The 115,343-nt window shown below is 43.6% G+C and carries 119 protein-coding genes and 4 tRNA genes (2 of these 123 only partly in view); 84 read left to right on the top strand and 39 right to left on the bottom strand.

Annotated features, from left to right (window positions below; translation table 11 throughout):
- From BM008_RS07065 to BM008_RS07035, 7 genes are all read left to right on the top strand, one after another.
- Positions 1 to 427 carry the final stretch of an MATE family efflux transporter gene (locus BM008_RS07065; protein WP_091935338.1) on the top strand. 1,031 nt of this gene lie to the left of the window's left edge, so only the last 427 of its 1,458 coding nucleotides appear in the window; its start codon lies beyond the left edge, outside the window; its stop codon occupies positions 425 to 427.
- A 153-nt stretch (positions 428 to 580) separates the two neighbouring features.
- Positions 581 to 1,780, top strand: a complete 1,200-nt coding sequence (locus BM008_RS07060; RefSeq protein ID WP_091935336.1) for an adenosylcobinamide amidohydrolase — start codon at positions 581 to 583, stop codon at positions 1,778 to 1,780.
- A 21-nt stretch (positions 1,781 to 1,801) separates the two neighbouring features.
- A complete protein-coding gene (locus BM008_RS07055) occupies positions 1,802 to 2,782 on the top strand; it encodes an apurinic/apyrimidinic endonuclease family protein (RefSeq protein WP_091935333.1) in 981 nt (326 codons plus the stop codon).
- Positions 2,783 to 2,911: 129 nt separating this feature from the next.
- Positions 2,912 to 3,466, top strand: coding sequence for an ArsR family transcriptional regulator (locus BM008_RS07050; protein ID WP_091935308.1), 555 nt, complete (start codon positions 2,912 to 2,914; stop codon positions 3,464 to 3,466).
- Between the two features lie 183 nt (positions 3,467 to 3,649).
- Complete coding sequence (locus tag BM008_RS07045; protein ID WP_245747948.1) at positions 3,650 to 4,792, top strand: radical SAM protein; 1,143 nt, start codon at positions 3,650 to 3,652, stop codon at positions 4,790 to 4,792.
- On the top strand, positions 4,789 to 5,634 hold the full coding sequence (locus tag BM008_RS07040) for a DUF4130 domain-containing protein (RefSeq protein WP_245747946.1): 846 nt from the start codon (positions 4,789 to 4,791) through the stop codon (positions 5,632 to 5,634). Before BM008_RS07045 ends, BM008_RS07040 begins: the two co-directional genes overlap by 4 nt.
- Positions 5,634 to 7,745, top strand: coding sequence for a MutS-related protein (locus BM008_RS07035; protein ID WP_091935306.1), 2,112 nt, complete (start codon positions 5,634 to 5,636; stop codon positions 7,743 to 7,745). Before BM008_RS07040 ends, BM008_RS07035 begins: the two co-directional genes overlap by 1 nt.
- Positions 7,746 to 7,765: 20 nt before the next feature.
- Here the strand turns inward: BM008_RS07035 and hisB are convergent, their stop codons facing one another.
- The 3 genes from hisB to hisG are packed head-to-tail and all read right to left on the bottom strand — an operon-like array spanning position 7,766 to position 9,975.
- The gene (gene hisB / locus BM008_RS07030; protein ID WP_091935304.1) at positions 7,766 to 8,341 is read right to left on the bottom strand and encodes an imidazoleglycerol-phosphate dehydratase HisB; all 576 of its coding nucleotides are present in this window, start codon (positions 8,339 to 8,341) and stop codon (positions 7,766 to 7,768) included.
- Between the two features lie 32 nt (positions 8,342 to 8,373).
- Positions 8,374 to 9,114, bottom strand: a complete 741-nt coding sequence (gene hisA, locus BM008_RS07025; RefSeq protein WP_091935300.1) for a 1-(5-phosphoribosyl)-5-[(5-phosphoribosylamino)methylideneamino]imidazole-4-carboxamide isomerase — start codon at positions 9,112 to 9,114, stop codon at positions 8,374 to 8,376.
- Positions 9,115 to 9,120: 6 nt separating this feature from the next.
- Entirely contained in the window at positions 9,121 to 9,975 is an 855-nt protein-coding gene (hisG, locus tag BM008_RS07020; protein ID WP_091935297.1) for an ATP phosphoribosyltransferase, read from the bottom strand.
- A gap of 264 nt (positions 9,976 to 10,239) precedes the next feature.
- Between hisG and BM008_RS07015 the strand changes: the two genes are divergently transcribed.
- The 3 genes from BM008_RS07015 (at position 10,240) to BM008_RS07005 (ending at position 11,944) form a co-directional block, all read left to right on the top strand.
- On the top strand, positions 10,240 to 11,436 hold the full coding sequence (locus tag BM008_RS07015) for a methionine adenosyltransferase (RefSeq protein ID WP_091935294.1): 1,197 nt from the start codon (positions 10,240 to 10,242) through the stop codon (positions 11,434 to 11,436).
- A 241-nt stretch (positions 11,437 to 11,677) separates the two neighbouring features.
- Positions 11,678 to 11,786 (top strand) — tRNA-Tyr (locus BM008_RS07010).
- An 85-nt stretch (positions 11,787 to 11,871) separates the two neighbouring features.
- A tRNA-Asp gene (locus BM008_RS07005) sits at positions 11,872 to 11,944 on the top strand.
- A 320-nt stretch (positions 11,945 to 12,264) separates the two neighbouring features.
- Here BM008_RS07005 and BM008_RS07000 read toward each other — a convergent pair.
- Both BM008_RS07000 and BM008_RS06995 read right to left on the bottom strand, forming a co-directional pair.
- Positions 12,265 to 12,708 carry a PH domain-containing protein gene (locus tag BM008_RS07000; RefSeq protein WP_091935290.1) on the bottom strand — a complete coding sequence of 148 codons (444 nt, stop codon included), beginning with the start codon at positions 12,706 to 12,708 and terminating at the stop codon, positions 12,265 to 12,267.
- A gap of 1,448 nt (positions 12,709 to 14,156) precedes the next feature.
- Complete coding sequence (locus BM008_RS06995; RefSeq protein WP_091935287.1) at positions 14,157 to 14,546, bottom strand: DUF5658 family protein; 390 nt, start codon at positions 14,544 to 14,546, stop codon at positions 14,157 to 14,159.
- Positions 14,547 to 14,761: 215 nt separating this feature from the next.
- Here BM008_RS06995 and BM008_RS06990 point away from each other — a divergent pair, with 215 nt between their 5' ends.
- From BM008_RS06990 to BM008_RS06970, 5 genes are all read left to right on the top strand, one after another.
- The gene (locus BM008_RS06990; protein ID WP_091935284.1) at positions 14,762 to 15,937 is read left to right on the top strand and encodes a M24 family metallopeptidase; all 1,176 of its coding nucleotides are present in this window, start codon (positions 14,762 to 14,764) and stop codon (positions 15,935 to 15,937) included.
- Between the two features lie 31 nt (positions 15,938 to 15,968).
- Positions 15,969 to 16,865 carry a type II methionyl aminopeptidase gene (gene map, locus BM008_RS06985; RefSeq protein ID WP_091935281.1) on the top strand — a complete coding sequence of 299 codons (897 nt, stop codon included), beginning with the start codon at positions 15,969 to 15,971 and terminating at the stop codon, positions 16,863 to 16,865.
- A 9-nt stretch (positions 16,866 to 16,874) separates the two neighbouring features.
- Positions 16,875 to 17,663 (top strand): hypothetical protein, encoded by a 789-nt coding sequence (locus BM008_RS06980; protein WP_091935277.1) that lies wholly within the window; start codon positions 16,875 to 16,877, stop codon positions 17,661 to 17,663.
- Positions 17,664 to 17,689: 26 nt separating this feature from the next.
- Positions 17,690 to 17,977 (top strand): YunC family protein, encoded by a 288-nt coding sequence (locus BM008_RS06975; protein WP_091935274.1) that lies wholly within the window; start codon positions 17,690 to 17,692, stop codon positions 17,975 to 17,977.
- 83 nt (positions 17,978 to 18,060) lie between these two features.
- Positions 18,061 to 19,092: a TRM11 family SAM-dependent methyltransferase gene (locus BM008_RS06970; RefSeq protein WP_091935271.1), complete on the top strand. Its 1,032-nt coding sequence runs from the start codon at positions 18,061 to 18,063 to the stop codon at positions 19,090 to 19,092.
- Here BM008_RS06970 and BM008_RS06965 read toward each other — a convergent pair.
- Genes BM008_RS06965 through BM008_RS06955 form a run of 3 tightly spaced genes read right to left on the bottom strand, consistent with a single transcriptional unit; the run spans position 19,080 to position 21,527 of the window.
- Positions 19,080 to 19,655, bottom strand: coding sequence for a M48 metallopeptidase family protein (locus BM008_RS06965; protein ID WP_091935268.1), 576 nt, complete (start codon positions 19,653 to 19,655; stop codon positions 19,080 to 19,082). The genes BM008_RS06970 and BM008_RS06965 overlap by 13 nt on opposite strands.
- 29 nt (positions 19,656 to 19,684) lie before the next feature.
- The gene (gene truA, locus BM008_RS06960) at positions 19,685 to 20,500 is read right to left on the bottom strand and encodes a tRNA pseudouridine(38-40) synthase TruA (protein WP_091935266.1); all 816 of its coding nucleotides are present in this window, start codon (positions 20,498 to 20,500) and stop codon (positions 19,685 to 19,687) included.
- A gap of 16 nt (positions 20,501 to 20,516) precedes the next feature.
- Positions 20,517 to 21,527: an ArsR/SmtB family transcription factor gene (locus BM008_RS06955; protein WP_091935263.1), complete on the bottom strand. Its 1,011-nt coding sequence runs from the start codon at positions 21,525 to 21,527 to the stop codon at positions 20,517 to 20,519.
- Between the two features lie 140 nt (positions 21,528 to 21,667).
- Here BM008_RS06955 and BM008_RS06950 point away from each other — a divergent pair, with 140 nt between their 5' ends.
- The 5 genes from BM008_RS06950 to ablB all read left to right on the top strand — a co-directional run bounded on the left by BM008_RS06950 (position 21,668) and on the right by ablB (position 28,106).
- Positions 21,668 to 22,735 (top strand): formate--phosphoribosylaminoimidazolecarboxamide ligase, encoded by a 1,068-nt coding sequence (locus tag BM008_RS06950; protein ID WP_091935260.1) that lies wholly within the window; start codon positions 21,668 to 21,670, stop codon positions 22,733 to 22,735.
- Positions 22,736 to 22,780: 45 nt separating this feature from the next.
- Entirely contained in the window at positions 22,781 to 24,196 is a 1,416-nt protein-coding gene (locus tag BM008_RS06945) for an NAD(P)/FAD-dependent oxidoreductase (RefSeq protein ID WP_394328921.1), read from the top strand.
- Positions 24,197 to 24,468: 272 nt separating this feature from the next.
- Positions 24,469 to 25,725 carry an ATP-binding protein gene (locus BM008_RS06940; protein ID WP_091935253.1) on the top strand — a complete coding sequence of 419 codons (1,257 nt, stop codon included), beginning with the start codon at positions 24,469 to 24,471 and terminating at the stop codon, positions 25,723 to 25,725.
- A gap of 232 nt (positions 25,726 to 25,957) precedes the next feature.
- Positions 25,958 to 27,271: a lysine 2,3-aminomutase gene (kamA, locus tag BM008_RS06935; RefSeq protein WP_091935250.1), complete on the top strand. Its 1,314-nt coding sequence runs from the start codon at positions 25,958 to 25,960 to the stop codon at positions 27,269 to 27,271.
- Entirely contained in the window at positions 27,264 to 28,106 is an 843-nt protein-coding gene (gene ablB / locus BM008_RS06930) for a putative beta-lysine N-acetyltransferase (protein WP_218146695.1), read from the top strand. Before kamA ends, ablB begins: the two co-directional genes overlap by 8 nt.
- Here the strand turns inward: ablB and BM008_RS06925 are convergent.
- The gene (locus BM008_RS06925) at positions 28,097 to 28,540 is read right to left on the bottom strand and encodes an Lrp/AsnC family transcriptional regulator (protein ID WP_091935245.1); all 444 of its coding nucleotides are present in this window, start codon (positions 28,538 to 28,540) and stop codon (positions 28,097 to 28,099) included. The genes ablB and BM008_RS06925 overlap by 10 nt on opposite strands.
- Before the next feature lie 191 nt (positions 28,541 to 28,731).
- Here BM008_RS06925 and BM008_RS06920 point away from each other — a divergent pair, with 191 nt between their 5' ends.
- The 4 genes from BM008_RS06920 to BM008_RS06905 all read left to right on the top strand — a co-directional run bounded on the left by BM008_RS06920 (position 28,732) and on the right by BM008_RS06905 (position 31,714).
- On the top strand, positions 28,732 to 29,211 hold the full coding sequence (locus BM008_RS06920) for a 3-isopropylmalate dehydratase small subunit (RefSeq protein ID WP_091935242.1): 480 nt from the start codon (positions 28,732 to 28,734) through the stop codon (positions 29,209 to 29,211).
- Positions 29,212 to 29,256: 45 nt separating this feature from the next.
- Positions 29,257 to 30,384, top strand: coding sequence for an isocitrate/isopropylmalate dehydrogenase family protein (locus BM008_RS06915; RefSeq protein ID WP_091935239.1), 1,128 nt, complete (start codon positions 29,257 to 29,259; stop codon positions 30,382 to 30,384).
- A 296-nt stretch (positions 30,385 to 30,680) separates the two neighbouring features.
- The gene (locus BM008_RS06910; protein ID WP_177187997.1) at positions 30,681 to 31,217 is read left to right on the top strand and encodes a B12-binding domain-containing protein; all 537 of its coding nucleotides are present in this window, start codon (positions 30,681 to 30,683) and stop codon (positions 31,215 to 31,217) included.
- A gap of 200 nt (positions 31,218 to 31,417) precedes the next feature.
- A complete protein-coding gene (locus BM008_RS06905; RefSeq protein ID WP_091935234.1) occupies positions 31,418 to 31,714 on the top strand; it encodes a hypothetical protein in 297 nt (98 codons plus the stop codon).
- 23 nt (positions 31,715 to 31,737) lie between these two features.
- On the opposite strand, the gene pyrH is transcribed toward BM008_RS06905, so the two are convergent.
- From pyrH to BM008_RS06890, 3 genes are all read right to left on the bottom strand, one after another.
- Positions 31,738 to 32,442, bottom strand: coding sequence for a UMP kinase (gene pyrH, locus BM008_RS06900; RefSeq protein WP_091935231.1), 705 nt, complete (start codon positions 32,440 to 32,442; stop codon positions 31,738 to 31,740).
- An 8-nt stretch (positions 32,443 to 32,450) separates the two neighbouring features.
- The gene (locus tag BM008_RS06895) at positions 32,451 to 33,173 is read right to left on the bottom strand and encodes a hypothetical protein (RefSeq protein WP_091935229.1); all 723 of its coding nucleotides are present in this window, start codon (positions 33,171 to 33,173) and stop codon (positions 32,451 to 32,453) included.
- Positions 33,174 to 33,334: 161 nt separating this feature from the next.
- Positions 33,335 to 33,511, bottom strand: coding sequence for a 4Fe-4S binding protein (locus tag BM008_RS06890; protein ID WP_091935226.1), 177 nt, complete (start codon positions 33,509 to 33,511; stop codon positions 33,335 to 33,337).
- A gap of 287 nt (positions 33,512 to 33,798) precedes the next feature.
- Here BM008_RS06890 and BM008_RS06885 point away from each other — a divergent pair, with 287 nt between their 5' ends.
- The 7 genes from BM008_RS06885 (at position 33,799) to BM008_RS06855 (ending at position 40,714) form a co-directional block, all read left to right on the top strand.
- The gene (locus tag BM008_RS06885) at positions 33,799 to 34,446 is read left to right on the top strand and encodes a type IV pilin domain-containing protein (protein WP_143072301.1); all 648 of its coding nucleotides are present in this window, start codon (positions 33,799 to 33,801) and stop codon (positions 34,444 to 34,446) included.
- 51 nt (positions 34,447 to 34,497) lie between these two features.
- Positions 34,498 to 36,678, top strand: coding sequence for an ATP-dependent DNA helicase (locus BM008_RS06880; RefSeq protein WP_091935220.1), 2,181 nt, complete (start codon positions 34,498 to 34,500; stop codon positions 36,676 to 36,678).
- 137 nt (positions 36,679 to 36,815) lie between these two features.
- Positions 36,816 to 37,229, top strand: coding sequence for a GerW family sporulation protein (locus tag BM008_RS06875; protein ID WP_091935218.1), 414 nt, complete (start codon positions 36,816 to 36,818; stop codon positions 37,227 to 37,229).
- Positions 37,230 to 37,267: 38 nt separating this feature from the next.
- Positions 37,268 to 37,960 (top strand): DUF2953 domain-containing protein, encoded by a 693-nt coding sequence (locus BM008_RS06870; protein WP_091935215.1) that lies wholly within the window; start codon positions 37,268 to 37,270, stop codon positions 37,958 to 37,960.
- Positions 37,961 to 37,987: 27 nt separating this feature from the next.
- A complete protein-coding gene (locus BM008_RS06865; RefSeq protein ID WP_091935650.1) occupies positions 37,988 to 38,947 on the top strand; it encodes a beta-ribofuranosylaminobenzene 5'-phosphate synthase in 960 nt (319 codons plus the stop codon).
- A 1-nt stretch (position 38,948) separates the two neighbouring features.
- Positions 38,949 to 40,019 carry an NOP5/NOP56 family protein gene (locus BM008_RS06860; RefSeq protein WP_342707568.1) on the top strand — a complete coding sequence of 357 codons (1,071 nt, stop codon included), beginning with the start codon at positions 38,949 to 38,951 and terminating at the stop codon, positions 40,017 to 40,019.
- A complete protein-coding gene (locus BM008_RS06855; protein ID WP_091935212.1) occupies positions 40,019 to 40,714 on the top strand; it encodes a fibrillarin-like rRNA/tRNA 2'-O-methyltransferase in 696 nt (231 codons plus the stop codon). The genes BM008_RS06860 and BM008_RS06855 overlap by 1 nt, the downstream gene beginning before the upstream one ends.
- A gap of 1 nt (position 40,715) precedes the next feature.
- Here the strand turns inward: BM008_RS06855 and BM008_RS06850 are convergent, their stop codons facing one another.
- Complete coding sequence (locus BM008_RS06850) at positions 40,716 to 42,005, bottom strand: DUF2254 family protein (protein ID WP_091935209.1); 1,290 nt, start codon at positions 42,003 to 42,005, stop codon at positions 40,716 to 40,718.
- A gap of 102 nt (positions 42,006 to 42,107) precedes the next feature.
- Here BM008_RS06850 and BM008_RS06845 point away from each other — a divergent pair, with 102 nt between their 5' ends.
- Both BM008_RS06845 and BM008_RS06840 read left to right on the top strand, forming a co-directional pair.
- Positions 42,108 to 42,416: a nucleotidyltransferase family protein gene (locus tag BM008_RS06845; RefSeq protein ID WP_394328916.1), complete on the top strand. Its 309-nt coding sequence runs from the start codon at positions 42,108 to 42,110 to the stop codon at positions 42,414 to 42,416.
- 51 nt (positions 42,417 to 42,467) lie between these two features.
- Positions 42,468 to 42,767, top strand: coding sequence for a HepT-like ribonuclease domain-containing protein (locus tag BM008_RS06840; RefSeq protein ID WP_091935644.1), 300 nt, complete (start codon positions 42,468 to 42,470; stop codon positions 42,765 to 42,767).
- On the opposite strand, the gene BM008_RS06835 is transcribed toward BM008_RS06840, so the two are convergent.
- Together BM008_RS06835 and BM008_RS06830 are read right to left on the bottom strand one after the other, a co-directional pair.
- Positions 42,762 to 43,064 (bottom strand): nucleotidyltransferase family protein, encoded by a 303-nt coding sequence (locus BM008_RS06835; RefSeq protein ID WP_091935640.1) that lies wholly within the window; start codon positions 43,062 to 43,064, stop codon positions 42,762 to 42,764. The genes BM008_RS06840 and BM008_RS06835 overlap by 6 nt on opposite strands.
- Positions 43,065 to 43,135: 71 nt before the next feature.
- A complete protein-coding gene (locus BM008_RS06830; protein WP_091935204.1) occupies positions 43,136 to 43,681 on the bottom strand; it encodes an RDD family protein in 546 nt (181 codons plus the stop codon).
- A gap of 210 nt (positions 43,682 to 43,891) precedes the next feature.
- Between BM008_RS06830 and BM008_RS06825 the strand changes: the two genes are divergently transcribed.
- From BM008_RS06825 to BM008_RS06805, 5 genes are all read left to right on the top strand, one after another.
- On the top strand, positions 43,892 to 44,563 hold the full coding sequence (locus BM008_RS06825; RefSeq protein WP_091935201.1) for a winged helix-turn-helix domain-containing protein/riboflavin kinase: 672 nt from the start codon (positions 43,892 to 43,894) through the stop codon (positions 44,561 to 44,563).
- Positions 44,564 to 44,582: 19 nt separating this feature from the next.
- The gene (gene ribB / locus BM008_RS06820; protein WP_394328915.1) at positions 44,583 to 45,326 is read left to right on the top strand and encodes a 3,4-dihydroxy-2-butanone-4-phosphate synthase; all 744 of its coding nucleotides are present in this window, start codon (positions 44,583 to 44,585) and stop codon (positions 45,324 to 45,326) included.
- A gap of 173 nt (positions 45,327 to 45,499) precedes the next feature.
- A complete protein-coding gene (locus tag BM008_RS06815) occupies positions 45,500 to 46,825 on the top strand; it encodes a PQQ-binding-like beta-propeller repeat protein (protein ID WP_091935199.1) in 1,326 nt (441 codons plus the stop codon).
- 97 nt (positions 46,826 to 46,922) lie between these two features.
- Positions 46,923 to 47,000: transfer RNA gene (locus tag BM008_RS06810), tRNA-Pro, on the top strand.
- Positions 47,001 to 47,426: 426 nt separating this feature from the next.
- Positions 47,427 to 52,658 (top strand): PGF-pre-PGF domain-containing protein, encoded by a 5,232-nt coding sequence (locus BM008_RS06805; RefSeq protein WP_143072300.1) that lies wholly within the window; start codon positions 47,427 to 47,429, stop codon positions 52,656 to 52,658.
- A gap of 111 nt (positions 52,659 to 52,769) precedes the next feature.
- On the opposite strand, the gene BM008_RS06800 is transcribed toward BM008_RS06805, so the two are convergent.
- Entirely contained in the window at positions 52,770 to 53,177 is a 408-nt protein-coding gene (locus BM008_RS06800) for a fasciclin domain-containing protein (protein WP_091935193.1), read from the bottom strand.
- Between the two features lie 131 nt (positions 53,178 to 53,308).
- On the opposite strand from BM008_RS06800, the gene BM008_RS06795 reads away from it, so the two are divergent.
- The 3 genes from BM008_RS06795 (at position 53,309) to BM008_RS06785 (ending at position 56,029) form a co-directional block, all read left to right on the top strand.
- Positions 53,309 to 54,217 (top strand): ABC transporter ATP-binding protein, encoded by a 909-nt coding sequence (locus BM008_RS06795; RefSeq protein WP_177188010.1) that lies wholly within the window; start codon positions 53,309 to 53,311, stop codon positions 54,215 to 54,217.
- Entirely contained in the window at positions 54,214 to 55,005 is a 792-nt protein-coding gene (locus tag BM008_RS06790) for an ABC transporter permease (RefSeq protein ID WP_091935187.1), read from the top strand. The genes BM008_RS06795 and BM008_RS06790 overlap by 4 nt, the downstream gene beginning before the upstream one ends.
- Before the next feature lie 109 nt (positions 55,006 to 55,114).
- The gene (locus BM008_RS06785) at positions 55,115 to 56,029 is read left to right on the top strand and encodes a DUF5803 family protein (RefSeq protein WP_091935184.1); all 915 of its coding nucleotides are present in this window, start codon (positions 55,115 to 55,117) and stop codon (positions 56,027 to 56,029) included.
- 4 nt (positions 56,030 to 56,033) lie between these two features.
- Here BM008_RS06785 and BM008_RS06780 read toward each other — a convergent pair whose 3' ends face one another.
- From BM008_RS06780 to BM008_RS06770, 3 genes are all read right to left on the bottom strand, one after another.
- Complete coding sequence (locus BM008_RS06780; RefSeq protein ID WP_091935182.1) at positions 56,034 to 56,777, bottom strand: MBL fold metallo-hydrolase; 744 nt, start codon at positions 56,775 to 56,777, stop codon at positions 56,034 to 56,036.
- Between the two features lie 17 nt (positions 56,778 to 56,794).
- Positions 56,795 to 58,066: an ATP-binding protein gene (locus BM008_RS06775; protein WP_091935178.1), complete on the bottom strand. Its 1,272-nt coding sequence runs from the start codon at positions 58,064 to 58,066 to the stop codon at positions 56,795 to 56,797.
- A 162-nt stretch (positions 58,067 to 58,228) separates the two neighbouring features.
- Positions 58,229 to 58,729, bottom strand: a complete 501-nt coding sequence (locus tag BM008_RS06770) for a DUF5817 domain-containing protein (protein WP_091935175.1) — start codon at positions 58,727 to 58,729, stop codon at positions 58,229 to 58,231.
- A gap of 73 nt (positions 58,730 to 58,802) precedes the next feature.
- Between BM008_RS06770 and rimI the strand changes: the two genes are divergently transcribed.
- The gene (gene rimI, locus BM008_RS06765; protein WP_091935634.1) at positions 58,803 to 59,228 is read left to right on the top strand and encodes a ribosomal protein S18-alanine N-acetyltransferase; all 426 of its coding nucleotides are present in this window, start codon (positions 58,803 to 58,805) and stop codon (positions 59,226 to 59,228) included.
- Between the two features lie 6 nt (positions 59,229 to 59,234).
- Here the strand turns inward: rimI and BM008_RS06760 are convergent, their stop codons facing one another.
- Both BM008_RS06760 and BM008_RS06755 read right to left on the bottom strand, forming a co-directional pair.
- Positions 59,235 to 59,894 carry an undecaprenyl diphosphate synthase family protein gene (locus BM008_RS06760; protein WP_177187995.1) on the bottom strand — a complete coding sequence of 220 codons (660 nt, stop codon included), beginning with the start codon at positions 59,892 to 59,894 and terminating at the stop codon, positions 59,235 to 59,237.
- A 29-nt stretch (positions 59,895 to 59,923) separates the two neighbouring features.
- The gene (locus BM008_RS06755; RefSeq protein ID WP_091935170.1) at positions 59,924 to 61,108 is read right to left on the bottom strand and encodes a redox-regulated ATPase YchF; all 1,185 of its coding nucleotides are present in this window, start codon (positions 61,106 to 61,108) and stop codon (positions 59,924 to 59,926) included.
- A 144-nt stretch (positions 61,109 to 61,252) separates the two neighbouring features.
- On the opposite strand from BM008_RS06755, the gene BM008_RS06750 reads away from it, so the two are divergent.
- Both BM008_RS06750 and BM008_RS06745 read left to right on the top strand, forming a co-directional pair.
- A tRNA-Arg gene (locus tag BM008_RS06750) sits at positions 61,253 to 61,324 on the top strand.
- A 122-nt stretch (positions 61,325 to 61,446) separates the two neighbouring features.
- Entirely contained in the window at positions 61,447 to 62,304 is an 858-nt protein-coding gene (locus BM008_RS06745; RefSeq protein WP_143072298.1) for a hypothetical protein, read from the top strand.
- A gap of 70 nt (positions 62,305 to 62,374) precedes the next feature.
- On the opposite strand, the gene BM008_RS06740 is transcribed toward BM008_RS06745, so the two are convergent.
- On the bottom strand, positions 62,375 to 62,635 hold the full coding sequence (locus BM008_RS06740) for a hypothetical protein (RefSeq protein ID WP_091935164.1): 261 nt from the start codon (positions 62,633 to 62,635) through the stop codon (positions 62,375 to 62,377).
- A 119-nt stretch (positions 62,636 to 62,754) separates the two neighbouring features.
- Here BM008_RS06740 and BM008_RS06735 point away from each other — a divergent pair, with 119 nt between their 5' ends.
- Complete coding sequence (locus BM008_RS06735) at positions 62,755 to 63,570, top strand: HEPN domain-containing protein (RefSeq protein ID WP_091935161.1); 816 nt, start codon at positions 62,755 to 62,757, stop codon at positions 63,568 to 63,570.
- A gap of 18 nt (positions 63,571 to 63,588) precedes the next feature.
- Here the strand turns inward: BM008_RS06735 and BM008_RS06730 are convergent, their stop codons facing one another.
- On the bottom strand, positions 63,589 to 63,843 hold the full coding sequence (locus BM008_RS06730) for a hypothetical protein (protein WP_091935159.1): 255 nt from the start codon (positions 63,841 to 63,843) through the stop codon (positions 63,589 to 63,591).
- Between the two features lie 206 nt (positions 63,844 to 64,049).
- Between BM008_RS06730 and BM008_RS06725 the strand changes: the two genes are divergently transcribed.
- Positions 64,050 to 64,919 (top strand): ribonuclease HI family protein, encoded by an 870-nt coding sequence (locus tag BM008_RS06725; protein ID WP_091935156.1) that lies wholly within the window; start codon positions 64,050 to 64,052, stop codon positions 64,917 to 64,919.
- 51 nt (positions 64,920 to 64,970) lie between these two features.
- Here the strand turns inward: BM008_RS06725 and BM008_RS06720 are convergent, their stop codons facing one another.
- Entirely contained in the window at positions 64,971 to 65,258 is a 288-nt protein-coding gene (locus BM008_RS06720) for a hypothetical protein (RefSeq protein WP_091935153.1), read from the bottom strand.
- Between the two features lie 199 nt (positions 65,259 to 65,457).
- Here BM008_RS06720 and BM008_RS14875 point away from each other — a divergent pair, with 199 nt between their 5' ends.
- The 10 genes from BM008_RS14875 to BM008_RS06675 all read left to right on the top strand — a co-directional run bounded on the left by BM008_RS14875 (position 65,458) and on the right by BM008_RS06675 (position 73,966).
- Positions 65,458 to 65,613 carry a hypothetical protein gene (locus tag BM008_RS14875; protein WP_177187993.1) on the top strand — a complete coding sequence of 52 codons (156 nt, stop codon included), beginning with the start codon at positions 65,458 to 65,460 and terminating at the stop codon, positions 65,611 to 65,613.
- Positions 65,614 to 65,911: 298 nt separating this feature from the next.
- The gene (locus tag BM008_RS06715; protein WP_091935151.1) at positions 65,912 to 66,904 is read left to right on the top strand and encodes an aspartate-semialdehyde dehydrogenase; all 993 of its coding nucleotides are present in this window, start codon (positions 65,912 to 65,914) and stop codon (positions 66,902 to 66,904) included.
- A 150-nt stretch (positions 66,905 to 67,054) separates the two neighbouring features.
- Positions 67,055 to 67,468: a hypothetical protein gene (locus tag BM008_RS06710; protein WP_091935148.1), complete on the top strand. Its 414-nt coding sequence runs from the start codon at positions 67,055 to 67,057 to the stop codon at positions 67,466 to 67,468.
- Positions 67,469 to 67,687: 219 nt separating this feature from the next.
- Positions 67,688 to 69,304 (top strand): thermosome subunit alpha, encoded by a 1,617-nt coding sequence (gene thsA, locus BM008_RS06705; RefSeq protein WP_091935145.1) that lies wholly within the window; start codon positions 67,688 to 67,690, stop codon positions 69,302 to 69,304.
- Positions 69,305 to 69,497: 193 nt separating this feature from the next.
- Positions 69,498 to 70,040, top strand: a complete 543-nt coding sequence (locus BM008_RS06700; protein ID WP_091935142.1) for a biotin transporter BioY — start codon at positions 69,498 to 69,500, stop codon at positions 70,038 to 70,040.
- Between the two features lie 6 nt (positions 70,041 to 70,046).
- Positions 70,047 to 70,868 (top strand): energy-coupling factor transporter ATPase, encoded by an 822-nt coding sequence (locus BM008_RS06695; RefSeq protein ID WP_091935139.1) that lies wholly within the window; start codon positions 70,047 to 70,049, stop codon positions 70,866 to 70,868.
- Positions 70,853 to 71,686, top strand: coding sequence for an ATP-binding cassette domain-containing protein (locus tag BM008_RS06690; RefSeq protein ID WP_091935136.1), 834 nt, complete (start codon positions 70,853 to 70,855; stop codon positions 71,684 to 71,686). Before BM008_RS06695 ends, BM008_RS06690 begins: the two co-directional genes overlap by 16 nt.
- The gene (locus BM008_RS06685; protein WP_091935133.1) at positions 71,649 to 72,452 is read left to right on the top strand and encodes an energy-coupling factor transporter transmembrane component T family protein; all 804 of its coding nucleotides are present in this window, start codon (positions 71,649 to 71,651) and stop codon (positions 72,450 to 72,452) included. Before BM008_RS06690 ends, BM008_RS06685 begins: the two co-directional genes overlap by 38 nt.
- Positions 72,453 to 72,497: 45 nt before the next feature.
- On the top strand, positions 72,498 to 72,845 hold the full coding sequence (locus BM008_RS06680) for an ArsR/SmtB family transcription factor (RefSeq protein ID WP_091935131.1): 348 nt from the start codon (positions 72,498 to 72,500) through the stop codon (positions 72,843 to 72,845).
- 5 nt (positions 72,846 to 72,850) lie between these two features.
- On the top strand, positions 72,851 to 73,966 hold the full coding sequence (locus BM008_RS06675; protein WP_091935128.1) for an SO_0444 family Cu/Zn efflux transporter: 1,116 nt from the start codon (positions 72,851 to 72,853) through the stop codon (positions 73,964 to 73,966).
- 7 nt (positions 73,967 to 73,973) lie between these two features.
- Here the strand turns inward: BM008_RS06675 and BM008_RS06670 are convergent, their stop codons facing one another.
- The 4 genes from BM008_RS06670 to BM008_RS06655 all read right to left on the bottom strand — a co-directional run bounded on the left by BM008_RS06670 (position 73,974) and on the right by BM008_RS06655 (position 75,486).
- The gene (locus BM008_RS06670) at positions 73,974 to 74,189 is read right to left on the bottom strand and encodes a hypothetical protein (RefSeq protein WP_091935125.1); all 216 of its coding nucleotides are present in this window, start codon (positions 74,187 to 74,189) and stop codon (positions 73,974 to 73,976) included.
- Between the two features lie 109 nt (positions 74,190 to 74,298).
- Entirely contained in the window at positions 74,299 to 74,844 is a 546-nt protein-coding gene (locus tag BM008_RS06665; RefSeq protein ID WP_091935122.1) for a molybdenum-dependent transcriptional regulator, read from the bottom strand.
- Between the two features lie 17 nt (positions 74,845 to 74,861).
- On the bottom strand, positions 74,862 to 75,071 hold the full coding sequence (locus tag BM008_RS06660; RefSeq protein WP_091935119.1) for a helix-turn-helix transcriptional regulator: 210 nt from the start codon (positions 75,069 to 75,071) through the stop codon (positions 74,862 to 74,864).
- Between the two features lie 19 nt (positions 75,072 to 75,090).
- On the bottom strand, positions 75,091 to 75,486 hold the full coding sequence (locus tag BM008_RS06655; protein ID WP_091935117.1) for a hypothetical protein: 396 nt from the start codon (positions 75,484 to 75,486) through the stop codon (positions 75,091 to 75,093).
- A gap of 183 nt (positions 75,487 to 75,669) precedes the next feature.
- Between BM008_RS06655 and wrbA the strand changes: the two genes are divergently transcribed.
- The 8 genes from wrbA to BM008_RS06615 all read left to right on the top strand — a co-directional run bounded on the left by wrbA (position 75,670) and on the right by BM008_RS06615 (position 85,672).
- Complete coding sequence (wrbA, locus tag BM008_RS06650) at positions 75,670 to 76,287, top strand: NAD(P)H:quinone oxidoreductase (protein WP_177187992.1); 618 nt, start codon at positions 75,670 to 75,672, stop codon at positions 76,285 to 76,287.
- Between the two features lie 71 nt (positions 76,288 to 76,358).
- Complete coding sequence (locus BM008_RS06645) at positions 76,359 to 77,045, top strand: hypothetical protein (RefSeq protein WP_245747942.1); 687 nt, start codon at positions 76,359 to 76,361, stop codon at positions 77,043 to 77,045.
- 66 nt (positions 77,046 to 77,111) lie between these two features.
- Entirely contained in the window at positions 77,112 to 77,573 is a 462-nt protein-coding gene (locus BM008_RS06640; protein WP_091935111.1) for a hypothetical protein, read from the top strand.
- A gap of 161 nt (positions 77,574 to 77,734) precedes the next feature.
- Entirely contained in the window at positions 77,735 to 79,012 is a 1,278-nt protein-coding gene (locus BM008_RS06635; RefSeq protein WP_143072297.1) for a hypothetical protein, read from the top strand.
- A gap of 141 nt (positions 79,013 to 79,153) precedes the next feature.
- Positions 79,154 to 83,395: an alpha-2-macroglobulin family protein gene (locus tag BM008_RS06630; RefSeq protein WP_091935106.1), complete on the top strand. Its 4,242-nt coding sequence runs from the start codon at positions 79,154 to 79,156 to the stop codon at positions 83,393 to 83,395.
- Positions 83,396 to 83,509: 114 nt separating this feature from the next.
- Positions 83,510 to 84,106: a hypothetical protein gene (locus tag BM008_RS06625; RefSeq protein WP_091935103.1), complete on the top strand. Its 597-nt coding sequence runs from the start codon at positions 83,510 to 83,512 to the stop codon at positions 84,104 to 84,106.
- A 248-nt stretch (positions 84,107 to 84,354) separates the two neighbouring features.
- Positions 84,355 to 85,197 (top strand): MerR family transcriptional regulator, encoded by an 843-nt coding sequence (locus tag BM008_RS06620; RefSeq protein WP_091935100.1) that lies wholly within the window; start codon positions 84,355 to 84,357, stop codon positions 85,195 to 85,197.
- A gap of 88 nt (positions 85,198 to 85,285) precedes the next feature.
- Entirely contained in the window at positions 85,286 to 85,672 is a 387-nt protein-coding gene (locus BM008_RS06615) for a hypothetical protein (RefSeq protein WP_091935097.1), read from the top strand.
- Positions 85,673 to 85,679: 7 nt separating this feature from the next.
- Here BM008_RS06615 and BM008_RS06610 read toward each other — a convergent pair whose 3' ends face one another.
- Positions 85,680 to 86,168 carry a small multi-drug export protein gene (locus BM008_RS06610; protein WP_091935094.1) on the bottom strand — a complete coding sequence of 163 codons (489 nt, stop codon included), beginning with the start codon at positions 86,166 to 86,168 and terminating at the stop codon, positions 85,680 to 85,682.
- 106 nt (positions 86,169 to 86,274) lie between these two features.
- On the opposite strand from BM008_RS06610, the gene BM008_RS06605 reads away from it, so the two are divergent.
- On the top strand, positions 86,275 to 86,958 hold the full coding sequence (locus BM008_RS06605) for a class I SAM-dependent methyltransferase (RefSeq protein ID WP_091935091.1): 684 nt from the start codon (positions 86,275 to 86,277) through the stop codon (positions 86,956 to 86,958).
- Between the two features lie 24 nt (positions 86,959 to 86,982).
- On the opposite strand, the gene BM008_RS06600 is transcribed toward BM008_RS06605, so the two are convergent.
- Positions 86,983 to 87,513 (bottom strand): DUF2085 domain-containing protein, encoded by a 531-nt coding sequence (locus tag BM008_RS06600; RefSeq protein ID WP_091935088.1) that lies wholly within the window; start codon positions 87,511 to 87,513, stop codon positions 86,983 to 86,985.
- Positions 87,485 to 87,826: a zinc-ribbon domain and TM2 domain-containing protein gene (locus tag BM008_RS06595; protein WP_091935628.1), complete on the bottom strand. Its 342-nt coding sequence runs from the start codon at positions 87,824 to 87,826 to the stop codon at positions 87,485 to 87,487. Before BM008_RS06595 ends, BM008_RS06600 begins: the two co-directional genes overlap by 29 nt.
- 172 nt (positions 87,827 to 87,998) lie before the next feature.
- Here BM008_RS06595 and mutS point away from each other — a divergent pair, with 172 nt between their 5' ends.
- Positions 87,999 to 90,647 (top strand): DNA mismatch repair protein MutS, encoded by a 2,649-nt coding sequence (gene mutS, locus BM008_RS06590; protein ID WP_091935085.1) that lies wholly within the window; start codon positions 87,999 to 88,001, stop codon positions 90,645 to 90,647.
- Between the two features lie 28 nt (positions 90,648 to 90,675).
- Here the strand turns inward: mutS and BM008_RS06585 are convergent, their stop codons facing one another.
- Positions 90,676 to 91,860, bottom strand: a complete 1,185-nt coding sequence (locus BM008_RS06585) for a multidrug effflux MFS transporter (protein WP_091935082.1) — start codon at positions 91,858 to 91,860, stop codon at positions 90,676 to 90,678.
- 164 nt (positions 91,861 to 92,024) lie between these two features.
- Between BM008_RS06585 and mutL the strand changes: the two genes are divergently transcribed.
- From mutL to BM008_RS06545, 8 genes are all read left to right on the top strand, one after another.
- A complete protein-coding gene (gene mutL, locus BM008_RS06580; protein WP_091935079.1) occupies positions 92,025 to 94,058 on the top strand; it encodes a DNA mismatch repair endonuclease MutL in 2,034 nt (677 codons plus the stop codon).
- 41 nt (positions 94,059 to 94,099) lie between these two features.
- Positions 94,100 to 95,110: a cobalt-precorrin-5B (C(1))-methyltransferase gene (locus tag BM008_RS06575; RefSeq protein WP_091935076.1), complete on the top strand. Its 1,011-nt coding sequence runs from the start codon at positions 94,100 to 94,102 to the stop codon at positions 95,108 to 95,110.
- Positions 95,111 to 95,112: 2 nt separating this feature from the next.
- Complete coding sequence (locus BM008_RS06570; protein ID WP_091935073.1) at positions 95,113 to 95,694, top strand: cobalt-precorrin-7 (C(5))-methyltransferase; 582 nt, start codon at positions 95,113 to 95,115, stop codon at positions 95,692 to 95,694.
- 305 nt (positions 95,695 to 95,999) lie between these two features.
- Positions 96,000 to 96,695: an energy-coupling factor ABC transporter permease gene (locus tag BM008_RS06565; RefSeq protein ID WP_091935070.1), complete on the top strand. Its 696-nt coding sequence runs from the start codon at positions 96,000 to 96,002 to the stop codon at positions 96,693 to 96,695.
- Entirely contained in the window at positions 96,692 to 97,000 is a 309-nt protein-coding gene (locus tag BM008_RS06560; RefSeq protein ID WP_091935068.1) for an energy-coupling factor ABC transporter substrate-binding protein, read from the top strand. The genes BM008_RS06565 and BM008_RS06560 overlap by 4 nt, the downstream gene beginning before the upstream one ends.
- Before the next feature lie 295 nt (positions 97,001 to 97,295).
- Positions 97,296 to 98,078: a cobalt ECF transporter T component CbiQ gene (gene cbiQ / locus BM008_RS06555; RefSeq protein WP_091935064.1), complete on the top strand. Its 783-nt coding sequence runs from the start codon at positions 97,296 to 97,298 to the stop codon at positions 98,076 to 98,078.
- A gap of 9 nt (positions 98,079 to 98,087) precedes the next feature.
- Positions 98,088 to 99,425, top strand: coding sequence for an energy-coupling factor ABC transporter ATP-binding protein (locus BM008_RS06550; protein WP_091935626.1), 1,338 nt, complete (start codon positions 98,088 to 98,090; stop codon positions 99,423 to 99,425).
- 311 nt (positions 99,426 to 99,736) lie between these two features.
- A complete protein-coding gene (locus BM008_RS06545) occupies positions 99,737 to 100,423 on the top strand; it encodes a HoxN/HupN/NixA family nickel/cobalt transporter (RefSeq protein ID WP_091935061.1) in 687 nt (228 codons plus the stop codon).
- A gap of 10 nt (positions 100,424 to 100,433) precedes the next feature.
- Here the strand turns inward: BM008_RS06545 and BM008_RS06540 are convergent, their stop codons facing one another.
- The 3 genes from BM008_RS06540 to BM008_RS06530 are packed head-to-tail and all read right to left on the bottom strand — an operon-like array spanning position 100,434 to position 102,105.
- A complete protein-coding gene (locus BM008_RS06540) occupies positions 100,434 to 101,270 on the bottom strand; it encodes a TIM barrel protein (RefSeq protein WP_091935058.1) in 837 nt (278 codons plus the stop codon).
- Entirely contained in the window at positions 101,271 to 101,603 is a 333-nt protein-coding gene (locus BM008_RS06535) for a hypothetical protein (RefSeq protein ID WP_091935055.1), read from the bottom strand.
- Between the two features lie 31 nt (positions 101,604 to 101,634).
- Positions 101,635 to 102,105 (bottom strand): phosphopantetheine adenylyltransferase, encoded by a 471-nt coding sequence (locus BM008_RS06530; RefSeq protein WP_091935054.1) that lies wholly within the window; start codon positions 102,103 to 102,105, stop codon positions 101,635 to 101,637.
- A gap of 148 nt (positions 102,106 to 102,253) precedes the next feature.
- Here BM008_RS06530 and radA point away from each other — a divergent pair, with 148 nt between their 5' ends.
- Positions 102,254 to 103,231, top strand: a complete 978-nt coding sequence (gene radA / locus BM008_RS06525; protein ID WP_091935051.1) for a DNA repair and recombination protein RadA — start codon at positions 102,254 to 102,256, stop codon at positions 103,229 to 103,231.
- Between the two features lie 112 nt (positions 103,232 to 103,343).
- Positions 103,344 to 104,024 (top strand): phosphoglycolate phosphatase, encoded by a 681-nt coding sequence (locus BM008_RS06520; RefSeq protein ID WP_091935049.1) that lies wholly within the window; start codon positions 103,344 to 103,346, stop codon positions 104,022 to 104,024.
- Between the two features lie 74 nt (positions 104,025 to 104,098).
- Here BM008_RS06520 and BM008_RS06515 read toward each other — a convergent pair whose 3' ends face one another.
- Together BM008_RS06515 and BM008_RS06510 are read right to left on the bottom strand one after the other, a co-directional pair.
- The gene (locus BM008_RS06515) at positions 104,099 to 104,374 is read right to left on the bottom strand and encodes a PRC-barrel domain-containing protein (protein ID WP_091935046.1); all 276 of its coding nucleotides are present in this window, start codon (positions 104,372 to 104,374) and stop codon (positions 104,099 to 104,101) included.
- A gap of 48 nt (positions 104,375 to 104,422) precedes the next feature.
- Entirely contained in the window at positions 104,423 to 106,663 is a 2,241-nt protein-coding gene (locus BM008_RS06510; RefSeq protein WP_091935043.1) for a CDC48 family AAA ATPase, read from the bottom strand.
- Between the two features lie 260 nt (positions 106,664 to 106,923).
- Between BM008_RS06510 and BM008_RS06505 the strand changes: the two genes are divergently transcribed.
- Positions 106,924 to 107,136: a TRAM domain-containing RNA chaperone gene (locus BM008_RS06505; RefSeq protein ID WP_091935041.1), complete on the top strand. Its 213-nt coding sequence runs from the start codon at positions 106,924 to 106,926 to the stop codon at positions 107,134 to 107,136.
- A gap of 144 nt (positions 107,137 to 107,280) precedes the next feature.
- Positions 107,281 to 107,931, top strand: coding sequence for a flavodoxin family protein (locus tag BM008_RS06500; RefSeq protein WP_091935038.1), 651 nt, complete (start codon positions 107,281 to 107,283; stop codon positions 107,929 to 107,931).
- Between the two features lie 56 nt (positions 107,932 to 107,987).
- Here the strand turns inward: BM008_RS06500 and purL are convergent, their stop codons facing one another.
- A complete protein-coding gene (gene purL, locus BM008_RS06495) occupies positions 107,988 to 110,135 on the bottom strand; it encodes a phosphoribosylformylglycinamidine synthase subunit PurL (RefSeq protein WP_091935035.1) in 2,148 nt (715 codons plus the stop codon).
- 184 nt (positions 110,136 to 110,319) lie between these two features.
- A complete protein-coding gene (locus tag BM008_RS06490; protein WP_091935032.1) occupies positions 110,320 to 110,679 on the bottom strand; it encodes a DUF192 domain-containing protein in 360 nt (119 codons plus the stop codon).
- Between the two features lie 85 nt (positions 110,680 to 110,764).
- On the opposite strand from BM008_RS06490, the gene yciH reads away from it, so the two are divergent.
- From yciH to BM008_RS06460, 6 genes are all read left to right on the top strand, one after another.
- Complete coding sequence (gene yciH / locus BM008_RS06485; RefSeq protein WP_091935029.1) at positions 110,765 to 111,073, top strand: stress response translation initiation inhibitor YciH; 309 nt, start codon at positions 110,765 to 110,767, stop codon at positions 111,071 to 111,073.
- Between the two features lie 128 nt (positions 111,074 to 111,201).
- Complete coding sequence (gene nifS, locus BM008_RS06480; protein ID WP_091935026.1) at positions 111,202 to 112,359, top strand: cysteine desulfurase NifS; 1,158 nt, start codon at positions 111,202 to 111,204, stop codon at positions 112,357 to 112,359.
- Positions 112,360 to 112,375: 16 nt separating this feature from the next.
- Positions 112,376 to 112,744, top strand: a complete 369-nt coding sequence (locus BM008_RS06475) for an iron-sulfur cluster assembly scaffold protein (RefSeq protein ID WP_091935023.1) — start codon at positions 112,376 to 112,378, stop codon at positions 112,742 to 112,744.
- Positions 112,745 to 112,761: 17 nt separating this feature from the next.
- Entirely contained in the window at positions 112,762 to 113,124 is a 363-nt protein-coding gene (locus BM008_RS06470) for a transcriptional regulator (protein WP_091935020.1), read from the top strand.
- Complete coding sequence (locus BM008_RS06465) at positions 113,121 to 114,344, top strand: Nre family DNA repair protein (RefSeq protein WP_091935017.1); 1,224 nt, start codon at positions 113,121 to 113,123, stop codon at positions 114,342 to 114,344. Before BM008_RS06470 ends, BM008_RS06465 begins: the two co-directional genes overlap by 4 nt.
- Before the next feature lie 104 nt (positions 114,345 to 114,448).
- Positions 114,449 to 115,343 carry the 5' portion of an inorganic phosphate transporter gene (locus BM008_RS06460; protein WP_091935014.1) on the top strand. 137 nt of this gene lie beyond the right edge of the window, so the window shows 895 of its 1,032 coding nt (coding positions 1–895); its start codon is at positions 114,449 to 114,451; its stop codon lies off the right edge, out of view.

Here is a 115,343-nt window from a genome sequence, read left to right as displayed (position 1 = left end):
GACCGGTATTGCTATTCTTACCTTCGTCTTTGCCCCGCAGATAGCTACAGTATTCACCCTTTCGGATAGTGCTGCTCACATCACTGATGATCTCATAGTTTTCCTCAGGATCATCTGTATATTTTACCCGATGGTATCACTTGGAATGCTCTCATCGGCTCTTTTCCAGGGAGTTGGGAAAGGTCTGAATGCTCTCCTCGCAACAATTCTGCGTGCTTTGATATTTGTCCCCATCTTTGCAGTGTTCTTTGCTTTCAGTCTTGATATGGGATTGATCGGTATCTGGTGGGGAATGGTCATAGGTAATGCCATGGGGTCCATGTTCATCTTCTTGTGGGCAAGGGCTTATGTCACAAAGTTACTGAGGTCTGGAATAGCAATTGATGTACCACATAAATTGCCCGAGCATGAGGAACTAAGGGTATGATGTCTGCCTGATCCCTTCCTCTGTTCAAATTCAAAAGATATTTAATGCACACCGGGATATACTCTTTAATGAGTTTTATTTTCCTGTATTTTCCATTTAGGGTATCGTATCAGGAAATTAACATAAGAACAGAATAATGGCGTTGAGGTTCCCATGTCAGAAAGGTCCCAAAAAGCAGATGATCAGGATACCATCCCTGAGTCTCAGGAAGGAAGTTCAGAGAAGAAGAACATTCTTCTTTTTGAGACCACGGGAAAGGAAAAAGTATACAGACAAAAGGATTCTATTGTTCTCAGTCTGCCGGAAGGAAGGAAGACGCTGACAACATCCTGGCTCAACGGTGGTTACAGGGAGGATATCAGGACCATTTTCAATCACAGGGTCCCAAAGGGCAAACATGCTCCTAAGGAACTGGATGGCGGCAGCATACCTGCTTATCTTTCTATTATTGCAAAAAGGCTGGGAGAGGACCCTGACACATCCACCGGGCTTTTGACAGCTGCTAATATGGACAACGTTTCAATAGTCACAAGATCGTTCCGTGGTGTGGAAGTTACTGCTATAATAACTGCTGGCATAGAGGTCAATGGTGGCCGTGCCGGAGATCCTGCATCATATTATCAGGAAGACGGTTCTCATCAGTTCATTCAGGGGACCATAAATACTATTCTTGTCATCGGTGCAGACCTTCCTGATTATGCAATGGCAAGGGCGGTTATCACTGCAACCGAAGCAAAGACTGCAGCTTTGCAGCAACTCATGGCACCCAGTCGTTATTCTAATGGAATTGCCACGGGATCGGGGACCGATATGATAGCTGTGGTGGCAGATGGCACAAGCTCTTTGTTGTTAACGGATGCAGGACATCATTCCAAACTTGGTGAGCTTATAGGGAAGGCTGTGATCGAATGTACCCACAAGGCACTTGAGATGCAGTCTGATCTGACGGTCCTTTCACAGAGGGATATGCTTGTGAGACTTGAGAGGTTCGGTATCGATGAGGGTCACTACTGGAAGGTAGCTTCCCATATGGAAGGGGATAATCGTAAGGCAGCCTTTTTCAAGATACTACGGGAGTTATCGAAAAGTCCTGCACTTGTAAGTGCCACAGGGTCTATACTTCATATAGTGGATGAGATCTCTTGGGGTCTTGTACCTGAGACCGCTGGCAGGAAGGTGGCGGTTTCAATTATGAAGGGTCTGCCCGTGATGCTTGGGATCGAAGCTTCCATTCCTTTCGATATCCTTACTGATGAGAAGGATACTATCATTGAGAACTGGATACGTGTTACTGCATGGCTTGCAAAGAACTGTGATACAGATGGTCTCTGTAACACTGCATTTGAAAAATAACTCCATAATATTGGTGTGAAAATGAAAGAACTGATGAACCTGTCCCTTTACGAGACCGATATGAAGATGTTCGATAGTGATTGGGACCTGATCCGGAATTTTCTAGTCAGGCATGATCTTGATGGCCTGGAGCTCTTTGTGGATTCATCTCCACTTCCGGAAGTGCCAGTTGACCTGATAGAAGGTGTTCATCTGCCGTACTGGATGGGGAGGCACAGGGCATGGGCTGACCCTTCCGCTTTCTCCCAGGAAATGGAAGAGTTCGAAAAGGTTTATGTTTTTGGAGGAGGGAGCCGTGATGAGGTCATTGATAATTTCCGGGCTTCCATTGATAATGCAGCAAAACTTGATGCTTCGTATGGTGTGTTCCATGTTTCCTATGCTGAAATGGAACAGGTGTTCACGCGTTGTTTTGATTGCACGGACCATGATGTGCTGGCGACCACGGCTGAGTTCTTAAATAAAGCTGTGTCCATGTATCCCGGAGGGGAACCGCCGGTCAGGCTCTTTTTCGAGAATCTGTGGTGGCCGGGTCTTACATTCCTTGAACCCATGAACGTAGAACATTTTGCTGAGATGCTGGATTTTGATAACTGGGCCTTTGTGCTTGATACGGGACACCTGATGAATGCAACTTTGAGCTGCGATGATGAGAATTGTGCAATTGACACGGTCCTTGATGTCCTTTCAGCTCATTCGGCGGAGTTCATAGAAAGGATCGAAGGCATGCATTTCCATTGCAGTCTTTCAGGAGAGTATATGCGCAGGTCGTTGGAGCTGGAAGTGCCATCGGGTTTTGATGAGATGTCATTTCATGAACGTCTTATCTCTGTAATGGGTGTCCTTGAACAAATGGATCACCATATGCCATTTACAAGTGAAAGATGTTCTGAGATCGTTGATCTTGTATCCCCTGATTTTCTGACACATGAGTTCGTTTCAAATGATATTCATTCTCTGGATGAGAAGATAGCTATGCAGAGGCGTGCATTGCACTCATGATAATCTGACTGTGGACATATTTTATTTTTTTATTTTTAGTATTTTTTTTATATTTATTTCATTTTTGACCCGTTTTCTGCATGGTTTACATAGAAAACTATATATGTGACTCATCAATTACTTCTATTTATGAGCACTCTCGATAACAATGATTCCGAGAACCCGGAGAACACTGATCGCTTGAAACTTTTCAGTGCTCTTGGTAGTGAGACAAGACTCAGGATGCTGCAAAAGCTTACTGAGGGTGAGATGCATATCTCCGAACTTGCCAGGGAACTTAGCATATCTGTTCCTGTTGCTGCAAAGCATGCAAATATCCTGGAAGATGCTGATCTTATTCTGCGTAAGGTCTACGGTAAGACGCACGTCCTGCAATTGAACAACAAGAACATCTTCAATGCACTGGATATATTTGCACCTTCAAGAACAGTTGAAGTTGACAAAGGAGCTACACTTCTGGAAGCTCTCAAAAAGGCTGCAGTCGTGGAGGTCAAGAATGTACACGGTCAGGATAATATTGTCTCTACAAATGGCGAAGAGGGCTTTTTCATCTATGAAGTAGATGGTGTATTCTCCGATAAGAACGTTAATGAATTCAAATTTGACAGTAATTCTACTGTAATGTGGAAGAAACTGGAGCCTATAAGTATATTGAAAGTGAAGGTTAAGATTAAAGAGGAATGATCCTCTTTATGTCTACATGTTCGATATCTTCGTGATATCAATATACATTCTTTCCTCTTTCTAATTCTGTTCTTATATTTTGTTTATGGCTTCCGGTGGCTTTATTTTTCAAAATCCTTCGAGGTAATACTTTCACCCCGCTTGCCAGTTACTTATATCCATACCCTGCATATTGCTTCATTGATGACCCACAGAAGTCCTGTTAATGAGCACCATATGACGCTTATGGAAAGGATGAGAGTATTGTCCGAAGGCACGAAATACGACAGTTGCAATCAGAGCGCTGTCTGTCATGCCTTTGGACCGGATGGCCGCTGTATACAGCTCTATAAGACCCTGATGACCAATGCGTGCTCTGGGGAGTGTACGTATTGTCCTAACAGGTGTGGCAGGGATTCTGTGCGTGCATCATTAACTCCCGAGGAGATCGTGAAGATCACATGGTCATTCTATCGAAGGAATGCTATAGAGGGACTCTTTCTATCCTCTGGCGTAATAGGTGATGCTGAGAGGACCGCAGAAAAACAACTTGAGGTTGCAAGTCTTCTGCGTAAACAGGGCTTCACAGGTTACGTTCACATCCGTGTGATGCCCGGGACCCCGAAGTATCTTCTTGAGGAGATCGCTGATACTGCAAATAAGTTCGGTGTGAATGCAGAGACAACAAGTTCAATGAACTATTCTGAAATATGTCCGAACTTCGATTATAAGAACGATGTTCTCCAGCGCTTACAATGGACCCGTGACCTCATTAACAAGAAAAGACGTGAGGAGGGTTTCAGAGGCAGGATCATAGGTGCCAATGACACTCAGTTCGTAGTGGGTGCATTACAGGAGCCAGACAGAGAGATCATCGGGACCGTTGAGAGGTTCATGGACAAATATGAACTAAGGAGGCCTTATTTCATGAGCTTTGATCCGGTTCCATCTACACCTCTTGAGAACAATGAGGCTTCACCTCTTTGGAGGGAAACAAGGCTATATCAGACCTCGTATCTTTTGAAGGACTATGGCCTGACAGCACGTGACCTTGATGGTGTTCTTGATGATAATGGATTCCTTCTTGATGTTGATCCCAAGATGCTGCTTGCTTCATGCAGTCCTGATATGTTCCCTGTTAACATCAACACTGCAAGCAGGGAGGACCTTCTCAGGGTACCCGGGATCGGTCCTGTAGGAGCTAACAGGATCCTGCGGTCAAGGCCAATAAGTTCGGAGAAGGAACTTGCACGTATGGGTGTTGTACTTACCCGTGCACGTCCGTTCATTGAGATCAATGGAAAAAGGCAAACCAACCTTTTCTCTTTTGCAGGGGTAGGCGCATGATAGTGGCTTTCAGGGAATCTGTTGAAGGTATCCTTCTTGCCTGTATGGAACTGATGGATGATCTCGGCTGTGAACTCATATCTGCAAAGGACAGGGAAGATCTGCAGCAAAAGATGGACTTTTCAGGTATTGAAAATGTCAAGGCTCTTGGGTTCAGGGGTACTAAGGATACTACTAAACTCGTGAATGCTCTTTTTGGAAAGCAGCGTCTAAGGATGTTCCAGCGTGATCCTGATGTCGAAGGCTACATCTCTCTGGTTCTAAGGCACAGAAGTTCAAGAGCGATCGAGCTTGTACATTTTCTATGTTCGTGCGAAGGCAATGCTGAACTACTTTATTCCGGGAAGAGTGTTACAGGTAAGAAATATTACAATTATATGCGTGATGTAAGCCGCTCATATCATCGCTTGTGTATGTTCGCCCGTCCATGTTCTGTCAATGGAGTACTTACTGTGAAGGTGGATTCTCCTCATCAGATAGGTGACATGTTCTGTCGCTGGCTTGCAAGGAAGAATCCCGATCTTCCTGTTTCAGTGATAGAAGGGGATATTGCATGGATCGGTAATGGTGGCCATGTAGGACTGGAGACTTACACACAGGTTCCTGCATCTCTTGCAGGAAGTCTGGAGTTTGCAGATATGCATGATGAGGTAGACGACCTGTGGGATATGTATTATGATTCACAGTTCATTCCAAAGAGAAGGAACAAAGGTCATGCAAGGGGCTTACAACCCAAAGCATCGGCATCTATGAGCAAGATGTCAGAAAGGGATAGTTACAAGGTTGAAAGGGGAATTGCAAACTGTACTCTGGATAGTTTTGCTTCTCGGTCGGAGGTATAATGATAGCTGAGGTCAGGTCACTACAGGACATTCCCCGGATAGGGGATAAGATGTCAAAACGCTTTGTTGAACATTTTGGCAGTGAGGATCAGGCACTTGATGCCATCCTTGCTGGTGATATTGCCAGCATATCCGAGGTAGAGGGTATTGGGCAGCGTTATGCTATTTCTCTCATACAGGATGTAGCTTCCAGGGTGGAAGGCGTTAATGTGACCGATTTCCTGAGGACCAGGGAATCAATGGATGTCTATGAGAAACTTCTGGATATCATCAAGGAATTCGCACACACACGTTATTCAAGAGATAAACTACATGTGTTCTTCCCATATCCTGGCAGTAAGGCTGAAAAGATCATGCAGATACGCAGGTCAGTTTCTTACTATATGGAAACAGCAACTGTCCTTGAAGGGGATGGGGCAATAGCAGAATTGCTTCCTAAAGTCTCCCAGCTTAATTTCAAGCATCAATATCCAAAGGTAAGGGACAGGGTCATCATAACATCTGATCAGGATAGCTATGAGTATGCAAGGAAGCGTTTTGCAGGTCTCATTGATGTTCATTTTACCCGTTCGCTTTCGGAGTTCATCGATGTTTCCAGAGGATTTTCACAGGTGATCGCTGTAGGTGATGATTATCTGGCTTTCGACTTTCCGGAGGATGTAGAACCTGAGTTCATTACTGACCTGCAGGACCTTGAGGATTTTAAGGTTGTACCCGAGAAGGAAATATTTGCATTTTCCAGGAACTTAAAGTCACTGGAATCTTCTATAAAGGCCGTAAGATTGTTGCGTTCCAAAGGGATCCGCTTCTTTGACCGGATGGACGATGATACTCTTGAACTTCTGGCTTCAACATTATCTCTGATCGATGAGGATGGTGATATTGTCCATGGTACCGATGAAGAACTTGACAGGATCACCAGTGCAATTGAAAGACTTCCGTCTTGCGTATCGGAGTCTGTGACCTTCGTTAATGATGAACTCAACTCGTGTCTTGAGAAGAGTCAAATGACATTAAGTGGTCAGGATATGCTGAAGGTCATGAACGGCTCTATTGAGCTTAAGGATATGCTTGGTAAGACGCTTCACAAGAGTTATCACTCGATAATCAAACAAGGGATCGAAAAGATATGCAATGACCTTCAGCTTGAGAAGAAAGAACGGTTGATGGTGGATTCACTTTTCCCGGAAGATATCATGCATCCGGTGGAAGCGGATGTTGATAGCCTTGGTGCTTTGAAGCAATATCTCATAAAAAGTTCCCAGAAGAGAAAGTTCAACCATAAGCGTGAGGTTTCACGTATCCTGTCTTCCTACAGGGAGCTGTCCCGGGAACTTGCCCGAGAGGTCCTTGATTTCGATGTGGGTTTTGCCATAGGTTCTTTTGCATGTACATATGGTCTTGTTATGCCTGCTATCTCTACAAGCACTGGAATTGGTTTTAAGAACGGAAGGAACCTTTTCCTGCTTTCCAGACATGGCGATGTTATACCTATAGACTACTCAGTAGGTGAGAACAGCTTCTCTCCGGAAGATGAGATGAGTAAGGTCGTATTGTTAAGTGGTGTAAATTCAGGAGGTAAGACCTCACTTCTGGAACTTCTGGCACAAAGTATTATCCTTGCGCATATGGGTTTCCCTGTTCCTGCAGAAGCTATGGAGATCTCTCTCACGGAATCGATGTACTACTTTGCCAAGTCTAAAGGGACACTTGATGCAGGTGCTTTCGAGACAACGCTCACAGAATTCTCTGTCGTTGCTGATGAGTCTTCAAAATTCGTACTGGCAGATGAGCTTGAATCAATAACAGAGCCAGGTGCATCTGCTAAGATCATGGCAGGTATCCTGGAGGTGCTTAGCGAGAATGATGATACTATGTCAATATTCGTTTCCCATCTTTCAGAGCAGATCATGGAGAACACCACCTGTGACATAAGGGTTGATGGAATCGAGGCAAGTGGACTAGACTCTGACCTGAACCTTATTGTTGACAGGAGTCCTCGCTATAATTATGTTGCAAAGAGCACTCCTGAATTGATAGTGGAAAGACTCTCCAAGAAAACAAAAGGAAAAGAACAGGCCTTCTATGATAAATTAAGGAGCAAGTTCTGAAAAAGTGATATTAAAAAAGGTTAAAGCACACCTTTTGTGCTTTTAATTCCTTCTCCTTCTATTGCCACAGCCCTTCTGAGTGCATAGGCAAAAGCCTTGAAAAGAGCCTCTATCTTGTGGTGGTCATTATCTCCATAGACATGAGCATGCATGTTTATTTTTGCATTCTGGGCAATGGCCTCAAAGAAGTGGTCCACCATCTGGGTGCTGAACTCTCCTACTTTGGGAGCCTTGAACTCTGCATCTATTACAAGGTAGCTACGTCCTCCAAGATCAAGTGCTACAGTTGCAAGTGCTTCATCCATAGGTATGCGTGCCTCTCCGAACCTTGCGATCCCAGCTTTAGTTCCAAGTGCTTCTGCGATCACCTGTCCAAGAACTATTCCGGTATCCTCTATAAGGTGATGATCGTCAACGATGAGGTCACCTGTGGCTTTTACTGTAAGGTCGAAGTTCCCATGTTTTGTGAATGCAGTGAGCATATGGTCAAAAAAACCAATTCCTGTGCTGATCTCTGCAATTCCCTTTCCATCAAGGTCCAGCTCGATACTGATGTCTGTCTCGCTGGTTTTGCGTGATATGTTTGCTTTTCTCATGGGTGCACCTGATTCATGATATTTCCGTCCTTTTATACGTCAGAACTGATAATATTTATTGCTTCTGGAAGTGTGAATTTTCCTGTGTATAATGCACTTCCAACTACTACTGCACTGGCTCCTGTTCTCTTCAGTGCGATGAGGTCCTCGAGTTTTGTAACTCCTCCGGATGCTATCACAGGAATGGTCACTGAGCTCACAAGTTCTTCAGTAGGTATTGTGTTAACTCCCTGAAGAAGACCTTCATTATCGATATTAGTGAAAAGGATACTGCCTGCTCCCAGTTCTTCAAATTTTATCCCCATCTCAACAGCTGTGAACTCGGACTGTTTCTTCCATCCTTCTATAGAGATCTTTCCATCTTTTGAGTCCAGTGCAACATTTATGTGCTCGCTGCCAAAAGCATCGGCAAGTTCCTTTACTAGCTGGGGGTTGTTTATTGCAGCCGTACTCAATATGACCCTGTCCACACCAAGGTCTAACAATTCAGCTGCATTTTCAAAGGAGCGAATTCCTCCGCCAACCTGTATCTCCATACCAAGTGGCTTACATTCTTTGACGATCCTCTCAATTATGGGTGCATTCTTACGCTTCCCATCGATGGCACCGTCAAGGTCGATGAGGTGCAGGGTCTTTGCACCCTGTGATACCCAGTCCTTTGCCACAGCTACCGGGTCATCAAGTGATATCATCTCACTCCCTGGTACTCCCTGGACAAGCTGGACGCACTTGCCGTTTCTCATATCCACGGCAGGAATTACTTCAAAGCTCATACTACCTCAGGGCATCATTCTCTCGATAGGCACTACAAGTATGTCCTTAGCACCTGCCTTCTTGAGCTCGCCGACCGTGGCAAAGATGCTTCCTGCATCGACCACTGCATGTACTGCAAGAGTGGAATCATCGGATTCTACTTTCATGACAGTTGGACCTCCCATTCCGGGCAGGACCTTCTTGACAACTTCAAGTGAATCTGCAGGAACGTTCATCATTAGGTAGCGTTTTCCTTTCGCCCTGAGCACACTTTCAACAGCCGTCTGGATCTGCTCTATCTTGCCGTTGTTCTCCAGTGTCTTCTTATTGGCAATGAGGTATACCGATGATGTGAATACCTCTTCTATCATCTTCAGATGGTTGGTTACAAGTGTTGTTCCTGAACTGGAGATATCGACGATCGCATCAGCGATACCAACATGAGGTGTCATTTCACAGGCACCACTTACCTTTATTACTTCAATGTTCACTCCGAGGTTCTTGAAGTACTTAGCTGTGATATTTGGGAACTCAGTGGCGACGCGCATTCCTTCAAGTTGTTTTGCAGAGCTTATGCTCGAATCTTCAGGTACGGCCAGAACAAGTTTTGCTCCGCCGAACTTGAGGTCAAGTAATATCTCTACATCAGATCCTGTCTCATCTATAAGGTCAAGACCTGTGATACCTACATCTGCGGCACCGTCCTGGATATACTCGGGGATATCTGCTGCCCTTGCAAAAAGATATGTTATTTCAGGGTCAGTGGTCTTAGCAAAAAGTTTCCTTGTTCCTCCTTCAAGTACAGGGAGCCCCGCCTCTTTGAGAAGGGTTACAGTGGGGTCGTGGAGACGCCCTTTATTGGGTATTGCAATACGTATCATGTGGATCCATCTGTGAAATTAGTATAAGTGTCAATTGAACGTTCTTTCAAAGACTTTTATAGCATATAGGTTTCACGCTGGCCCTGTCTTCTTCTATATTTATTTGTGAGTGCCCGTTTAATTACCATGAGTTATATTTTAGACGGAAAATATTATATAGATTATGAGTAGTCTGTATAGCGAAGGATACATAATAAACCTTAATTATCTATTCTTACCTTTCATTTGTCACTTAATGATTTTTAGAGACTTAAGAGGATTAATATGATTCGAAACATCAAAGTCGAACACCTGATTGAAACACCGGTGGAAAAACAGCAGATCGAGCTTGTTGAGAGAAAGGGTGTAGGTCACCCTGACAGTATCTCCGATGGTCTTGCTGAGGCTGTAAGCCGTGCGTTGTGTAAGGAATATATTGAAAAATGTGGCGTGGTACTTCACCACAATACTGATGAGACACAGATCGTGGCAGGACGCTCGAATCCGCAGTTTGGAGGCGGAGAGGTCACTCAGCCTATATACACATTGCTCGTGGGAAGGGCAACAAAGGAGTTCGAAGGTGTAGAGATTCCTGCTGAGTCCGTTGCTCTCAGGGCAGCAAGGGACTATATCAGAAACACAATTGTGGATATTGATCTTGAAAGTGATATCATAGTAGACTGTAAGCTTGGTACAGGCTCATCAGATCTGAGAGATGTTTTCAACAGGGACAGGGTCCCTGTAGCAAATGACACCTCTTTTGGTGTGGGTCATGCTCCTTTCTCAGAACTTGAGCAGATAGTCTATGAGTCAGAGAGGATGCTTATCACAGACCTGAAGAAGAAGATCCCTGGAATTGGAACTGATATCAAGGTCATGGGTCTCAGGGACAATGATGATATCAATCTGACAATATGCTGTGGTATGGTCGGCAGACATGTGGATGACATGGACCACTATATCAATATCAAGGAAGAGATGGCAGATTACGTTACCGATCTTGCACTTAAGCGCACAGACCGTAAAGTCAATACTTTCATCAATGCAGCTGACAATGAGAAATGTGACTCTGTCTTCCTGACAGTTACCGGTACTTCTGCTGAGATGGGTGATGATGGTTCTGTAGGAAGAGGTAACCGCTGTAACGGTCTTATCACTCCTAACAGGCCAATGAGCATGGAAGCTACCAGTGGTAAGAACCCGATCAACCACATCGGTAAGATCTACAACCTGCTCTCTACCCAGATGGCAAAAGATATTGTGAAGGCTGTCCCTGAAGTAGAGGATGTCTATATCAAGCTCCTTTCACAGATCGGTCAGCCAATAGACCAGCCACTTGTGGCAAGTGCTCAGATCATTCCGGCAGATGGCGCGAACTTTGCTTCCATAAGGGCTGAGACCGAGGTCGTCATAGATGACTGGCTTGCTGACATTACCAAGATCACTCAGATGGTGATCAGCGGCGAACTCGATACATTCTGATATACCTTTAAGGCAGCCCCGACTGTGGGGTTGCGCCTGTTATTTTTTCATTATTCTTCCTGAATATTATCTGTTTCAGTGCAGATTCTATTATTTTGTCTTCGTATTCTGTTAATTTCTGTTCTTTTCTTTATATGCTATGTCTCTTTGATGCCTTCTCCGGCGAAAGAGATAAGTATTATTGTGCGTATTGGAGGGTTGCATCGCACGGCAATGTCGTGCAGAGGCATGATTTGTAAGACCCGCTTTAACTCAGTTGGTAGAGTGCGCGGCTGTAGTTTGATTCATGTGACATGATCACATTACGCGCAGGCACCGCGATGTCCCCGGTTCGAGTCTGGGAGGCGGGACTTTCAAAATCATGAATGGTGCACAAAAAGCTTTATATACAAGAACGCCCTTTTAGGGGTGCTCACAAGCGAAATCATCCGCAGTGTCCGAATAGTGTAGAGGCCTATCATGGAGCCCTGTCGAGGCTCCGACCCGGGTTCGAATCCCGGTTCGGGCGCTAAACCTCAAGTCCCGGTTTTACCGGGGTCTTTTTCTCTTTTTGTTTATTATCAATGACTGAATTGTATTTTGTTTTCACTCGTTTCATAGCTAGTATTTTAATAATTATTACATTTTAACTGATTATTTATAGGGAGTTGCCTTACCTCTTAATATGGTGCGTATGAATGATCATGGTAACTCTGGTGTTCTGAAAGTTGTGATGTTCACTTTCATGTATATCATAATGTTATTTGCCATAGTACTGGTTTCAGGACTTGCAGGTATATGACAGGTTAGTAGGTACGTTAGGTGACCGTTCTGATCTGTCTGCCTCACTTATATCTGCCATTTGCTTGTTTCCTTTTGTCTGCAGTTAGCAGCTTGCTCTGATACTACATCCTTTAGTTTTGCTGGATCCTTCATAAAAAGAAAATACTTTTTTCCAAACATTGAAGCTGTATGGACATGGACACTGCCATATCCAAGCATTATCCCGGGCAATCCCTGCTTAAGAGTAATGTTATTTATTTTATCCAGAAAGATCTCATCAATATTCGTTGTAAGAAAACCATGTTTCATAACTATGCGTTGATTAGTTACTGAAACTTCTGTACTTCCGTAGAGGGGGAGCAAATATAACGAAGGTACAAAATATAGTGCCCAATGCACATAATAAAGTGGGATCCCTAATATTATCGCATAAATGATAACTGCCCAGTGCATTTCAGTTTCGAAAACAACCCATTCGCCTGGTTTTAAATTATCCTTGATGTATCTCATTTGTACCACCAAAAACTGACAAATATTTTTCAGATATTGTAGTATTTTTGGTTTATATTTTGTGCCCTCATATCTTGTCTGTCTATCTTATCCCGCAATATTGACCTATAGTCTATATAGCGTATGATCGATACGATGTCATCTGAAATTTGCTTAAAAAGAAGCTAATGGAAAGTTCTCTCTTTTATTTTGATGACATTCCCATTACATAGTTGCTCATGATCTTCAATTTTATCGATGCAGCCTTATGGTGCCCTGTGAAATAGTTGTAACTGGCCTCTGTATAGAACATCCATGTGAGCTCACATTTTGGAGGTGAGTGCCTGTCCTGTTCGTATGTGTGCAGACCACTATTATTTAATTAAAATATAAAAATAGAAAATAATTTATGCTATGTCTGTTTTTACTATTCCGTGGTATTATATGAATGATTCTGGTAATTCAAATATAGTTAAGGTCATGTTCGTTGGAGTTCTATATATGTTGCTTTTGTTAGGAGTCGTTCTGTTCGTTGGTTTTGTGAATATTTGATCATCAATATTCACTGTCATATCTATTCCATCTTTCTTTTTTTATCCCCTTACATCGTGTAATACTCAGTACCTATGTATATTTGTGATATAGGTCCTTCTGGATATGTATCATTGCTTGCACTCTACTATGAGAATATATTGAAGGTGCATACAAAATATTACAAAAATAGTCATTCGTAACATTGAAATATGATCCTGTCTTTACTATGGCCTAGACAGATCGGTAAGAGCCTATGATTATTCTAGCGTTCTCCTAAAGCTACTTCGAAAAACGAAACCCCTCTAAAGTTGAATCTTCTCCGGCCATCCGATCTGTCATTTCTGACAAAAGGTCCATGGGGCATATTGTTCAGGTCTGATACTTTTTTAATTTGTTCATCCTAATAAATGTGGACTAGTCTCAAGCAAAAAGAAATCTATTTATATCATTTAATTGTTTTTGCAGACTGTTATGTTCGACAGGTCAGGAAAATCAACAGCTGCAAAACTTCTGCTTCTTGTTTCAGTATATATTTTACTGATGTTGTCTCTGAGTCTGTTCTCAGCTATTGTCAGATGAACTTTTCAAATAGGACCTTTCGTTCTTTAAAGGATCGATCTAATTTTTTTTCTGCTATTTCTGGCATGTTTTCAAAAGGTCACATCTATGTTTCTAACAAGGATCCATAATCCGGTAGGATTAAATGCTGATATATCAGCTGTTCCCTATGAAAATGAGATAAAGGTGAATAGTGGGAATATATCATGTTTCTCATGATATCAGAAAAGAACAATTGGCGACTGGCAATTGAAAAAATAATGGTGGAATTTGTAGTTTCCGTTTTTGCCTTCGTTTTTCGATCCCGTTTTTAGTCGTTTTTTAATCACGTTTTTCAACCGTTTTTTGATCACGTTTTTGTTTGCTTTCGTTTTTGATCATATTGCCATGGTCTGGATCACCTGCAGCAAGCTGCATTCCATGAAAATGACCATCAGGTTGTTCACCACCAGGAACAATCCTACAAGCGCAATGCATTTCCTTGACATGACCCACAGAAGATCCATCCATCTGGAGCCAGATTCCTTGAGCATTCTGTAATTCCAATATACGATCGCAAGGAACAGGATCTTCAATATAAGAAGGGAGCCAACACCATAGTTCTGCATAATAACAGCCAGAAAATCATTTTCCTCGAATCCGTAATTCAAGGCATGGGCCGTCGTCAGGAAATCTCCCAGTACATAGAACACAATTATATATTTGACATCCCTCAGGAAATCAGATACATTTTCGAACTGTGAATAGTACAGGTTTGCGTTGTGCATAATAGTTGGTTTTCATGGAGCTGTATATAACAGGGATGTGAATGGATCCTATGTTCATGTACATAATATGTAGTTGAATGTACCAATATCTCCAATTCTATGGACATAGCACTTTTGATCAATATTGCCAAAAAAAAGGGATTGTTATTTCCTGCTTCTTATTTCAGGTCATACATTTGATAACAATTTTGTACTAGTAACTACTAGATAATACTATGACCTCATCAACAGTTCCCATTGATATTTCCGCTGAACTGGAAAGCCACAGGTCAGATGTATATCTGATGGTAGGGAATTCGAACAATGCAGACATCTTCTATGCTACGCATTTCTTTGCTTCAGACCAGTTTGCATATTTCCAGACAAAGGATGGTAAAGAGACACTTCTGATCTCGGATATGGAGCGTGGCAGGGCAGAGATCGAATCAAGGGTATCTGACATCCGCACATTACAGGACCTTGATTACAGGGCAAAGGTGAAAGAAAGAAAGGACCCTTCACTCGCGTATTGTGACTGCATTGCAGAGGTACTGCAGAAAGGCGGTGCAAAAAGGGTGGCAGTTCCAAGGGATTTTCCATATTATATTGCCCAGACCCTCAAAGAAGAAGGTTTCTCGATCGAGGCCATGAAAAGCCCGTTCGCGCAGTTGCGTTCAAAGAAGGCTTCTTCAGAGTCAGATATTGTGAAAAAGGTGCAGGATGCCTGTAACAGTTCAATGAAAGCTGCTGCTGAGATGGTAAGGAAGTCAGAGGTTGTTGAGGGAGTACTCACTTATCATGGATTTGCCCTGACATCTGAAATGGTTCGCAAAGAGATCGATATGACCCTCCTTGAGCATGGATGTGAATCTGACAGCACCATCGTTGCCGGAGGCACAGGTTCTTCGAATCCTCACTGGGAAGGTGAAGGTCCGCTCAAGGCCAACGAACCAATAGTTATCGATATTTTCCCACGCAGCAAGAAGGAAAGATATTTTGCTGATATGACCAGGACCGTTCTAAAAGGTGAACCTTCCGAGAAATTGGCAGACATGTACGAAGCTGTTCTTGCCGCACAGGAAGCAGGTATAGCTATGGTCAAACCAGGTGTCAAATGCAGCGATATCCATAACAAGGTATGTGACGTGTTCAAAGAGAGAGGTTATGACACTATCAGGGAAGGTTCAAATGTAGGTTTCATCCACTCCACAGGACATGGTGTGGGTCTTGAGATCCATGAGCTTCCCTTTGTAGGTAACAGCGATGTTGAACTTGAAGAAGGCAACATCATCACAATAGAACCGGGATTGTACTATCCTGATGTAGGCGGTATTCGCCTTGAGGACCTCATCCTTGTGACATCAGATGGTCATGAGAACCTGACGGAAATGGAAAAGAGATTTGTATATTAGTCCCGGTACACGAGTTTACAGGAGATTTTAAATGGCTGATAAAGTCCAGGAGATCGAAGAGATCATTGACAAATATGTCACAGCAGGAAAGATACTCTCACAGGTAAGGAGTGAGGCAAAAGACAGGATAAAGGTGGGCGTTAGTCTGCTTGAGATCGCCGAGTTCGTAGAGAACAGGGCAATAGAGCTTGGAGCAGATGGTTCTGCGTTCCCCTGTAATATATCCCGTAACGATGAAGCTGCACATGCAACTCCGCTTGCAGGCGATACCACTGTCTTTGGTGAGGACGTGATCAAACTCGATCTTGGTGTTCACGTGGATGGATACATTGCAGATTCTGCTATAACGATCGACCTCTCAGGTGATTACACGGACCTTGTAAAGGCTTCTGAGGCCGGACTTGAAGCAGCTATCGACACAGTGAAGAATGGTGTGAACACCGCAGATGTTGGTGCTGCCATAGAGGATGCGATAATCTCCCACGGTTTCAAACCAGTCGGCAATCTCACAGGACACGGCCTTGCAAGGTACATACCACATGCACCTCCAAGTATCCCTAACAGGAGAATGGGAATGGGTGTCGAGCTAAAGACCGGTGACTTCATTGCTATCGAGCCTTTCGCTACGGATGGTGTTGGCAAGGTAGTTGACGGTTCTCTCACAGAGATCTTCCAGCTCGTAGGCAAAAAACCTGTTCGTTTACCTGCAGCAAGAAAACTTCTGAAGGAGCTTGAGCAGTACAAGACACTTCCGTTCGCAAAGAGATGGCTTAAGAGCCCTCAACTGGATTTTGCTCTAATGCAGCTTGAAAGGTCTGGTATCATTCATTCCTATCCGGTGCTCAAAGAAGTGGGTGGCGGAATGGTCTCTCAGACCGAGCACACGGTCATCGTCACAGATGACGGATGTGAGGTAACTACAAGATAATCTGTTAAAATGACAAAGGGATGCGGTCAGTTGAAGCTCAGATCACTTTTAATGTTCATAATGTTATTCTCGATGCTTATTCTTCCGGCAAGTGCTGCATATGAGTGGAGCAATGAGATAACGGTAGGAACAGATGATATGGTATGGGAATACACTGAGAAGTATTCCGATGATAGATCTGTCATATTCAAATCTTTCATTGATGTGGAGTTCGGTGACAATGATAATTTCGTCAGTGCATGGGAACTATTGAAGGCGGATGTAAAGACCAGCAGATCGTTCCAGGAATCCATTGAGAAAAAAATGGATGTGAAGATAGATAATTCCTCAAAGAATGTCACTCTTCTGGGTGTTGAAACCACCATGTCCAATGAACTGCTGGGTCCGACCAATGAAAGGAAGGATATAGTCAACAATTACCAGGTCCTCTATGAGTTCAGAACACCACTGACAGAAGACGGTTCTAATATGTGGTTCCAGGGAGAACCGGATACCGATGTGACAATTTCTCTCCCTTCAGAACTGAAGTTCATATCTGTGGATGGTATAGATAATGAGTCTATAAAAGAGGATGAAGACGGGACCCATATCTCTGGAGAGTTTGGTTTCACTGGTGAGGTGACAGTGTATTTCTCAGTAGAGGAACCAGAGATCCCTGTAATGGAAACTGATGTAAACACTTCCGTTTCCACTTCAGATGCTGAAGATGATACTACATCTTTCCTTGAAAGGATATTTCCGGGGATCACTGATGACCTGCTTGATAAATTGAGGTCCGATACATTTAAGAGCTTTTAATATGACTGAAAAAGTGGTGATAAGCTATGCAGATCGAGAAGATAGAACTTGAGAATGGTTCGGCCATGGGCCTGAGCTTCCAGATGCAGAAAGCTCCTCTGCTTGTTATCAGGGCTGACAAAGGTTTTGTCATGTGTGGTTATCTTGATCTTGATACTGCCGGTGTCCTTGGGGATGTTGCGGTCAAGGTTAAAGGTGTAAATACATTTGATGACGTGCTCAAGGCACAGGTCGTAGGTGCCACTCCTGAGGCTATAGATCTTGGTATCAAGGTAGGTATGACCGGGAAGGAAGCACTGGAACTGATGTTCTGATAAAGATCCCTTTTAATTTTTCTTTTAGCAGATATCTTCATTGAAACGCTTTAAATACTACTTCTATTCTCTATTGCGTTATTATGCTGTATGCTTTTGAGTTATCCGGGGAGCACGCTGTCCTGCCGTGTAAAGAGGTTTTTGCATGTCTTTCAATGGAAGGTCTTGAGTACAGGGAGCATGCCTCCTATGACAATTGTCTCGTGCTTGATATAGAAGGTGAGGACATCGATGAGAAGCTCACTTTCATAGCCGGGAGGCTTGCAATGTCCCACCATATACTAAAAGTGGTGGGTATCTGTGAGGTTGAGGCAGATCCTATTATTGATATGTGCGACAGGTCGGACCTTTCCGCTCATCTGTCAGAAGGCCAGACATATGTTGTCCGTGCAAAAAGGGTGCATCACCACGGGGATGTCAAAAGGGAATTCATAGAGGGAAGACTTGGAGGCAGTATCTATCGCAAGGGTTTCAGGGCGAACCTGAAGGACCCTGATGTAACGTTCCGTTTCATCATGACCGATATGGCAGTACTTGGTTCGGTTGTAGCCTCTATTGACAGGGGTGCTTATGAACACAGGGCCCCACATAAGAAACCATTCTTCTATCCGGGAGTTCTCATGCCAAGGGTTGCAAGAGCATTGGTGAACATCTCACAGGTAAGAGATGGAGAGACACTTTTTGATCCGTTCAGTGGTACAGCAGGTATCCTTGTGGAAGGTGGACTTATAGGTGCTCATGTTATCGGTATCGAAGTTCGTCACATGATCTCACATGGTGCAAAGATGAACCTTGATGAATATGATGCAGACCATTCACTTCTGGTAGGTGATGCATGTCGTGTGCCACTCAAGGACTCATCAGTTGATGCTATTGTTACTGATCCACCTTACGGTCGCTCAGCAGCTATCAGAGCAGAGTCACTACATCATCTTTACACTGATTCCTTCGTAGAGATGTATCGTGTTCTTAAACAGGGAAAACTTGCAGTTGTTGTCTCAGAGATCAAGGTGGAGGAATTCGCAGAGAATGCAGGGTTCACGATAGCTGATGTATTTACACAAAAGGTACACAAGAGCCTGACACGTACGTTCACGGTACTTTATAAGGACTGAGCCACATATCGATCATGGATCAGTGACCAGTAGGCAGCAAGCATGTTCTCGTATTCTTTGTAATCCGGGAATCGCTTCTGTATGTGGTTCCAGAATCGCTGGCTGTGATTTAGTTCTATAAGATGGACCATCTCGTGAAATACGATGTATTCTATCATATTATCGGGCAGATGTCTCATATAGCTGTTGAAGTTCAGGTTTCCTTTTGAACTACAGCTTCCCCATTTTGTTCTCATTCTGCGAAAGCCGGTCCTTTTTGGTTCGACCGCAAGCTCCTGTCCGGTCTTTTCAATAAAAGAATGTACAATTTCCTTTAGTTCCTGAACAGACCGTTCAGCTACAAGCTCTACATCCCTGGTGATATCCTTTAGCTTCTGCATCCGGGAATATCGGTTGTAGATCCATCTGCGATGCCGATGGATTATCATTTCATGGTCTTTGTGTGCATGTGGGACTATCAGGTATAGTTTTCCTTCTTTGAACTCAAGTCTTGGGTTCTTCACATCCCTGTGGATAAGCTCATAGTCAATGACCATGTCCTTTATCGTTGCCTGAAGCTGCATTTGTCGTATTGAAAAAAGTGAAAGGTATCTTACCTTTCTTCTCTTGGAACAAGACTTTCCATAACTTCTGCCATGACTCGGTGACGGACCATATAATCATGGACGTTCTCATCGGCTCTGCGTATTGCATAACCGTCCTCACACCAGTCTATGGGGTCAGGGTATTTCACTTCCATGAGTGTGAGTCCGTATGCTGAAGCTGGCTCCAGCCCTTCCTCATATGATTCCGGATCAAGCATCTGGGTAAGCCATTCCTCATCCCTTACTCCGCTTCCAACCATTGTAAGGGCAGTGACGATCTTCCTTACCATATTCCAGAGAAAACTATTTGCCTGGATGTCTATCTTGGTGAGTGTACCGCTGACGCGGACATCTATCCTTTCTACATTCCTTACAGTGCTCTTATCTTCATCCTTACTGCAGAAATTAGCAAAATCATGTTCTCCCACAAGGATCTTGGAAGCAGCTCTTATTTTAGAAATATCATATTGCTCCCCGCTCATAATATATCTGTACTTGCGGCTGACAGCCCATCTTCGTGGATCAAAATCATCTGGTACTTCTGCATGTGCCCATGCCCAGATGGAGTTTGGGAGCTTTGAATTGATGACCCTTGGTATTGCAAGATTGGGTTTGTCAGTATTGAATGCAACTACCTGTTCTCTTGCATGTACACCTGCGTCGGTTCGTCCTGAACTTGAAAAACGTGCAGACTTTGGATCATCTATGATCTCAAGGTCTGTGAGTGCATTGAACAATTCGCCTTCTATCGTTGCAACATCAGGCTGGACCTGTGATCCATGATAACCTGTGCCTACGTATGCTACTTTCAGAGCAACTCTCATACCATTCACTCAGGCTTCATATGTTCTTTTTTCTATAATACATTTCTCTTACAAATAGCAAAGCAATAACGAAGAGACATCCGAAAAAGAACCATACGCTTACATGTGAAAGGATCCCGTCCCTGAATATACCGCTTGCAGGTTCAGCAACCGTTGTCATGTTGTCGGTGAATGTCTGTGTCATTGGAAACATTTCGGTCTGGTTCCCTGTAGCATTCATGACCCCTTCTCTCATCAGGTCTGTTCCTGCTTCACTTCCATTTGAAGCAGAGGATGCAAGCATCTCAGGACTTACATCATCGACACCTGTAAGACCGTCTGATGCCATGTCCTCTGTAGGTACATCGTATTCCATTGTTTCTTCAACGGGCATCTCCTGCTGGACATCAACATCCATGGCCGCTTCATCTGCCACTTCAACATCTCCAAGACCATCGGTGTCCATCTCCATGGCATTTTCTTCTAATACTTCTTCACTTTCCATGCCCCCCTCTGCCATTACATCATCTTCAGCAACGTCCTTTGCCATGAATGCCATTGGCTCCTCTTCGGGGACCGGAGCAGTTGCAGCATCCTGTGACATGGTGCTTGTGGCTCCCATGCCCAAATTCCGTGTGATGGCTTCCAGCCCGGTTGCGGCAAACACTGCTCCTGCAACAAGTCCAAGGTATTTCTTCAGCATGCTGATTATCGATGATCTGTCATCTTTGGTACTTCCCGGAGCAACGACAATAAACTTCTGGACCGGTTCGTATATCTTTATCTGCCTGCCCTTTTTGCTCCATTTTGTCTCTTTAACTTTGATGAGATTAGCTTCGACGAGTCCATCAAGGTTGTATTTGACAGTTGTAAGTGGAAGGTCGAGCTTTTCAGCGACATCGCTGGCAGACATTGGATCATCTGCAAGGATATCAAGCATTTTCATTGCTTTTTCATTTGAAAGTATCTGGGTGATCTTCTTCGAGTCCTCACTGAGCGGAAGAATGAGGACTTTGTCAGAATTGGTAGTTTCTTCGTTATCTCCCATAGGTCGTAGTATATAAACATTGATTTATATTGTTTCCTTTAGGTTCAATTCTGTTCGAAGTCTTCTTTATCGGGTGAACAACTCGTAAAGTTAAAGTATGGACAGAATAATATGTGGTAAATTCTAGGGGCTATTACATCATGATAACTAAAGAACGAATAATGGAAATTGTTGAGAACTACGACCTTGATGATCTGAGCATTGCCACTGTTTGTTCTCATTCAAGCCTTCAGATATTCTACGGCGCAAGGAAAGAAGGCTTCAGAACTATAGGTATCTGTGTAAAAGAACCTCCAAGATTCTATGATGCTTTTCCGCTTGCAAAACCGGACGAATTTATCGTTGTTGACAGCTATAAGGAAATACCGAATATCCTTGATGAACTTAAGGCAAAGAACTCTATAGTCATTCCTCACGGCTCATTTGTTGAATATATGGGTGCTGAGACATTTGCAGAAATGGCTATTCCTACATTCGGTAACAGAGCAGTACTTGAATGGGAATCCGACAGAGAGATGGAACGTCAGTGGCTGGAGAGCGCTGGTCTTGAGATGCCAAAGCTCGTCAAACCTGAAGAGATAAACGGTCCTGTCATGGTCAAGTACCATGGTGCAAAAGGTGGACGTGGTTTCTTTATTGCCAAGAACTACGAGGAGTACAAGGAGCATGTCGATCCTAACGAGAAGGTCACCATCCAGGAATTCATGGTAGGAACAAGGTATTATCTTCATTTCTTCTATTCCCCGCTAAGGGAAGAAGGTTACAAGCTCAGTACAGGTATCCTTGAGATGCTCAGTATGGACCGCAGGGTAGAGTCCAACGCCGATGAGATATTCAGGCTCGGTTCCCCGAAGGAACTCGAGGAAGCAGGTATCATCCCATCATATGTGGTTACAGGAAATGTCCCTCTGGTTGCAAGGGAATCTCTTCTCCCAAAGATATTCTCTCTCGGAGAAAAGGTAGTTGAGCAGTCACTTGAACTATTCGACGGTATGATCGGTCCTTTCTGTCTTGAGACAGTAGTTACTGACAAACTTGAGATCAAGGTCTTTGAGATATCCGCACGTATTGTTGCAGGTACCAACATCTATCTTGCAGGTTCTCCTTATTCCGATCTTGTCGAACCGGACCTTTCCACAGGAAAGAGGATCGCACAGGAGATCAGACTCGCCAGTACCACAGGTCAACTGGATAAGATCTTATCTTAATACTTACAATATTACCTATGGTCCTTTAAGGATCATGGGTGTGTTATTATTTCTGATCTGACAAGTGGCAATGCTGTCATCGACTTTGATGTTATTATAGTAGGTGCAGGACCCGCAGGGCTCTTTGCTGCCTATGAGCTGGCAGAGCTGTGCCTGAAGGTGCTTGTTATTGACTCTGGTAAGGACATCGATAAAAGATATTGTCCCATGTCCTCTGTATCCTCATGCGATCACTGTACTCCATGTTCCATTCTTTGTGGTGTTGGGGGTGCAGGTGCTTATTCTGACGGGACGCTGAATCTAAGGCCTGATATCGGTGGGGATCTTTCCGAGTTCACAGGTGATGATGAAAGTGCATGGGAACTTGTTGACTACGTGGATAGTATCTATCTGAAGTATGGGGCTCCTCAGAAAGTATATTCCGCCACAGGAAAAGATGCTGAGATGTTGAAACGCAGGGCGGCTTCTGCAGGAGCAAGGTTCATAGATATCGATCAGCGCCATATTGGTTCGGATAATTCGACCATTCTTATAGCCAGCATGAAAGATGACCTTGTTTCAAAAGGTATTTCATTTCTTCTGGGATCAAAGGTAACGGACATCATTGTAGAAGATGAGAAATGCAGGGGTGTTCGACTTGGAGACAAGTCTATCAGGTCGAAGTACACACTTCTGGCTCCGGGAAGGGTGGGTTACGAATGGATGAACTGTCTTGTTTCAAGACATTCGATCCGTTACTCATACAGTGGAGTGGATATCGGAGTTCGTGTGGAAGTTCCTTCTGTTATAATGGATCCTGTTACAAAGATAAATCATGATCCTAAATTCCATATATACACTCGCAGGTATGATGATCATGTGAGGACCTTCTGTACGAACGAGCATGGATTTGTGGTCAAGGAAGAGTATGAGGGTTTTGTTGCGACCAATGGTCATTCCATGCACAGTAAGGTTTCTGAGAACACTAATTTTGCTTTCCTTGTACATGTGGAACTGACACATCCAATGGAGAATACGATCAAATACGGGAGGTCAGTGGCAAAACTTGCAACCACTATCGGTGGGGGTCGGCCTGTTATTCAGAGACTCGGTGATCTGAAGAGAGGTCGCAGGTCCACAAGCAGTCGGATTGCCAGGAATGCAGTTGTCAATACGCTCAAAGATGTAACTCCAGGGGATATCTCCATGGCATTGCCTCACAGGATGGTGATGGATATCATTGAAGGTCTGGAAGTTCTGAGTATGATCATTCCAGGTGTGGATTCGGATTGTACTCTTCTGTATGCACCAGAGGTTAAGTTCTACTCTCTGAAAATAGATGTTGATCACACAATGCAGACAAATATACCTTCGCTATTCGTTGCAGGGGATGGTGCGGGCCTTTCACGTGACCTGATCAACTCATCAGCAACCGGTGTGCTCGCTGCCAGAGGTATAGCATTTCATGTGAACAAGAAGTAAAGAGGAACCTCGCATAATGATGGTTTGGGTGAAGTTTGGGGTATGACGCATTTATCAATAGAATCAATGCATCAGAGGGGAATGATGTGATGACGGAGATTCCTCGACTTCTAATATGAATGGACGTATATATATTTTGTTAATTTACACGCCTGATATATTTTATTTTAGAAAGTCTGCAGCTCCTCCTTTTGATATTTTGAAGCTCACTGTGTAAAACTTAGAACTAAATACAAAATATTATATGGAGTGTAGAGGTTTCAAATTTCATTATGTCCTCATCTTTAGACGCAGGTATTTCAAAGCATCAGTATGTTCTCGGTGGGAATGGAGAAGAAGTCCTTCTTTACATGGGAAGGTATCTTGCACGTGACAGGTCTTCAGGCTCTCATGTATCTCTTGATGTAAACAGACCACATGCGGTTTTCATTGCAGGCAAAAGAGGGTATGGAAAATCATACACAATGGGTGTACTTATGGAAGGGTTGATGCTCCTGCCGGATGGCATCAGGGAAGGTGTCGCTTCTGTGGTCATCGATACAATGGGCATTTTCTGGACACTTGGAAAGAGCAATGATGTCCAGAATAAGATGATAAATGAATGGGAACTGGAACCAAAGGGTTTCGATGCTGATATTTTTGTACCTGCCGGAAGTGTCAGCAGTTATGAGAAAAGGAACATCGATGTGCGTCCGCTCTCCATTCCAATATCACAGATAGATGGCTATGAGTGGTGTCGGCTCTTTAGTATAGATGCTGTTTCCTCTCCTGGTGTGCTTATTATCAGGACCATAGAGGATCTGAGGGCTGAAGGTGATTTTTCTTTTGAGGATATCATCGATTCCATTATTGATGATGAACGCTCGGACGTTGTTACGAAAAGTGCTGTAGAGAACCATTTCAGGACAGCTTCATCCTGGGGTGTGTTTGCAGAAAGAAGTCAGGGTATAGAAGAGATGGTCAAAGGTGGCTCTACATCTGTCATAGATGTGAGCACCATACGAAGTGAGGCTGTAAGGTCTGCATTGGTCGGTTCGATCGCAAGAAGTATCTATCATCTTCGTCTTGAAGCAAGACGTTCTTTTGAGAGAGTCATGATGGGTGATCAGGACGTAGATCAAGGTATACCTATGGTCTGGTTGTTCATCGATGAGGCACAGCAGTTCCTGCCATCAAAGGGCAGGACACTTGCATCGGACATCCTTTTGAACGAGTGGCTGAAACAGGGCAGACAGCCCGGTCTGTCACTGGTGCTTGCAACTCAACGTCCTTCCTCTATCCATCCGGATGTCCTATCTCAATCTGATATTGTAATATGTCATCGGCTGACATCACAGGATGATATCAGTGTCCTTGAATCGGTAAGACCTACTTATATGAAGGATAATTTTGGTGATTCTATCATGAAGATGGGCTCTGAGAAAGGAGCAGCATTTGTTGTGGATGATAATACTGAAGCTTCTCATATTATCAGGATGAGACCACGTCTTAGCTGGCATGGTGGGGATGACCCTTCTATTATTTTCTAATTCTACCTTCTTCTTTATCTGCAAAGATCTATCCTTATATCTGCACTATCTTAAAACAAATTATATATTACTGCAAAGAATTGTTTGAGAGGACTAGAACATATAAGCAAACACAGAAGATCTGCCTTCCCATGCCGTTTGGAACAAATTAGCTTTTTCAGATGAACCGGCATTAGTTATGTGGCATTCTGTTTTTCAACTATCTTCTGTACATTAATTAATAAGTGATTCGATGAGATCATACGAGAATAGGCAACAAAGCATTGTAGATAGGATCGACTCTGAAGAACCCCTGGCAAAATGGAATGACTGGAAATGGCAATTGAGACATTCGGTCAGCGATATCGATACGTTTGAAACTCTTCTTAACATCAGATTTGAAGCAGATGAAAGGGAAGCGCTCAAAAAGACACTTGATACCTTCCCGTTATCCATAACTCCATATTATCTCTCCCTTATAGAGGTCGAGGATTTCAGGAACGACCCGATATTCATGCAATCTTTTCCTTCACCAAATGAATTGATAGTATCATGTGATGAGATGGCAGATCCTTTAAGTGAGGACCATGACAGTCCTGTGCCCGGGATCACTCATAGATATCCTGACAGGGTACTTTTCCACATAAGCAATGTATGCTCGATGTATTGCAGACACTGCACAAGGAAAAGGAAAGTAGGTGATGTGGATTCCATACCCAATAAGGATGAGGTGCTCAAAGGGATAGAGTATATAGCAAACACTCCTGAGGTCAGGGATGTACTACTATCAGGTGGTGATCCGTTCATGCTTTCAGATGAGTATCTGGACTGGATCCTTACTGAAATAAGGAAGATCCCGCATGTAGAAGTGATCAGGATAGGTAGCAGAATGCCTGTGGTCCTTCCATATCGTATAACTGATAATTTAGTGAACGTATTAAAAAAACACCATCCTATATGGGTAAATACTCATTTCAATCACCCACGTGAAATTACCTCCTCCTCAAAGGAGGCACTGAGGAAACTTGCTGATGCAGGTATCCCTCTTGGGAACCAGACGGTTCTTCTTGCAGGTGTTAACGATTGCTATAGAATATTAAAGAAACTCTTCCACAAGATGGTGGAGAACAGGGTAAGACCATATTATCTGTACCAGTGTGATCTTTCGGAAGGTCTCACTCATTTCAGGACATCTGTTGGCAAAGGTATGGAGATCATGGAACATCTGATAGGCCATACAAGTGGTTTTGCTGTTCCTTCATACGTGATCGATGCTCCTGGTGGCGGAGGCAAGATCCCTGTGATGCCAAACTATCTGATATCCTGGTCAACTAATAAGGTGATACTGAGGAATTACGAGGGTGTTATCACTACTTACGCAGAACCCGATTCATATGAGGCAGTTTACTGTGACCGCAAGTGTGACGGTTGCAAATTGCAGCTAAAACTGGATGAGGCGCAGGAATACAAGTCAGTTGGAATTGCAAAACTGCTTTCTGACTTCTATGATGACACAAGTCTTGTACCTGAAGATACTGCACGCATGGAGAGAAGGAACGTTGACTGATCATATCCTTAAAATAAGGAACTCTGTCATCCAGCACGGTCCTTCCAATGACCGTGTTTATTTGATGAAACTTGCATCTGGTGATCATCTGGAAGTGCCTGCTCAGGTGGAGACGATCGCGAAGGAGAACGGATATTCAAAGATATTCTCAAAGATCCCTTCCTCCTCAATAGGCCATTTTCAGGAGATGGGTCATGTTGAGGAAGCTCATGTTCCCGGTCTGTATGACGGAGAAGAGACTGCCTGTTTCATGGGGAAGTTCCTTTCGACCGAACGCTCAAAAGAGCGATATCCCGATGAGATAGAAGGGGTTATCAGTGCTGCTCTTTCAAAGCTTGGTAGTTCTAAGGAAGTTGAGCTACTGGAAGACGAAGAGTGTTCTATATGTGCTGAGGATGATGTTGAAGAGATGGCGAAGATATACTCACAGGTATTCCCGAGTTATCCTTTCCCTATACATGAACCTGCATATTTGCTCAGGACAATGGATGAGAACCTCATTTATTTTGGTATAAGGAAAAGTGGAAAACTTGTTGCTTTATCATCCTGTGAGATGGATGTTGAGCACAGTAACGTCGAGATGACCGATTTTGCAACATTACCTGAATTCAGGGGCAGAGGTTATTCCTATCATCTTCTGGATAGAATGGAAAAAAAGATGCGTGAAATGTTCATCATCACCGCATATACTATTGCAAGGGCAAGGTCCTATGGGATCAACACGGTATTCTCACGGAATTCCTATGTGTATGCAGGGACCCTGGTCAATAATACCAATATATCAGGTGGTATCGAAAGTATGAATGTCTGGTACAAAAGACTTGATCAGATGTGATATATACTGTCCTTGATGTTCTTAGTGATGATCTCAACACTGTAATTTTGTATTGGGATTTCGTATAGAAGACGGTTATTTATGAAGTTGGTCAGTTCTTCTTCATCGTTGAAAAGACCGAATGCTTTGATGGAGTATTGGCCGGTTGTCTGGTAGATCTTAATGAACTCATCTATCTCCATCAGCTTTTGAATGCTCTCCTTTGTCTTTTTTGGCTCCATTTCCAGGTTAAAGATCGCAAAGGTTCCTTTTCCAAATTTCCTGGGATTGAGCAATACCGTGTAGTTCTTGATGTATCCTTCGTCTTCCAGTTTTTCAAGCCTGTACCTGACCCCGTTCTCACTGAGGCCTACTTCTTTGGCTATTTCTGATATCGGTGTCCTGGCTCCATTTTGCAGTATGGATAGTATGACCTCATCCTTTTTGCTGACCATTGCCTTAATCTTAGGTTTGCTACTATTAATGATCTCTGTTGCAGTTGATCATTGTATCACGTATGCATTACTCTGTAAGGTATTTCGTTTTCTTCCGGTTTGCCAGTAGTATTATTTAGTATGATGCTATCTAAGGTATAGTTTCAATTTCATTAATGATAATTATTAATTAATACAAATTAGGTGGAAATATGAACGGAAGAGTCTGGAAATTCGGAGACGACGTTGATACTGATGCTGTGATCCCAGGAAGGTATTTGATCATGAATACTCCTGAAGAACTTGCAGCACATGCTTTTGAAGGTGTAAGACCTGAGTTCCCTAAAGAGGTCAAAGAGGGTGACATCATCGTTGCCGGGAACAACTTTGGATGCGGTTCTTCAAGAGAACACGCTCCTATTGCATTGAAAGGAACAAAGATAAGCTGCGTGATCGCAAAGTCATTTGCACGTATCTTTTTCAGGAACTCGATCAATATCGGTGTTGCACTCCTTGAGTGTCCTGACACTGACAAAATAGAAGATGGCGATGAACTGTCTGTTGATTTTGCTTCAGGTGAGATCACCAATGTCACAAAGAACGAAAAATATCAGGCAACACCTCTGCCAGAGTTCGTAAGGGGCATCATGGATGCTGGTGGACTGATCGAGTACACAAGGCAGATCATCTGAGCTATCTGAACATTATCTATTGAATATCTTATCTTAGGAGTAATCATGACACAGTACAAAATACCTGTAATTCCAGGAGATGGAATAGGTCCTGAGATCATAGCCGAAGGTCGTAAGGTTATCGATGCTGCAGGAGAGAAATTTGGATTTGATGTTGATTGGGTAGAGTTCCCACACGGTGCAGACCACTACCTTGAAACAGGTGAGCTCATATCTGAGGATTCACTAAAAGAGCTTTCAGGCTACGAAGCTATTTATCTTGGTTCCATTGGTGATGACAGGATCGCACCAGGTGTTCTTGAAAAGGGTATCTTGCTTGCAGCAAGGTTCTACTTTGACCAGTACATCAACCTCCGTCCTATCAAGTTGCTTGAAGGTGTATGGACCCCTATTAAGGACAAGACCCCTGCAGACATTGACTTTACAGTTGTCAGGGAAAACACCGAGGACTTCTACATTGGAATAGGCGGACGTGCAAAGAAAGGTACTAGCAAGGACCTTCTTGAAGTATCAAGAACCCTTTACAACGCAAAGTTCGGTCTTGATATCGAGACTGACAGCGAAGAGATCGGTTATCAGATCGGTATGATCTCAAAGGAAGGTACACAGAGAGTTATCAACTATGCATTCGATCTTGCTGAGAACAGCAAGAAGCATGTATCATCTGTGGACAAGGCAAACGTACTTTCCGATATCTACGGATTCTGGAGAGAGGAATTCAATGCAATTGCAGAAAAGCATCCTGATGTCAAAACAGACTTCAATTACGTGGATGCAATGACAATGTGGTTCGTCAAGAATCCGGAATGGTTCGATGTTGTTGTAACCCCGAACATGTTCGGTGACATTATCACAGACCTCGGAGCAATGGTCCAGGGAGGACTCGGACTTGCACCTGGTGGAAACATCAATCCTGAAGGTACCAGTATGTTCGAACCGATTCACGGTTCAGCACCAAAGTACAAGGGTCAGAACAAGGTCAATCCAATTGCTACTATCTGGGCAGGCGCAATGCTCATCGAGCAGCTGGGCGAGAAGGAAGCTGCAGATTCTATTGTTTCTGCGATCGAAACCAACATTCTTAATGCAAAGGTCCAGACCTATGATATGGGTGGATCATCAGGCACATCAGATGTCGGTGACGATATCGCAAGGATAGTCCTTGGAAAGTAAATTTATCTTTTGCATCCTTTATGGATGCATTTCTTATCTTTTTTGATATTATATTATTTTATTCAATTTCTATGAGATATTGTACATTTCATTCACTATTCATATGATATTATTCCATAAATCGAGTATGTTAATTTATTTTTGATTATTTTATTTATTTGTGTATATTCGTGATAAATTCCGCTATTTTAGGCGCTGGATTTATATGGGATGCAAATTTTCTTCTTTTTGTTACCAAATTGCACACACAAATGCAATTTGGGATGTACCATATCCAAATACAGAGGGATTATACATTGTCTCAGCAAAAAGATACAGAACAACTCATAGAGATGGCAAAGGGATCGATTCTCGATTATGATGAGAATGGTGCAGAAAATGTAGCTAAAGAAGCTCTTAAAATGGATGTGGATATAAACGAATTTATTGAGAAGGGATTTATAGAAGGCATGAAAGCAGTTGGAGACATGTTCGAAGAGGGAAATGCATGTCTCCTACATATCTTTGCAGCATATGGTGCTATGAAGGCAGGGATGTCTGTCCTTGATAGTGCTGGCAAGGGCAGGAAAGAGAATGATAACATGGTCATAGAGCTTGTAAATGAAAGCCAGAGGGATGAGAAGATCGATATCCTTGAAACAATGTTCAAGATAAACGGATATGATGTTGTAGAGATCCCGGATAGTGTTCATATTGTTGATTTTATAGAACATGACCGGGGATTTGAAGATCTTCCAAGCTCATGTAAAGATGAGATCAAAGCTAAACTGGCAGCAAATCCAAAGGTGACCACCTTTCAGTTGTGCGATATGAGTGAAAAGGTCATCTGTTAGCTTTTTCATATTTTCTTTTTCTCTTTTTTGTTCAATGTGTCCTTATAATATATCATCATCATAATGGTGATTATATAGTTTAAAATAGATATTTTTATATAATAGAATATTCTCCCTATATCTGTAAATGATGGCAAAATAAGCCTGTAACACAGAATGGGCGGCTAATGGCCTTTCATTAAAAGGAGTGTAATTCTGTTATGACAAAAACAATTGAAGAACTGGAAAGTGATCTGAGTCTCATGAATGAGATGTTCCGTAAGTACGTCAAACTTTCTTCTAATTATCAAAAACAGATCGACAATGCGGACATTCCAGAAGAACAGCGTAAGACTCTCATGGAAAAGCTCGAGAACGAGAACGAAAAGGTCCGCCAGGCAAAAGAGAAGATGGAAAAGTTCGAGCAGACCATAGAGACGCTCAAAAGATCCAATGAAAAACTAAAGATGGTCACTTCCTGCAAGGAAGAACCTGAATATCTTGTGGCTTATAATTGAAGCCACAAAAAACCCTTTTAATTTTAATTCACGATACGGGTTCCAAGCTCTACGCCTTTTTTGTCCCCTTTCTTTCCGTTCTCTTCCATAATTACTCTGAGAACATTTCCAGGTTCGCTACCTTCCATTACGATCGTTTCGATATTGCAGCGCTCGATGATCTTTGCAGCGAGTGGATCAACAGGTGATTTAGATCCGGCCTTCATCTCAGTTGCCATGACGGTGTTAACAAGTTCCTTTGCGGTCATTGTCTCATACTTGACAGCATCAGGGTCCTTGCGTGGGTCTGCGGAATACACTCCGTCAACTGCAGTTGATATGACCAGGAGGTCTGCCCTGAGGTATTCTGTGAGTATTGCTGCCACAGCATCCGTTGTCTGTCCGGGGATAACTCCGCCCATGACAATTATCTTTCCTGATGAAAGTACATCCTGTGCCTCTTTGTAGTCCTTTGGAGGTTCCGGGTATGCAGCATCACCAAGTGCTGATATAAGCAATTTAGCATTCAGGCGTGTTATATCAATACCTATATAATCGCACTCCACCTCATTTGCTCCGGTACTACGGGCCACACTGATGTAATCCCTTGCAGCAGCACCGCCACCGGTCACTACTACTATCTCATGCTCTTTGGCAAGCTCTTTGAGCGCCTCGGCATATCCCAGAAAACTATCCGGTTTAAGTTCTTTTGCCAGTATCGATCCACCGACTGATAATATAATTAACATGATAACCTCTAGTCGTTACGCTGTTTTGATTTTAAAAGTAACGCTAGGGACAATATTGCAATTACACCCATTATCGATGAAAAACCGGGTACGAATGTTGATATTGACAGTGGGGACCTGTTTATTCCCATACTCTCACTGTGAAGTACATTACCATTGTAAAGTCCGTATATCTTTACTGCATCACCGGGTTGAAGTTCTGTTGAACCATAGAAGAATACTCTCAGGGCACTGTTCTCATCATCTGTGACGGTTATCGTATATCTGCCCATGGTCTGGTCAATAGCAGACATATTTCCTTTTACTGTCATGTATTTACCATTGTGGTTCGCCGGGTCAGCAACGACATCACTTATATTCACGATCCCCATATCCACGATAGGATAGCGAAGGACATAGATGGGTACAAGCCTGCTTTCTCCTATAGGCTCATAGATGAATTCACCTGTAACAAGTGCCTGTTCACTGATATTGAACCCATCGAATAGTTCTATTTTAGATGTTTCGATGTTCAATGAGTCCGGGCCATCAGTAAGGGTTGCAGATTGTTTTGTAATATCTGAAAAATTCCCTGTGACACTTATCCTGCGGTATGCCATGGTACTATCATAAACAGTTGGATCATCTTTTATTTTCGAGATGGGTACTATCTCAAGTTCGAATATCGATGCATACGCGCTCGTGGCAGTACAACTTAGTAACAGGAATGCCATGAAAATTGTTCTTATCATACTGCTGTTTAACACATGATCACCTTTAACTATTTTTTCCAAATCATAATATATAAGTGATATTATTATATATGCTTTGCACCAGATGTAACTCAAGTGTTAATTTTTAAATAAGTAAAAAAAGAATAGAAAAGTAAAGAATATGGAATAAAGAATTGATCTTATTCCATTGCAATTGCGTCTGTTGGGCAGACGTCGACACATGCACCGCAGTCAAGGCATTCGCTTGCTTCTACGATCGCAATGTTGTCTCCGTTAAGTGTAATTGCCTCTGCTGGGCACTCATCTATACATGTTCCACAACCGACACATTCATCGACAGTAATAATTGCTACCATTTGTTTTACGCTCCTTACATTGCATAACAATGCGCTGTTTATTTTGTATGTTTATCTACAATATTTCAGTAGAACTCTACACCCTATCATAACAGAAGTGGGATAAAAAGGTATCGTTATCTGTTTGAAACAAAGGAGCCTGCACTCTATTGCTGAACGATCTTCAATTTCATATCCGGGCTAATATATGGCCTGGATAACGCATAATTATTCATGATATTATACTGACAATGAATATATTAGAGTAATTAAGATCAATTTATATAGTTGCTATCAAAATTCAGGCTGTGGAAAAACAGATCTTGGATGTATGGGTCAACAGAGAAGCAATATCGCCGATAATTGGAGTGATCCTGATGCTCCTGCTTACTGTTCTATTGGCAGGGATAACTGTGTCAGCGGTGTATGGAGATGATATGGTATCTTCTTTGAAGGAAGCTCCGATGGCTTCAATTGAAGTGGAACATGTGGACGGCGGTCTCCCCAAATATCCAACCTATGTAGGATATAAAAAGAATTTCCTGTATCTCGATCATATGGGTGGTGATCCTTTACCAGCAGATTCCATACGTCTCATTATATCAGGAGATGGCAGTAGTTATTCAGGTGTATTTGGATCTGGTACGACACTATACGGTGATCTGATAATTACTTACGATGACCTGATGTTCGAAGGGAAGATACCTAAATATGCTTCAAGGAATCCCTGTCTTTCAGATGGTGTTTGGTCAACAGGTGAATCTCTTGTACTCAATGGCGACGACAGTATCAATGGTACTTCTGCGTCTTCTGTATATGTCAGTATCAATGGAATTACTGAAACATCCAATAACTATGGTCTGGAAGAGGACACCTGGATAACTGTGAAGATATTCGATAAGGATACTCAGCGTATTATCTCCGAGTCTGAATGCTATGTATCTCTGGTAAAGTGAGGATGGAGAGTATCAAAACCGTTTAAGTAATGTGAGGTCATAGGTACTGCAATGAGCGGCAAGACCGGATACATGAGATATTTCCCAAAGGATACCTGCTACCCGAATCAGCAGGATGCGATGGATAAGATCCATGCTTCTCTCATAAACAAGGAGATCATACTTTTTGAAGGGGCATGTGGCACAGGTAAGACCCTGAGTGCTCTGGCACCTTCTCTTAATGTGGCAAAACAACTCCAGAAGACAGTTATCATAGCCACGAATGTCCATCAGCAGATGGTACAGTTCATCAATGAGGCCCGGGAGATAAAGCAGACCAACGAGCTCAAGGCAGTGGTTCTCAAAGGCAAGGCCACAATGTGTCCCAGTGAGACCGACTATGAGGAATGCAGGCTCAAGAGGGAGAACACTTTCGAGCTCATGGAGACCGAAAGGGAGCTCATTCTCAAGAAACAGGAGATGAAGTCCGCTTTTGAGAACTACAAGAAGTCAAAGGACACGGCACTTATAGCTCTGAGGGATGCCCTTTCAAAGGAACTCGATGTTGCTGAGGAAAAGTCGAAAGAGCTTCGTAAGCGCTCATGTGATTATCTCTATGAGGTGCTGCGTTATGATGGCGAGGCTTTCAGGCAGTGGCTGTTCGAGGATGTACGCAGTCCTGAGGAAGTGAACGAGTATGCGGTCCAGAAAGGGATGTGCGGGTATGAGCTGTTGAAACGTGAGCTCAAGAATGCTGAACTGGTGATCTGCAATTTCCATCATGTACTTAATTCTGATATATTCATGACCGTGCTCAACTGGCTGGAAAAAGAGCCACAGGATGTAATAGTCATCTTTGACGAAGCACATAATATAGAATCCGCCGCAAGGTCACATTCATCTATTACTATCACAGAGCATACATTGGAGAAGGCAATTGCAGAGATCGAGGCGAATCTCGATCAGATGCCTGATGGCGGTATCCATAATCTATTGAAAATGCTCAACAATGTGATGAAAGATATCTATAATTCACGTTTCAAGTTCGGCGAGCGCGAACGGGTTGGAAGGCACTGGTATGATATGCGTATCAGTGATCCCTATGAGCGCAACGACATGGTGGGAGGAAAATTCCTTAAACTGGCAAAGGACGCAGGTTTCGGTGACGAGCCGGAGATCCAGAAAGTCCTTTCAGAAGCAAGTGCATTTGGTGCAATGCTCGATGAGAACTATCGTGAGCAGTACAAGAAAGGTCTCACCGGTGTCCTCAAGCGTTCACATATAAAGTATGCAGCAGATTTCCTTTCATCATATCTGGTATTATCTAACAATCTGAACTATTATCCGGTCCTTAATGTAAGGCGCGATATGAACGACGAGATCTATGGCCGAATAGAGCTTTTCACATGTATTCCTAAGAATGTGACAGAACCTCTCTTCGATTCGGTCTTTTCTGCCGTGTTAATGTCAGCAACGCTGCGTCCGTTCGATATGGTCAAGTCCACGCTGGGGATATCAAGGACCACCTGCGAGCTTTCCTATGCGACATCTTTCCCGGAGGACAGAAGGTTGACACTTTCGGTCTCAGTACCTCCGCTCTTTGCAAAGACAAGGGATGATCCGCAGACCCTGCAGGCTATTGAAGAGGTCCTGTTCGATGCTGTGGAACAGTCACAGGGGAATGTCATCATCTTCTTCCAGAGTTCCTTTGAAGCCAGACGTTATTACAGTAAGCTCGATTCCAGAGTAGATGCACCTGTTTTCCTTGACGAGGTGGGTGTCTCATCCCAGGAGGTCAGGGAGGATTTCTTCAGGGTAGGCGAAGCAGGCGGAAAAGCTGTGCTGGTCTCATATCTATGGGGAACTCTTAGTGAAGGCATCGATTATCGTGACGGAAGAGGCAGGACCGTCATCATAGTAGGCGTTGGTTATCCGGCCCTTAATGACAGGATGAATGCGGTGGAGTCTGCCTATGATCATACTTTTGGTTATGGTGCAGGATGGGAATTCGCTGTTCAGGTACCAACTATCCGCAAGATCCGACAGGCAATGGGCAGGGTCGTACGCTCACCTGTTGATTACGGTGTCAGGATCCTTCTTGACGGACGTTTCACCACTGAGGCTCCCAGGAAGTTTGGAAAATTCTCTGTATTTGAGATGTTCCCTGAGGATGAGAGAGATGAATTCATCGATGTGGAGCCTGAAAAGGTGAAGTATTCCTTGATGAACTTCTTCCAGGATAATGCAGAATGATCATGCTATATTCAACTCTATAAGCATCCATACTTTCCAATTTTTATAGGGGCTACTTCTTTATATTTTGATGACTCTCTCTTTTTAGGAAAGAATATTACCAATGAAGGTAAATCTATTCTTAAGGGGTTTTAGTAATGGCACTTGAAGACCTGATGAAAGAAGTATCTGCAGAACTTGAAAGATTAGTGAGCACAAAGACCGTTGTCGGGGAGGCTATGGTCGTAGGGGAGACCACCATCATCCCTGTCACCAAGGTATCATTCGGCTTTGGTACCGGCGGTGGAGAGGGCAAGAAGAAAGGCGAAGAAGAAGGCTTCGGTGGTGGCGGTGGAGCAGGTGCAAAGATAGAACCTGTGGCATTCATCGTGATCTCACCAGATGGCACTAAACTGATGACCTTATCCGGCCAGACCGATTTCGGGAAAATACTCGAATCCGTACCCGGACTGATCGAAAAGGTCAAGTCAATGAAGAAGTCAAAGAAGAATGAAAGCTGCGAAGAAGTTTCAGAACCCTGTGAAGGGGAAGATGTACCATCTGAAGACTGATCCTTTCATTTTTATTTTCGGTCCTGCATGGAGCAGCTATGCTATCTGTCTTAGCAGGGATACTGCTTCTTATCGTACTTGCAGTCCTGTTAGTCCTGATCGTCGCAATTGATATTGTCTTTGAGGCAAAGGGTTCCGGTGTTTCCGTCGAACATAGTGTTACTGTTCACTGGCTCTTCTTCTCTCGCATCGTAAGCCCTTCAGAGGATGATGGGTCTGATGATGATATTCCTGAGGAATTTAAAGAGGCGGAGCAGTTCGTGACCGAGCGTGTGACTGCACATTTTCAGGGCAAAGGGTCGGAGAAGAAGGAAAAGAAAAAGAGAACTGATATGTCCTATTCGGAGATGTTGCAGGCTTTCAGGCAACTAAGGTCTCCTGTCATTCGATTGTTAAAGGGGCTTATCTATGCCATGCGGATACCTTATGCGAATATCAATGTTGCCTATGGGTTCCCTGATCCTGCATACACCGGAATGGCCTATGGCTATGTTCATGCGCTCAAAGGCTATCTTGCCCGCCATTCCAATAATATGGATCTACAACTTGTGCCTGATTTTCAGGAGACCCGATTTGATCTTGACATGTCGGGAACTGTCCGTATAAGATTGTATCGATTCATTCCTGTAATTCTTCTATTCATCCTTAACAGGAATGTCCTGCGTTTCTCATGGAAACTTCTGATGAATAAAAGGGCTGGCAGATCCAAAGGACCAAGTGTTAATCTTTAATAGTATGTGTCACTGATAATCCATGACATGATCATTATTAAGTCCCCATCAAGGCTTCATCTTACTCTTATCGATCTGAATGCCCAGCTTGGCAGGGTGGATGGAGGCGCCGGTATCTCTCTGGATTCCCCTCATGTTGTGATATCAGCAGAGGAATCAGATACTATTGAGGTGGTGGGTGACTCATTCCTTGCTGAGAGGATGATAAATGCTGTGAAGCAGGTACTTCCTGAAGGCGAGGGTATAAGCCTTAAGATCGAAGAGGATATGCTGGCACACGTTGGTTTTGGTTCCGGTACACAGGCGGCGCTTTCTGCTGCTGCGGCTGTGAACGAACTATATGATCTTGGTATGAGCGTAAGGGATCTTGCTATTGCCGTTGGACGTGGCGGTACTTCAGGGATCGGTGTGGCATCGTTTGAGATGGGCGGTTTCATCGTTGACGGCGGGCATAAGTTTAGTGATAAAGGTTCATTCTCTCCATCATCTGCAAGCAGAGCTGACCCGGCACCGGTTCTTTTCAGACATGATTTCCCGGATTGGGATATAGTTCTTGCATTGCCTGAAACCCAGGGTGCACACGATGCCAATGAGGTCGATATATTCCAGAAGGAGTGTCCAATACCTCTGAACGAGGTTCAGGAACTCTCCCATATCATTCTTATGAAAATGATGCCTGCGATAATGGAGCAGGACATCGAAGCATTTGGTTATTGTATCAATCACATACAGAATATCGGTTTCAAGAAACGAGAAGTAGCTCTCCAGCATCAGGTTGTGAAGGATGTTATGGCACTGATGCAGGATAATGGTGCCTATGGCGCTGGTATGAGCTCTTTCGGTCCGGCTGTCTATGGTATTGTTGATAATCATGAGGATGCTGCATATCTGCAGGAGGATGTGCAGGAACTCCTTGACAGGACAATAGGTGGCAAGGTTTTGGTAACAAAGGCGAACAACACAGGTGCAGAGATAAGGAGGGTCTGATATGACCGGTATGGAATTCACTGCATGGTTCGGTAAGATCGAACTGGATGAAGATGGTGAGATCAGGGATTGTGAGCTTTTTGATAAGAACCCTGAAAAGCTGGCTGAGCTTGTTGTTGAGCTGCATGATAATGTTCAGGCTGTTCCTCTGAAAAGGGCAGACCTCAGGGAAGCTGCACTGGAGAGTGGTTTTGTTGATCTTGATGAGGATTACGATATCCTTCTGAGAGATGTGTGTATCAGAGCTGCAAAGAGCCAGATATCCCAGACAGACACTGACGATTCAAGGATCATCCAGGCTGTTGAGGCGCTGGATGATATCGATAAGAATGTGAATGAACTCAGCGAGCGCCTGTTCGAGTGGTACGGAAGATATTTCCCGGAACTGGATATGACAGGTGAAGAGTTAGCAGTATTCGTTTCTGCCTATGGTTCCCGGGCAAATGTACCGGATGACCATGAGCTTTCACAGAAGGCATCACAGTCTATGGGTGCTGAACTCCTGTTCTCGGATGAGGAGCTTCTGAGGGCTTTTGCGAAGAACATCTGCAGTCTGTATGATACCCGCAGGTACATCGAGAATTACATTAATACTAGCATGGGCTCGGTTGCACCGAACCTTTGTAATATCACAGGAGCATCACTTGGTGCCCGCCTTATGAGTATGGCAGGAAGTCTTCAGAAGCTGGCTGCCTTCCCATCCAGCACGGTGCAGGTGATAGGTGCGAACAGGGCGCTTTTCAAGCATCTGCGTTCCAAGGCTCCATCCCCGAAACATGGAATTATATTCAATAATCCTGCTATCAAGAATGCGCCCTGGTGGCAGAGAGGTAAACTTGCAAGGGCACTTGCTTCCAAGATAAGTCTGGCTGCAAGGACCGATTTCTACTCTGGTGAACTGGACCCATCCATCAAGGAAGCCCTTGAGAAGAAGCTGGAAAGCATAAGACAGGCCAATCCGAATCCTCCTGAGAGGAAGCCAGAGGATAAGCCACAGGGCAAAGGCGGCAAGGGTGGCAAGCGTAAGTACAGAGGAAAAGGCAAAGGAAAGAATACTGGAGGTAAACGCTAATGCCGGTAAGAGAATTATCCAGCGGTATCTATGAACTGGATATCGATGACAGGAAGATGCTTGCAACTAAGAATATCATGCCCGGCCTGAGTGTCTACGGCGAGCGTCTCATAACTGATGATGATACGGAATACCGTCAGTGGGACCCCAGCAGAAGTAAGCTCGGAGCCATGGTGCTCAAGAACTTCGACATCCCTCTTGAGGCTGATTCCACAGTTCTCTATCTTGGTGCTGCTTCAGGAACAACTGTCAGCCACGTTTCCGATATACTGACAGACGGACTTGTCTATGCGGTTGAGTTCTCCCCACGTACCATGCGTGACCTTATCCAGCTCTGCGACCAGCGCCCGAACATCATACCTATCCTTGCTGATGCTAACAAACCCCAGTCCTACGCTCACATCGTAGAACAGGTGGATGTCATCTTCCAGGACGTTGCCCAGCCCAACCAGGCTGAGATCGCAGCGATCAATTCAAAGTACTTCTTAGAAGAACACGGTCATCTGATGCTCTCCATCAAGTCAAGGAGCATCGACACCGTAGCCAGCCCGAAAAAGATATTCAAGGAAGAGGTCCGCAAACTCGAAAGCGGCTTTGACATTGAGTTCGAGGTGCTGGAGAGGAAGGAACTTGATCCTTTCCACGAGGACCATCTGGGTCTTGTGGCAAAGATGTTTGTGGATGATGAGGAATGATTTAGATTTTTGATGACTGTGTTCTTTTCTCATCAAATTCTTTTTTTAATTTTCTGGACTCAACATGGGCAAGGTTTTCTAAATGACCGGAATCTTTTGCATAATTAGCTATTGCTTCTAGTTCACATAATATCTGTTCAGTTTCATCGTATGCTTCTCTTTTTAGTCCTTCCTTACCTATTTTGTAGAGTTGCATTACAATTTCTGATCCATATATTGCTTTAGTTTCTATAGCTACTTGTGACAGTAAGTCAAACTTGATTACTATTTCATCTGTTACATTCTCCATTTTTTCCCCAATACTATCTTGGCCTATTTTTCCAATTGCTTTTACACAATCTTTCGTAACAGAATACATCCTATTCTCGTATGCTTTTCCTCCGATTTTTCTAAAAGAATCAATTAAAAATTCAAGAATTAGTTTATTTTTCATTTCAATTGCTTTTGATGCATTTTGTTTCATGCTTAATATTAAATTGCAAATTGCATCTTCATTTTGTTTTTCAATTGCTAAGAATACAGCAGAAGATATGTGTTGAAATACAAAAGATGCTACTTCTTTTTCATCTCTTTCATCAATTCCCTCCGCAAAAAGATTATTTGTGCTTTCAGTGATTGCTTTCAGGCAGTTTCTTATTGATTCGTTATCATATTTCATTAGAGAACTATTCAAAATATCAATCAAGGGCTGTATTGGGTCGAGTTCATCAATCTTATTGTTTTCTGCGTAAATTGCTTTTAACAAATTCTCGTTTGTAATGTTCTTTGCTAATTCCATAATCAATGTTGAAGGCTTCAGCAAATCCAAAGTCTTCAACATATACGGCACCAGACAAACAAAAGCAAAGAACCCCATGAAGTAAGCCAAAAAAATAGCGTTCTCCATATAATTTCCTAAAATGCCAAGTCCAATGATCTTAGTTAATCCAAGTCCATAGAATATAGTAAAAATGTAGATGCAGAGAAGTATCCACATATCGGGGTTCCGTTTGTAGACATCAATTACCCTTGCAGAGTAGGATTGGGCTGCGAGCTGTACGGCTACGAGGCTGAGTGTGATAACTAAAGCGATGGTGGCGGCGAGACTCTGGACAAGGGCGCTGAGAAGATAGCGCTCGTTGTCGTAGTCTATGGCGTTGTTTGGGAATGTGAAATTTGGGAAAATGAAATTGAAGACTCCAAAAACGATAATGAATATCAAGGCTATGCTGAGAAATATACTAGCGTAGAACAGTGTTCTGTTAATCCACGCAGGTTTGTCGAAGAAATCTGTCAATTTATTTGGTAGCATGCCCACATAAAATAAACAGTTTCAATAAATAAAACAGTATTGAAATTAACAGGGAACTTATACATATTAAAAATAACATATAACTGAAAAACACTTTTCGAGATGAAAATGCCAGCCAAAAAAGATATTGATACTTACAGGAAAAAGCTCCATGAGATAATGCCAGAGCTGGAAGCAGAATACAATGTCAGTTACATAGGACTATTCGGTTCCTATGTACGTGGAGAGCACACTCTGGAAAGTGACCTTGATGTGCTGGTAGAATTTAGCAAAACTCCTACTATTTTCAGGTTCGTTCATCTTGAGAACTATCTTTCTGATTCTCTTGGAATTAAGGTCGATCTTGTAATGAAAGATGCACTAAAGCCGAATATTGGGAAGTACATACTGAATGAAGTTGAAGCTGTTTGAGGTGTTAGAATTCGGGACATAAAGGACTATGTGCAGGATATCTATAATGCCATGGAATCAGCGGAAGACTTTGTAAGTAACTACTCATTCGATGATTTTATTGAGGACACAAAGACACAGTATGCTGTTATAAGAGCATTGGAAATTATCGGCGAGGCAGCAAAGAACGTTCCAGATGATATCAGACAACAGTATCCTACTGTCCCGTGGAAAGATCTGGCAGGCATCAGGGACAAGTTGATACATGCTTATTTTGGTGTAAATCTCGAAGTTGTATGGCTTAGTGTGAAAGAAGGTATTCCCGAAGCAAAACCTGTAATAGAGGATTTATTGAGGGAATTGAATTCATAGTATCTTCACTTCTTCTTTCAGGATTCTATCCCGTATAAGAGGGCTTATGGAATCATAGGTGATGACCTCAATTTTCCTGTGAGACTCCCGTTCAAGTTCCATCTCTAATCTGGAAAGGTCAAAAAGGCTTTTCCTGCTCTTGAAGCTTACAAGAATATCGATGTCACTGTCATCTCTTGCTTCGTTCCTTGCAAACGAGCCAAAGATACCTGCTTTATCAACATCATTTCGAATGAGTATCGGAAGAATAGTCTGCTTATATTCATCTATCTGATTTTCTTTTTTAGCAGAATTCATATTCGCAACAATATTATTTATCATTCTTATTAAGTTTCATGTAACATTCATTCTCACAAAAAACTATTCTATTATCTATACACAACAACCGTTCCAACCATCATATCGTATAGTCCCTGTCTCTTTTTGGAGAAAATGATTGTCAGGTATCCGATTCCATAAGCTAATGTTGTAATTAATTTACTAATATGTCTCATGAAGGCTTTTGCAAAAGAGATCCTATTTCCTTCCAGGTCTGTCACTATAATGCCCATTACATCTTTTCCAAAAGTGGCCTGACCGACTGAACTTTCCATAAGCGCAAAATAGAACAAAGTAAGAACAATGTCAATTACATAAAACAATAGGTCGATCCAGTTAAACAAGTCTTTATATAATTCATAATAAGGAGGAGTTATGTCACATACAATAGGTGCAATGAAAGCAATGATCATAAAACCGATCATTGTCAATAAAACCTCGTCTATAATAAAAGCAACAGTCCTTCTCCCAAAACCTGCATACATTGATTGATCAGGTTGCATTGAAGACTCTATTTTTTGTTCCGGGTCGCAGTTTTTGCACTCTGTTGCAGATTCTTCATTTTGTTCTTCACATTCAGGACAATAGCTATACATCAAACCACGTCAACTAAATGGCGTGCATCTACTTTAAAATTTTTATTTGTAATTCATTTTTATTTTGCATCAGAGTGTAATACTTTAATATGATCTTAGATCTGATGAACAAAACAAAAGCTACCATCATTATTCCAGTATCAAAACCTTTATTTACTCTCTGCTCAAATATGAGATTCTACTCAAATATGAGATTGAAGTGGTAGGTCAATGTACACAACAAAGTCCCTCAAGAAACTGGCACTGCTCGGTGCGATAGGTAAGCCTCTGAAGATATCTTCAACAGAGTTCATGCATCACATATCCGCCAGTTCCAAGACCGCTGCAAGGGTGCTCAAACAGCTTGAGGAAGATGGTTACATCTCAAGACAACTCGTAGCAGGTGGACAGATGGTTCACCTCACGGAAGCAGGTGTAGGGCTTCTCAAAAATGAGTATGCTGACTATCAGCAGATATTCTGCAAGGACCATCTTGACCTTGAACTCTACGGAGAGGTCATAACAGGTCTTGGAGAAGGACAGTATTACATTGCAAAGGACGGTTACATGTCCCAGTTCAGGGACAAGCTCGATTTCAACCCATTCCCCGGAACGCTCAATGTTCGTCTCAACGATGAGAGTGCTCAAATACGTGACAACATGGACTTCATGGAACCTCTTATCATCCACGGTTTCAATGATGGAGAGCGAAGTTTCGGTGGTGGGAAATGCTATCATATTGAGATCGAAGGCATAAAGAGTGCAGTCATCATACCGGACAGGACACATTATCCGGCAGACCTCCTTGAGATAATCGCACCAGTAAAACTGCGTGAAGTTCTCAAGCTAAACGATGGTGACGAAGTGAAGATAGTGGTGAAGAACCCACAAAAATGCAAGTGATGATCGGGAAGTATCAGTGATGAGTGAATGTGATAATATGGATTCAAGTGCAAAAGCATACAGTAAGAATATACAGAAGGCGATCAAGGCTCTCCAGAGAGGTGAGATGATCCTGCTTTTCGATCTCGAAGGTCGTGAGGCTGAGACTGATTTCACTATCGCTGCAAACGCTGTGACACCTGAGGATGTCAGGTGGATGCGCAAGGATGCAGGCGGACTGATCTGTGTAGCTCTTGATTCCGAAGCTTCTGAAGAACTTGGTCTTCCTTTCATGGCAGATGTAATGAGGGAAGCTACCCAGTGCAGTACAGCACTCCACAAGATCGTGGAAAAGGGTGGAGACCTCAAATACGATTCACGTTCATCTTTCTCTATCTGGGTAAATCACAGGGACACACGTACCGGTATTCCAGACAACGACAGAGCACTTACCATCAACAAGCTTGGTGAGATCGTTGACAGGACCCTCGCAGGTGAAGAGGTACATTTCGGCAGTGAGTTCAGAACTCCAGGGCATGTTGCAACCCTCCGTGCTGCAAAGGGACTTGTCCATGAACGCATGGGACAAACAGAACTTTCTATTGCTCTGGCGAAGATCGCAGGCATCACTCCTGTAATGGTAGTATGCGAGATGCTGGATGATGAGAATGGCAGAGCTCTTGAAAAGACCGATGCTAAGCAGTATGGTAAGGACAATGACCTTGTCTTTGTAGAAGGTGAGGAAGTCGTCGAGGCTTATGATATCTGGCTGAGCTCTCAATGAGAGCAATATTTTTCTCTTTTTCTAGTTGATCTTTTTTTTTCTTTTTGGACATAGTGGCAACTATGCAAGATCATTTAGAAATGTTTATTAACTGCGTGAACTTTTAGCAGCCACTGTAAATTATTTGCAATGCATGTTGCTTACGTGGTGGTATTATTAGATATATTTTAAAAATGAGTTCACTTCTATTTCTCCTGTTACTTTCTTTCGTAACCGGGACAGTATGTGCTTCGACAAATGGTCCACTGGAAGAACAGTGGAATATGACATTCGACGAAGAAGATGATAACTATGTATCCAATGTTATGATAACAGGGTCAGGAAACTATCTTGTTGCAGGAACAATGGGTATCAGTGCTATAAATACTGATAATGACGCTTTTTTGTATAATATTGGTCCAAATGGTACTCTTATCTGGAGTTCAGTGTTCGGAGGAGAGCAAGCTGACCAATTTACTGAAATTATAGATGTCAAAGATGGTGGCTATGTTGCAGTAGGAAATACTTTCTCATATAGTCCATCTGGTGTATCTGCATGGATGGTCAAAGTTGATCAAAATGGTGATGAACTATGGAACAAAACTTTCTTTGATGGTTCGTACTCTTTTGCCTACTCAGCTCAACAAACTTCTGATGAAGGTTTTGTCCTTGTGGGAATCTATAACGCATGGTCACCACTTGCAATGATATTGAAAACAGATTCTGAAGGTGTTGAAGAATGGTCAAAGACCTTTGGGTTAGGTGGACTTTACAATTATGATAATTTCCAGTCAGTTAAAGAAACGCCTGATGGGGGTTTTATTATGGCTGGAAACACGTTGTCCTATAGTTCAAGCAGACTGACAGATGGGTGGCTGGTAAAAGTAGATTCCAATGGTGATGAATTATGGAACAGGACCTTTGGTGATGTGGATATAGATGTTTTGTCATCGGTGTTTGTCACTTCCGGTGGGGAGTATATTGCTGTAGGTAAAAGCAAGCTATACGGTGAATCCCTTTTTAATGGGATTATTGTAAAAACAGATTCAAATGGTACTATCTTATGGGAAAAAAGGTACTTTGAAGGCTCAGACTCATCTTTTAATTCCATCATGTCAGATACTGATGACAATTACATTGTAGGTGGAGCTGTGGGTCAGGTCCCGGATGGATCAGTGACTGCTTCTTTCGGAGTTGATAGGTATGATGCTGTATTACTGAAAATAGATGGAGATGGTGAAGAGATATGGAATCAAACATACGATGGATATTATTCCTCATCTTTTAATTCAATTGCAGGTTCCAATGGACTCTATGTAGCTGCAGGAGATGAACGTTCTTATGAGGTCAATGAAAAAGATGGTCTTATAGTCCTCTATACTGATCCGGAACTACAGGAGGAGGAAGTCACAGAAGATGAAACCTCTTCTCAAACAACTGAAGAAAAAAGTCCGCTTTCCCTCACCGTAACTCTGGCAAGCATTGGTCTATCATTCTTTGCTCTAAGGAAACGTCTGTGAATTAAAACAGGGATATTCCCTGTTCCTTTTTTTAGAACATAGATCCTGTTCTCGGAAACACTAAAATACTGTAATGTCTATTTTACAACAATCCTGCGGGACTGTAGGGTAGCCTGGTCCATCCTGTTAGGCTGGGGGTCTAGCGACTGGAGTTCAAATCTCCGCAGTCCCACCAACTTCTCTGTTCACTTGATCCATGAGGTATTACACGTAGTGTCATACCTCTTCTCGCGCTCCAGAAGCGTCATCTGGGTTGCAGATCTCCGCAGTCCCACCAACTTCTCTGTTCACTTGATCCATGAGGTATTACACGTAGTGTCATACCTCTTCTCGCGCTCCAGAAGCGTCATCTGGTTGCAGATCTTCTCATCATATCAATTTGTATCTTTCTATTTTGGGTGTAATAATGGCTAATGGTCATGATTTGTGCAACAATTAAGAACTTACATATACTATGCATCATATATACAATTGTTGAAATATTTGTATCAGAAGTCTATTGATACTTAAACTATCACTTGTGGATAGCATTTGTAATAATCTATGCAATAATATGTAATGAGTATAAAGTACGTTTTTTAAATTGACGGAGAGGGTATATTTGATAAAAGAGCAAGCTAAGCGCAATAAACTGTTCTTACTATTAGGAATAGTTCTAATTATTGTTTTATTTTCAGTTATCTCGGCAAGTGGTGCTATAGCCATTTCCGGGAATGGTGTAAAGACAGACTATGGTTCGAACATAACAGAACATTCGATAAACTCGTCTTTGAACTTCACTGCAAATGACAGTGTGTCTATCACATCATTGAATCTAACTTTCCCAACAGGCATAACTTTTGATAATTCAAGTGCCTCCAATTATGATCTTACAGGTTTTGAGAACGTCTCTGCTGATAATGTGTCTTTCAGTGGCAACGTATTGACGATCTCTAACGGGAGCAACATAATAGTTCCTGCAGGAATTGATTTTTCCATGAACTTACATGGTGCGAACCTTACATACACGTGGGGTTCCCTTACCAACACGACCTATTCCTTCAATCTTAATACAAGTGCAACACCATCCGATGTAACTATCTATCTGACCATCGAGGGTGAACCATCAGTAACTGCCGTGAATTACACACAATCTCCTCAGACGTGGGTAAAGAACGGTACAACTCTTTATTTCAATGCATCAATTACCGATTCAGCCTCAGGTGTCAAGAATGCAACTGTTGACATCACTTCTGTTAATGCAAGTGCCGGAGTGATCAACCTTGACCTATTCTCCAATTACTGGATCAACAGTTCATTCATGGTAAATGCTGCCGATGGTCAGCATGACCTGCCTATCACTTCATATGATAATGTATCCCATGTGAACAACAGTGTCAATTTTACTGTCTGGGTAGATAACACCGAACCAACGGTCACGTTGAACACATTCGGAGATACTCCTTCATGGGTCAACAATGGGACAACTATCACTTTGAACGCCACTGTAGATGATGGCTCAGGCTCTGGTATTCTCTCTGTCTCTGTCGATGGAAGCAATGTGAATGACTCTTTAGGTTCGGTATCCCTATCATCATCTGGCGGATACTGGATAAATGATACGATTATTATAGGTACCAGTACACAGGGTTCCGTTGCTGTGCCTGTTACGGCCACAGATAACGTGAGCAATGTGAACAACAGTGTCAGTTTCAATGTATGGGTGGACAATGTGGCACCTGCTGTTACTGCAATATCCCCGGTTATCTCGGACCCATGGGTCAACAACGGTTCTGCGATAACTTTGAATGTCAGTGCGGTTGACCTCGGCGGTTCAAATGCAAGTAACATAAGCAGTGTGACAGTTGATGTGTCATCTGTCAATGCAAGTGCAACAGCTATACTTACCAATTCTGCCGGTGACTACTGGACCAACAGTTCACTTACCGTTGCTGCTCCTTCAGAAGGAAACATTGATCTGGTGGTAACTGCCGTAGACAATGCAAGCAATACTAATAATAGTGTAAATCTGACATTGAATGTTGACAACACCGCTCCGGTAGTGAACAATGCAGTCGTCTCTTATCCATCCGGTTATTCCGCAGTTAACAGTGGTGGTACAGTTCTTTTGAACCTCACAGCAACCGATGCAACATCTGGTTTGAACGCTTCTTCGGTGCAGGTCAATGTCTCCGGTCTTAACAGTTCCCTCACATGGGAAACACTCAGCTCAGCAGGTGGTGACAACTTCACATTATCTGTTATCGTTGACAATTCCAGCACCGGAACTGTTCTTGTGCCGGTAAGTGTCTCTGACAATGCTACCAATGTCAACACCAGCCAGACAATCTCAGTGGTCCTTGATAATTCCGCACCACTGGTCATCGGTATCTCTCCTGATGGTACCGGCTGGCTTATCAATGGCTCTACCCTTGACATCAACGTATCCAGTACCGATGTCGGTTCTGCTGGAATGGGCAGTGTGACTGTGGATACCTCTGATGCTTCAGCCACCAGTACTGCGATCCTGACCAATTCCGTTGGTGATTACTGGACCAACAGCTCACTTACGATCTTGACATCAAACGAAGGAACTATCAACCTCACTGTCAGTTCCTCTGATAATCTCAGTAATGTGAATACCAGTGTCAATCTTTCAGTGCAGGTAGACAATACTGCTCCAGTATTCACCAATACCGAAGCTGTTTATCAGGCTGGTATGAATGCTGTCAGTGATGGCGGTACTGTTGTACTGAACGTAACTGTGACCGATGTCCTCTCCGGCATCAATGCTTCTTCTTTAGAGGTCAATGCTTCCGGTCTTAACAGTTCACTTGATTGGGAATCTTTCACTGCAGCAGGTGGTGATGACTACACACTCTCTGTTATCGTTAACAATTCAAGTTCAGGGACAGTCATCCTACCAGTAAGGGCATCCGATAACGCAACCAATATGAACTCCAGTGGTTCCATATCAGTTGTCATCGACAATGACGGTCCATCCGTGGTCGCAGTTTCCCCAATAGGCTCCCAATGGTTCAGGGATGGTGATACACTTGACCTGAACGCCACCATTAACGATCTAACATCAGGTGTAAAGAATGCTACTGTGAATGTCTCTGCTGTGAATGCCTCGACATTTGCAATACTTGACAACATTGCAGGTGACAGCTGGGTCAATAGTTCACTTACGATCGTTGCATCTTCCGAAGGAACTATTGGTCTTCCTGTGCTGGCCTATGACAACGCAAGCAACCTGAACAGCTCGGTGAACCTTACAATTAAGATCGACAACACCGCTCCTATAGTGAGCAATGCAGTTGCTTCTTATCCGTCCGGTTATTCCGTAGTAAACAGTGGTGGCACAGTTCTTTTGAACCTCAGTGCAACTGAAACCCTTTCAGGTATCAATTCCTCTTCAGTGCAGGTCAATGTCTCCGGTCTTAACAGTTCCCTAACGTGGGAAACACTCAGTTCAGCAGGTGGTGACAACTTCACATTATCTGTTCTCGTTGACAATTCCAGCACCGGAACTGTTCTTCTGCCGGTAAGTGTCTCTGACAATGCCACCAATGTCAATACCAGTCAGAGCATTTCAGTGGTCCTTGATAATTCCGCACCACTGGTTACTGGTATCTCTCCTGATGGTACCAGTTGGCTTATCAATGGCTCTACCCTTGACATCAACGTATCCAGTACCGATGTTGGCTCTGCCGGAATGGGTAGTGTAACTGTGGATACCTCTGATGCTTCAGCCACCAGTACTGCGATCCTGACCAATTCCGTTGGTGATTACTGGACCAACAGCTCACTTACGATCTTGACATCAAACGAAGGGACTATCAACCTCACTGTCAGTTCCTCTGACAATCTCAGTAATGTGAATACCAGTGTCAATCTTTCAGTGAAAGTAGACAACACTGCTCCAGTGTTCACCAATACTGAAGCTGTTTATCAGGCTGGCATGAATGCCGTCAGTGATGGCGGTACTGTTGTACTGAACGTAACTGTTACCGATGTCCTCTCCGGTATCAATGCTTCTTCTGTAGAGGTCAATGCATCGGGTCTTAACAGTTCCCTTTCCTGGGAATCCTTCACTGCAGCAGGTGGCGATGACTATACACTCTCTGTTATCGTTAACAATTCGAGTTCAGGAACGGTCATCCTGCCAGTAAGGGCATCCGATAACGCAACCAATATGAACTCCAGTGGTTCCATATCAGTTGTTATCGACAATGTAGGACCAACTGTAACTCCGGTTTCCCCTACGGGTTCCCAGTGGTTCATGGATGGTGACACCCTTGACCTCAATGCTACTATAATCGATTCCGGAACAGGTGTCAATAATGCTACTGTCAATGTTTCTCTTGTGAATGCTTCATCACTGGCGATCCTTGAACATGCAGGAGGTAACTACTGGTTCAATGACTCGCTCATAATTGCAGCATCTGCAGAGGGAACGCTGAACCTTACTGTAGTGGCCTATGACAATGCAAGCAATGTGAATGACTCGGTGAACCTTACTATCAAGATAGACAACACCGAACCATTGATCTCCGCTGCTCAGACCGAATATCCGACAGGTTATACAGCAGTTAACAATGGCTCTGTCCTGACACTCAATGCAACAGTCTCTGACGGCAGTCTTTCAGGTGTTTCCACTGCCATGTCGGTCGATAATGTGAGCAGCATAAGTGCATATAGCTCTGTGATACTGGATCGTGTCTCATCCACCGACTACTGGGTGAATGACAGTGTTGTGATCGCAGGAGCCGATGGTACATATCTGCTCAATGTGACAGCAACGGATCAGGCAGGTAATGTCAATAACAGTGCATCAGCAACTTTTGAAGTGATAATTGACAACACCGACCCTGTATTCAATAATCTGACACTTAGCACCGAGACACCGACATCATATGGCGAAAGTATCGAGGTCACTGTGAATGTATCTGACAGTGGAAGCGGCATAAAGAGCGTTACTGCAGCCGGAACATCTCTTGTGGATCAGGGCAGTGACATATGGAACGGAACCATATCCGCAGCTTATGGAGCAAATACCGTGACAGTTATCGCAACGGATAATGCAAGTAACGCGGTCACCAACACAAGTCTTTCATACACCGGTCCTTCAGCACCAAGCTCCGATCCAGGAAGCAGTTCTGACGGTGGTTCATCTGTGACCCGGGAGATCCTCAATAATGCCAGAAGCACTTATGAGGGAGCTAAGATCGTAACTCAGGAATCTACCGGCAAGATACTTGGCGAACCTGTGAAGGTCATCTCTGTGGAGCTGACAAAGACAGAGGTTACAGGAGTTGAAGTGGAGTCCGATGTGGAAGTTGCAAAGATATCCGTATCCGTACAGAAACTTGACTCAAAGCCTGACAATATTCCGGGCGCTGCACCGGGCAAGGTTCACAGTTACCTGAACATCGAAGTAAGTGATATCGATGCTGAGAACATTGCAGGAGCCACCATTACCTTCAAGGTAGAGAAGACATGGCTTGAGCAGAATGGAATATCAACAGACGATGTCGTACTTTCTCACTATGCAGGAAGCGCCTGGGAGCAGCTTGAGACATCTGTTTCAGATGATGATGGTGAATACGTGTACTATGTTGCTAAGACACCGGGATTCTCTACATTTGCAATAAGCACCCGTTCGGACAGCGAAGAGACCTATGTAACCTCAGAGGATAGTACGACAGGTACAGGTGAGATGGCAGATGATACTGATGAAATGCCTGTGGAAGAAGAAACACCTGACACACCAGGATTTGAAATGATATTCGGAATTCTTGGTGTTTCTCTGGTAGCAGCTTTGTTGCGTCCAAAGAACAGGAATGAATGAAGGTTTAAAACCTTCATTTCTTTTTTATTTTTTGATCAAAAAAGGGTCAACACAATATTATCCGTTCTACTTATTCTTTGAATATTGTGTATGTTCTGTATTGTGTTGTGGTTACGGGATCAATATCTCATCAATAGCATGGATGATTCCATTGCTACATTCAATATCAGCTTCAATGATATTTGCAGTATCGACCTTGATCCCATTCTTCACAGCAATCTTTAGTTTGTTACCGCTGATCGTCTCAAGTTCTGTGAGCTCGGCAAGTTCTTTTGTGGTGTATTTTCCTTCAACGATGTGATAATTGATTATTCCCAGAAGGTAGCCATGGTCATCAAATGATTCATCGATGACCTCGTCAGGTATAGGCTCAAAAGCCGACTCCACCGGTGCAAAGATGGTGAACGGACCTTCGTTGCTGTATTTGTTGACGAGCTTGAGCTTCTCTGCCGCTTTCATAAGGGTTGGAAAAGAACCCTTCTCTTTTGCTGTTGTTATCAGATCCTTTACTTCGGTCATCTTTGATACTCCCGTAATATAGCTCTATATCTTTCATTGTTAAAATACTGTTTGCATACAATGCACAAAACCCAGTCCCAGTCGTAATCATTAATACCAAGTCTTTCCAACTTTCTTAAAGGTGGTCTCTAATAGTTCCAATAATTGTAGCAAAGGACCTGCAGAAGTCATTCAAATCCCTGCTGGCGGTCAACAACATAAGCTTCAGCATTGATGAAGGTGAAGTGTTCGGTTTTCTTGGTCCCAACGGGGCAGGTAAGACAACTACCATGCGGATGATACAATGCGTTTCTCCGGTATCAGGCGGTAGTCTTGATGTATTGGGCATGGATGTAGCCAGCAGGCAGCGGGAGATAAAATCCCAGATGGGTGTAGTTCCACAGGAGAACAATCTTGATGGTGATTTCACTGTCTATGAGAATCTACTTGTATATTCACGGTACTTCGATATTCCGAAGGATGAGGCTGAAAGAAGAGTAGAGGAATTACTGGATTTTGTTCATCTTCAGGAGAAGAAGGATGTGATGACAGAGAGCCTGTCCGGTGGAATGAAACGCAGACTTGTTCTTGCAAGGGCGCTGATAAATCGTCCACGTCTTCTGATACTCGATGAACCAACAGTTGGACTCGACCCGCAGGCACGTCATCTTATATGGGAAAAGCTTCGAAGTCTTAAAAAGCAGGGTGTGACCATAGTCCTGACCTCACATTATCTTGATGAGGTGGAGAAACTCTGTGACAGGCTGGTGGTGATGGACAATGGTAAGATCCTGGTCGAAGGAAGTCCTGCTGGTGTGATAGAGGAGTTCATTGGTTCGAATATCATAGAGGCAGAGAATAACCCGCAACTTCTGGAATGTCTGCGGGAAAGGGATGCCAACTACGAGATAATCGGAGATATGGTACATATCTATCCTGACAATGCCATGGAACTTTCCGAGTATCTGCTCATGGAATGTTCCCTTACGAAGATAAGTGCAAGACCGGCAACCCTTGAGGACGTATTCCTGAAACTGACCGGAAGGAGTCTGAGAGAATGAAGCTGGTGGATCACTTCAGGATACCTTCTGTTAGTTCCAGATCCTATAAGGTCTGGCAGAGGAACAAGGATGTTTTCATGAAGGACATAAAACTGAACTTCCTTCCTCCTTTCCTTGAACCCATATTGTACCTGATAGCTCTTGGTTTTGGTCTCGGGAAGTTCGTGGAGAGCATCGACGGTGTCCCTTATGCAAAGTTCATAGCACCTGCACTGATAGCGGTGTCAGTGATGTATGCTTCATTTTTTGAGTGCAGTTACAGCTCCTACGTCAGGATGTACTATCAGAAGACATTCGATGCGATAATCGCAACCCCTCTCACTATTGAAGATGTCATAGCAGGTGAACTTATGTGGGGTGCCACAAGGAGCATGATAAACGCCACTGTGATGATCCCGGTTATAGCTCTTTTCGGACTGATCGACATGAAATATTCACTTCTGATAATTCCTTTCGCATTCCTAGGTGGTCTGCTATTTGCAGCCATAGGCATGTGCTTCACTGCTGTCACTCCAAATATCATGTCCATCAATTATCCGGTACTGTTGTTCATTACTCCGATGTTCCTTTTCAGTGGAACGTTCTTCCCGCTCAGCGCACTTCCTGTTCCAATTCAGTATTTTGCAATTGCTTTCCTGCCTCTGACACATATCGTGAATGTCATAAGGTTGCTTTCATTCGGAGTGCTTAGTACATCCATACTTTTCGATGTTGCATGGGTTCTGGTGGTAACTGCGATCCTTCTGGTACTTTCGATAAACCTGATGAAGAAGAGATTGGTGGTCTGAGGCAGCCAGAAGTCATACATTTTTGTCTTTCAGGGTGCATCGATACTGATATATTATTATATTATGCGTGACGATAGTTTGATAAAACAGATGGTCGATTGGTGTAGCAATGAAAAGATACTTTTTCCTCATGCTGTGTATTCTGGGTCTGGTTGTGTTTGCAGGCGGCTGTATAGATGATCTTGTACCAGTGGACAATGAGGTCACCCTGCAGGAATTATCTGCATATGAGTTCGATGTTTTCCTCAACAATAGTTATGAAGAGGATGCGTTCATCCCTACTCATACGTTCTATCTTTCGAAGAACGGCTCTGCAAAGGTTGTTTCGATCATTGAGAACGAGACTGTGATCGATATTATTCCATTGGAAGACCTGAGCACTTCACAGACCGAACCTGTGGCAAATATCGTAATACTCGGGGATCTGGCCAACCAGACCGAGCCAACAAAGGAAGTATTTGCAGCTCTTTCTGTTAGAGAAGAAGCATCAGATATCAATTATACCGTGTCTGATGATGTTATTAGCGGGCAGAAGCATGTATTCATCACATTCGAAGAGCCGATCACTGGGTTTGTAGCCTACACAATGTCAACGCCAGCGGGACAGGACTTCATGTATATCACAACACCACCGTCAGTTGTTCGTTTCGTACTGCCGGAAGGGTACACCACAGGTAATTCCCTGGTAGGAAAGGTCAAACCATCTCCTGATGAGATATACTATGATGATATGGACCGTGAGAATCTCGTGTGGAAGAACGAGGTGACAACAAGCGGCTTCCTGAGCATGCTTGGCAGGTATTCACAGGAAGATGAGGAAGAGATCGACCCGATACCAAAGCTGATCACTGCAAAGTTCTACACAGAAAATGCTCCAAGGGATCTTTCAATTGCAGCAACGATCCTTGGTCTTATCGCACTGTTCGTTTATTCTAGGTACAGGAGAGAAAAGAAGAGACTGGAAAGTATCAGGAAGGATATCGAAAGTCAGGTAACTGTGCCTAAAAAGAAAGGAAAGGATTGATAATTCAAGGGTATTCGAATACCATTCCATCATAACCCAATGGGTATTCCTTGATGGCTTCTTCATGTGGTTTGAAGAAATGACTGAGGTGGGTGAAAACCACTTCTTTTGCTTTTATTTCCCTGGCAAGGTCGCTGGCTTCCTCGGTGTTCATGTGCTTTTTTACTTCTACTGTAGGCGGAACAATAGCATCTGCAATGAGAAGGTCCGGTTCCATGATCATCTCGATGCTCTTTTTTGGAATATCCCTTTGAGTGTCTCCGGTGATCACAACTTTAGTATCTCCATCTTTTATCATAACCCCAATTGACCTTTTTACAGGTGGATGGATAACTTCGAAAAGAGTGAATTCAAGTCCTATAAGCTCGAATGGTTCATACATTTCCTGCTTGTGCATCTTTGGACGAAGGAAATGAAGGTAATCAAGGATGTATTCAAGGGTTTCAGGCAGTCCGTAGACATCTACATTGTACTGGACCCTGTGGAATTCAGCAAAACCTGCAAAATGGTCGTAATGGCCGTGTGTCCAGATAACACCATCAATGTGCTTTGTTCCCTGTTTGAGTAACTGGTATCGAAGATCAGGCCCTGAATCTATGAGTACTGTCCCTTCAGATGATTCCACAAGGATAGCAAACCTTGTACGCTGGCTTTTACCACCTTTGTGAGCATCCTGGCATGTGGGACAATTACAGCCGATAACAGGAGTTCCGGTGGCATCTCCTGTTCCAAGAAGTGTGATCTTCATGAGTTGACCTGAAAGGACTATTCTTCGTATTCGTTGGTCTTGATGACAGCTCTTTCATCGAATGATGCCACTGCATTCAGCATATCCTTCTGCGTGAGCTCCATTCTTTCTGTCATAAGTGCGGTGAGCACACCTTCACGAATGACCATTCTCAGGTCGGATCCGCTGTAACCATGTGTGAGTGCTGCTATCTCTGCTGTGTCAAAGTCACCTTTGATCTCCTTTGTGACAATGTCGAGTATCTTCTTACGCATCTCTACATCAGGTAACGGGAACTTCATGATCTCATCAAAACGACGCCATGCTGCGGAGTCTAGCATCTTGGGGTGGTTGGTTGCAGCAAGAAGAAGCACTCCGTCAGTTGTAAGGCTTATATTGTCAATGGCCTTGAGAAGTGTGTTGACCGCTCTTTTGAGAGCTGCATGTTCATCGGATGAACGTGTCTTTGCCACGAAATCGAACTCATCGATAAAGAGAATGCATGGACTTAATTTCTTTGCCAGATTGAACACCCTGTCGATGTTCTTTGCTGTTTCTCCAAGGTACTGGTCCGTTATCATTGAAAGTCTGACCTCAACGAAAGGAATAGCCAGGTGTTCTGACATTGCCTTGGCAAGTGATGTCTTTCCGGTACCAGGTGGTCCTACCATGAGCACCTTACCAACATCATAGAGTCCGATGTGTTTCAGGTAATCTCTGTACTGGATGGCTTTGACTATCTTCTTTGTTTCCTCTTCCTGTTCGTGTGTGAGGACAAAGTCATTCATGCTCTGTGGTATATCTTCAGGTGCGCTGATCTGTGCCAGCTTGAGCATGTCAGTACCGCCTTCTTCCTTTTCGATATCAGCTATAAGGGATTCTATCCATTCCCTGTCGACCTCTTTTGGTCTTACTCTGGACCTGGCACTGGTGTAGTCTGCACCTTCGGTCTTCTTTTTCTCGTAAAAGAATGCAAGGACCGGATTGTGTGATATTCTGTCCCGTTTCTCATCCTTTTTCTGGAACCATTCTGCTCCTACGTCAAGTGCTGTGATCTTTGCAGAGAATTCCTGATCATCGATGTTCGCAAAGGGGAGTGCTCTGATCTTGCTGTCGAGCTTCTCTTCGCCAAGTATCTTCTCGACATCTGCCGCAGTAACTCTTATAGGTCTTGGAACATTTCTCTGATCCCGGCTCCAGTAATACTTACGTATATCTTTGGGCAGGTCACTTGCATCCATCTCTGAATATTTGTTATATATTTGTGCTGTCAGTAGCAGTTCCACAATATCAAGGGTTATATCGGACATAATCATACCAGGTCAAATCATTTTTAATCGAAAGCAAACCATTCAGACATTACATATTATACATCTTTTTAGATATATTTTTTGTATACTCTCAGTGAATATATTTACTGTTTTTGCAAAATAGTGGTCTCTACGTGTTTGCACATGTTTGTTCAGGACCACTTAAACGATCTTTATTGATCCTTTTGAGGGTGAGTAAACCTCACCTGCATGTAACAGTTTTTTCAGTATATCTTCAAAGCGCTCTTCATCCACATCCATGGCAATAGCAGCTTTTTTCAGATCATCGTGTGCCATCTTTCCGTTATTTGACGTGAGTATCTCAATGATGACCTCGTCAGGCTTCTTTTTCTTCTGGGTCTTTCTGTTGTCTATCAGACAAGCTGCCTTCTGATCGATCTCCTTGCCAAAGACCTGATGCTGTGGGGTCTCGTCCTCTGCCTCGCTTTTGGGTGTATATGTTCCGGTGTCAGCTATCTGCGCCTGTATCTGGGTTCTGACCGCGATGGCTTCATCAAGATTATCTGAGGAAAAGAAAAGGCGTAGTTTTCTTGTGTTCAGGATAGCATTACATCTCTGGCAGCGTGTTGTCTTTGAACTGCCTACTTCTATTATCTGTGCCTGCTTCCTGCATTTTGTGCATATAATAACGCCGTATGCCATCGGTAACTTTTTAGTATGTATCATATAAATAGTAACTCTCACTGATAATTGACAGGAGAACTGGTTGGAGAACATGAGCATCAGAAGAGCGCTGGAATCGGATATCTCTGATATCGTTGAGATAGAGAATTGTTCTTTTGAGGTTCCATGGCCTGATTTTCTTTTCAAGGCACACCTTAGCAATCCGGGATTCCTTGTCTATGAAGAGGATAAGGTGCTTGGTTATGCCATAGTCGCTTCTTCTGAGGATAAAAGAACAGCTCATCTCCAGAGCATTGCTGTTCACCGCGATCACAGGAGGCAGGGAATTGCCAGCAAGCTGCTTGAATGGTGTATCGATCTTGTGAGACTATATGGTTTCAACAGGATGACACTTGAGGTAAGAGAAAAGAATGTGAGTGCCCAGCTTTTCTATTCCAATAATGGTTTTGTGGTCGAGGGAAAAGTAGACGGCTATTATTTAGATGACAATGCCATTGTGATGGGCAAGGATATCTGATAAGTGTTATTTTCCAAATCGTCTCTGACGTTTCTGGAAGTCCCTTATTATCCTGAGCAGGTCGAGTTTTCTTACTTCATGCCAGTTGACATCTGTGAAGTAGTATTCAGAGTATATGGATTGCCATATCAGGAAATCGGAGAGATGTCTTCCTCCTGAACGGATGAAGACGTCTGGCTCGTGTTTGACCACAAGGCGGGATTCGATGGCATTCTCATCAATATCTTCAGGTCTCATGGTGCCTTCCTTCACCTTTTGCAGTATGTCCTTTACTGCTTTTGTGACCTCTTCACGCCCACCAAATCCTACGGATACATAGACCTGAAATCCATTCCCTTTTCGTTTGCAGCAGGGTTCACCATTCTCGCCGAATATATCGTAGCCGATCTGTTCAGGTGTTCTTTGCAGTATATCGTTAAGCTGTCCGGCAAGCTGTGCTATCATTTGTGAACGAAGTGGTTTTTCGGTGTCAAGGACATCAACGTAGATACTAACGATCTTGACATTGAGCTGCTTGCACCAGAGTATGTAATCCCTGAGCTTTTTGAGCCCGCCCTTTTGCAGCAGGTCAGCTTCGGATATCACAAGTGACATGTGTTCCGGGCTGGGATATTTCTTTATCTGCTGCAGCAGGTGTTTCTCATAGAGGGATGTGACAAAGCTCATGGTGGTCAGCGCTGTTTGTGGTAGTTATCTTATTTTGCTGTGGATACTATCTTCACAACGTCTCCGTCTTTGAGCTCGTGCTTCTCCCCAAGGCGCATCTTTGTCTTTGCGTCAACTGCATAGAGGAAACGGTCTCCAATATCTGAGTGTACCTTGTATGCAAGGTCGTGTGGATTGGAGCCTTTTTTCATGAGGAATGCATCAGGGAGCATGCGGCCGTTCTTGTCGGTCCACTTGCCTTCATCTTCTACCGGATAGACGATTATAAGGTCCAGAAGCTCGAATACGGCACTGTTTATACATTCCTGGATACCTGTACCTTCGGTCTTCTGTATCAGGCTGCGTACGTTCTCAAGTCCTTTCTTCTGGGCAGGGCTGAGCTTTTCTGAGATTATTGTGAAGTCCTTGTCCCCTGGCTCGTAGCTGATAGCCTGTCCTTTTGATGCTGATCTCAGGACAAGTTCTGCGGCTGCGCTTGTGGGCACGACCATCTGCTCAAGTGCCTGGAGATTGCTGACGTTCTCCGGTGGTGCCACGTCCATCTTGTTAGCGGCGATGATCATTGGTTTGCTGAGGGAGCGGATAACGTCACAGAAGTGGACTATGTCTTCTTCGCTCCATGTGGAGAGGTGGTTCCTGTCAAGTTTGCATTCGTTGAGTGCTTCACTGATGTGTTGCTCGTTAACTCCTGCTCCCATGAGCTGGTCTGCTAGTATATGCTCGAGGTTAAGTCCTTCTGCCTGTATCTTGCGTGACAGTTTTGTCCAGTTCCTCATTATAATACTATGGATCCACATGGTAAGTTCGTGGTTGAGGAAATCGATGTCTCCGAGTGGGTCATGGTCTCCGATATCTACAGGATTCCCTTCGATATCTGTTCCACCGGATGCGTCTATGACGTGAATGATGGCCTGTGCCTGACGAAGATCATCGAGGAAGGTGTTACCAAGTCCGCGCCCCTGGTGCGCATCAGGTACCAGTCCTGCAACATCTATGAGCTCGATAGGAACGTAACGTATGCCATCTGAACAGTTGCCACAGCGCTTGTCACGGCTGACACACGGGCATTCTGACTTTACGTAGGTGACTCCTTTGTTTGCATGGATGGTTGTGAATGGATAATTAGCAATTTCAACGTCTGCAAGTGTTGCAGCCTTAAAGAATGTGGATTTCCCTGCGTTAGGTTTCCCTGCAAGTCCTATTGTCATCGACATGATTAGTAATCAGCCTTGCAGCATTTAACTTTTATTGATCGTTCACACATCTTTGAGTGCAATAATGCCCAAAAATGCATGGTTATTTATTCTCCAACCAATAATCTTTATATGCGAGAAAGACATTAGAGCATGAACCCCAATGTCCCGGTAGGGTAATGGATATCCTTGAGGCCTGCGGAGCCTTAGATCCGAGTTCGATCCTCGGTCGGGACGCTCTTCTTATTTTTGTTGTTTCAACATATCAATGTCGTATGTTTTTAATTTTAATCAATGATTATTCAGTAACTTCTGTAAAACCAAAAACATATCTACATTTAAATTAAAATACATTTTAAATGTCAGGAACTATAAAGTGCCATATTGGATCATTTTCATCAAGGTACTTATTTTCAGCAGGCTGGAAAAAGAGGGATGGTCTGTTCTATTTTATGCTGGTTCCGGCATTACTGATCTTCATCTTTTATCTTCCCATGAGCTTGAAAGAGACATATTTCATCCTGTATCCTTCAAGGATAACACTGTATTCGCTCTTTCTCTCAAATTATGTACATAATGATCTGGCACACTTTACCGGAAATCTGGCTACTTATCTGGCACTTTGTTTTCTCATCTTCAATCTTGAGACGAACAAACGTAACTTCTATGTGTACTCGGGGTTCATGTTCCTGTTCTTACCCTGGGTGATATCGATCGTATCTATGAGCATGATCGGGCCAAACACAACATATCAGGGTTTTTCAGGACTTATCAGTTCCTTGTTCGGATATCTGACATATATTGTCTATAGGTTCCTGAAAGAATACTGCTGCAAGAGCATGGACCTCACATTCCTTTTCCTGATAGTTATCATGAATCTCTTACTGGTCCTTGGGAACATTCCTTCACAAGTGTTCCAGTACATATTCATAATTACATTCGCATTGGTATTGGTCTACCTGCAAAAGGATGTCATCGTAGAGGTCATCAAGAAGAATTTCGATATCAGGAACTGGTTGAGATGTTTCCCCAATTTCAAGCAATTGTACTTCCTGGGTCTACTGATCGTAACCCTGAATTACATATTCATCTTGCCTGTTCTGGTTCCTGAGGAGATCATGCGCAACGGTGCCATTGTCAATTCAGTCGGTCATTACACAGGCTACTTTTTCGGGATCTTCGTTCCTCTGATCCTCTCAGCAATTTCCGACAACTGACAGGATATGTAAAAGACAAGCTGACCACTACTTTCAAAAAAGAGACAGCCTGAATTCTCTTTCAGTGGTTTCAATCAATGAACAGAAGCTCTTTTAGTGCCTGGAAGAACGTATTATTAGGTCTTCTATGACATCTATCCTCGAATTCCATCAGCAAGGTCTGAATTTTGGCAGGAGGATGGTTGTTGTATAATTGCTGCATGGCTTCTGAAATACAGGTGCAACGGCATGGTGTACAGCAATTCTCCATATCGTCCTGAATTAAGGCTATGTGTCTCTGGATCTGTTCCGTAGTACGTTCGCTCATATCTATCGATACTAGATCTTGCATAGTTTAACCCCTAAATATGAATTGGGCTGTGTATATTTAGTGTTTGTGTCCCTGAACATACTCACAAAGGTCACACTTGCTTCCACTCCTTTAAATACGATTTTTTACATTCATATATTATGGACCATCCGGACATTGACACATGCATCAGAGAGGCTGAGATAATCGAAAAGATGTATATGGACCTGCTGGAAGGCACCACCCAGAAAAGGATGAAGCGAGTGGATGACGGTTCAACAGGGTTACAGAATGTCGAATACCGGATATGTTTGATCAATTCTAAGAACGAGCCTCTGCAACGTGCTCTTTTTGAGAGGTACGGGGATTGGTATGAAGCTTGCAGGGAATCTATTCAGGCAAGCACATCAAGGAGCAGGAGATCAAAATATGACAAATTCTCAGGCTTCAATGAAACGATGCTCTCTCTCATCGGTCTGAAGGATCCTGTCAGCAATTCCAACGAGAAAAGTGACCTGAAAAAAGAATTCAGGGCCAGTTTTGATGTCATGGTGAGTATGCTCAACTCTATGGAACCTCTACCTCTTATCGCTTCAGCTCAGAACGGTCATGAGAGGATGTCTATAATAGAACAGATGAACTCTGAACTTGACGAAGCCGAGAGACTGTATGAGCAGGGGTCCGTTCGTTCTGCAGGCCTAATTGCCGGTGATGCTCTTGAAATATATCTGAGGATGCTGTGTGAGGTGAACGATCTCGAACCTGAGCCAGAAGAAACCATAGCTGCAATGGTGCAGAGGCTCCGTGATATTGGCAGGGCTAACGAGCCAGATCAGGAAATGCTTGAGACAATTGACTATCTTGTAGTTCTAAGTGATAGGTGTACCACTACCGATGAGAATGATGTTGATCTGGAAGACGGGGCAAGAGAACTGATCGACCGGGTGAGAGAAATGATCTTTCTGGCTTTTTGCTAGTTTTTAGCTATCCACCGGTTATGCAAGGTCTACTATTACGACATCTCCAATGGTCTGTGACTCTATCTTTGCATTTGCTATCATAGAAAGTGCATTCAATATCAACTGGTCCGGATCTTTGTTACCTGTATAATCCAGGATCGGATCAGCAGTCTCATAGGAAGACATTGCCATTATGTATTCCTCGTCCTCAAATATTGTAGCATATATCTGGATTATCTGGTCAACATTTATGTACGAACCATCCAGCGCTCTGATGTAGACTGTATACATTTTACTCACTCCAATATACTATATTCAATATTGACCCATAAACCTTGTTGGTGATATCACCATCTTTTTGGTCCATAACAATATCTTCTATCTATATATTTCCCAATACATCCATTTCCTAACAGTTATATATTTTTAAGTCAATATTATGATGCAAGGGAAAGTTCCTGTGTACGGCTGAAGATACATTCTAAAGTACGAGAAACATGGATGCAATAACCTTCGACGGCTCATGCACTCCGAATCCGGGTGGATGCATGGGATTAGGTTGGGTTGTTACCTTGCAGAACAACTCCTTTTCAATACTCGGAAACGACCGGCTTGAAAAAGACACCAGTAATAACGCTCTTTTTGCAGAATATCTTGCCCTGAAAAAAGGTATGCTTGAATACGTCAAAGCCAAAGGTCAGGGTCCTCTCACTGTGATGGGGGATAGTCAGACCGTGATCAACCAGATGCGTGGTATCTACGCTATAGTGGATGATGATATCTGGAACATCTATTCTGAGATCACCAACATCATCCGGGAATACGAGCTTGATATCCATTTCCGCTGGGTGCCCAGGGTGCAGAACAAGCAGGCAGACCATCTTTCCAAGACCAAACAGAAAGTGCGTATACTTTATCCCAATGACCGTGAGGTCCTCATCGATCTACAAAATTCACCAGCAACAGGGAAAATAAGGAAGAATATCGCTATGATGAACTCTACTCCAGTTCCAACCAATGCTATGTACAAGCGTCTTCACACGGCTTCAAGAGATGTTCTCTCTGACAGGTCCCTCTTTGAATTACAGGAGATGGCAGGGAAGAAAGCAACTAATATAGCTGCTGAAGCCTTTCCAGGAAAGCAGGGTCGTAATAAACGTCATCAGGCTCAGGTCCTTCGTTGGATGCTCAGGGGACTTGCCATGGACCTTGCTGTCAAAAAGGTCCGCTTTGACAGTATGGGCCGGAAAAAAGCAAGCAATAAAGTACCTGTTAAGACAAAAGAAAAGAATTCACCTGCTAAAAAGAAAACACATTCTTCAGGCGGTGCAAAATATTATCTGAACAGAAGGGCTTTCGCTTTCTGAAAGCCTGATACTTTTCTTTCTATAATTCTGGATCCCTTATCGACCATAAGCTCAGGTGATCATAAAAAGAGCAATGAACATTAGGATCCCAAGCAGGAACACTCCGGCAAGCACTGCAAGTATCTTTCTTCTCTGGTCTTCCTCTTCAGGTGTCATTGGGAGAGGGTTGGGATTGTGCTTCTTCTCAAGATATGTACCGATACCCAGTCCCAGGGCCAGTCCTATTGCCGGTCCTATCGCCATTATTCCCATGGCAATGCCTATGGGAATTCCCAGTGGAAGACCTATTAGCATGCCTATGGCGATGAAATGACCTTTTGGATATCTTTTTTCCTGCATGCTATTTACCTGACATCTATACTTATAAAACTACCTGGATCATTTGTTCTTTAGACAAGAACTCTGAAAAAGGACATTATTTTTTCCTATATTTCCAATACTCTATGTGTCTATATAGAAATCCGCATCAGAATACTTTTATATAATAGAAACAGATTAATATGTGTTTATATGCTCTACGTAAATTCGAGGGGAATTTATGAAACAACAAGACGAAAAGAAATTTGATGAGTTCAGGGAAATGTTCTCCAGATATCTGGAAACCGATGACCTCTCTGAGCAGGAATTCAAACTCAGATGCAACATGATCAACTTCGTGAAAAGTGCTTGCATCCAGACACTGGTATCATACTAATAATACACATCCAATAAGCGGCACAAGCGCTTAAAAATGCGACCTTGCCAATAAACAAAGCAATAGCTATCTGATCTTTCCGGGATCAAATAGCTTTTTTCTCTTCTTTGGCTATTTTGCCCTATATATTCCATTTTCGTTCATTTTCTGCTATTTCAGTATAACCAAGGATAATCTTCATATCATTCCATATATATGATACTGGCAGGAAAAACGCTTGATTTGCGGAATATCACATATCCATTTAATTACATTGGGCTTCTAATGGAGCTCAAGAACCCCAACGGATGACATAATCATGAGTTACAAAGTAGGAATCATGGGCGCCACCGGTGCAGTAGGCAGAGAGATCATAGATGTATTGCACAACAGGAACTTTCCAGTGGAACAATTAAGACTGTTCGCATCAGTGAGGAGTGCAGGCAAAACAATGGAAACCCCATTCGGGGAAATAACAATTGAAAATGCTGACCTTGCAGATTATTCAGAGCTTGACATCGCATTCTTTGCTATCAGCGGTGGATGGAGTCAGGAGAACGCTGAGAAAGCTACCAGTGCAGGTTGCTATGTAATTGATAACAGCAGTGCTTTCAGGTACGATGAGAATGTACCTCTGGTGGTCCCTGAGATAAATTCAGATGCCATTGGTGAGTCCAAGCTCATAGCCAATCCAAACTGTACAACTGCTATTGCAGCCATTCCTCTTTACACACTCCACAAGGAGTTCGGTGTCAAGAAGGTACTTATCAGCACCTATCAGGCAACAAGCGGAGCAGGAGCAGCAGGTATGGATGAACTTGCAGCAGAGACCCGTAACTACCTTGATGGAAAGGAAGTAGGTAACAAGGTATTCGCTTACCCGATCGCATTCAATGCTATCCCTCACATCGATAGTTTCCAGGATAATGACTACACCCGTGAGGAAATGAAGGTCGTCTGGGAAACAAGGAAGATATTCAATGAGCCTGACATGCCTATTAGCTGTACATGTGTAAGGATCCCTACCATGAGAGTACATGCGGAGAGCATCATCATCGAGACTGAAAAGCCAGTTGACCCTGCTAAAGCTAAAGAACTTCTGAGTTCAGTGGAAGGTGTGGAACTCAAGGACGATATCGAGAACAATGTCTATCCAATGCCAATAACAGCTACAAAGAAATATGACGTGGAAGTTGGAAGGATCAGACAGAACATTGTCTTTGGTGACCACGGACTTGAGTTCTTCGTCTGTGGTGACCAGTTGCTCAAGGGTGCAGCCCTTAATGCTGTTCAGATCGCTGAAAAGCTCTGATCGTTCTAATATATGACCGGTGCACTGAAAGTGCATCGTCCATCTTTTTTCCATTTACGTTCAGATCATATTTGTTTTTGAGATATTCGGGTAATTCTTATGTGCTTTCACATCCATCTTTAAATGGGGTATTATCACGGGTGTGAAATTATGAATGAGATCAACCTATATATCGAAAAGATAAACAACAATACGTTCCGTTCATCTGATGTTCCATTGATCCTTAAAGTTCTTGATCAGGATTCAAAAAAAGGGTTGATAGGGTTCACAAAGGATGATGCTCATTTGTTCCAGGTGTATACTTTCATCCTTCAACAACTTGAACTTGCTTCAGGCCCTGCTTCTCCAGGAGTTCATGCAGGTGACTGGAGAGAGACCGTTGATGACCTTTCACTTCTCAAACAGGTTATCGATGATATGGGAAGGGAGATGGTAATATCGAATGTCTCATGGAGTGCAGGTGGAATTGCCATCTTTGATATACCTGACAAGGACCAGTACAGGACATATGTTAATTCGATGATGCGACTACATTTGAACCGTCTCTATGAAAGGTACGTGTGATCGGTCTGGATAATTATCCGGGGATCCTCTTCTCGTAGATCCAATGTTTTTCCGATGCGGGACTTTCATCCCCTGCCTTAATATTTTTAATCGGTATACTGAGATTCCATCAGTTAGCTTTATATAGAACTGCTCTCATCTAGATTGAGCAGTACGAGTAATAGTACTTAATTTACAGATATCACTCTATCTATATTATTATCATTAGGAGGTTAAAAATTGGCAGGACAGCCTACGTATGCGTTAGGGAACAGGAACAGATCCCGTGCAAGGGATGCACAGAGCATTAACATCCTTGCAGGGAAAGCAGTTGCAAAAGCAGTAAGGACAACCCTTGGTCCAAAAGGTATGGACAAGATGCTTGTTGACGGACTCGGAGATATCGTAATTACCAACGATGGTGCTACCATCCTCAGGGAAATGGATATCGAACATCCGGCAGCAAAGATGGTGGTCGAGGTCTCAAAGTCACAGGACGATGAGGTCGGTGACGGTACAACAACAGCAGCAGTACTCACAGGCGAACTTCTCACAAAGGCAGAAGAGCTTATTGACAAAGGTGTTCACCCAACTATCATTGCAAGTGGATACAGACATGCAGCAAAGAAAGCTGTTGAGATCTTAAAGACCATAACCATCGATGTCTCCACAGATGACAGAGAGACCCTGATGAAGCTGGCAAAGACCTCCCTTACAGGAAAAGCAGCAGGCGAATACAAGGACTTCCTCGCAGAGAAAGCTCTTGATGCGGTCCTTTCAGTTGTCGAAGAGAGCGATGGCGAGATCAAGGTAGATGTCGATGACATCACTATCGAGAAGCGCGAAGGCGGAAGTATCCTTGAGTCTGAACTTGTCACAGGTCTTGTTATCGACAAGGAAAGAGTAAGGCCGAACATGCCAAAGAAGGTCGAGAACGCAAAGGTCCTCCTCGCAAGCTTCGCAATTGAGTTCCAGAAGATCGAGAAGAGCGCAGAGATCAAGATCACCTCACCTGACCAGATGAACCTCTTTGTCGAACAGGAAGAGAAAATGGTCAAGGAAATGGTCGACAAGATCATTGCAAGTGGCGCAAATGTAGTATTCTCACAGAAGGGTATTGACGATCTTGCACAGTACTATCTCGAGAAGGCTGGCATCTACGCATGCAGAAGGATCACAAAGAGCGACCTCAAGAAGCTCGCAAAGGCAACCGGTGCAACATTGTTCCAGGATGTAACTGACATCAGGACCGAAGACCTTGGTGAAGCAGAGGTTGTAGAAGAGCGTGACCTCCACGGTTCAAAGATGACCTTCCTCCTTGGATGCAAGGACCAGAAGACAGCATCACTCATTCTCCACGGTGGTACAACACACATCGTAGACAGTCTCAAACGCGCACTTAACGATGCACTCTGTGTTATCGGTGTAGCACTGGAAGACAAGAAGATCGTTGCTGGTGGCGGATCACCTGAGATCGAGCTCGCACTCAGACTCAGGGACTATGCAGCAACCCTCAAGGGCAGAGAACAGCTCGCAGTAGCTAAGTTCGCAGAAGCACTTGAGATCATTCCGCAGACACTTGCAGAGAATGCAGGTCTTGACCCAATAGACAAGCTCGTTGACCTTCGTTCACAGCACGAGCAGGGTAACAAGAACATGGGTCTCGATGTCTATACCGGAAAGGTAATTGACATGTACGAGAACAATGTCCTTGAACCACTCAGAATAAAGACCCAGGCAATTAACGCAGCAACAGAAGCAACAGTAATGATCCTCAGGATCGATGATGTTGTGGCTGCAACCGGCAGAGGCGGCGCAATGCCACCAGGTATGCCACAGCCTGATATGGATATGTAATATCCCTTTTGTGCAGGTTCTTCCTGCACGCTATTATCTTTTTTTCTTACATTTCTTCCTGATATGTACCTTGCATAAGGATTATATATTTTGTAAACCACTAGCAATTAAAAAGGTTGACAATACTTTTGAGATAACGATATTGGTTAACGTTGCTCATATTCTGGTATTTGATACATGACCGGTGGTCCTTATGGAAGAAAAAGTCTATTCTCAAAATAATAACATCAGAAAAATGGTATATGCATCAATGTTCGCTGCAATGATGGCAGTAGGTGCCTACATTGAGATCCCTGTTCCTATAAGTCCTGTACCTATCACACTTCAGACACTTTTCATCCTTATGGCAGGAGCAATGCTTGGTGCCAGATGGGGTACGATAAGTGTGCTTGTCTATCTGCTTCTGGGTATAGCCGGATTGCCTGTATTCTCAGGAGGCAGCTCCGGTCTTGGCATGTTCTTCGGTCCGACAGGTGGTTATCTCATAGGTTTTGTGCTAGGTGCCTTTGTTATCGGTTCACTTTGTGACAGGTATGGCAGGGAAAAGATACACTTCAATGTACTTTTCATGCTGGTCGGTCTCTTTGTTATCTACCTTCTGGGCATACTTCAGCTAATGAACATTGCAAGTCTCTCACTCACAGAAGCCCTGGCTCTGGGATTGCTCCCGTTCATTCCAGGTTCTATTCTTAAAGTACTGGCAGCATCCATAATAACCTCGAGATACACTATATGATGGACCATGATCCACATAAAGGACATTTCATACAGGTATCCGGACAATACTCTGGCGATCGACTCACTCTCATTGAATATTAACAAGGGAGAGTTCGTAGCCATAGCAGGGAAGAACGGATGTGGAAAATCCACTCTGTTACGTCATATGAATGGCCTTCTTCTTCCCTGTCAGGGTTCTGTGGTCGTTAATGGTATGGATACATCCGATCCTTCATCACTGATGGACATACGCCGAACGGCAGGCATGGTCTTTCAGGATCCGGGTTCCCAGTTCATAGGGATGACCGTTGAAGAAGATGTTGCATTCGGTCCCGAGAACCTTGGTCTTTCTCAAAGAGAGATTAATGAACGTGTGGATCTCTCTCTTCAGAATGTAGGTATGGAAGGGTACAGATATCATACTCCAAGGTCCTTAAGCGGTGGTCAGAAACAGAAGGTTGCACTTGCATCTGTCCTTGCAATGAAACCTGATATCATACTGTTCGATGAGGTCACTTCCATGCTGGACCCCTGCTCCCGTAAAGATATACTGTCATTGATAGAGAACTTGCATGAGAACGGGACCACTGTCGTATACGTGACCCATCATCTTGAGGAACTTGTTCATGCGGACCGTCTTGTTGTAATGGAGAACGGTCGCATCGTTCATGATGGACATCCACGTGAGATCCTGAGCAGGAATGATCCTGAACAGTTCGGATCCGATCTTCCTCCGGTCATTGAACTGGCAAGGAGACTTGCAGATTCGGGTTTGATACCTGCTGATCCGTCATCTTTTCCTTTATCAAGGGCTGAGCTCAGGGAGGTATTATGTCGATCGAAGTGAAAGACCTGAGCTTTTGTTATAACAGGGGTACTTCTCTTGAAAAACGTGCTCTTGACAATGTCAGTCTTTCTATAGGGAAAGGCGAGTTCGTTCTTATTGGGGGAGAGATAGGTTCCGGAAAATCCACTCTTGTCCGCCACTTCAATGGTATCCTGAAACCTCAGTCCGGTTCTGTAACAGTAAGTGGAATGGCTTCCACTGACAGGGATGTCAGACACAAGGCAGGACTTCTGATGCAATATCCTCAAAAGCAATTGTTCGGGAGAACGGTTTTCGAGGATGTATCATTCGGACCTTCAAATTTTGGAATAAAAGGTGATGCTCTTGAACAGCGAGTTGCTGATGCTCTGGAGCAGGCAGGTCTTGGAAGGGATATCGGTTCCCTGTCACCTTTCAGTCTTAGTGGAGGTCAGATGAGGCTTGTGGCACTTGCCGGGGTTCTGGCAATGCAGCCCGAATATCTTATCCTTGATGAACCGACATCTGGTCTGGACCCGGAGAACCGTTCATCCCTGCTTGCAACATTGAAAGAGCTACACCTCTCCGGTATCTCAGTGGTTGTTGTCTCGCATCAGGTGTGTGAATTCCTCCCGCTTGCAGATAAAGTGATACTTCTTGACAATGGTTGGGTAAGCTTTAATGGCACGCCGGTGGAGTATGTCCGCTCAGTAAGTTCACCTTTGCCTGAGATCACATTATTGATGAAAGACCTCATCCGGGAAGGTTTCGATGTGCGTGATGATATACTGTCTATTGATGATGCCTTTGAAGAGATAGTCAATGCACTTGAGAAAAGAGGAGCTGGTCAGGATGAATGACCTTTTCATGTCTTTTGTTCCCGGTGACTCTGTGCTTCACAGGCTTGATCCAAGGACAAAGATCATTGGTCTTATGCTTGTGAGCTTCTGCATTCTTGATGCTTCATCTTTTGCAGACATGTTTTTTATAGCACTTGTTTTTACAGTTCTTGTCCTATCGTGTAGGTTGCCATTGGGACATTTTGTTCGCTCGGTCCGTCCAATGCTTTTCTTTTTTGCTATCCTTTTCCTGATGCAGTTGTTCTTCACAGAAGGCAGGGAAGTATGGCATTTCAGTTCTCTGTCGGTCACATATGAGGGTTTGCTACTTGGAACGACCATTACTCTTAGATTTGTCTTCCTGTTGTTGTTCGCAGCACTTATCACTGCTACAACCTCTCCTTCACGGATAACGTCTGGCATCGAAAGACTGCTTCGTCCGTTGCCATTGAGATATGTCGGTATCACATCACACGATATGGCAATGATGATGTCACTGTCTATCTATTTTGTACCAATGTTCTATGATAGTTTCACAAGCCTTAGAGAAGCCCAAATATCCCGGGGTCTGGATATCAGAAAGGAACCTGTAAAAGCCATATTCTCGATCGTCGTTCCGCTGGTGAGCGGCTCTGTAAGAAGGGTGGAAGAGGTAGCGCTTGCCATGGAAAGCCGTTGTTATCAAAGTACAGGACGTAGTTCCATGCATGAGATGAAGTTCACGGGTAAGGACCATGTATCTTTTGCCATGTTCGTATTTCTTATATTGTTTTTAACAGTATTGTGACCATGGGGTAATATTAATATATGAACATATGCTCATATATTCATAATGGTAATAAAGCTGGAACATACTTGTGCAGATGATACTCTCATCAATGAGAAGGTCAGGAAACTGCCTTCTGAAAGGTCGATATCCTCTATGTGCCAGATATTCAATGCTCTCCAGTGCACCACACGCCTGAAGATACTGTTCCTTCTCCTTCAGGGTGAGATGTGTGTGAAAGAGATCGAGGATGCACTTGGTATATCACAGTCTGCGATATCGCATAGTCTGAAAAATCTCAGGCAGATCGATCTTGTAAGAGTGAAAAAAGAAGGAAGGTTCGCGGTCTATCATTTGGCTGACGAACATGTAGAGACGTTCATGTCAATGTGCAGGGAACACGTGGAGGAATGATATAAATGACATTATCAGATCAGGTGGTATCAGTTGTCATCGGGGTAGCAGTAGCATCATGGGAGCTGTTCGAGGAAGCAGCACCATATCTGTTCCTTGGTTTTGCTGTTGCAGGTCTTTTGCATGTGCTTGTACCTGATGAGAAGATATTGAAGCATCTTGGTAAGTCTGCAGGTAAGTTCAGATCAGCTCTGAATGCATCACTTTTCGGTATTCCTCTTCCGCTTTGTTCATGTGGTGTGGTTCCTACTGCCCTCTCACTGAAGAACAGAGGTGCTACAAAAGGAGCAACGCTCTCGTTCCTTATCTCGACACCCGAGACCGGAGTGGATTCTATAGCTATAACGTACGCATTGCTGGATCCTATTATGACCATATTCCGTCCGATAGCCACCATGGTGACTGCTTTGCTTACTGGTGTTACTGAGAATATACTTGGTGAAAGGGCCGCCAGCAAGAAGGAGCCAGTCCCGCAAAAGAGTAACCTCCTCATGGCTCAGCCAATGGCTGCATGCAGTGATTCTTCCTGTGGCTGCCACACTGGTCCTGCTCTTGATGAAAATGCCTCAATGGTCCAGAAGCTCAGGGAAGCATTCAGGTATTCTTTCGTTGAACTCCTGGGAGATATTACCAGCTGGCTGGTCCTTGGTATCATAATTGCAGGTGTGATCACCTATGTGATCCCTGATGAGATAATAGAAGGTTACCTTGGAGGCGGTGTATTCTCCATGCTGATAATGCTGGTCATAGGTATTCCTCTATACATATGTGCCACAGCTTCAACACCTCTGGCTGCAGCTCTTGTAGCAAAGGGAATGAGCCCGGGAACTGCATTTGTGTTCCTGCTCGCAGGCCCGGCAACGAATGCAGCTACTATTACAATGGTAACAAAGTTCCTGGGAAAAAGAAGTGCAACCATTTATCTTTCAATGATCGCGTTGTGTTCACTGGCATTTGGACTACTGCTCGATGTCATCTATGTCAGGCTGGGCATAGAAGTGAGTTCCATCGTTGGCAGTGCCAGTGATGTATTAGCCCCGGAAGTAAAAACAGCGTTTGCACTGTTGCTAGTACCTTTAATGGTATATGGTGTATATCGGCAAAAGAGATCAAAAGTGTGAGATGTAGTTATTTTCTTTTTTTGTGGAGTTCTCTTGAAAGGATCTCAGCCATCTTTTCTTTGAACTCATCCACAACTACGTCTTCCAGATCATCACTTTTTGGTCTGATATTCTCAGCCTTTTCTAACTCTTCTTCCTGAGTAGGTATACTGACTATTTTTCCAAGGGTTCCTGCTTCTTTGATCTTGCCATTCTCCCACGAAAAATCTTCCTTTTTAGGCATAACGTCCCCATTCTCAAATTGTATGGATATATCTCTGAGATATATGCAATAATAATTGGGACTTTAAAGTATATACGGTTTTTGAATGTAAATCTAAAAAAAATAAGTTTTATTCAGTTTTCATCTTTTTCCCAATAAGGACCTCAGTCGACTTGATTATGGCAAATACTTCATCACCTTCTTTGATATCAAGTCTGTCGATGGCTTCGGAAGTTATCACGGATGTAAGTGCACTTGGGTCTATCTCTATCTTAACTCTGGCAACGATACCTTCTTTGTCAACACTGACGACTTTCCCGGGTATCTTATTACGTGCGGATATTGCAAGTCCGATATTCTCCCAGGATCCTTCATCCTCCATAGTGCTGTTGATGAATTTCCTGTTCATTTCATATTCATTTATTAGTCTGCGTCCTTCTTCGGTGAGGAATGTTCCCTGATCCTTTCCTCCTCTGACGGTCTTGACCACATCCTTGCCCAGTCTTTCACTTATCTTGTTGAGAACGTTCCAGGCATGTTTGTAGGATATATCCATTTTCATACAGGCTTTGCGAAGTGATCTTTCCTCATCTATGGTTTTAAGGAGTTCCACTTTACCTGCTCCTATCAGTGGTTTTCCATCCTCTGCAAGCCATACTTTTGTTTTTGCTTCCATGTTTCTCTCCCTCCCGCTCATTGTTCAAGGTCCGAGTCCTCGAAGATGAACAGTTCGTCTATCGTTGTTTCCAGGGTATTTGCCACTTTATATGCAAGTTTTAGTGAGGGATTGTATTTCCCTTTTTCCAGAAAACCTATTGTTTCCCGCCTGACACCAACTTTCTTTGCAAGGTCCTCCTGGGTCATATCATATCTGGCCCTGAGTTCCTTGATCCTTGTTCTCATCCTATCATCCCTTGTTCGGTCACTCGATATCCCCTTTTCTAAAGAGATACCACTGGATACCTTTTGCGGTGACCAGCATTGTGACCATCAGTATTGCAAGTACATTTTTCACTGTTAGTTGTGCCAGTCCGAACTCCTCTACCCAGAACAAGAGCGATATAAGGATAAAAGTTATCAGCCATGAGTAAGAAAGTCCGTAAGCTCCTATCTTTATTGTCCTCTCATCTTTTACAGGACCATTACGATATCTCTTTGCCCGTATGAAAGTGACAAAGAGGATTATCGACCCTATGTTTATCAGGCTGATCCCTGTCTGATGGTAGTCCTCAACAATTGCGATCAGCACGATTCCGGCTATGATACATATCAATGACAGGGTGTAACTGATCTTTATATATCTTTCCAGCTTTTCCATTCGATTTCCTCTAATCTATTTCTAACATTATGTTAGAAATAAGTATTACTATGTTATCTATATCTAACATTTGTTATTTAAGATCATTCATTATTCGAATGACCAATAAACTATTTATCGTGTGATCGACCCATATTCAGCACTGTATATGTTATCGTTCTTTACAGGCCAGGAAGTGGGATCATGAAGATAAACGTTATTTTTTACAGTTTGTACGGTCACAACTATAAGATGGCTGAAGCAGTGGCAGAAGGTGCCAGAGAAGTTGAAGGTGCAGATGTCGGATTGTACCAGATACAGGAAACCTTTACACCGGAGATACTGGAAAAGATGGGAGCAACAGAGTCCAAAAAGAGCTTTGAGCACATCCCCGTTGCAACAATAGAGAATCTCACAGAAGCAGATGCCATCATTTTTGGCACTCCCACAAGGTTTGGAATGATGGCTGCACAGATGCGTGCTTTTCTTGACAGGACAGGAGGTATCTGGTCAAAGGGTGAGCTCATCGGAAAAATTGGCAGTGTCTTCACATCCAGCAGCACCCAGCACGGCGGTCAGGAATCAACGATATTGAGTTTCCACACTACTCTGCTGCATCATGGAATGATACTGGTGGGTGTTCCATATTCGGAAACAAGGCAGTCTGTCCTTAATGAGATCACAGGTGGAAGTCCCTATGGTGCTTCTACAATTGCTGGCAGTGGTCCTGATACAAGGCATCCAAGTGAGAATGAGCTTGGGATCGCGAGGTTTCAGGGCAGGCATGTTGCTGAGATCGCAAAGAAGCTGGTAGGGGAATAATCCCTATAAAATGATTTATTTTTGGTGACATCGATGTAAATTTATATAGTCGCGCTGCTTAGTAGATTGTCATGAAGAAAGAAATGACAATGAAGTCAATTTTGGCTATGTCAATTATGTTTTCATTGATATTAGTGGGCATATTCTATGCTGGGGGTCTCATACTCTATGGGGGCAGTTCCTTACATAATACCGATATTAATGGACCTGTCTATACTTTTGGAGGGCATGGAGAGCTTACTATCGATCTCAATGGGTCGGAAGGTTTTACAAGAGAATCTTATGTTGAGATCGAAGAAGTGAGCTATGAATATTTGAGTAGGAAGTCAGACCTGATCATTGCAGGCACAGTAAAAGAGATTCTTCCGGGCAAATGGAATACTATAGATGGCAAGAGACCGCATAATTCTAGTAATGATCTTGAATGGTATGATGTGATCTACACTGATGTTGTGATCACCGTTGATGAATATCTGAAGAGTTCGTCAGCGACAGATGAAGTTGTAGTGCGTGTGTTCACGGGAACCGTTGATGGAGATGTTAGCACGGCCGATTATGAACCCTCTTTCCAGACCGAAGAAAAGGTCTTCCTTTATCTTATCGAAGATGATTGGGAGTACACAAAGGACCTGGGTCCGGAACATTATTTTGTCACCGGTTCAGCGCAGGGCAAATTGACAATAATGGATGATGGAACTGCTGTAGGTGTACATGGAACTATAAGTCAGGAAGAATTAGTTGAAATGATTTCTTCTTGATAGAAAAAACAGTAGATATGGAGTAGTTAAAAATCAGTTCGCAGTACTCTAAAAGGCAGGCTGGGTATGAGCACATTTAAGAAAATGCTATTATTGTCACTCATTATTTTTTCCCTATCATTGGTCTATTATGTGATTCCGGTTGAAGTAGAAGGTGTGGTTGAACACAAAGTTATCAATGGATATTATGGAAACACCTGTGATAGTATATTCAACGCCCCGCATCCTGCTGAGTCATGGATACTTGCAGACGATGAAGACTTTGAACCGTTTTTCACTCAGGGCGATATGAATCTCTATGTAAATGATTCTCTGAAAGAGTTTCTGGAACGGAAATATGCCAGCGTTGATTACTATGTTGGTGTAAGGCTCATCTCTGATGACCCTGCTAATGGTGTGTATGAAGGTGAAACATGCACTTATTATGTTAGTCTGGAAGACTTCAACAAAGTAAAGATCGATAACAAAGTTAAATGTAAAATACCAAGGTATCGGTTTGCCAGGATTGATAATATCACTATTCTGTAGATTCAAAATGTGATAGCTTTGTTTTTAGGTCTTTGTAGAAACCGATTGAACCTTTCAGTTGGAGGCATGGCCATAATTAATTTAAACTATTCTCTAATTTTTAGTATATGATGCTGTAACTTTAGAGTTGTTTTCTCTCAGCTTTGGTAGTGATGATTGGAATGAACAAAATAATGAGCTATTTTATCTTATGTTTTCTTTTGTGCAGCTCACTCTTTTTTTCAGGTTGCATAGCCGAGCAGAAAGAAACCGAAAACAATACAGTGACAATGTTAACCGGTATTGATGATTATGATATTACCAGTGTTTCTGCCAGAAACGGATTAAATGATGAACTGGTTACAATCGGGGATAAAGAAACCATTGATAAATTGATTAAAATTCTTGATACACTCAATTTAGAAGAAATAGGTATTGGATCGGTTTCAAGCAGAACCTATTATACTCTTACATTTTACCATAATTCAACTGAAATCTATAATTTAAGCATAATTCAGGACGACCTTCTGGAAATTGATGGAGTTTACTATAAGGTCAACAACACACACATCAATATGACTGAACTGAGAGGGCTCATAAATCCTCTGGATTTACCTGTTAAACGAAATGAAGAAGGAAACATCAGTATCAGTTCTCTTATAGACATTAATACATACGAAATGACAAAAGTGTCAATTGTAAATGGAATGAGCAGGAAATCTGGTAGTACTGACAATATAACCGAGATCAGAAAACTACTTTCTGATCTTGGCAGATATAAGCTGGTAGAAGCCGAAGAACCTTTTATTGGTGGCTATCGATATTTCATTTATTTATATAATTATTCAGGTGGTTTTTCCCGTGTCAGCATTGTTGACAATAAATCAATAGAGATAGCTGACGTTCCCTATGAAATTGTTGATTCTTCTATTGATCTGGCAGAATTTGAAGAGTTTATTCACTTAGAATCAGTTTCCGGTCATGAAGGGTTAAACGTAGAAGTTTCAGGAATAGCTGAATCTGTAAGTATTGAAGAATTGGATTCCTGTTCATTCCTTATTATTGCAGGAACTGTCACAGGTGCTTATCCGTCAAGATGGAATACTCCTGACGGACAAAGACCTGATAAACCTGGTAGTGAACTGAACATCGGAACTGAAGATATGATCTATACTGACATTGGAATTCATGTTAATAGGTATTTTAAAAATGAATATGATACTCAGGAGTGGGTAATAAGGGTTGAGGGAGGTACTGTAGGTGATGATTCCATCTGGGTCGAAGATACTCCATCATTTGAATATGGTGAAAATGTGTTACTTTTCCTGAATGGGGATATTATAACGGGTGCATATCAGGGCAAATTCACAATGATAAACGATACAACAGCAGTAAGGGGTGATGGAGTGTCTGTGAATATTGCTGAGATGTATGATCATTGGGAAATAACAGAAATTTAGTTTTTTTATTATTCTCTGTTTTTCAAAACCACCCTGCTCTCCTCCACATAACTACGAACATCTTTGAAGTTTAAGCAAAGTATATACAGTTCCACTCCAAATCCTGTAACAGGAAAACAATACCCGTTCTGGAGTGGTATCATGAAATTTACAGGAAAGAAAACAGGAACATTAATTGTTCTGGTATCGTTATTTGCAGTTATTATCTCGGGGTGTATCGGAGGCGACACTCTCGATTCAGTCATGCCTTCGAATATAGCGGGTCCATGCACCGATCAGCTTTCTTCATCAGGAGATGAGTTCCTGATACTTGCACCGAAGATGCTTTTCTCAGGAGGGGAGAGTTCAGTGACCATGGCGGCTTTCTCTGATAGTGAACCGGTGGTACGCTGTGTGGAATACACTCTTACTGATGAGGACAACAATGAGATATCTCTCATACAGGCATCAACATCTGAGGATGGGAATGTTGTTGCTTCCTTTGAAGTGCCTGATGTTGAGGAAGGCAGTTATGTGCTCACTGCAAAACCATCAGGGTTCGATACCGAATTCAAGGCAACAGTGGAAGTGGTAAGAAACAATCCTCTTTTTATTGAGACCGATAAGCCGATCTACAAACCCGGACAGACGATCCATGGAAGGATCCTCTCCCTGAACAATAACCTTGTTCCTGTGCAGGAGAACATCACTGTGGAGATCACAGATGCAAAAGGCATCAAAGTATTCAAAGAGGAACTGGACTCCAATGAATATGGTGTTGCTTCTTTCGACCTTCCTCTGGCATCAGAACTGAACCTTGGTACATGGAAGATGGTTGCAACGGCAGGCGATTCAAGTTCCAATGTCGACATTCAGGTAGACAAATATGTGCTTCCTAAGTTCGATGTCTCACTGGAAACACCACAGGAATGGTTCCTTGTATCCGATGGGATCACAGGTACAGTATCAGCCAACTATTTCTTCGGAAAGGAAGTAGAGGGCGATGTTCTGGTTGAAGCTTCACGTTATGTTGGTGAATGGGAGCAATATGCAACATTTTCCGGTACACTTGAGGATGGCCTGATCGAGTTCGAGCTTCCTGAGGTGGAATATGCAGCCGGTACATACGGTGCAGGCGGGCAGGCAAGTCTCATGCTCAACGTGACCGTCACAGATACGGGCAATCACAGTGAGAGCACCAATAAGTTGCTTACTATATCCGGGTCACCGATAGTCCTTCAGCTTATACCTGAATCAAGTACCATAAAACCAGGAATGCCATTGCAGGTGCTTGTTGTAACAAAGGACCCGGGAGGGGAACCTGTGGATACTGAGGTCATAGTGGACACCAGACTGCGTGATGACTCCTATAAATATACAGAAGATGAAATGACAGTTACAACGGAGAATGGTATTGCGCTTATTGAACTGGATATCCCAAATGGCAGTACCAACCTGTATATGGATGCATATATTGATGACAGTAATGCCTGGACCAGTGAATCACTGAATGCAGCTTATTCTCCAAGTGCCAGCTTCATCCATATCACCCAGACCAGCGACGGTGTGCCGGAAGTTGGAGATGGCATATCTTTCCATGTCTACTCCACAAATCCGGGTACTGTGTATTATGATGTCTTCGCCAATGGCAGGACCGTATATTCTGCTACCAGCGATGAAAATGAAATCAGCATACCAGTGACACCGCAGATGAGCCCACAGGCAAAGGTCGTTGCCTACATGATAAATCCAAATAGCGAGGTTTCTGTGGATGTACTTCCGTTCGATGTGGAATTCTCCACACAGATCGACCTTTCAAGCTCCTTCAGCAGTGAAATGGCAGAACCGGGGGATGATGTTACAGTTGACTTCGATGCCGGAAGCCAGTCTATGATAGGATTCTCCATCGTGGATGAGTCTGTATATGCGCTCAGCGAGGGCAGGCTGAATCTCAAACAGGTATTCGATGAGCTTGAAAAGCGTTTCATGGAACCGCAGGCAGAATCACACCCATACTGGTATTCTGAAGGTGCCTATGATACGCTGGAGAATGCCGGAATGGTGGTAATGGCTTCGCCGGGAATAGAGGTTCCACGTTCTGAATCTATGGCGATTGATAATGGTAAATTTGCAGGGTTTGGAATGGAAGTGGATGTGGCTATGGATGACATGGTAGTGGAAGAAGAGGCAGTGGAAGAAATGCCTGCGATGGATGCGGAATCTGGATATGAGCTCACTTCCTCTAGTGTTAACACAGATGAAGAACTCGCAGAAGTTCAGCGTGTGCGCCAGTTCTTCCCTGAAACCTGGGTCTGGATGCCTGAGCTTCTCACTGACGATGCAGGTCTTGCAAGTGTGGACCTGACAGCACCTGACAGCATCACTACATGGAGACTTCATGCAGTATCTTCAGGTCCTGAGGGAATCGGTATATCTGAATCCAGCCTGACGGTGTTCCAGGATTTCTTTGTTGACCCGGATCTGCCATATTCTGTAACAAGGAGTGAAGAGTTCCCTGTACAGGTGCAGGTCTACAATTATCTGGACACAGAGCAGGATGTCAAACTGACACTATCAGGTGCGGAATGGTTCGATATCATTGGTGATGATGTGCAGACCGTGACCGTTGATGCCAATGGTGTTGGATATGCCAGTTTCACGATAAGCCCGACAGAGGTTGGAAAACAATTAGTTGAGATCACAGGTCAGACCACAAAGAGGGCGGATGCTGTCAGGAAGGATATCATTGTTGAAGCAGAGGGCGCTACCCGTGAGCTTGTTGACAATGGAGTTCTGAACAATGGTTCAGTGGAACTTGATACAACACTACCTGTTGATATTGTTCCGGATTCCGGGAAGGTGCTTGTGAGCTTCACCCCGAGCATCGTGGCACAGAGCATAAGCGGAGTGGATGACCTGCTCGGTATGCCTTATGGCTGTGGTGAACAGAACATGATGCTCTTCTCCACCGATGTGGAGGTTCTGAGATATCTGAAAGCAACAGGTCAGGACAATCCGGAAGTGAGGGCAAAGGCCGAGATGTATATCATCACCGGTTACCAGCGTGAACTGACATACCGCCACAGTGATGGTTCCTTCTCAGCATTTGGTGAGAGTGATGAGAGCGGAAGTCTCTGGCTCACTTCATTCGTGCTGTCCCAGTTCAGTGCTGCAAGGGATGTGACCACGATCGATGAGAATATCCTTTCCGAGGCTGCTGACTGGATCGAATCCCATCAGCAGGAGGATGGTTCATGGGAGCAGGTCGGTTTTGTTATCCATCAGGACATGATGGGTGGTGTCAGCGGCACCTATGCACTGACAGCATACACGACCCTGGCACTGGATGAGTATGGTTCTGTAAGTCCTGTTGTCATGGCAAACGCACAGAAGTATCTTGAGGATAACCTTGCAGACCAGGAAGACCCGTATGCTCTTGCTATCGGCACCCTTGCGTTGCAGAAACTCGACAGTCCGTTCGCTGATGAAGCACTGAACGACCTGCTGGCGATATCAAAGCAGGATGATGACGGCACCTACTGGGGATATGGTGACGGCGCAGTTCCAATGCCATACGATGACTTTGGTTACAGCTACATAGCACCATCCAGCAAGAATGTGGAAACAACCGCATACGCAACCCTTGCTCTTATCGAGGCAAAGAACCCCACAGCGATATCATCACTGAAATGGATAGCTGCACAGCGCAATTCCAACGGAGGATTCTCCAGTACTCAGGACACCGTCATGGCTTTCAGGGCACTGATGAGCGCGGCAGCATCTGCAGGAAGGGATATCGATGCAACGGTGCATGTGATTACTGACGGAACTGAGATAAGGTCGGTGGATGTAAACCAGCAGAACTTCGATGTGGTCCAGATAATCGAGATCCCCGAGGGAACATCCAGTATCACTCTTGAGATGGATGGGACCGGTGACCTGAACTACCAGCTTGTAAGGCGCTTCAACGTCATTCTGCCGGATGCTATCGAGTACGATGAGATCGAACTGGATGTGGACTATGATTCCACCGATGTTGCAGTGAACGATATCGTCACTGTGAATGCAACTGTGAAGTACAATGGCATTCAGGGTATCGATGGCAGTGTGAGTTCAAGTGGAATGATGATAGTTGACCTTGCGGTTCCCACTGGTTTTAGTCCGGTCTCTTCAAGTCTTGAGGCTACCAAAGAGAACGAGGATAAGATAACCCGCTACGAGATCGCAGGCAGGAAGGTCATATTCTATATCGATGACATGCAGCCCGGCGAGGTGCTGAGTTTCAGCATGCAGGTTCAGGCACTGTTCCCTGTGAAGGCTGTTGTATCAGAGAGTAAAGCGTATTCGTACTACAATCCAGAGGTTGTGGCTGAGGTGAAGGGAATGAATGTGACCGTGGTCTGAGTGTATAAAGGAAGTGAATAATGGAAGGGATGACCTCTCTCCCTTCCATCAATTTTTATAAGTTGTAATTGTATATTCTATGAAAGTGGTCTCACTTTCAAGGGATCTGATAATATGGACTTCAGACTAATTTTCATTCTAGGATTTGCAGGTTTTGTTGTTACAGTTATCCTGCTGGCAATTGTTATCACTTACCTCAATGAGAAACGCAGATCAAAGAACCTTGCAGAACAAGCAGGAGGAATAGGTTTTGAGCCAGCTACAAAAGATATTGTCACATCAATTGGCTTCAGGCAGACCCAGCTTGGAAACAAACAAAAGGTGTACAATGTTCTCACAGGCACGTTCGATGGTATGCAGGTGATATTCTTTGACATTACGATAGTCATTGGCCATTTTATAACGGGTTCAACAAGCTCTCATGGAGGGAGTTTCAAATCATCAGGTATTATCTTTAAGGAAAAAGCTCCTATCTTTGAATTGCAGCCTCGCTCGCCGATATCAAAGAATGCGTATAACAAATACTTCTCCCTGAAAGGAGATACTTCTTTAATGAACGATTCCCTGGCAGAGAGGATCGGAAGAAATTATGCCATCGAGTCCAATGGAACACATGTCCTGTTCGTTCCTTCGGGAAAACGTGTTGAAGATATGGGTGAGGAAGTAAAAGCTGCTTATGGGATATTGCAGGACATCATTCAGAGATATTAGGTATGATCATTGGTGAACAAAGAACAACACGATCTACCGCAGCAGGCGGCATGTTCCTGTCACTACTAATTTGAAGGCTACTGAAATAATGCATTTATCAAAATTGCTCAGTTCCAAGTTTCAATTAACAGAATTTCTACAAGCTGAGCTATATTCTATTACAGTGTATTTGTCTTACTGAACAAACTCTGACCCATGTCAGAAAAAATCACATTAAATATGTACAACCCAATTCTGTGTTGAACAAGATGAAATTCGATCGGATACCAATTGGAAAATTTTCCCTGATGACGCACCTGACGCAGAAAGCCCTTCGTCTCTATGATAAGAAAGGTCTTCTTGTACCTGAGGCAAAGGATGCATTCACAAATTACCGTTGCTACACCTATGATCAGATAGAAAGAGGAGTAAAGATACGAACTCTTTCCTGGATGGGCTTCTCCCTTAATGAGATCGCTACGTTGCTGGATGCAGAGGAAAAAAGTGACAGTGCCACCATCAGTGTACTTATGCAGAAACGATGTGCACACACTGAGAAGGAGATTCTCAGACTGCAGAAAGTACAACAGGTCTTGCTCAGACAAAAAGACACATTGGAGTTGTATAGTATGTCAGTATCAGAACCAGCGATCAGAGAAGTTCCACAGATGCGTGTGCTAAGTAAAAAAGAGATAGGAAGCTATGAAGTCACGATCGGGAAACTCATAGGAGAACTATTCGGGTTCATTGGATCACAAAATAATCCCCGAAACGATCTAAAGGTGACAGGACCCTGTATGTTCATCTGCCATGATGAGGAATACAGGGAAACAGGAGCAAATATTGAAGTTGCTCTTCCAGTATCAGGTAGCATTTCCACCGATGATTTTGAAGTTGAACTGTTAACATTACCGGCTGCTACTGTTGTATCGGTTATCCATAAGGGTCCCTATGAGGAAGTGGGTGTAGCATATACCCGTCTTTTTGAATACATAAATAATAATGATCTCAAGGCTGCAGGTCCTTCAAGGTCATTGTACCTGAACGACCCGAATGAAGTTCCTGAGGAAGAATTCCTGACTGAGGTCCAGATTCCTGTTACGCCATTGTAATATTTTGCAGGAAATAGTTTCGAAATATTAAGTATTTATTTCAGTCAAGTCCAGATATTATAAACTATAAATTAAAAGAGGATTCCAAATGAACAAATATATCAAAATGTTCCTTTATGGACTGATCGTGTGGATGGTTCCTTTTATAGTGTCATTTGCATTCGTTGACCAGCAAGGTAATTTCACAATCGATGAGACATTCTTTAAATCCATCATGGTGGTCACTGGTGCTTTTATTGGTGTGATTCTTGCAGTAAGGTATTTCAGGGATGTTGATACGGATTATCTGAATGAAGGAATAGTTCTTGGGCTGATATGGCTGGTAATCAATCTTGCACTGGATCTTTCAATGGTGTACGGTGGATTTTTCCAGATGTCAGTTACTCAATACTTTACTGACATTGGAATGAGGTATCTTTCCATGCCGATTTACACTATAGGGATGGGATATGTGCTGATGCAGCGGGAAAATTGAAATATCTTCATCCCAAAAGCCATTTCAGACTTTCTATTCCGTAATAGGATACAACCGTGACAATAACAGTCCAGACAAAAATACTCCCTGTAATCCACATTGTCACCATATATTTTTTTGATTTGAAACTAAGGGCAACAAATGTAGCAAAATGTGTGCCAACTGTCAACGGAGAGATGAATGCAAGCCCTGGAAAACCATATTTGTTCCAGATATGAAGTGCTTTCTTTTTTCTCTTTGAAAGCTGTTTTTTGTTCTCGCCGGATTTGTGTTTATCAAATGTAGAGGATAAGTACTGGTAGGCAAAAATCAGTAAATAGACAGTTGTCAGGTTTCCTGTGAATGCAAGTATGGAAACTGCCAGAGGATTTAGTCCAAGAGCTATTCCTGCCGGGATTACAACAAGTATTTCTATCCACGGTGTAGCTGCCAGCAAAAATACCAGTGCATAGGCAAACATACCTTCTGCAGAGTATAATGATTCAATCCCAAACATTAATCATAATTAATTTTGTAAAATCATATACTTTTGCACGCTGTTTATCTTTTATATTGTTCATCATATTCACCACATTTATCTGACATCGAAACAATCATTTTTTATGTCAATCCATTATCAGAATGTAGTTCCTTGGGGACGTTCTCTTCAGGAATATGTCGACATGTTCAGTCTTACAGACGAAGACCTTGACAAGTCTATTCTGGGTTGTGGTGATGGTCCTGCAAGTTTTAACTGCGAGATGACACGAAAGGGCAGGTCTGTTGTATCTGTGGATCCGATATATTCTCTTGACAGGGCTGTCATCGAGCAGAGGATCGATGAGACCTACACCGAGGTTCTTGAGCAGACCCAGGAGAATCAGGATAAGTTCGTATGGGAGAGCATTTCCTCAGTAGAGGAACTGGGTGAGATCCGTATGTCTTCCATGAAACTGTTCCTTGGGGACTTTGAGAACGGCAAGGAAGAGGGTCGCTATATAGCAGGTGGACTGCCGGAATTGCCATTTGATGATAATTCTTTTGACCTTGCACTGGTATCACATCTTCTGTTCCTGTATTCGGAACAGCTTTCCTTTGAATTCCATCTTCAGGCCATTGACGAACTGCTAAGGGTTGCAAATGAGCTAAGGATATTCCCACTGGTAGACCTTAATTCAAGAAAGTCGATACATCTTGACGAGGTGATAGATTCTCTGTTATCCCGTGGTCTTCTCGTCTCCGAGAAAAAGGTGAATTATGAGTTCCAGAAAGGTGGGAATACTATGCTGGTGATCATGAATTCCTGACAGGGATCATCAGACCGCATTATTTTAAATTTGCATTCTTCTTTTCTTCAAATAAAGCAGCAACAGGGAGGCGGATGCATAGAATACTCCTATTGCAAGTATCATGTAGTCGGTCCTGTTCTGGAGAAATAGTAATGCTCCATTCAAATATGCAATTCCCAGCAGGAAACCGGACGTTACTCTGAAAATGTTGTTGCTCTTGCTGATCCTAAAAGCTGTGACCGACCAATCTATGAGTGCTGCCATAGGAAGTAATGCGATCATTGTGTACGAAAGGTGGGTTGCTGAAATGTAACTATAGTAAAGGATCCCTGATAATATGCCGATATATACTCCAAGGCATCTGGAACAAATATACTGCTTTTTTCCCCTGTAGTTCAGTTCCAGACATTTGTAGTATTCATGGCACTCGTGATGGGATATCAGATACTTTGATGTCTCATTCCAACCTGAAACTATCTCATTTTTCAGTGAAGCGATATCTGTCATTGTAGCTGATATCTTGTGCTCTTGTGCTGTTTTGATCCTAATTGTACTTTCTATCAAACTCTTCATTTGACATGGTCAGGAAGAGTATTCCTTCCACCAATCCCAGAAGGGCTGGAATATATGTCCAGAAAAAGCATAGATAGAGAAGTCCGGCACCAGAATTGTTCAGATAGAACTTATGTGCTCCCAGTCCTCCAAGGAAAATGGCGAGCAGACCGGCTGCAGTTTTATCTTTCCTGCTCTTACCTGAATGATCTGCATAAGAACGAGGCTGTCTGACACCACATTGTGGACAGACCTCAGCTTCCTTTAAAATAATAGCTCCACATTTTGTACAAAATTTCTTGTTATCATCAATAGAACTCAGATATGATTCCACGGGACCACCATTTCCCAAACATATGATACTTGATCTGCCAAATATCAAATTTTATTTGTGTTATTATAAAAGTGTTATCTGATTAATATATATTGTTATTTCCCTTCCTGATGCAAACACAAAAATACTAACAACCCGATAATTTGCAGCACCAATTATGTGTGGATGATCAATGAGCAAAGTAACCCCTGCCATGCAACAATACTATGCTGCCAAGGAAGAGCATAAGGATGCCCTCATATTCTTCAGGATGGGGGACTTCTATGAATCCTTTGGCGAGGACGCAAAGACCATAGCTAAAGAACTTGAGATCACCCTGACCACTCGTGGTAAGAGTAAGGACGGGGAGAAGATGCCGCTTGCTGGTATTCCTTATCATGCTATCGACACCTATCTCCCGAGGCTCATCAAAAAGGGTTACAAGGTTGCTATATGTGAGCAGCTTGAGGACCCGAAGAAGGCCAAAGGTGTTGTGAAACGTGGTGTCGTGAGGGTTGTAACTCCCGGAACTGCAATGGATTCATCCATGTTCTCGGATTCTTCTAATAATTATCTGATGGCACTATATGGTGAGAAGGATGAGTACGGATTGTCGTTCCTGGATATTTCCACCGGCGAGTTCCTGACAACGCAGTTCACGGATAGTGCACCATATGACCGCATCGCCAGTGAGGTTGCACGTATGGGTCCGTCCGAGTGCATCATGCCGCCTTCTTTGTTCAATGATCCTCACCTTACAGAGCGTCTGAAGGAACTCCGTATAATCATTCATGATTTCAACGAGGATGCCTTCGATATGGGAATGGCTGAGAAAATGCTTAAACAGCATTTCAATGTCTCAACTCTTGAAGGCATGGGATGCAGTGAACTGGTGGTCGCTGTATCATCTGCAGGTGCAGCATTGCGCTATGCCACCGACACTCAGATGAGAGAACTCTCACAGGTTCAGTCCCTCAAGACATATTTTGATTCAGAGTTCATGGTGCTGGACGCAATCACCCTGAGGAACCTCGAGATTGTCAGGAATGTGAGAGGTGAGGGCAATGATTCCTCTCTTATCGGGGTACTTGATGATGCAAAAACGCCAATGGGAAGAAGACAGCTTCAGAAATGGCTGCTGAAACCGCTTGTCTCAGTGGATGCTATAAATGACCGTCTTGATGCGGTTGCATGGCTTCATGATAATACTCTTGTTCGCTTTGATATTCGTGCTCATCTTTCCTATGTAAAGGATATGGAGCGACTTGTTGGAAGGGTTATGTATGGTAACTCCAACGCAAGGGACCTTTATTCCCTGAAGAAGTCCCTCGAATCAGTTCCACTTTTGCTCGACTCTCTCGTAGAATGTGAGGGCGTTGACCTGCTGGAAAGCCTTGTATCGCAATTATCTTCCTTTGGGGAACTTGGCGATCTTGCAAAACTGATCGACAGTGCCATAGTTGAAGAACCTCCACTTAGTGTGAGGGACGGGGGAATGATCAAACCCGGATACAATGATCAGCTTGATGAACTGTTCGACCTCTCGAAGAACGGTAAGCAATGGATCGCTAAGTTCCAGCAGAAAGAGCGTGACAGGAGCGGGATAAAATCACTGAAGGTTGGTTACAACAAGGTATTCGGTTATTATCTTGAGGTCACAAAAGCGAACATAGCACAGGTGCCTGATGATTATATCAGAAAGCAGACCATGACAAACGCCGAGAGGTTCTATACTCCTGAGCTAAAGGAACGTGAGAGTGCCATTCTCTCAGCTGATGAGAAAATGGTGGCCCTTGAACACGAACTTCTCACTGAGATAAATTCTATCGTAGCATCCCACTCAAGGCAGTTACAGGAAACGGCAGCCCTTATCGGTATGCTGGATGTTCTGGCAAACCTTGCAGAGGTGGCAGCTAATAATAATTATGTAAGGCCGGCGATCACTCCAGATTGCAGGCTTCTTATCAGGGATGGAAGGCATCCTGTTGTGGAGAGTACGGTTCCGGGAGGTTTTGTTCCAAACGATACGGAGATGGATTGCAGTGAGGATCAGTTCCAGCTCATAACCGGACCCAACATGGCAGGTAAATCCACATACATGCGACAGATCGCCATGATCGTTATAATGGCACAGGCAGGTTCTTTTGTTCCTGCTTCACATGCATCTATAGGTGTTGTTGACAGGGTCTTTACGAGAGTTGGAGCCTTCGATGACCTTGCAAGTGGCCAGAGTACCTTCATGGTGGAGATGGTGGAACTTGCCAATATCCTGAACAATGCAACTCCAAAGAGCCTCGTGCTGCTGGATGAGATCGGCAGGGGTACCAGTACTTACGATGGTTACAGTATCGCAAAGGCCGTGGTTGAATATATCCACAACAAAGGACGTGTTGGTGTAAGGTCACTTTTCGCCACCCACTACCATCAGCTCACGGAGGTAGCAGGTAATCTCAAGCGCGTGAAGAACTATCATATCGCTGTAAAGGAGGAGGGAGATGATCTTGTATTCCTGCGTAAGATCGTTCCGGGTGCTACTGACAGGAGTTATGGTATCCATGTTGCAAGGATAGCAGGTGTTCCACATGCGGTCACTTCAAGGGCTAAAGAGATCCTTGAGGACATTGAAAGTGAGTGTATGATCAGTGAAGAGGACCGCAAAGGCAGGAAGAAACAGCGTAGCAGTGCCAAATACACTCAGGTCATACTCTTCGATCAGGATGCAAATTATAGTGAGTCAACTCCTGATCCTGTAATTGAAGAGCTTAAAGAACTGGATATCAATTCAATGACACCTATCGAGGCATTGAATAAGTTGAACGAGATAAAGGGCAGGCTTTCATAGTGCTTTATAAGCCCTTTATTTTTAGATACTAGTTCTCTGTACCAATTCCTTTTTTCTGTAATATCAGCCAGGCAGCCAGTACAAGAGCACCACAGACCAGAGTGATGGTTCCAAGTATCTGCATGCGCTCCATCCATTCAAGGGAAACGAGCCACATTCCTACAGCTCCGAGGGTGAAGTATGTGAATATCAACAGGGATGATGCAGCTCCTGCATCCTTATGTACCTGTTCGAGTACCAGGTGGTTGCTTGGTGGTCTGCTGAGGCCTATTGAATATGTCACAAGTGCCATTGGTATTGCGAAGCTCCAGGGTCCGTTCTGACCTATCAGAAGGATGGCTGCTGCTCCCAGTGTTATTCCTGCAAAACCCGCAGTTATCAAATGGTTCGAGTTCATCCTGTCCGTCAGTTTCAGACACGACATGGACCCTGCCATAAGTGCAAGGGCATTGAAGGCGAAGAAGTAACTGAAGCCCTGTTCTGTCATTCCGAATCCGTTGATGTAAAGGGCTGAGGAACTGGCGATGAAGCTGTATAGTGGTAACAGGCTTACGGACATCACAAGGACCATGATAACATAGTTCCTGTTGAGCAGAAGGTTACCATAGGAATGCATTACTTTAGATATGGGTACTTTCGATCTCTCTTTCAGTGTCTCTGGTGTTCTGATAACCCCGAGGAGACCGATAAGTCCCATGATCCCCTGGGCTATGAATATCCAGTTCCATTTAAGGTATGCCAGTATCCATCCTCCAACAATAGGGGCGAACATTGGTGCAAGTGCCATGATCACAGCGATATAGGCAAGTATCCTCTGTCTTTCAGTTCCTGAGAATATGTCCTTTGTCATTGCCATTGACAATGCTGCACTGGCAGCAGCACCAGCAGCCTGTAGTATTCGGAACACTATCAATGCGGTGGCCCCGCTGGCCATTGAACAGAGTATACTGGCAAATATGTATAATGTGATGCCGGCCATCAGGGGCTTCTTACGTCCGTACCTGTCTGATATCGGTCCATAGAATAGTAAAGAGAACCCATAGGTCACGAAGAAACAAATGAGTATCAGATTGACCACTGCCAGAGGCTTGTCCCATAGAATGGCAAGGGACGGTATCGCAGGCAATATCATGTCTGTGGAAAAAGCCGGGAAGGCTGTCAAAAGAGCTAACAAAGGTACTATGTTCTTAATTTTTCCAGAATCGTTCATCATGAACCTTCTAACTTTATGTCGCCTCTAACATCACGAATGGATATAATTGTGTTGGGCATTAATTGTTTATTTACGAATGCAAACACAAAAATACTAACAAACAGATATTTTTGGCTTGAGGGTTGGAGTTCATAAATATACTTATCGTGGACAGGAAGTGAAAAATGACAGACAAAGCATGTGATATGAATAGTTCCAGAATAAGATTGCTGGATGAGTCCACTATCAATAAAATAGCAGCGGGAGAGGTTATTGAGCGTCCCGCATCTGTGGTAAAGGAGCTTATTGAGAACTCTATTGATGCCCATGCAACCGATGTTCGAGTGGAAATAGGGGGGTATGGCACGAAAAGCATGTTAATTGTTGACAATGGCATCGGAATGAGCCACACGGATGCTTCCATTGCCTTTAAAAAGCATGCTACGAGCAAGATAAACAGGATCGAGGACCTTGACAGCATACTCACAATGGGATTCAGGGGTGAGGCACTGGCATCCATTGCTTCGGTTGCAAAGGTCGAACTTGTCACCCGGCAGGAAAGTGAGCTGGAAGGGACAAAGGTCGTTGTTGACAGCAGTGGGATAAGAAGTATCACTTCCGCAGGGACTGCTGTGGGAACCAGCATACTTGTCAATGACCTGTTCTACAGTACACCAGCCAGAAAGAAGTATCTCAAAAGTGCCAGAACCGAGATAGCACATATCGTTGATGTGGTTTCCAGAAACTGCCTTGCACATCCTGATGTATCATTTACTCTTATTATAGATGGCAAGGTGACCTTGAGATCACCTTCATCTGTCAAAATGCTTGACAGCATCGTTCATCTCTATGGTGCTGACGTTGCACGTTCCCTTGTTCCTCTGGAATATGATTCAGACCTCATATCTATTTCAGGTTACATCTCAAAACCCGAACTTACAAGAAGCGGGAAGGACCTGCAGGTATTTCTTATCAACGGACGACCCATATTCTCAAAACAGTTAAGCAATGCTGTCAGACTTGGTTACTATACCCTGCTTCCAAAAGGCCGCTATCCGGCAGCCTTCCTGAATTTCACGATCAACCCGGTGAACGTTGATGTGAATGTTCATCCTGCTAAAAGGGAAGTCAGACTGAGCCATGAGAAAGAGATCAGTGTTATGATCGTATCGGCTGTAGAGAAAGCTCTTGCCAGGGATTCTCTTGTGCCCGAAGTACAGTTGAATAAAAAAGATGTTCCTGTCCAGTCACGGTTGAATGTTCGTGAACCTGAAAGACCTTCTTCTTCATCTTCTTCAGAAATATCTAATGCTTACAAAGCAACAGGATCAGTGAGATTGCCTGCCTCAACAGAAGTTCCCGAACAGGATGGATCAGGCAGTGCAGTGTCATCCAGGTCACAGGTTCCAGTTCCCTCTACTGCATCTTCCGATGGTTATCAGGCCGTCTCCAATTCTGAAACCACCGCTCCCATCATAATTCCAGATAGTTCATCAGATGAGATATCAAGGAAGAATGTGATAAAAGAGGAAAAAGAGCCTTATCAATATCCTGCAAAAGACACTCAGCGCCGTCTGAAAAAAAGTGAAAGGCTGCAGATGAGCGTTACATTAGATGAAGTGGCAGAACTGAATGCATCTTTTACTCCATCGGATGTGAAGGTCTACGGGCAATATGCTGACCTTTACATAATAAGTGATATGGATGGCAAGCTTATTCTCATTGATCAGCATGCTGCACATGAACGCATAATGTATGAGCAGGTGCTGAGGATGCAGGACCTGGGGTGGCAGGAACTTATCACTCCTGTGACACTTGACCTGAGCCAGAAGGAGAAGGCCATTATCGAAGAGTTCATTCCGCAACTTGAGGAGATGGGATTCTCCGTATCCGAGTTCGGTCCTAAGAGCTATGTGGTTACAACAGTTCCAAGCATCTTCGGGAAGCTGGAAAATACTGATGTTATCCATGATATAATCTCTGATCTGCTATCTGTTGGCAGGGTGAAGGAGGATACTGAGAGGTATGACCTTCTTTGCAGTACTATGGCATGCAGGGCAGCGATAAAGGCAGGCGCTGTGTGCAATACCAAACAGATGGAAGAACTTATTCGCCAATTGATGCTCTGTAATAATCCATACACATGTCCACATGGTCGTCCGACCATGATATCTTTCACTATGGATGAACTGGCAAAGCTCTTCAAAAGGACCGGATAGAGTCGGTAGATTTTAAAAGTATTAATTACAATTGACCAGAGATGATCGACCCGGTAAATAAATCCAAGATACCAGAAGAATGGCTGGATCGCTCTAAAATGCCACGTGAAGAGCTTGTAGAAGGCATAAAGAACGGAACTCTTGTAGTTCTGAGCGATGGTTCTGTATTGAAGAGAGGATACACTACCGGAACCACTGCAGCACTGGCTGCAAAGGCAGCAGTTCTATCCCTTGCAGGCGAGGTGAAACATGTATCCGTCCCAACTCCTGTGGGACTCCGTGCCGAATCGGAGGTCAAGGGCAGTAAAGGGCATGCTGTTGCAGTGAAGGTAAATAACGATCATGAATCTGATATTACCAGAGGTCTTGAGTTCGTTGCTGATGCCAAAGAGGCAGAAGGTATCACTATCTATGCAGGTGAAGGAATAGGTATCGTTACACGCAGCGGTCTTGAATCAAAGAAAGGTCATCCTGCCATAAATCCCGGACCAATGGGACAGATAAAGAACTCGATACAGGAAGCTGTGGATGAGCTCGGACTGAAAGGTGCTGAGGTAACCATCTATCTTCCAAGGGGCAAGGAGATCGCAAAGGAGACCCTGAACAGCCGTATAGGTATTATCGATGGTATATCTATTCTTGGCAGCACAGGATTTGTGGAGCCATGGAACGACCATCTGGGTGAGATGAAAGGTGATCTGATCAGATGTTCTGATAAGGTCGTACTCACAACAGGCAGGGTAGGTATCCGTTATTCTACAATGCTTTTCCCAGATCACACTGTTGTTCTTGCAGGCAGTCGCATATCCGAAGCGCTTGATTCAGCTCATGGCGATGTTGTTATCTGTGGCCTTCCCGGTCTTGTTCTGAAATGGGGAGATCCTGATATGCTGAAGGACAGCGGCTATGCCACTGTTGTTGAGATGCTGGACCTCGACCCTGAGAACGACCGTCTGGAACAGGCATTTAACATGGCTGTGAAAAAAGGCAAGGGTGCTCGTATTGTTGTTGTTGACAGGGACGGTACTGTCCTGATGGACAGCGGGGAATAATTATGATCGTGGTGGGTGTTGGCGTAGGGCCTAAGATGCTGACCCAGGAAGCCATTGAGGTCATAAGTAATGCTCCTGTGGTGTACGGCTCAAAACGTTCCATTGAGATCGCAGAGGAATTTATCAAATGCGAGGCTCATTTAATTAAAGATTATAAGAATCTTCATCTTTTACCTGAGGATGCAGTAATTCTCTCTACAGGTGATCCTATGTTCTCCGGTCTTGGCAAGTTCGCCACTGAGAAGGACAGGATTGTCACGGGTGTTTCATCTATTCAGGCCGCATGTGCACGTTTCCATGTCGACATGTCCACTCTGGCTATGATAACCGCACATGGCAGGGACCCTGCACCTGCAAAAGAGGCTTTCATCAGGGAGATCGGCCTGGGTAAGAATATCTTCCTCCTGCCAGCGGACAGCTTTGGTCCCAGGGAAGTTGCGGCAGTACTTCAGGATGTGGGTGTTGATGCACGTATCTGTATCTATGAGGACATTGGTTATCCTTATGAACGCGCGGTATGTGGCACAGTGGCTGAGCCACCTGAAAATAATTCCGATATGTACTGCATCGTCATAGTGCGTTAGATCTTATTTCAATTTAACTTTATTTTTTTATAATAGAACAATTGATTCTGTTTTGCTTTGTTTCCTGATAATTCACATGAATCCAATGCATTAACAATGACACTAGTGTGCGTATGTGCATAGTGTTATTTCTCAATTAGGTATCTATTGTTAGTACTTTGAAAAACAGTGGTAATCTAAATCGTGAATCGTTATGTTTATGTACCATAACATATTACATCCAGTATCCAAAACAATTTTAGTTGATTATGGATGGTACACTAATTGATTATTGTAATGTGATCAAAAATGGAAGGTGAAAATTAATGCATATATTTGAGGGCTTTCTGCCGTACCCATGGTGGCAAGCATGGTTTGCAATATCTATTCCAGTTATATTGTACGGTATGTACAAGATGAACAAGCTCGTAAGTGAAAGACGAGAGGTAGTCCCTCTGCTGGCAGTGGCCGGAGCGTTCATATTTGTTCTTTCATCCCTGAAGCTTCCTTCCGTTACCGGAAGTTCCTCTCATCCAACCGGTACCGGAATGGCAGCTATTCTCTTCGGTCCTGCAATTACAGCAGTTCTTGGTGTAATAGTTCTTCTCTACCAGGCAATTTTCCTGGCACACGGAGGTATAACGACCCTTGGTGCAAACGCTGCATCAATGGCAATAATTGGTCCTCTTGTTGCTTACATGTTCTACAAGGCAGCATCTAAAGCTGGCATGAACTTCTACATGAATGTCTTCCTTGCAACAGCAATTGCGGACTGGGTGACTTATGTTGTAACTTCTCTGCAACTTGCTTTGGCCTTCCCTTCGGCGACTGGAGGGATATTAGCCTCGTTCATAGCATTCGCCGGAGTATTTGCAACTACTCAGGTACCACTTGCAATACTTGAAGGTGCTCTTACAGCACTTATTATGAAATATGTGGTTCAGATCAAGAGTGATGTACTTGTCGATCTTAATGTACTTACTACCACCACAGTTGCAAAACTTAAGGAGGCAATGCAGTGAAGTTAGAGTATATAGTAGCTATAGTGGTGCTGATCTTTGCCGGTCAGTTCTTCTATGGAGTGGCAGCAAATCCTGACTCTGAATTTGGCGGTGCAGACGGTGCAGCCGGTGACCTTGTCTCTGAGATATCTCCCGGATATGAGCCTGCAGAACCATGGTTCCAGCAATATCTCTTTGAACCACCAGGTGGCGAAACAGAAAGTCTGCTCTTTGCACTTCAGGCTGCATTTGGTGCAATAATAATCGGATATACAATAGGATACTACAGAGGAAAGGGCGAGAGCAATAAAGATACTGAGAATTGATGTTCTCTCTGGGATAGATATCCCATTTCCTTCCTTTTACTATATTTTTACCTAGATATTCTCTACAAATCAACTTATTTTTCCTTACTGAGGATATTGATGAGAATTGCATTTGATCTTTGTCTGTTCTATCGATCTTCTTAATATCTGCTATACTTCTGGTTGATAATGTTTTACAACGATATATTTATGTATTAAGCAAAATCTCTTATTTCCTAGCAATTGAGATCCACCTTAAATAAAGTGGATTTTATTTGATAGCTATTATACTCCATTCTAATAACGTGGTTGAAAAATGACATACATTCTGGATGATTATGCAATATTGAGTCCATTAAGGTACAGGAACAACTGGCTCAAACTGGCTATTGTTACCTTCGGGATCCTGGCAGGTGTATCATCTTCATCTCCCTTCGTTCCGTTCACCATAGCATTGTGTATGAGTTTTGCAACCATCTTTTTTGGAAAGGTCCCTCCAAAATTCTATTTTAAGATACTTGCAGTTCCTGCAGGTTTTGTGCTTGTGAGCATAGTGATCATTGCCTTCTTTTTTGGTGAAGGTGCCAATCTTTTTGAATTTGATATATTTGGATATACTCTTGGGGTGAGCTCACAGGGTCTGAATATGGCCTTGCTCATTCTTGCAAGGACCATCAGTGGTATGTCATGTCTGTTCTTCCTGTCACTGACAACACCGATGATCGAACTCTTCGCAGTGCTCAAAGCCGCCAAACTCCCTGATTCTTTTGTAGAGATAGCGATGATGATGTATCGCTACATCTTTGTCTTCCTTGATGTTGCAATGGGGATAAGATATGCTCAGACCGTGCGTCTTGGATATCGTGATTTCAAGACCTCTTTCAGGTCAATGGTGATGCTGGGTACTAATCTTTTCATCAGGTCATGGGAACAGGGTGAAAAGCTCTATCTGTCCATGAATTCAAGGTGTTATGACGGCAAGATGATAATGTATGATGAGAAAAGACCAGTGAAGATGCCGGAAATGTTACTTACTGGGGCATATTTTGCGATCGTACTTGTGGTCTTCTGGCTAACAAGGGGAATATCTTTTATTTGAGGTGAAATGGTGGTTATTTTAGAAACAAAGGATCTTAGTTACTCTTATCCTGATGGTACTCTTGCCCTTGAGGACATCAATATTACTATTCAGAAAGGAAAGAAAATAGCCTTCGTAGGACGCAATGGTTCAGGGAAGTCCACCCTTTTCATGACCCTCAATGGAACTCACCGTCCCAAAAAAGGCGAGGTTCTATTCCATGGAAAACCTTTGAAATATGACTCTAAGTCACTCAGGGAAGTGAGAAAGAGCGTCGGTATAGTTTTCCAGAATTCTGATGACCAGATATTTGCTCCAACCATCTATCAGGATGTAGCATTTGGTCCGACAAACCTTGATTATCCAAAGGATAAGGTTGCAAAGATAGTTCATGATACTCTTGAATACGTAGGTCTTACACACCTGAAGGACAAGCCTCCTCACCATCTGAGCGGCGGACAGAAGAAGAGGGTTGCAATAGCAGGTGTTGTTGCCATGGACCCTGAGGTCATAGTTCTTGATGAACCACTTTCCAATCTGGATCCTGTAGGTGCCGATGAGGTCATGGACCTTCTCAATGAACTGAATTACTTCGGAAAGACGATCATCATATCCACTCATGATGTGGATCTGGCATATGGCTGGGCCGATTATGTTTTCCTTATGAATGACCGCAAGGTGATAAGTGAAGGAACTCCTGAGGAGATATTCAGGCAGACCGAGAAGCTCAAGGAAGCCTATCTTAAAAGACCGATCACCCTTGAGATATATGATGAGATCAGGAAAAGGGGAATTGCACGTGCTTCAAAGCCACCAAGGGATATCCCGGACCTTGTTCATACACTGAGACCACAAAATCTTATGTGGGTCGATGTTCCTCCTGAGGTGAAGGAAGGCGAGACAATAAACATGGGTATCCTCTATGGGGAATTTGCTCAGGATTCTATGTACGAGGCTGCTAACTGCAAAGTCCTTCACAAACATGAGGATGGTCTTGCAATAGTCGAGATGGGAAGGAAACCCCTGAGGGCTGGCTCTATTTCTATATATGATACTTCAGCTTACGATAATGAGGAACTGTTGCAGGTCCTGAAGAATGACGGCATAGAGTGTGTAGGTGCAATGGGCAAGAAGAGCAAGATCGTCGCTGAAAGGGATGAGATCTATCTACATGTGACATCCGGTGTCATTGACAGGTCAATACTCAATGCACTCTCCGGGCAGAGATGCCTTATACTGACACACGGCGGCATGGTGGACCATGCACTTGAGAGGATAAACGGTTACATCGAAAAGAGTGGAATAAATCTCCATGTAGGGGTTGTAAATGGGGATTCAGATAATGGTAATGGTAAAGGATCCTGTTAAGGTCCTTCTCTCTTTCTTTTTCTATATCTTGTAATTTTATTCAGCCTTTTCTTCTAATGCACGTACCTGATATGTTCCTGTATCTGTAATGCTGCAATACGTTCAGTATTGCTATTGGTCACGTGATCCTGCCTGAAATGCTCTTTTTCGGTCTATGATCATGTAGTATTTTGAAAATGAGTATTACTAATATATGTTTTTGTAGCATACTTATTCATAACTTATTTATAAACACAAGTTAAATTAGTATTACTAAGTACTACTGCACATTGTCAGTAATTAGGTCTTGATTAACAAAGGGGTAATTTATCATGGAACTACTTTCAATTGGAACAGAGGCTCTGTCATCGGAACTTAGCTTTCTGATAGTCATATCTGCTTTTCTGCTTGGTGCACTTCACGCACTGGAGCCGGGGCATGGAAAATCTATAATGGCAGTTTTTGTCATGGGTACGGATGCAACCCTGAAAGATGCACTTCTTCTGGGGCTGACCATTGTTGTGTCCCATGTCGTGGTTGTGCTGGGACTTGGTGTAGCGTCGATCTATCTAGTAGAAACATTGAATGTTGACATGACCCATGATATAATGAGCGTGGTCGGAGGAATAATTCTGATAGTTGTGGGGGCATGGATACTGAGAAAATTCTATCATCCTCATGAACATGCGATCGATACTAAAAAAGGTGTTATTGCAATAGGACTTTCCACCGGACTTATTCCATGTCCTGCTGCTCTTGCAATATTGCTTTTCAGCATTGCAAATGGTCAGATATATAATGGTCTGATCTATGTGCTGATATTCAGTTTTGGTCTGGCAATAGCCATTACATCCCTGTCAGTTGTATTTGTTAAAGGGAAGGGCTTCATTGAGAGCTATGTGAGCAGTACAAAGATAAACAAACTTCCATTTGTAAGTGGTTCTGTTATTGTTGCAATAGGTCTCTTCACATTGCTCCACCCACTGCTGGAATATGTGGCACCGGGTATTCATATTTGAGTATGAGTGTCTACAACCCCTCATATGTTCTTTTAAGAAGCAGGGCGTCTTCGTCATTATCAGGGCTTTCACATATCAGAAGTCCTTTTACTTTGAAATCCTTCAGGGCTTTCATAAGTTCCGGATACCGAAGGTCTGAATCATCAAGGTTAAGATGGTTCCTTTCTCCCTTTTCACCATACTCTATACCAGATACATGCATATGCATGTCATCCAGTCCTTCCCTGCCAAGCTCGTTCTCAATGAACTCCAGTGTGGCAGCGAATTCATCATAACAGTTCTCTGCTCCACAACTTCTTGCGTGAAGATGGGAGAAATCTATGCATGGCAGTACATTGTCGAGCTCCACACCAAGTCTCACATTCTCCTGAAGGCTACCGAACTGGGTTCCTTTACCAGTGGTCTCCGGGCGAAGTATGACCTCGATACTCTCATCTGCCAACCTTGAAGTAAGCTTTTTCAGCAGTTCATACACCTTATCATATACTTTTTCAGGCGTATCTTTCTGGTAATATGCAGGATGGAACACTATGTTCCGTGCACCACAGAGGTTACCGATCAATGATGACCTGTATATCCTTTCGATACTGGCATCGACCTTTTCAGGTTCAAGGGAGTTGAGATTGATGTAGTATGGAGCATGTACGCTCAATGAGATATCTTCTTTTTCAGCCTTCCTGCGAACATCTCCGGCAGTGGCCTCACCCATTTTGACACCACGGACGAACTCCAGTTCCATGCAGCCAAGTCCGAGTTCCTTTACTCTTTCTATGCCGGATATACTATTTCTCTTCTTAGAGCTCTTTGGCGTTCCTGCGCTACCAAAAAGGAGTTTGGAAGGCTTCATTTATGCCATGCCGAGCTTTGCTTTCAGCTCTTTTAGCTTCTCTGCTGAAAGTTTCTCTTCAACAAGTTCAAGGAATGTGTCAACATCATCCTCTTCAAGTGACCTGACATCCTCTTTTCCTTCCATTGCCATCTGGAAAAGATATTCCATTTCCTCAGTATCCAGCTTCTCCATCCTGTTCCTGAAATCTTCCCCGTCCTCTGCTATCTTGTGTGAGATCGGTCTGAGGATAAAAGGATAGTTGTGTCCTGCATTGGACATGGTATTTCCACTGAGTTCCGGTGCAAGCTTGTTAAAGATCTGATTGTCCATTTCGTTGAATACTCTACCCATGGACCTTAGTTGTAAAAAATAGTTTATAAAATTATGTTCTGTCTCCGGACTTCAGATGCCCATGGATATCTATCTCGCCATCAACAATTCTGGTGGATGATATCGGTTTTTCGTCATCAGCAAGCACATAATCCACTTTGACGATATTTATCTTCTGGATACCTTTCCCGGCTCTGAGCTTGTTTATCTTCATGGCAACGGGATATGTTTCAGGAGACACGACTATGTAGTCGTAGTTCTTAGTAAGTGTTTTTCCATAGGGTTCGTTGAGCTCTATGATGCTATATTCCTGGCCTTCTGCTATTTTCCTGATGTATTCAATGAGCTTCCCTTCTCTGGTGCCATAGTCAGGAACATGGCGTGGGCGTTTGTTTGCCATCTCATCGGATGTCAGGCCAATATCCACTGATCCTTCACCGGCAAGCTCGAATGCTTTTCTCAGAAGTTCTCTGTGTCCGTCGTGAAGGCACTCGAAAGTCCCGCCTACTACTACTCTGGGCATTGCTCTCTAATAATGTATGTTCGATGATAAGCCTTGTGTTATAAATAATACTTTCACCCCGCTCTCTTCATGTATATATACTCATAGAGCAATTAAGTAAACTAACTGTGCACCAGAAGAAAACATGTGCACCCAGGAGTTAAGATAAATGTCAGAAGTGTTATTAGAAGAACTGGACCATGTCGGTCCGGCAACCGCGCAAAAATTAAAGGATGCAGGTTTTACAACGATAGAGGCGATCGCAGTATCCTCACCGGCAGAACTTGCAACAGCAGCCGAAATTGGTGAATCTACAGCTTCAAAGATCATTCTCGCAGCCCGCCAGTCTGCAGATATTGGAGGTTTCGAGACCGGTGATATGGTCATGGAACGAAGGAAGCTTGTGGGTAAGCTGACCACAGGATGTACCGAATTCGATGAGATGATGGGCGGTGGTATAGACACTCAGGCAATTACTGAACTCTATGGTGAATTTGGTTCTGGTAAAACGCAGGTCGCACACCAGCTTGCTGTGAATGTACAATTGCCAAAGGAACAGGGCGGACTAAGTGGGTCTGTGATCATAATAGATACTGAGAACACCTTCAGGCCCGAAAGGATCAAGCAGATGGTCGATGGTCTGTCCGAGGTATATGGTCAGGAATATGATCCCGAAGAGTTCCTGAAACACATACATGTGGCACGTGCTTATAATTCCAATCACCAGATCCTCCTTGTTGATTCTGCAATGGAGCTGGCTAATGAGCTAAAGGACACTGATATGCCAGTGAGGCTTTTCATCGTGGATTCCCTTACAGCTCATTTCAGAGCAGAGTACATAGGAAGGGGAACACTTGCAGACAGGCAACAGAAGCTCAACAAACACCTTCATGGCCTGCAGAAATGTGGTGATCTTTACAACGCAAGTGTTGTAGTTACAAATCAGGTCATGTCAAAACCAGATGCTTTCTTTGGTGATCCTACAAAACCTATCGGTGGTCATATCGTAGGACACACGGCTACATTCAGGTTGTACTTACGTAAATCCAAGGGTGACAAGAGGATAGTCAAACTTGTGGATTCTCCGAACCTTCCTGATGGTGAAGCAATAATTTCCGTTACAACTCCTGGTCTGCGTGATCCATGATAGTTTGTAACATCTAACCGGATCTCTTTATGGGATCCTCCTCTCTTTTTCTGATGTCTGGAAATATCATGCATTGAAAACACTTTTATCTATTTCATTTCATTTAGTGCATATGAAGTACAAGGCTCTTGTGATCGACGTTGATGGTACTATCACTCATATGGACCGCAAGCTCAGCCTCGAGGCTGCTGAAAAGCTGCGCTCGCTGGATATTCCTGTTGTGATAGCAACCGGAAATGTGTTGTGTTATGCAAAGGCCGTAGCAAAACTTGTAGGCGTATGCTGTAATATAATAGCTGAGAATGGTGGTGTCATTGTAGATGGCTTTGACAACGAACCAATTGTCTCAGATGTTATACATGAGTGCGAGGAAGCATTCGAGTTCCTGTCCACAAAATACGATATGGAAAAACTAGATTCTGTTCACAGGAAAACAGAGATAGTCCTCAGGAGTAACTTTGATATCGATGAAGCAAAAGAGCTATTGAAGGACCGTTTTCCGGGTGTTGAGATAATCGATACTCACTTTGCTATTCATATAAAGAGCCGGAAGATAAACAAGGGTACAGGTCTTCTGAAAATGGCGGAACTGATGGGACTTCAAACATCTGACTTCGTTGCTATAGGCGATTCGGTCAATGACCTTGAAATGCTTGAAGAAGCAGGTTTTGCAGTTGCAGTGGGCAATGCTGATGATTTCCTGAAAGATATTGCCGATTATGTCAGCGAGGCAACATATGGCGATGGCACTGCAGAAGCTATAGACTTCCTTTTATCAAAAGGTCTTATCTAAGTGACCGTGTAACGTCAAAAGTAAAAAGAGGTGGCAGAACCGCAAAGGCAAATATGCTCTTTGCAGTCTGTAATTTAAAGATTGACCGGTTCAGTGACCAGTCCTCTTGCCATGTTCTTATCAACGACTATATAGTCCTTGATAGCTCTGACCGATTCGAAAGGCAATAGTATGTACTGCTCATCTGCCTTGTATTTTGATGTATCAAGACTCATATCCGGTTTAACTATCAGGTCGATAAGGTCTCCTGTTCTTATGTCCATTACGATGTTGAACAGAATTCCGATCTCGGTTCCATCTGTTGCCATTACCTGTTTGCTCGAAAGGTTCTTTGCAAAGACGTTTGCCATTTTCATTCGCCCCTATGTATAATAATCACATTTAAATTTTTCATATATTTATCTGTATCCTATATAAGAACTTGCTTCTTCTTTCTTGATACCGCCCTTGAACTGTGCCTGTATCTTCTCATAGTAATCCACAAGATTCTCGGACAATGTTGGCCTGACCTTATTCAAAGCTTCCCTGAAGTATTTCATACCAACTTTCTCAGAATCGAAATTCTCTCTTAGTGCAAGCATAACAGCTTCTCTGCATACTGCTTCTATGTCAGCTCCAACAAATCCTTCCGTTATTGATGCGAGGTCATCTATTGTGACATCGTCACCAAGTGGTATGTCCTTTGCATGGATCTTGAAGATCTCCTTCCTGCCTGCATATGTGGACTGTCCTACCAGTACCATCCTGTCAAACCTTCCTGATCTTAAAAGTGCAGGGTCGATTATGTCTGGACGGTTGGTTGCGGCAACCACTACTATCTCTTTTAGCGGTTCAAGTCCATCAAGTTCTGTCAATAGTTGATTGACAACTCTTTCGGATACTTTTGAATCCTCAGAACCGGCACTTCTCATTGGTGCAATTGAATCGATCTCGTCGAAGAAAACGATACATGGTGCAACCTGTCTTGCCTTCTTGAAGGTTTCTCTGATGGCCTTTTCAGATTCTCCTACCCATTTGGATAGCATCTGTGGGCCTTTGATACTGATGAAGTTAGCATTTGATTCGTTGGCCACTGCCTGTGCAATGAGTGTCTTTCCGGTTCCAGGCGGTCCAAATAGAAGTACGCCCTTTGGTGGTTTGATACCCATGCTCACGAACTTATCAGGTCTTGTTAGCGGCCATTCCACAGCTTCCTTTATCTCCTGCTTGGCTATGTCAAGACCTCCAACGTCGCTCCATCTTACATCAGGTACCTCTACCAGTACCTCTCTCATTGCGGATGGTTCGATCTCCCTGAGTGCATTATCAAAGTCTTCTTTGCATACTGTGATAGTGTCCAGTATCTCCTGTGGGATGTCCTCATCTTCAAGGTTGATGTCAGGTAATGCACGTCTCAGTGAACGCATTGCAGCTTCCTGCACAAGTGCGAGAAGGTCAGCACCAACAAATGCCTGTGTGTGCTTTGCTATATAATCAAGGAAATCCTCGTCAACATCTTCAGCAAGCGGAACTCCCCTTGTGTGGATCTGCAGGATCTCAAGACGGTCTTCCGTATCAGGAACTCCGATCTCTATCTCCCTGTCGAACCTTCCTGGTCTGCGAAGTGCCGGGTCGATCGCATCCACACGGTTGGTGGCACCGATTATTATTACCTGTCCTCTTTCCTCAAGACCGTCCATCATGGTGAGCAACTGGGCAACGACCCTGCGCTCTACTTCTCCTGTGACGTTCTGTCTCTTGGGTGCAATGGAGTCGATCTCATCAATGAATACAATGGATGGGGCATCGTCCTCTGCTTCTTCGAAGATCTTACGGATACGTTCCTCGCTCTCACCATAGTATTTACCCATGATCTCAGGACCTGCAATGTAGAGGAAATTAGCCCTGGATTCATTGGCAACTGCCTTGGCTATAAGTGTCTTACCAGTTCCTGGTGGACCATAAAGTATGATACCCTTTGGAGGTTCGATGTTCAATCTCTGGAACAGTTCAGGGTGTTTCAGTGGAAGCTCTATCATCTCCCTGACACGCTGTATCTCTGTACCAAGACCGCCGATATCCTCGTAGGTGACACCTCTGGTAGCACCGTCGTAACCACGGACGGGTTTCTGGCGAAGTTCGATCTCAGTGAACTCTCCAATTATAAGGATCTCATCTTCCTTTGGCTCAGTCTCCACAGCGATAAGAGGTATCGCCTGTCCACCGCCCACCTGGGATGTCATGGGCTGTGTCATTGAACTGATTATAGGAATTATGTCTCCTTCTACAAGGGGACGTTTCATGATATTACGTTTGATGATCTCACTTATGTGATCACCATATTCCATGGTGACACCTTCTGGTGGTGCTAATATCACTTTTGTGGCAGTTGTGACCTCGGCTTTCTTTACTGTTATCCTTTCTCCGATACCGACTCCTGCGTTCTGCCTGATGAATCCATCTATTCTGACAATACCCTGTCCCCAATCCTGTCTTTCAGCTCTCCATACTTTAGCAGCGGTCTTTCTCTTCCCTTCTATCTCGACAATGTCACCGGGTGACAATTGGAGGCTTAAAAGTGTGGTGGGGTCAAGGCGAATGATCCCTCTCCCAAAATCATTAGGGTGTGCCTTTTCTACTTTGATCTGTACTTCATCCATATTTTCATCCCAAAAATTACATTGAATACACAGTATGATTGTAATTTATAACTACCTATTTTATTCTAAAGAATAAATAAGATATGGTCTCCGGCATTCTTTATTATATAATGTATGACCGAGAAGATTTAAATATCTGGTATGTGTACTAAACTGTGTAAGATTAGATACTATTCTGGGATTCATTTTAGTGTTTTTTTATCTATGGTGTTTTCAGTGTGGTCTTTGATCTTAGTTTTAATTAAAGGACGTGCATTATTTTGTTTAATAACAATGACAGAGAATCAACAGCTCCTGTAGATGTTGGAGAGACCTACGAAGTAACGATCGAAGATATCGCAAGAGAAGGAGACGGAATCGCAAGAGTAGAAGGATTTGTGATCTTTGTACCACAGACCCAGGTCGGCGATACCGTGAACATTAAGATCACAAGAGTATTGCGTAAATTTGCTTTTGGAGAGAAGGAAGAATAATCCTTCAAAGAATGGTTTCTGACCATTCTTCTAAACTCTTTTTTATTACCTTTCTTTTCACCATATATTCCTTATCCAGTTCTCTTTCTACTTGCTTATCTGCACAAGGAAATCTATTTATGCACTGATCCTGCATCTTTTTGTATGGGGTTAAAAGCATTATTTTTGAATTGTACTTTAAAGCGCTCACCTGCAATATCAAATACCAGAGCCCTTATCGATAAAGCTGTGAAGCTCTTTGGGGAACTTGGTATTGAAAGTGAGGTGGTCAGAGTGGTGGACTATAATGTTATGTTCGGTGTTTCATCCAATGAAGGCGAAGGTGATGAATGGCCTTTGATACTGGATAAGATAAGAGAATGTGACATTCTCATAATTGGTTCTCCTATATGGTTCGGTGTCCGGTCATCTGTAGCTCAACTGGTGTTCGAGCGGCTTGATGGGACCTATGAAGAAAGTGACCCTGATACAGGTCAGTTCCCGCTCTATGGGAAAGTAGGAGGTGTGGTTATCACGGGCAATGAGGATGGTGCACATGATGTTGCAGCAAATACCTTATTCAATTTGACCCATCTTGGATGTACTATCCCGCCAAATGTGGATAGCTATTGGGTAGGGGATGCAGGTCCGGGGCCAAGTTATATCGATGCCGGTGGGGAGAAACATCTCTACACCAACAAGACAGTGAGGTATATGGTGAACAACCTTGCATTCTTCGCAAAATTACTGAAGGATAATCCTATCCCTACTAACATAAAACAGCTCTATGAAGATGCATTAAAAGAAAGTGAGTAAGCATGTCCTTACTATAAAGAAAGGACCGCTCGTCAAAAAAGTAGTGTTGATGATGGTTATTCCATCATCAATGCCATGAGGCTGTCCCTTGCTTCATTGATCTCTTCAGGGGTCAGCTCGATCTTTGAATCTCCTATCTGGATGTTCAGGGTGTTTCCGCCTACTGTACCTATGACAGTATATGGTACATCCTTGAGCATCTCTTTTACTGCATCCGGTTCTGATGTTGCAACCAGTGCCCTTGCATAGGATTCTGAGAAGAGTATCTCATCTGCTCTTAAGTCCTCTGCTACATTGCTCAGGTCGATGTCAGCACCGTAGTTCTCGCACATCTCACAGATAGCAGCTGCAATTCCTCCGAGTGAAAGGTCATGTGATGCAGTGAGCTTTCCGCTCTTTGCAAGGTCTATGAGCGTGTCGATCACCTTAACAACATTCTCCGGTGGCTTTGGAGCTTTTCCATCCATCTCCTTTCCGATGATGTTGTAATATTCAGAACCACCAAGTTCGTCACCTGTTTCTCCTACAAGGATAATGGTGTCGCCTTCTTTGGTGAATACTCCTGCAGGTGCCATGGTCACATCTTCTATGTGTCCTACAAGTCCGATGGATGGTGTAGGTGCGATCGCGGTCTTGAACTCACCACTCTCATTGTAAAGTGATACATTTCCACCTACCACTGGTATTGTCAAGTCCCTTGCTGCATCCCCAAGTCCGAGAATTGCCTGTTTGAACTGCCAGTATATGTCAGGTCTCTCTGGGTTTCCAAAGTTAAGACAATCCACGATTGCGAGTCCGCGTGCGCCCTTGACAGCAAGGTTCATTGCGTTCTCGATAACGGTTCCCTTTCCACCGGTGTATGGGTCAAGGAGTGTGTGTCTTGGATTACATCCACATGAAAGTGCTATTCCTTCATTGCCATCGATGCGAAGTAAGCCTGCATCGTCTCCTGGCTTTCTCACAGTTCTGACCTGTACTTCATGGTCGTACTGTCTGTAGATCCATCTCTTTGATGCTACATTGTGTGAGGAAAGTATGTCAAGCACAGCTTTCTTGAGGTCTGCAGGAAGTTCTGGTTTCTCTCCTGGCTCCCTTGCCTCTGGAACAGTTGAAGGACGCTCGAAGGTTGGTGCACCTTCTGTCAGCAGTTTTACAGGGATATCTGCAGCAACTTCACCTTTGAACTCAACAGTATAGTTCAGTTCTTCGGTAAGCTCTCCTATCATGCTGCCGTTAAGGTCGTACTTATCTGCGATCGCAAGGACTGCATCTACATTCTCTGGCTCGACCTCAAGGAGCATACGTTCCTGTGATTCTGCGATGAGTATCTCGTAAGGTGTCATTCCGGTCTCACGGAGTACCACATTATCAGCGATGATCCTCATTCCGAGGTCACCTTTGGATGCCATTTCGGAGCTTGCTCCTGCAAGTCCTGCTGCACCAAGGTCTCTGCATGACTTCACATAGCCTTTTCCGATAGCTTCAAGGGTTGCTTCGATAAGGAGCTTCTCTGTGAACGGGTCTCCTATCTGGATGCTTGGCCTGTCCTCTGCTTCTGAATCCTCTGAGAGGTCCCTTGATGCAAAGGATGCTCCGCCAAGTCCGTCCCTTCCGGTTGTGGATCCCATGAGGACGAGCTTGTTGCCAGCTGTCTGTGCACAGGCTGTCACAACATCCTTCTCGCGTGCAAGTCCTACTGCCACGACATTGACCAGTGGGTTTCCACTGTATGATCTGTCAAAGTATGCTTCTCCACGTACTACAGGAACACCAATACAGTTTCCATATCCTGCGATCCCTTCGATGATGTGCTCGAAAAGATAGAGGTTCTTTGGATTGTCAAGAGGTCCGAAGTATAGTGGGTCCATAAGTGCGATAGGTCTTGCTCCCATGGAGATGATATCACGCACGATCCCTCCTACTCCAGTAGCTGAACCGTTGTATGGATCGACATATGAAGGGTGGTTGTGGCTTTCCATTCCCACTGCCAGTACCCATCCATTTCCGAAACTGATGATGGCTGCGTCGTCTCCGGGACCGATTATCACTTTGTCTCCGGTGGTTGTAAATGTCTTAAGCAAAGGTGCACTTGAGCGGTATGAGCAGTGCTCACTCCAAAGGTTCAGGAAACAACCCTGTTCTACAAGATTCGGTTCCCTTCCCATCTTCTCAGTTATGATCTTTAAGTCCTCTTCAGGTAACATTTATGTGCCTCAGATTATTGGATTGTTAAGTTATTGATTGATCAATATGATTATAAATGGTTATATGAACGGACCTGTCAAGTGGTCCTATCAGGGCTTTAAAGAACCCGGGATGTAATAAACATTTCTTTGAACAGGTTTTAAGGTTGATGGCAACAATATGGTCCATGTATGCAATATAGCTTTACTGGCACTTGTTCTCAAACTTGAGCACATCTCCCGTCTTAATGCCTGTTCTATGGTTCTTTCCGTGTGATGTCTCGATCACGTACTTAATCTTCTTTCCACTGGAACTCCCGCCGATCCAGGGCTTCAGGCTGTCCGTTTTAACGACCTTCTTTTGTTCGTCGAGGTAGATCACATCGATCGGGTAGTTGACAAAGAGCATATGTAATGATACTTTCTGTACTTTTTTCATTACAAACACAAGGGCATAGTCCTCAGGTATTCTCCTGCTGAACATGAGTCCCCTGGCCTGGCTAAGCAGGGTGCATGCAAAATCAACGTCCGTTGCTATCTCTTTACCATTAGATTTTAATATCATCGAAGTTTTACTCTATTCATCTATTTTAATTAAAAGCATATGGAGTGTTTAAAATAGATAATAATGTCGGAGGAAATACCACAAGATGAGTTCTGAAATGTGTTCGGTCTGCGGTTTGCCAAGAGAGCTTTGTATATGCGAAGAAGTGGCAAAGGAACAGCAAAGAATAGTAGTAAAAGTGAATAGAAGAAGATACGGTAAAGAAGTGACAGTCGTAGAGGGTTTTGATGCCCATGAGATCGATCTTCACGAGCTTTCAACCTATCTAAAGTCTAAATTCGCATGCGGTGGGACTGTTAAAGGCAGTTCAGTGGAATTGCAGGGTAATCACCTGAGCCGTATGAAAGATGTTCTTATTCAAAAAGGATTTTCACCGGACCAGATCAAGGACTAAATTTATTTCTCATTATGTGTGGAACTCCCACACATCTTCTTGCAGAGACATTCTGCTTGCATACAATTCTTCGGCAGCGGTGCTGAAGGATATTTATTTATTGCAGGTCTTCTCTAATTATAGATATTATGAAGCGGATCTATATGGACCATAGTGCAACCACCCCTGTGGACCCTTTAGTGGTGGATGCCATGCTGCCTTATTTTAGTGAGATGTTTGGCAATTCTTCCAGTCTTCACTCTTTCGGTATGGAGGCGGCGGAGGCTCTTGCCAGAGCACGTGAACAGGTTGCGGAGGCCATTGGAGCTTCGCCTGAAGAGATAATCTTTACCTCTGGTGGTACGGAATCTGACAATCTTGCAATAAGAGGTGTAATTCCGCATGATGCCGGAAAGAAGCACATTATCACATCGGTGATCGAACATCCTGCAGTGCTGAACACCTGTGCTTTCCTTGAAAGTATGGGACATGATATCACATATGTTCCGGTGGATGCAGATGGGATCATTGACCTTCAGGAATTGAAAGGTTCGATCCGTGATGACACGGTACTTATCAGTGTGATGCATGCGAACAATGAAGTAGGTACCATACAACCCATCGAGGAGATCGCTAAGATCGCAAAGGAGAATGATATATATTTCCATACTGATGCGGTGCAGACAGTGGGAAAGGTCCCGGTCAATGTAGACGACCTTGGCGTTGATATGCTCTCAATATCCTCTCACAAGATACATGGTCCAAAAGGTGCCGGAGCTTTGTATGTGCGTAAGGGTACGGTCATCGAGCCCATAGTATTCGGTGGTAACCATGAAAGAGGACTGCGTTCCGGTACAGAGAATATACCTGGTATTGTAGGTCTTGGTAAGGCGATGTCACTTGCCAGTGAACTTCTTGGTACTGATGCAAAGCACATGCAAGAGATGCGTGATTCTTTGATAAGCAGGGTTTTCGATGCTCTTCCTGATGTCCGTTTGAACGGTCATCCGACACAGCGTCTTCCAAACAACGTCAATCTGAGCTTCAAATATGTAGAAGGTGAATCTATGTTGATGATGCTGGATATGAAAGGCATAGCAGTATCTACCGGATCTGCATGTTCTTCAAAGTCCATGAACGCATCTCATGTTCTTACTTCCCTTAAGCTGGAGGATGATTACATACATGGTTCCCTTCGGATAAGTCTTGGAAAAGAGAACACGATGGAAGATGTGGACTACGTTGTGGAGAGTCTGAAAGAGATCGTTTTGAAACTAAGGGAGATGTCCCCACTTTCCAATTCATAGAACAGGAGGAGTAGGTGTGTATTCAAAGAAAGTAATTGAGGAGTTCAGTAATCCTCATAACGTGGGTGTTATAGAGGATGCTGATGGAGTGGGCGAGATAGGAAGCACCGTTGATGGTGACATTATAAATATATCCATTAAAGTAAAGGATGATGTCATTGAAGATATAAAGTTCAAGACATTCGGATGCGTAGTTGCCATTTCCACATCCAGCGCTGTAACAAGGCTTGCAAAGGGAAAGAATGTGGATGAAGCTCTTGAACTGGCCAATGAAGATGTGCTTGAAGCACTGGGTGGCCTTCCTGAAGGGAAGGACAAGTGTTCAGGCTTTGCCCTTGATGCCCTTAAGCTGGCGATCGAGGATTATCAGGAAAAGAATAAATGATTACAAGGTGATCTCCTGTGAAGACGACGTGTGAGATAATGGTTCAGCGGGTATTACCTGCTATTCGTGCAGAACTTGCAAGGAATATGATAATAGAGCATGGAAAGAATCAGCAGGAAGTTGCTGATATTCTGGAATTGTCAAGGGCTGCAGTTTCTCAATATCTTAATGACAAGCGTGGGGCTGAAATAGACTTCTCAGGGGATGCCCAGCAGGAGATCCAGGATTTTGCTGCAAGGCTGATCAAAGGGATGAACACCAGGGAGCAGGTTGCAGGTATGTGCAATGTCTGCAAGTTCGTCCAGCGTTCCGGCTGGCTCAATAAAAATGAACCAGATGCCGGATATTGTGTTCTTTGCGGAGATGGCGAGGACATTTGAGCCAGAGTCTCTGCATAAAATGTAAGGGCAAAGGTCTTTGTGGACGACCTCGATGTCCCATTCTGGAAAAGTTCAGGTCCATTGAATCTGTAGTTCCAAGTTCTTCCGGAGAAACATCTATTTTTGGAGCATCACCACCTTCGGTATTCGTTGGCAGGTACAATTACCCTGATGTCAGGGCAGGGCCTATGATACCACCACAGCTTGCCGGGGATGAGGCAATGAAGCTTGAGGACCCCAAAGCTCTTCTAAAGATGAACATACAGGATGTCATATCTTCCCGTTCACAACTTGTAAGGGCCAATACCGGAATAAATGTAAAGAAGGCCCGCTCACCTGATAATCCTCTTATTGAAAGGTCACAGGAGCTTGCTCTTTCAAAGAAGCCGGTTGATACTGAAGCATGGTTCAACAAACCCATCACTAACAAGCTCAAGTTCGATAATGTCCTGACACCTATGGGTCCTTCAGGTGATCTTAAGAAATTCGATATAGCTGAGAACCCAACAGTACCGAAGAAAGTGGATTACCTTGTGTACGATGAGGATGCTCTGGCAAAGGATGTCGTGTCCGAGCTATGGGATGGTAATATCCCTGCAGATCATATATCCCGTCTTCTTTCGATAGGTCTTCTGGGCCAGGAAAGAAAGCTTGTTCCAACACGCTGGTCCATAACGGCAGTGGATGATATGGTAGGAAAGGACCTTCTGAAGGAAATAAGGGACTATCCACAATTGAGCGAGGTGACAGTTCTTAGTGGGGGGGTCTTTGGAAACCACTTCGAGATAATTCTCATTCCCCGGATGTTCTCCTTTGAGCTTATAGAGGTCTGGATGCCACGTACTGTATGGTCTGGGGGAAGTACCTGGATAGAGGCGGACCATGAGGACTTTGGTGGGAAAAGCAAATATTCCAACCTTGCTGGTGGTTACTATGCAGCACGGCTGGGAGCACTTGAATACCTGCGCTCCATACGCAGACAGGCAACAATATTTATGGTAAGGGAGATCAGACCTGAATACTGGGCACCTCTGGGTGTATGGGTTGTCAGGGAAGGTGTAAGGGAAGCTTTTAACAGAGAACCTGAGAAATTCGAGTCAGTTGACAGGGCACTTGCAGATATTTCAACCCGTTTAAAGACCCCTTCTTCTGAATGGATGCAGAAGGCAGCTTTGTTGCCGGAAGTCCGATTCCAGCGGACGCTTGATTCTTTCTTCTAAATATAACTATATAGTTTACAGATGCCTATATAGTATATGGTACGTAAGTTTATGTTCGTGTTTTTCCATGCCATACTAAATCTATATAGTGGAGAATATTATCGATGAGTCTCTTTGATCCTCTCGTATTATTACTGATTGCAGCAGGTCTGTATATGGCATGGAACATAGGTGCCAATGATCTTGCAAATGCAATGGGAACGTCAGTAGGCAGTGGTGCACTGTCTATCAAACAGGTAATTATAATTGCAGGTGTTTTCGAGTTTGCAGGTGCCGTTCTATTTGGTAAGAGGGTTACTTCGACCATCGCCAAAGGTATCGTACCTATAGACTCTATTCTTGACCCCCATCTTGTGGCCGTTGGAATGCTTGCAGCGATCCTTGCAGCAGGTTTCTGGATCACTCTTGCTACTTTCTACAATCTGCCGGTCTCAACCACACACTCTATAGTAGGTGCTGTTCTTGGTTTTGGTCTGATGGCAGCCTACAATGGCATTATAGGATTTGGCGATATCAAATGGGCAGTTCTCGGTAAGATCGTAGGTAGCTGGCTGGTGTCCCCTCTTCTTGGTGCTTTACTTGCGTATCTTATATTTTCTATCATCAGATACTTCATACTTCAGAAGGCGGATGATCCTTATAATATAGAGAAGAAATTCGTAATCCTTCAGACACTGACAGCATGTTATATCGCTTTTGCACATGGTTCCAATGATGTTGCTAATGCAGTAGGTCCGCTTTATGCAGGAATGAACGTTCTTGACATGGCAGGTCTCAGTATCCCTCTCTGGGTAATGGCACTTGGTGGTATTGGAATGGTCATAGGACTTGCTACATGGGGATACCGTGTCATAGAAACTATCGGTACACGTATCACTGAACTTACTCCTACACGTGGTTTCTCAGCTGAGTTCGCAACTGCTTCTGTTGTGGTACTTCACAGTTACAGTTCCCTGCCAATATCGACCACCCATACACTTGTTGGTTCAGTAATAGGTG

Source organism: Methanolobus profundi (assembly GCF_900114835.1).
Taxonomy (GTDB): Archaea; Halobacteriota; Methanosarcinia; order Methanosarcinales; family Methanosarcinaceae; genus Methanolobus; species Methanolobus profundi.
Note: the sequence above shows the minus strand (reverse complement) of the source record. Positions and strands in the feature narration are given on the sequence as shown.

Bases quoted from the DNA above. Each gene is read 5' to 3' on its own strand.
- BM008_RS07060 (WP_091935336.1), top strand. From the start codon at position 581: ATGTCAGAAAGGTCCCAAAAAGCAGATGATCAGGATACCATCCCTGAG.
- BM008_RS07055 (WP_091935333.1), top strand. From the start codon at position 1,802: ATGAAAGAACTGATGAACCTGTCCCTTTACGAGACCGATATGAAGATG.
- BM008_RS07050 (WP_091935308.1), top strand. From the start codon at position 2,912: ATGAGCACTCTCGATAACAATGATTCCGAGAACCCGGAGAACACTGAT.
- BM008_RS07045 (WP_245747948.1), top strand. From the start codon at position 3,650: ATGACCCACAGAAGTCCTGTTAATGAGCACCATATGACGCTTATGGAA.
- BM008_RS07040 (WP_245747946.1), top strand. From the start codon at position 4,789: ATGATAGTGGCTTTCAGGGAATCTGTTGAAGGTATCCTTCTTGCCTGT.
- BM008_RS07035 (WP_091935306.1), top strand. From the start codon at position 5,634: ATGATAGCTGAGGTCAGGTCACTACAGGACATTCCCCGGATAGGGGAT.
- hisB (WP_091935304.1), bottom strand. From the start codon at position 8,341: ATGAGAAAAGCAAACATATCACGCAAAACCAGCGAGACAGACATCAGT.
- hisA (WP_091935300.1), bottom strand. From the start codon at position 9,114: ATGAGCTTTGAAGTAATTCCTGCCGTGGATATGAGAAACGGCAAGTGC.
- hisG (WP_091935297.1), bottom strand. From the start codon at position 9,975: ATGATACGTATTGCAATACCCAATAAAGGGCGTCTCCACGACCCCACT.
- BM008_RS07015 (WP_091935294.1), top strand. From the start codon at position 10,240: ATGATTCGAAACATCAAAGTCGAACACCTGATTGAAACACCGGTGGAA.
- BM008_RS07000 (WP_091935290.1), bottom strand. From the start codon at position 12,708: ATGAGATACATCAAGGATAATTTAAAACCAGGCGAATGGGTTGTTTTC.
- BM008_RS06995 (WP_091935287.1), bottom strand. From the start codon at position 14,546: ATGCACAACGCAAACCTGTACTATTCACAGTTCGAAAATGTATCTGAT.
- BM008_RS06990 (WP_091935284.1), top strand. From the start codon at position 14,762: ATGACCTCATCAACAGTTCCCATTGATATTTCCGCTGAACTGGAAAGC.
- map (WP_091935281.1), top strand. From the start codon at position 15,969: ATGGCTGATAAAGTCCAGGAGATCGAAGAGATCATTGACAAATATGTC.
- BM008_RS06980 (WP_091935277.1), top strand. From the start codon at position 16,875: ATGACAAAGGGATGCGGTCAGTTGAAGCTCAGATCACTTTTAATGTTC.
- BM008_RS06975 (WP_091935274.1), top strand. From the start codon at position 17,690: ATGCAGATCGAGAAGATAGAACTTGAGAATGGTTCGGCCATGGGCCTG.
- BM008_RS06970 (WP_091935271.1), top strand. From the start codon at position 18,061: ATGCTGTATGCTTTTGAGTTATCCGGGGAGCACGCTGTCCTGCCGTGT.
- BM008_RS06965 (WP_091935268.1), bottom strand. From the start codon at position 19,655: ATGCAGCTTCAGGCAACGATAAAGGACATGGTCATTGACTATGAGCTT.
- truA (WP_091935266.1), bottom strand. From the start codon at position 20,500: ATGAGAGTTGCTCTGAAAGTAGCATACGTAGGCACAGGTTATCATGGA.
- BM008_RS06955 (WP_091935263.1), bottom strand. From the start codon at position 21,527: ATGGGAGATAACGAAGAAACTACCAATTCTGACAAAGTCCTCATTCTT.
- BM008_RS06950 (WP_091935260.1), top strand. From the start codon at position 21,668: ATGATAACTAAAGAACGAATAATGGAAATTGTTGAGAACTACGACCTT.
- BM008_RS06940 (WP_091935253.1), top strand. From the start codon at position 24,469: ATGTCCTCATCTTTAGACGCAGGTATTTCAAAGCATCAGTATGTTCTC.
- kamA (WP_091935250.1), top strand. From the start codon at position 25,958: ATGAGATCATACGAGAATAGGCAACAAAGCATTGTAGATAGGATCGAC.
- BM008_RS06925 (WP_091935245.1), bottom strand. From the start codon at position 28,540: ATGGTCAGCAAAAAGGATGAGGTCATACTATCCATACTGCAAAATGGA.
- BM008_RS06920 (WP_091935242.1), top strand. From the start codon at position 28,732: ATGAACGGAAGAGTCTGGAAATTCGGAGACGACGTTGATACTGATGCT.
- BM008_RS06915 (WP_091935239.1), top strand. From the start codon at position 29,257: ATGACACAGTACAAAATACCTGTAATTCCAGGAGATGGAATAGGTCCT.
- BM008_RS06905 (WP_091935234.1), top strand. From the start codon at position 31,418: ATGACAAAAACAATTGAAGAACTGGAAAGTGATCTGAGTCTCATGAAT.
- pyrH (WP_091935231.1), bottom strand. From the start codon at position 32,442: ATGTTAATTATATTATCAGTCGGTGGATCGATACTGGCAAAAGAACTT.
- BM008_RS06895 (WP_091935229.1), bottom strand. From the start codon at position 33,173: ATGATAAGAACAATTTTCATGGCATTCCTGTTACTAAGTTGTACTGCC.
- BM008_RS06890 (WP_091935226.1), bottom strand. From the start codon at position 33,511: ATGGTAGCAATTATTACTGTCGATGAATGTGTCGGTTGTGGAACATGT.
- BM008_RS06880 (WP_091935220.1), top strand. From the start codon at position 34,498: ATGAGCGGCAAGACCGGATACATGAGATATTTCCCAAAGGATACCTGC.
- BM008_RS06875 (WP_091935218.1), top strand. From the start codon at position 36,816: ATGGCACTTGAAGACCTGATGAAAGAAGTATCTGCAGAACTTGAAAGA.
- BM008_RS06870 (WP_091935215.1), top strand. From the start codon at position 37,268: ATGCTATCTGTCTTAGCAGGGATACTGCTTCTTATCGTACTTGCAGTC.
- BM008_RS06865 (WP_091935650.1), top strand. From the start codon at position 37,988: ATGATCATTATTAAGTCCCCATCAAGGCTTCATCTTACTCTTATCGAT.
- BM008_RS06860 (WP_342707568.1), top strand. From the start codon at position 38,949: ATGACCGGTATGGAATTCACTGCATGGTTCGGTAAGATCGAACTGGAT.
- BM008_RS06855 (WP_091935212.1), top strand. From the start codon at position 40,019: ATGCCGGTAAGAGAATTATCCAGCGGTATCTATGAACTGGATATCGAT.
- BM008_RS06850 (WP_091935209.1), bottom strand. From the start codon at position 42,005: ATGCTACCAAATAAATTGACAGATTTCTTCGACAAACCTGCGTGGATT.
- BM008_RS06845 (WP_394328916.1), top strand. From the start codon at position 42,108: ATGAAAATGCCAGCCAAAAAAGATATTGATACTTACAGGAAAAAGCTC.
- BM008_RS06840 (WP_091935644.1), top strand. From the start codon at position 42,468: ATGGAATCAGCGGAAGACTTTGTAAGTAACTACTCATTCGATGATTTT.
- BM008_RS06835 (WP_091935640.1), bottom strand. From the start codon at position 43,064: ATGAATTCTGCTAAAAAAGAAAATCAGATAGATGAATATAAGCAGACT.
- BM008_RS06830 (WP_091935204.1), bottom strand. From the start codon at position 43,681: ATGTATAGCTATTGTCCTGAATGTGAAGAACAAAATGAAGAATCTGCA.
- BM008_RS06825 (WP_091935201.1), top strand. From the start codon at position 43,892: ATGTACACAACAAAGTCCCTCAAGAAACTGGCACTGCTCGGTGCGATA.
- ribB (WP_394328915.1), top strand. From the start codon at position 44,583: ATGAGTGAATGTGATAATATGGATTCAAGTGCAAAAGCATACAGTAAG.
- BM008_RS06815 (WP_091935199.1), top strand. From the start codon at position 45,500: ATGAGTTCACTTCTATTTCTCCTGTTACTTTCTTTCGTAACCGGGACA.
- BM008_RS06800 (WP_091935193.1), bottom strand. From the start codon at position 53,177: ATGACCGAAGTAAAGGATCTGATAACAACAGCAAAAGAGAAGGGTTCT.
- BM008_RS06790 (WP_091935187.1), top strand. From the start codon at position 54,214: ATGAAGCTGGTGGATCACTTCAGGATACCTTCTGTTAGTTCCAGATCC.
- BM008_RS06785 (WP_091935184.1), top strand. From the start codon at position 55,115: ATGAAAAGATACTTTTTCCTCATGCTGTGTATTCTGGGTCTGGTTGTG.
- BM008_RS06780 (WP_091935182.1), bottom strand. From the start codon at position 56,777: ATGAAGATCACACTTCTTGGAACAGGAGATGCCACCGGAACTCCTGTT.
- BM008_RS06775 (WP_091935178.1), bottom strand. From the start codon at position 58,066: ATGTCCGATATAACCCTTGATATTGTGGAACTGCTACTGACAGCACAA.
- BM008_RS06770 (WP_091935175.1), bottom strand. From the start codon at position 58,729: ATGGCATACGGCGTTATTATATGCACAAAATGCAGGAAGCAGGCACAG.
- rimI (WP_091935634.1), top strand. From the start codon at position 58,803: ATGAGCATCAGAAGAGCGCTGGAATCGGATATCTCTGATATCGTTGAG.
- BM008_RS06760 (WP_177187995.1), bottom strand. From the start codon at position 59,894: ATGAGCTTTGTCACATCCCTCTATGAGAAACACCTGCTGCAGCAGATA.
- BM008_RS06755 (WP_091935170.1), bottom strand. From the start codon at position 61,108: ATGTCGATGACAATAGGACTTGCAGGGAAACCTAACGCAGGGAAATCC.
- BM008_RS06745 (WP_143072298.1), top strand. From the start codon at position 61,447: ATGTCAGGAACTATAAAGTGCCATATTGGATCATTTTCATCAAGGTAC.
- BM008_RS06740 (WP_091935164.1), bottom strand. From the start codon at position 62,635: ATGCAAGATCTAGTATCGATAGATATGAGCGAACGTACTACGGAACAG.
- BM008_RS06735 (WP_091935161.1), top strand. From the start codon at position 62,755: ATGGACCATCCGGACATTGACACATGCATCAGAGAGGCTGAGATAATC.
- BM008_RS06730 (WP_091935159.1), bottom strand. From the start codon at position 63,843: ATGTATACAGTCTACATCAGAGCGCTGGATGGTTCGTACATAAATGTT.
- BM008_RS06725 (WP_091935156.1), top strand. From the start codon at position 64,050: ATGGATGCAATAACCTTCGACGGCTCATGCACTCCGAATCCGGGTGGA.
- BM008_RS06720 (WP_091935153.1), bottom strand. From the start codon at position 65,258: ATGCAGGAAAAAAGATATCCAAAAGGTCATTTCATCGCCATAGGCATG.
- BM008_RS14875 (WP_177187993.1), top strand. From the start codon at position 65,458: ATGAAACAACAAGACGAAAAGAAATTTGATGAGTTCAGGGAAATGTTC.
- BM008_RS06715 (WP_091935151.1), top strand. From the start codon at position 65,912: ATGAGTTACAAAGTAGGAATCATGGGCGCCACCGGTGCAGTAGGCAGA.
- BM008_RS06710 (WP_091935148.1), top strand. From the start codon at position 67,055: ATGAATGAGATCAACCTATATATCGAAAAGATAAACAACAATACGTTC.
- BM008_RS06700 (WP_091935142.1), top strand. From the start codon at position 69,498: ATGGAAGAAAAAGTCTATTCTCAAAATAATAACATCAGAAAAATGGTA.
- BM008_RS06695 (WP_091935139.1), top strand. From the start codon at position 70,047: ATGATCCACATAAAGGACATTTCATACAGGTATCCGGACAATACTCTG.
- BM008_RS06690 (WP_091935136.1), top strand. From the start codon at position 70,853: ATGTCGATCGAAGTGAAAGACCTGAGCTTTTGTTATAACAGGGGTACT.
- BM008_RS06685 (WP_091935133.1), top strand. From the start codon at position 71,649: ATGCACTTGAGAAAAGAGGAGCTGGTCAGGATGAATGACCTTTTCATG.
- BM008_RS06680 (WP_091935131.1), top strand. From the start codon at position 72,498: ATGGTAATAAAGCTGGAACATACTTGTGCAGATGATACTCTCATCAAT.
- BM008_RS06675 (WP_091935128.1), top strand. From the start codon at position 72,851: ATGACATTATCAGATCAGGTGGTATCAGTTGTCATCGGGGTAGCAGTA.
- BM008_RS06670 (WP_091935125.1), bottom strand. From the start codon at position 74,189: ATGCCTAAAAAGGAAGATTTTTCGTGGGAGAATGGCAAGATCAAAGAA.
- BM008_RS06665 (WP_091935122.1), bottom strand. From the start codon at position 74,844: ATGGAAGCAAAAACAAAAGTATGGCTTGCAGAGGATGGAAAACCACTG.
- BM008_RS06660 (WP_091935119.1), bottom strand. From the start codon at position 75,071: ATGAGAACAAGGATCAAGGAACTCAGGGCCAGATATGATATGACCCAG.
- BM008_RS06655 (WP_091935117.1), bottom strand. From the start codon at position 75,486: ATGGAAAAGCTGGAAAGATATATAAAGATCAGTTACACCCTGTCATTG.
- wrbA (WP_177187992.1), top strand. From the start codon at position 75,670: ATGAAGATAAACGTTATTTTTTACAGTTTGTACGGTCACAACTATAAG.
- BM008_RS06645 (WP_245747942.1), top strand. From the start codon at position 76,359: ATGAAGAAAGAAATGACAATGAAGTCAATTTTGGCTATGTCAATTATG.
- BM008_RS06640 (WP_091935111.1), top strand. From the start codon at position 77,112: ATGAGCACATTTAAGAAAATGCTATTATTGTCACTCATTATTTTTTCC.
- BM008_RS06635 (WP_143072297.1), top strand. From the start codon at position 77,735: ATGAACAAAATAATGAGCTATTTTATCTTATGTTTTCTTTTGTGCAGC.
- BM008_RS06630 (WP_091935106.1), top strand. From the start codon at position 79,154: ATGAAATTTACAGGAAAGAAAACAGGAACATTAATTGTTCTGGTATCG.
- BM008_RS06625 (WP_091935103.1), top strand. From the start codon at position 83,510: ATGGACTTCAGACTAATTTTCATTCTAGGATTTGCAGGTTTTGTTGTT.
- BM008_RS06620 (WP_091935100.1), top strand. From the start codon at position 84,355: ATGAAATTCGATCGGATACCAATTGGAAAATTTTCCCTGATGACGCAC.
- BM008_RS06615 (WP_091935097.1), top strand. From the start codon at position 85,286: ATGAACAAATATATCAAAATGTTCCTTTATGGACTGATCGTGTGGATG.
- BM008_RS06610 (WP_091935094.1), bottom strand. From the start codon at position 86,168: ATGTTTGGGATTGAATCATTATACTCTGCAGAAGGTATGTTTGCCTAT.
- BM008_RS06605 (WP_091935091.1), top strand. From the start codon at position 86,275: ATGTCAATCCATTATCAGAATGTAGTTCCTTGGGGACGTTCTCTTCAG.
- BM008_RS06600 (WP_091935088.1), bottom strand. From the start codon at position 87,513: ATGAAGAGTTTGATAGAAAGTACAATTAGGATCAAAACAGCACAAGAG.
- mutS (WP_091935085.1), top strand. From the start codon at position 87,999: ATGAGCAAAGTAACCCCTGCCATGCAACAATACTATGCTGCCAAGGAA.
- BM008_RS06585 (WP_091935082.1), bottom strand. From the start codon at position 91,860: ATGATGAACGATTCTGGAAAAATTAAGAACATAGTACCTTTGTTAGCT.
- mutL (WP_091935079.1), top strand. From the start codon at position 92,025: ATGACAGACAAAGCATGTGATATGAATAGTTCCAGAATAAGATTGCTG.
- BM008_RS06575 (WP_091935076.1), top strand. From the start codon at position 94,100: ATGATCGACCCGGTAAATAAATCCAAGATACCAGAAGAATGGCTGGAT.
- BM008_RS06570 (WP_091935073.1), top strand. From the start codon at position 95,113: ATGATCGTGGTGGGTGTTGGCGTAGGGCCTAAGATGCTGACCCAGGAA.
- BM008_RS06565 (WP_091935070.1), top strand. From the start codon at position 96,000: ATGCATATATTTGAGGGCTTTCTGCCGTACCCATGGTGGCAAGCATGG.
- cbiQ (WP_091935064.1), top strand. From the start codon at position 97,296: ATGACATACATTCTGGATGATTATGCAATATTGAGTCCATTAAGGTAC.
- BM008_RS06545 (WP_091935061.1), top strand. From the start codon at position 99,737: ATGGAACTACTTTCAATTGGAACAGAGGCTCTGTCATCGGAACTTAGC.
- BM008_RS06540 (WP_091935058.1), bottom strand. From the start codon at position 101,270: ATGAAGCCTTCCAAACTCCTTTTTGGTAGCGCAGGAACGCCAAAGAGC.
- BM008_RS06535 (WP_091935055.1), bottom strand. From the start codon at position 101,603: ATGGGTAGAGTATTCAACGAAATGGACAATCAGATCTTTAACAAGCTT.
- BM008_RS06530 (WP_091935054.1), bottom strand. From the start codon at position 102,105: ATGCCCAGAGTAGTAGTAGGCGGGACTTTCGAGTGCCTTCACGACGGA.
- radA (WP_091935051.1), top strand. From the start codon at position 102,254: ATGTCAGAAGTGTTATTAGAAGAACTGGACCATGTCGGTCCGGCAACC.
- BM008_RS06520 (WP_091935049.1), top strand. From the start codon at position 103,344: ATGAAGTACAAGGCTCTTGTGATCGACGTTGATGGTACTATCACTCAT.
- BM008_RS06515 (WP_091935046.1), bottom strand. From the start codon at position 104,374: ATGGCAAACGTCTTTGCAAAGAACCTTTCGAGCAAACAGGTAATGGCA.
- BM008_RS06510 (WP_091935043.1), bottom strand. From the start codon at position 106,663: ATGGATGAAGTACAGATCAAAGTAGAAAAGGCACACCCTAATGATTTT.
- BM008_RS06500 (WP_091935038.1), top strand. From the start codon at position 107,281: ATGGGGTTAAAAGCATTATTTTTGAATTGTACTTTAAAGCGCTCACCT.
- purL (WP_091935035.1), bottom strand. From the start codon at position 110,135: ATGTTACCTGAAGAGGACTTAAAGATCATAACTGAGAAGATGGGAAGG.
- BM008_RS06490 (WP_091935032.1), bottom strand. From the start codon at position 110,679: ATGATATTAAAATCTAATGGTAAAGAGATAGCAACGGACGTTGATTTT.
- yciH (WP_091935029.1), top strand. From the start codon at position 110,765: ATGAGTTCTGAAATGTGTTCGGTCTGCGGTTTGCCAAGAGAGCTTTGT.
- nifS (WP_091935026.1), top strand. From the start codon at position 111,202: ATGAAGCGGATCTATATGGACCATAGTGCAACCACCCCTGTGGACCCT.